Origin of the sequence: Pseudomonas sp. NS1(2017), from assembly GCF_002269425.1 — a bacterium.
Taxonomy (GTDB): Bacteria; Pseudomonadota; Gammaproteobacteria; order Pseudomonadales; family Pseudomonadaceae; genus Aquipseudomonas; species Aquipseudomonas reactans.
Map to the genome: position 1 here is coordinate 3,942,981 of NZ_CP022960.1, position 89,652 is coordinate 4,032,632.

At 61.9% G+C, this 89,652-nt stretch carries 82 protein-coding genes and 1 pseudogene (1 of these 83 cut by a window edge); 38 read left to right on the forward strand and 45 right to left on the reverse strand.

The genetic code is table 11. The features are described 5' to 3' along the window. From CI807_RS18805 to CI807_RS18825, 5 genes are all read right to left on the reverse strand, one after another. A protein-coding gene (locus CI807_RS18805; RefSeq protein ID WP_095015693.1) for a response regulator transcription factor crosses the window boundary here: on the reverse strand, positions 1-313 show its 5' portion. 56 nt of this gene lie to the left of the window's left edge; the window shows 313 of its 369 coding nt (coding positions 1-313); the start codon lies at positions 311-313; its stop codon lies off the left edge, out of view. An 81-nt stretch (positions 314-394) separates the two neighbouring features. Then, the gene (locus tag CI807_RS18810) at positions 395-1,066 is read right to left on the reverse strand and encodes a response regulator transcription factor (RefSeq protein WP_095015694.1); all 672 of its coding nucleotides are present in this window, start codon (positions 1,064-1,066) and stop codon (positions 395-397) included. Next, complete coding sequence (locus CI807_RS18815) at positions 1,063-2,601, reverse strand: sensor histidine kinase (protein ID WP_095015695.1); 1,539 nt, start codon at positions 2,599-2,601, stop codon at positions 1,063-1,065. The genes CI807_RS18810 and CI807_RS18815 overlap by 4 nt, the downstream gene beginning before the upstream one ends. 159 nt (positions 2,602-2,760) lie before the next feature. Next, positions 2,761-3,756, reverse strand: a complete 996-nt coding sequence (locus tag CI807_RS18820; protein ID WP_095015696.1) for a GlxA family transcriptional regulator — start codon at positions 3,754-3,756, stop codon at positions 2,761-2,763. Positions 3,757-3,828: 72 nt separating this feature from the next. Further along, positions 3,829-4,773, reverse strand: a complete 945-nt coding sequence (locus CI807_RS18825; protein WP_095015697.1) for an aliphatic sulfonate ABC transporter substrate-binding protein — start codon at positions 4,771-4,773, stop codon at positions 3,829-3,831. Positions 4,774-5,018: 245 nt separating this feature from the next. On the opposite strand from CI807_RS18825, the gene CI807_RS18830 reads away from it, so the two are divergent. The 5 genes from CI807_RS18830 to CI807_RS18850 are packed head-to-tail and all read left to right on the forward strand — an operon-like array spanning position 5,019 to position 10,118. Next, complete coding sequence (locus tag CI807_RS18830) at positions 5,019-5,957, forward strand: aliphatic sulfonate ABC transporter substrate-binding protein (protein WP_095015698.1); 939 nt, start codon at positions 5,019-5,021, stop codon at positions 5,955-5,957. Beyond that, positions 5,954-7,279, forward strand: coding sequence for an LLM class flavin-dependent oxidoreductase (locus CI807_RS18835; RefSeq protein ID WP_095015699.1), 1,326 nt, complete (start codon positions 5,954-5,956; stop codon positions 7,277-7,279). Before CI807_RS18830 ends, CI807_RS18835 begins: the two co-directional genes overlap by 4 nt. Before the next feature lie 22 nt (positions 7,280-7,301). After that, complete coding sequence (locus CI807_RS18840; RefSeq protein ID WP_095015700.1) at positions 7,302-8,360, forward strand: ABC transporter substrate-binding protein; 1,059 nt, start codon at positions 7,302-7,304, stop codon at positions 8,358-8,360. Continuing rightward, positions 8,347-9,336 (forward strand): ABC transporter permease, encoded by a 990-nt coding sequence (locus tag CI807_RS18845; RefSeq protein ID WP_095015701.1) that lies wholly within the window; start codon positions 8,347-8,349, stop codon positions 9,334-9,336. Before CI807_RS18840 ends, CI807_RS18845 begins: the two co-directional genes overlap by 14 nt. Further along, on the forward strand, positions 9,330-10,118 hold the full coding sequence (locus CI807_RS18850; RefSeq protein ID WP_095015702.1) for an ABC transporter ATP-binding protein: 789 nt from the start codon (positions 9,330-9,332) through the stop codon (positions 10,116-10,118). The genes CI807_RS18845 and CI807_RS18850 overlap by 7 nt, the downstream gene beginning before the upstream one ends. A gap of 28 nt (positions 10,119-10,146) precedes the next feature. Here the strand turns inward: CI807_RS18850 and CI807_RS18855 are convergent, their stop codons facing one another. Continuing rightward, the gene (locus CI807_RS18855) at positions 10,147-11,010 is read right to left on the reverse strand and encodes a LysR family transcriptional regulator (RefSeq protein ID WP_095015703.1); all 864 of its coding nucleotides are present in this window, start codon (positions 11,008-11,010) and stop codon (positions 10,147-10,149) included. 101 nt (positions 11,011-11,111) lie between these two features. On the opposite strand from CI807_RS18855, the gene CI807_RS18860 reads away from it, so the two are divergent. Next, complete coding sequence (locus tag CI807_RS18860) at positions 11,112-12,116, forward strand: quinone oxidoreductase (RefSeq protein ID WP_095015704.1); 1,005 nt, start codon at positions 11,112-11,114, stop codon at positions 12,114-12,116. A gap of 61 nt (positions 12,117-12,177) precedes the next feature. On the opposite strand, the gene CI807_RS18865 is transcribed toward CI807_RS18860, so the two are convergent. After that, the gene (locus CI807_RS18865) at positions 12,178-12,525 is read right to left on the reverse strand and encodes a hypothetical protein (RefSeq protein WP_095015705.1); all 348 of its coding nucleotides are present in this window, start codon (positions 12,523-12,525) and stop codon (positions 12,178-12,180) included. A gap of 145 nt (positions 12,526-12,670) precedes the next feature. Continuing rightward, on the reverse strand, positions 12,671-13,393 hold the full coding sequence (locus CI807_RS18870; RefSeq protein WP_095015706.1) for a pirin family protein: 723 nt from the start codon (positions 13,391-13,393) through the stop codon (positions 12,671-12,673). Between the two features lie 180 nt (positions 13,394-13,573). Here CI807_RS18870 and CI807_RS18875 point away from each other — a divergent pair, with 180 nt between their 5' ends. After that, the gene (locus CI807_RS18875) at positions 13,574-14,524 is read left to right on the forward strand and encodes a GlxA family transcriptional regulator (protein ID WP_095015707.1); all 951 of its coding nucleotides are present in this window, start codon (positions 13,574-13,576) and stop codon (positions 14,522-14,524) included. Positions 14,525-14,619: 95 nt separating this feature from the next. Next, on the forward strand, positions 14,620-16,143 hold the full coding sequence (locus CI807_RS18880; RefSeq protein ID WP_095015708.1) for a winged helix-turn-helix domain-containing protein: 1,524 nt from the start codon (positions 14,620-14,622) through the stop codon (positions 16,141-16,143). On the opposite strand, the gene CI807_RS18885 is transcribed toward CI807_RS18880, so the two are convergent. Both CI807_RS18885 and CI807_RS18890 read right to left on the reverse strand, forming a co-directional pair. Continuing rightward, entirely contained in the window at positions 16,090-18,852 is a 2,763-nt protein-coding gene (locus tag CI807_RS18885) for a winged helix-turn-helix domain-containing protein (RefSeq protein ID WP_095015709.1), read from the reverse strand. The two genes, CI807_RS18880 and CI807_RS18885, sit on opposite strands and share 54 nt — an antisense overlap. 58 nt (positions 18,853-18,910) lie before the next feature. Next, complete coding sequence (locus tag CI807_RS18890; RefSeq protein ID WP_095015710.1) at positions 18,911-19,309, reverse strand: helix-turn-helix domain-containing protein; 399 nt, start codon at positions 19,307-19,309, stop codon at positions 18,911-18,913. Positions 19,310-19,514: 205 nt separating this feature from the next. Between CI807_RS18890 and CI807_RS18895 the strand changes: the two genes are divergently transcribed. The 4 genes from CI807_RS18895 (at position 19,515) to CI807_RS18910 (ending at position 22,643) form a co-directional block, all read left to right on the forward strand. Further along, positions 19,515-20,423 (forward strand): LysR family transcriptional regulator, encoded by a 909-nt coding sequence (locus CI807_RS18895; protein WP_095015711.1) that lies wholly within the window; start codon positions 19,515-19,517, stop codon positions 20,421-20,423. A gap of 133 nt (positions 20,424-20,556) precedes the next feature. Further along, a complete protein-coding gene (locus CI807_RS18900; protein ID WP_095015712.1) occupies positions 20,557-21,111 on the forward strand; it encodes a histidine phosphatase family protein in 555 nt (184 codons plus the stop codon). 45 nt (positions 21,112-21,156) lie between these two features. Continuing rightward, positions 21,157-21,912, forward strand: a complete 756-nt coding sequence (gene cobF / locus CI807_RS18905; RefSeq protein WP_095015713.1) for a precorrin-6A synthase (deacetylating) — start codon at positions 21,157-21,159, stop codon at positions 21,910-21,912. A gap of 11 nt (positions 21,913-21,923) precedes the next feature. Further along, a complete protein-coding gene (locus CI807_RS18910; RefSeq protein WP_095015714.1) occupies positions 21,924-22,643 on the forward strand; it encodes an alpha/beta hydrolase in 720 nt (239 codons plus the stop codon). 24 nt (positions 22,644-22,667) lie between these two features. Here CI807_RS18910 and CI807_RS18915 read toward each other — a convergent pair whose 3' ends face one another. Together CI807_RS18915 and CI807_RS18920 are read right to left on the reverse strand one after the other, a co-directional pair. Next, a complete protein-coding gene (locus CI807_RS18915; protein ID WP_095015715.1) occupies positions 22,668-23,222 on the reverse strand; it encodes a hypothetical protein in 555 nt (184 codons plus the stop codon). A gap of 72 nt (positions 23,223-23,294) precedes the next feature. Next, on the reverse strand, positions 23,295-25,103 hold the full coding sequence (locus CI807_RS18920) for a monovalent cation:proton antiporter-2 (CPA2) family protein (protein ID WP_095015716.1): 1,809 nt from the start codon (positions 25,101-25,103) through the stop codon (positions 23,295-23,297). 185 nt (positions 25,104-25,288) lie between these two features. On the opposite strand from CI807_RS18920, the gene CI807_RS18925 reads away from it, so the two are divergent. Next, positions 25,289-25,603 (forward strand): XRE family transcriptional regulator, encoded by a 315-nt coding sequence (locus tag CI807_RS18925; RefSeq protein ID WP_095015717.1) that lies wholly within the window; start codon positions 25,289-25,291, stop codon positions 25,601-25,603. A 32-nt stretch (positions 25,604-25,635) separates the two neighbouring features. Then, positions 25,636-26,532 carry a LysR family transcriptional regulator gene (locus tag CI807_RS18930; RefSeq protein ID WP_256578534.1) on the forward strand — a complete coding sequence of 299 codons (897 nt, stop codon included), beginning with the start codon at positions 25,636-25,638 and terminating at the stop codon, positions 26,530-26,532. Here CI807_RS18930 and CI807_RS18935 read toward each other — a convergent pair. From CI807_RS18935 to CI807_RS18955, 5 genes are all read right to left on the reverse strand, one after another. Further along, on the reverse strand, positions 26,522-26,923 hold the full coding sequence (locus tag CI807_RS18935; RefSeq protein WP_095015718.1) for a RidA family protein: 402 nt from the start codon (positions 26,921-26,923) through the stop codon (positions 26,522-26,524). The two genes, CI807_RS18930 and CI807_RS18935, sit on opposite strands and share 11 nt — an antisense overlap. Before the next feature lie 82 nt (positions 26,924-27,005). Beyond that, the gene (locus tag CI807_RS18940) at positions 27,006-27,908 is read right to left on the reverse strand and encodes an amino acid metabolite efflux pump (protein WP_016977259.1); all 903 of its coding nucleotides are present in this window, start codon (positions 27,906-27,908) and stop codon (positions 27,006-27,008) included. A gap of 53 nt (positions 27,909-27,961) precedes the next feature. Next, positions 27,962-29,866, reverse strand: a complete 1,905-nt coding sequence (gene asnB, locus CI807_RS18945) for an asparagine synthase (glutamine-hydrolyzing) (RefSeq protein WP_095015719.1) — start codon at positions 29,864-29,866, stop codon at positions 27,962-27,964. A gap of 45 nt (positions 29,867-29,911) precedes the next feature. Continuing rightward, on the reverse strand, positions 29,912-30,871 hold the full coding sequence (locus CI807_RS18950; RefSeq protein ID WP_095015720.1) for a diiron oxygenase: 960 nt from the start codon (positions 30,869-30,871) through the stop codon (positions 29,912-29,914). Between the two features lie 79 nt (positions 30,872-30,950). Further along, entirely contained in the window at positions 30,951-31,736 is a 786-nt protein-coding gene (locus CI807_RS18955) for a crotonase/enoyl-CoA hydratase family protein (RefSeq protein ID WP_016977256.1), read from the reverse strand. 107 nt (positions 31,737-31,843) lie between these two features. On the opposite strand from CI807_RS18955, the gene CI807_RS18960 reads away from it, so the two are divergent. From CI807_RS18960 to CI807_RS18970, 3 genes are all read left to right on the forward strand, one after another. Beyond that, positions 31,844-32,641: a helix-turn-helix domain-containing protein gene (locus CI807_RS18960; RefSeq protein WP_016977255.1), complete on the forward strand. Its 798-nt coding sequence runs from the start codon at positions 31,844-31,846 to the stop codon at positions 32,639-32,641. Positions 32,642-32,744: 103 nt separating this feature from the next. After that, on the forward strand, positions 32,745-34,298 hold the full coding sequence (locus tag CI807_RS18965) for a DUF726 domain-containing protein (protein ID WP_095015721.1): 1,554 nt from the start codon (positions 32,745-32,747) through the stop codon (positions 34,296-34,298). 41 nt (positions 34,299-34,339) lie between these two features. Then, positions 34,340-35,662: an Nramp family divalent metal transporter gene (locus CI807_RS18970; protein ID WP_095015722.1), complete on the forward strand. Its 1,323-nt coding sequence runs from the start codon at positions 34,340-34,342 to the stop codon at positions 35,660-35,662. A 24-nt stretch (positions 35,663-35,686) separates the two neighbouring features. On the opposite strand, the gene CI807_RS18975 is transcribed toward CI807_RS18970, so the two are convergent. The 3 genes from CI807_RS18975 to CI807_RS18985 form a co-directional block, all read right to left on the reverse strand. Continuing rightward, positions 35,687-36,064: a type II toxin-antitoxin system VapC family toxin gene (locus CI807_RS18975; protein WP_095015723.1), complete on the reverse strand. Its 378-nt coding sequence runs from the start codon at positions 36,062-36,064 to the stop codon at positions 35,687-35,689. Then, positions 36,061-36,420 carry a type II toxin-antitoxin system Phd/YefM family antitoxin gene (locus tag CI807_RS18980; protein WP_256578536.1) on the reverse strand — a complete coding sequence of 120 codons (360 nt, stop codon included), beginning with the start codon at positions 36,418-36,420 and terminating at the stop codon, positions 36,061-36,063. The genes CI807_RS18975 and CI807_RS18980 overlap by 4 nt, the downstream gene beginning before the upstream one ends. Positions 36,421-36,561: 141 nt before the next feature. Beyond that, on the reverse strand, positions 36,562-37,494 hold the full coding sequence (locus CI807_RS18985) for a LysR family transcriptional regulator (protein WP_095015725.1): 933 nt from the start codon (positions 37,492-37,494) through the stop codon (positions 36,562-36,564). A gap of 118 nt (positions 37,495-37,612) precedes the next feature. Between CI807_RS18985 and CI807_RS18990 the strand changes: the two genes are divergently transcribed. The 3 genes from CI807_RS18990 (at position 37,613) to CI807_RS19000 (ending at position 38,818) form a co-directional block, all read left to right on the forward strand. Continuing rightward, a complete protein-coding gene (locus CI807_RS18990; RefSeq protein ID WP_095015726.1) occupies positions 37,613-38,101 on the forward strand; it encodes a DMT family transporter in 489 nt (162 codons plus the stop codon). A gap of 4 nt (positions 38,102-38,105) precedes the next feature. Further along, entirely contained in the window at positions 38,106-38,558 is a 453-nt protein-coding gene (locus CI807_RS18995) for a DMT family transporter (protein WP_068936175.1), read from the forward strand. 89 nt (positions 38,559-38,647) lie between these two features. Further along, positions 38,648-38,818 (forward strand): metallothionein, encoded by a 171-nt coding sequence (locus tag CI807_RS19000; protein ID WP_016977247.1) that lies wholly within the window; start codon positions 38,648-38,650, stop codon positions 38,816-38,818. 29 nt (positions 38,819-38,847) lie between these two features. Here the strand turns inward: CI807_RS19000 and CI807_RS19005 are convergent, their stop codons facing one another. Further along, positions 38,848-39,120, reverse strand: a complete 273-nt coding sequence (locus CI807_RS19005; RefSeq protein ID WP_095015727.1) for a hypothetical protein — start codon at positions 39,118-39,120, stop codon at positions 38,848-38,850. Between the two features lie 146 nt (positions 39,121-39,266). On the opposite strand from CI807_RS19005, the gene CI807_RS19010 reads away from it, so the two are divergent. The 3 genes from CI807_RS19010 (at position 39,267) to CI807_RS19020 (ending at position 41,282) form a co-directional block, all read left to right on the forward strand. Continuing rightward, positions 39,267-40,031: a helix-turn-helix transcriptional regulator gene (locus CI807_RS19010; protein ID WP_095015728.1), complete on the forward strand. Its 765-nt coding sequence runs from the start codon at positions 39,267-39,269 to the stop codon at positions 40,029-40,031. Between the two features lie 88 nt (positions 40,032-40,119). Next, positions 40,120-40,293, forward strand: coding sequence for a DUF1427 family protein (locus CI807_RS19015; RefSeq protein WP_016977244.1), 174 nt, complete (start codon positions 40,120-40,122; stop codon positions 40,291-40,293). 29 nt (positions 40,294-40,322) lie between these two features. Beyond that, on the forward strand, positions 40,323-41,282 hold the full coding sequence (locus CI807_RS19020) for a zinc-binding alcohol dehydrogenase family protein (RefSeq protein ID WP_095015729.1): 960 nt from the start codon (positions 40,323-40,325) through the stop codon (positions 41,280-41,282). A gap of 9 nt (positions 41,283-41,291) precedes the next feature. On the opposite strand, the gene CI807_RS19025 is transcribed toward CI807_RS19020, so the two are convergent. The 3 genes from CI807_RS19025 to CI807_RS19035 all read right to left on the reverse strand — a co-directional run bounded on the left by CI807_RS19025 (position 41,292) and on the right by CI807_RS19035 (position 44,376). Beyond that, positions 41,292-42,320 (reverse strand): purine nucleoside permease, encoded by a 1,029-nt coding sequence (locus tag CI807_RS19025; RefSeq protein ID WP_095015730.1) that lies wholly within the window; start codon positions 42,318-42,320, stop codon positions 41,292-41,294. A 14-nt stretch (positions 42,321-42,334) separates the two neighbouring features. Continuing rightward, positions 42,335-43,282, reverse strand: coding sequence for a nucleoside-specific channel-forming protein Tsx (locus tag CI807_RS19030; protein WP_016977241.1), 948 nt, complete (start codon positions 43,280-43,282; stop codon positions 42,335-42,337). Positions 43,283-43,437: 155 nt separating this feature from the next. Further along, positions 43,438-44,376, reverse strand: coding sequence for an AraC family transcriptional regulator (locus CI807_RS19035; protein ID WP_095015731.1), 939 nt, complete (start codon positions 44,374-44,376; stop codon positions 43,438-43,440). A 261-nt stretch (positions 44,377-44,637) separates the two neighbouring features. Between CI807_RS19035 and CI807_RS19040 the strand changes: the two genes are divergently transcribed. Both CI807_RS19040 and CI807_RS19045 read left to right on the forward strand, forming a co-directional pair. Continuing rightward, the gene (locus CI807_RS19040; protein ID WP_371858010.1) at positions 44,638-45,897 is read left to right on the forward strand and encodes a sugar ABC transporter substrate-binding protein; all 1,260 of its coding nucleotides are present in this window, start codon (positions 44,638-44,640) and stop codon (positions 45,895-45,897) included. Positions 45,898-45,915: 18 nt separating this feature from the next. Next, positions 45,916-46,689, forward strand: coding sequence for an L-iditol 2-dehydrogenase (locus CI807_RS19045; protein ID WP_095015733.1), 774 nt, complete (start codon positions 45,916-45,918; stop codon positions 46,687-46,689). A 126-nt stretch (positions 46,690-46,815) separates the two neighbouring features. Here CI807_RS19045 and CI807_RS19050 read toward each other — a convergent pair whose 3' ends face one another. After that, the gene (locus CI807_RS19050) at positions 46,816-47,508 is read right to left on the reverse strand and encodes an NUDIX hydrolase (RefSeq protein ID WP_095015734.1); all 693 of its coding nucleotides are present in this window, start codon (positions 47,506-47,508) and stop codon (positions 46,816-46,818) included. 147 nt (positions 47,509-47,655) lie between these two features. On the opposite strand from CI807_RS19050, the gene CI807_RS19055 reads away from it, so the two are divergent. From CI807_RS19055 to nadE, 3 genes are read left to right on the forward strand one after another with little or no spacing between them, the layout of a single operon-like run. Next, positions 47,656-48,303 (forward strand): nicotinamidase, encoded by a 648-nt coding sequence (locus CI807_RS19055; protein WP_095015735.1) that lies wholly within the window; start codon positions 47,656-47,658, stop codon positions 48,301-48,303. A gap of 11 nt (positions 48,304-48,314) precedes the next feature. Next, entirely contained in the window at positions 48,315-49,532 is a 1,218-nt protein-coding gene (pncB, locus tag CI807_RS19060; protein WP_095015736.1) for a nicotinate phosphoribosyltransferase, read from the forward strand. A 1-nt stretch (position 49,533) separates the two neighbouring features. Continuing rightward, a complete protein-coding gene (gene nadE / locus CI807_RS19065; RefSeq protein WP_095015737.1) occupies positions 49,534-50,343 on the forward strand; it encodes an ammonia-dependent NAD(+) synthetase in 810 nt (269 codons plus the stop codon). Here the strand turns inward: nadE and CI807_RS19070 are convergent, their stop codons facing one another. The 7 genes from CI807_RS19070 to CI807_RS19100 are packed head-to-tail and all read right to left on the reverse strand — an operon-like array spanning position 50,344 to position 56,783. After that, positions 50,344-51,375, reverse strand: a complete 1,032-nt coding sequence (locus CI807_RS19070) for an ABC transporter substrate-binding protein (RefSeq protein WP_095015738.1) — start codon at positions 51,373-51,375, stop codon at positions 50,344-50,346. It lies immediately after the preceding gene. Positions 51,376-51,389: 14 nt separating this feature from the next. Further along, a complete protein-coding gene (locus CI807_RS19075) occupies positions 51,390-52,487 on the reverse strand; it encodes an FAD-binding oxidoreductase (RefSeq protein ID WP_095015739.1) in 1,098 nt (365 codons plus the stop codon). Continuing rightward, positions 52,484-53,827 (reverse strand): NAD(P)/FAD-dependent oxidoreductase, encoded by a 1,344-nt coding sequence (locus CI807_RS19080; protein ID WP_095015740.1) that lies wholly within the window; start codon positions 53,825-53,827, stop codon positions 52,484-52,486. The genes CI807_RS19075 and CI807_RS19080 overlap by 4 nt, the downstream gene beginning before the upstream one ends. Continuing rightward, on the reverse strand, positions 53,824-54,114 hold the full coding sequence (locus tag CI807_RS19085) for a (2Fe-2S)-binding protein (protein ID WP_038846668.1): 291 nt from the start codon (positions 54,112-54,114) through the stop codon (positions 53,824-53,826). The genes CI807_RS19080 and CI807_RS19085 overlap by 4 nt, the downstream gene beginning before the upstream one ends. Continuing rightward, on the reverse strand, positions 54,114-54,908 hold the full coding sequence (locus CI807_RS19090; RefSeq protein WP_095015741.1) for an ABC transporter permease: 795 nt from the start codon (positions 54,906-54,908) through the stop codon (positions 54,114-54,116). Before CI807_RS19090 ends, CI807_RS19085 begins: the two co-directional genes overlap by 1 nt. Before the next feature lie 4 nt (positions 54,909-54,912). Next, complete coding sequence (locus tag CI807_RS19095) at positions 54,913-55,758, reverse strand: ABC transporter permease (RefSeq protein ID WP_016977228.1); 846 nt, start codon at positions 55,756-55,758, stop codon at positions 54,913-54,915. Then, positions 55,755-56,783, reverse strand: coding sequence for an ABC transporter ATP-binding protein (locus CI807_RS19100; RefSeq protein WP_095015742.1), 1,029 nt, complete (start codon positions 56,781-56,783; stop codon positions 55,755-55,757). Before CI807_RS19100 ends, CI807_RS19095 begins: the two co-directional genes overlap by 4 nt. 243 nt (positions 56,784-57,026) lie before the next feature. Between CI807_RS19100 and CI807_RS19105 the strand changes: the two genes are divergently transcribed. Continuing rightward, positions 57,027-57,857, forward strand: coding sequence for an IclR family transcriptional regulator (locus tag CI807_RS19105; RefSeq protein WP_095015743.1), 831 nt, complete (start codon positions 57,027-57,029; stop codon positions 57,855-57,857). Positions 57,858-57,985: 128 nt separating this feature from the next. Here CI807_RS19105 and CI807_RS19110 read toward each other — a convergent pair whose 3' ends face one another. Further along, positions 57,986-58,348, reverse strand: coding sequence for a DUF1937 family protein (locus CI807_RS19110; RefSeq protein ID WP_095015744.1), 363 nt, complete (start codon positions 58,346-58,348; stop codon positions 57,986-57,988). Positions 58,349-58,459: 111 nt separating this feature from the next. Here CI807_RS19110 and CI807_RS19115 point away from each other — a divergent pair, with 111 nt between their 5' ends. Further along, positions 58,460-59,239 (forward strand): DeoR/GlpR family DNA-binding transcription regulator, encoded by a 780-nt coding sequence (locus tag CI807_RS19115; RefSeq protein WP_095015745.1) that lies wholly within the window; start codon positions 58,460-58,462, stop codon positions 59,237-59,239. On the opposite strand, the gene CI807_RS19120 is transcribed toward CI807_RS19115, so the two are convergent. From CI807_RS19120 to CI807_RS19135, 4 genes are all read right to left on the reverse strand, one after another. Next, positions 59,240-60,715 carry an amino acid permease gene (locus CI807_RS19120; protein ID WP_095015746.1) on the reverse strand — a complete coding sequence of 492 codons (1,476 nt, stop codon included), beginning with the start codon at positions 60,713-60,715 and terminating at the stop codon, positions 59,240-59,242. Positions 60,716-60,827: 112 nt separating this feature from the next. Continuing rightward, positions 60,828-62,243 (reverse strand): glycerol kinase, encoded by a 1,416-nt coding sequence (locus CI807_RS19125; RefSeq protein WP_095015747.1) that lies wholly within the window; start codon positions 62,241-62,243, stop codon positions 60,828-60,830. After that, positions 62,240-63,502: an NAD(P)/FAD-dependent oxidoreductase gene (locus CI807_RS19130; RefSeq protein WP_095015748.1), complete on the reverse strand. Its 1,263-nt coding sequence runs from the start codon at positions 63,500-63,502 to the stop codon at positions 62,240-62,242. The genes CI807_RS19125 and CI807_RS19130 overlap by 4 nt, the downstream gene beginning before the upstream one ends. Continuing rightward, a complete protein-coding gene (locus CI807_RS19135) occupies positions 63,492-64,895 on the reverse strand; it encodes an NAD(P)/FAD-dependent oxidoreductase (protein ID WP_095015749.1) in 1,404 nt (467 codons plus the stop codon). The genes CI807_RS19130 and CI807_RS19135 overlap by 11 nt, the downstream gene beginning before the upstream one ends. A gap of 499 nt (positions 64,896-65,394) precedes the next feature. Between CI807_RS19135 and CI807_RS19140 the strand changes: the two genes are divergently transcribed. The 4 genes from CI807_RS19140 (at position 65,395) to CI807_RS19155 (ending at position 69,543) form a co-directional block, all read left to right on the forward strand. Beyond that, positions 65,395-66,306, forward strand: coding sequence for an arginase family protein (locus CI807_RS19140; protein WP_095015750.1), 912 nt, complete (start codon positions 65,395-65,397; stop codon positions 66,304-66,306). A 78-nt stretch (positions 66,307-66,384) separates the two neighbouring features. Next, complete coding sequence (locus CI807_RS19145) at positions 66,385-67,563, forward strand: cystathionine beta-lyase (RefSeq protein ID WP_095015751.1); 1,179 nt, start codon at positions 66,385-66,387, stop codon at positions 67,561-67,563. After that, entirely contained in the window at positions 67,560-68,579 is a 1,020-nt protein-coding gene (locus CI807_RS19150; RefSeq protein ID WP_095015752.1) for an amino acid ABC transporter substrate-binding protein, read from the forward strand. The genes CI807_RS19145 and CI807_RS19150 overlap by 4 nt, the downstream gene beginning before the upstream one ends. A 34-nt stretch (positions 68,580-68,613) precedes the next feature. Continuing rightward, positions 68,614-69,543, forward strand: coding sequence for an esterase family protein (locus CI807_RS19155; RefSeq protein ID WP_095015753.1), 930 nt, complete (start codon positions 68,614-68,616; stop codon positions 69,541-69,543). Here CI807_RS19155 and CI807_RS19160 read toward each other — a convergent pair whose 3' ends face one another. The 3 genes from CI807_RS19160 to CI807_RS19170 are packed head-to-tail and all read right to left on the reverse strand — an operon-like array spanning position 69,544 to position 73,660. After that, the gene (locus tag CI807_RS19160; protein WP_095015754.1) at positions 69,544-70,932 is read right to left on the reverse strand and encodes a lyase family protein; all 1,389 of its coding nucleotides are present in this window, start codon (positions 70,930-70,932) and stop codon (positions 69,544-69,546) included. It abuts the gene before it with no gap. A gap of 12 nt (positions 70,933-70,944) precedes the next feature. Next, positions 70,945-72,249 (reverse strand): cation:dicarboxylate symporter family transporter, encoded by a 1,305-nt coding sequence (locus CI807_RS19165; protein ID WP_016977224.1) that lies wholly within the window; start codon positions 72,247-72,249, stop codon positions 70,945-70,947. 55 nt (positions 72,250-72,304) lie between these two features. Further along, positions 72,305-73,660, reverse strand: a complete 1,356-nt coding sequence (locus CI807_RS19170) for an adenylosuccinate lyase family protein (RefSeq protein ID WP_095015755.1) — start codon at positions 73,658-73,660, stop codon at positions 72,305-72,307. 113 nt (positions 73,661-73,773) lie between these two features. On the opposite strand from CI807_RS19170, the gene CI807_RS19175 reads away from it, so the two are divergent. Beyond that, positions 73,774-74,505 (forward strand): GntR family transcriptional regulator, encoded by a 732-nt coding sequence (locus CI807_RS19175; protein ID WP_177409638.1) that lies wholly within the window; start codon positions 73,774-73,776, stop codon positions 74,503-74,505. Here the strand turns inward: CI807_RS19175 and CI807_RS32160 are convergent. After that, complete coding sequence (locus CI807_RS32160) at positions 74,502-75,560, reverse strand: methyl-accepting chemotaxis protein (protein WP_371858011.1); 1,059 nt, start codon at positions 75,558-75,560, stop codon at positions 74,502-74,504. The genes CI807_RS19175 and CI807_RS32160 overlap by 4 nt on opposite strands. Before the next feature lie 66 nt (positions 75,561-75,626). After that, positions 75,627-76,142: pseudogene (locus CI807_RS32165) on the reverse strand (MCP four helix bundle domain-containing protein); the annotation flags it as partial. Between the two features lie 254 nt (positions 76,143-76,396). Here CI807_RS32165 and CI807_RS19185 point away from each other — a divergent pair. Further along, positions 76,397-77,752, forward strand: a complete 1,356-nt coding sequence (locus CI807_RS19185; RefSeq protein WP_095015758.1) for an MATE family efflux transporter — start codon at positions 76,397-76,399, stop codon at positions 77,750-77,752. Here the strand turns inward: CI807_RS19185 and CI807_RS19190 are convergent. Further along, positions 77,736-78,323 (reverse strand): TetR/AcrR family transcriptional regulator, encoded by a 588-nt coding sequence (locus CI807_RS19190; RefSeq protein WP_016977218.1) that lies wholly within the window; start codon positions 78,321-78,323, stop codon positions 77,736-77,738. The two genes, CI807_RS19185 and CI807_RS19190, sit on opposite strands and share 17 nt — an antisense overlap. A 141-nt stretch (positions 78,324-78,464) precedes the next feature. Between CI807_RS19190 and CI807_RS19195 the strand changes: the two genes are divergently transcribed. Continuing rightward, on the forward strand, positions 78,465-79,637 hold the full coding sequence (locus CI807_RS19195) for an MFS transporter (RefSeq protein WP_095015759.1): 1,173 nt from the start codon (positions 78,465-78,467) through the stop codon (positions 79,635-79,637). Here the strand turns inward: CI807_RS19195 and CI807_RS19200 are convergent, their stop codons facing one another. Next, a complete protein-coding gene (locus CI807_RS19200) occupies positions 79,638-80,003 on the reverse strand; it encodes a type II toxin-antitoxin system HicB family antitoxin (protein ID WP_095015760.1) in 366 nt (121 codons plus the stop codon). Continuing rightward, positions 80,000-80,251 carry a type II toxin-antitoxin system HicA family toxin gene (locus CI807_RS19205; protein ID WP_038846635.1) on the reverse strand — a complete coding sequence of 84 codons (252 nt, stop codon included), beginning with the start codon at positions 80,249-80,251 and terminating at the stop codon, positions 80,000-80,002. Before CI807_RS19205 ends, CI807_RS19200 begins: the two co-directional genes overlap by 4 nt. Positions 80,252-80,460: 209 nt before the next feature. Here CI807_RS19205 and CI807_RS19210 point away from each other — a divergent pair. Beyond that, positions 80,461-89,652 (forward strand): non-ribosomal peptide synthetase (locus tag CI807_RS19210; RefSeq protein ID WP_095015761.1); only part of this gene is annotated, 9,192 nt, incomplete at its 3' end.

Genomic DNA, 89,652 nt, shown 5'->3' on the forward strand with positions numbered 1-89,652 from the left:
TGGGAAAGAACGCAATCGGCGGCGGTAATGCCGGGTCGATGCTGGGCGGCGGGCCGGGGTAACCGGTGATGAAAATCACCGGCAGTGAGACGCCATCGGCGTGCAGGGTTTCGTAGAGCTGGATGCCGGTGAGGCCAGGCATCTGGATGTCGCTGATCAGGCAGGCGGTGGTGCGGGGGGCATCCGAGCCGAGAAAGGCTTCGGCATTCGCATAGAGCCGGACGCTGTAGCCGTTGGAGCGCAGCAGCCCATCCAATGCCATGCGAACGGATTCATCATCATCGACGATGGCAATTATCTTAGTGTCGGACATTTCGTTACCTGGAGGCTATCGGGCTGCACATGGAAGCAACCCGCCATCACCCCACGATACGCCGTCCCCACCGGCAACATACTATACGTGCGTATACCCAGCCTGCTGCTTGACCGGGATGCCGAGGGCCTGGGCCATACGCACCAGATCGGCGAAAGAGCGTGCAAGCATCTTGCGCATCGCCTGGCCGCGATGAATCTTCACGGTGATTTCGCTCAGGCCGATTTCGCCGGCAATCTGCTTGTTCATCAGGCCGGAAACCGCCAGCGCCATCACCGTTTGCTCGCGGGGGGTGAGGGTGGCGAAGCGGCTGCGCAGTGCATCGTCACCACGTTCGGCCTCACGCCGGGCCTTGTCCTTGGCGTGGGCGGCGCACACCGCGTCGATCAGGTCCTGCTCGCGGAACGGCTTGGCGAGGAAGTCTACGGCACCGGCTTTCATCGCGCGCACGGTCATGGCGATGTCGCCGTGGCCGGTCATGAACACGATCGGCAGATTGATCCGCGCGACCACCAATTCATTCTGGAAGTCCAGGCCGCTGGTGCCTTGCAGGCGTACGTCGAGCACCAGGCAACTGGGCAGGTCGGGGCGTGGGAAATGCATGAACTCGGCGGCCGAAGCAAACAGCTGGACCTGCAGGCCCACCGAGCGCATCAGGCTGCCGAGGGATTCGCGCAGCGGGCGATCATCATCGACGATATACACCCAGGGTTCCTGGCTGATCACGCGGTTCATCGGGTGAAGGTCATTCATGGCGCCTCCTTGGCCAAGAGTGGCAGTGAGCAGGTGAATGCGGTGCCCGCGCCGGGCGTGCTGGTCGCCCAGAGGCGGCCACCGTGAAAGTCGATGATCGAACGGCAGATCGACAGGCCCATGCCCAGGCCGTCGGGCTTGGTGGTGAAGAAGGGTTGGAACAAGGTCGGTAGGTCCTTGGCGTCAATGCCGATGCCCTGGTCGGCCACTTCGAGCAGGACATTGTCGTCGTCTACCCAGGTCCTCACCCGCAGCAGACGCTGGCGCGGGGCGACGGTTTCCATGGCGTGGCAGGCATTGATGATCAAGTTGATCAGCACCTGTTGCAGCTGCACGCGGTCGGCGTTGATCTGTGCGTCGAGCACGCCCAGCTCCACGCGGCTGCGCACCTTATGGCGCGACAGTTCGTGCTGTACCAGGCCTAGGGTTTCGTTGACGATGGCGTCCAGCGACTCGGGTTTGCGCAGCGGGTCGCACTTGCGTGACAGCGCGCGAATGCGGCTGATCACCTCGCTGGCGCGGCAGGCGCTGGAGACGATGCGGTCCAGGGACTGGCGGGCTTCATTGAGGTCGGGTTCGGCGCGGTCGAGCCAGCGCCGACAGGCTTCGCCGCTGCTGGTGATGGCGGTCAGCGGCTGGTTCACTTCATGGGCAATCGAGGCGGCCAATTCGCCCAGGGAGGTGATACGGGTGACGTGAGCCAGTTGGCTCTGCGCATGGAACAACGCCTCTTCGGCGAGCTTGTCGGCAGTGACGTCCTTCACCGCGCCCAAGTACTCGAAATGCCCACGGGTTTCGACGGGGCTGGCGATCATATGCAGGTGTTTGACGCGCCCATCCGGCATCAGCAGGCGGTGCTTGACCTCGATCAGCGGCTCGCGGTTCAGGGCCTTGGTGAAGACCTCGCGGGCCAGGTGGCGGTCGTCAGGATGGGTGCGCTCCAGCACCATCGCTGCGGTGGGTGCCTGATGGTGCGGGTATTCGAAGATCCGCGCCAATTCCTCGGACCAGGACATGGCATCGCTGTCGCCACGAAAACTCACGCTGCCGGTCTGGCTCAGGCGCTGGGCGCCCACCAGGTAAGCCTCGTTGTGCCGCAGGCTGTCCGCCGCGTATTTGCTGCGCAGGGCAAGAAAGGTGATGGCGGACAGCGCCGTGAGGCAGCGGAAGAAACCGGTGATCGATTCCCAGCGCTCATAGTTGCCGTTGTAGAGAAACAGCGCAGTGAGCAGCGCGATGGAAAACAGCGCGACGCCAATCACCACATTGATTGAAAACAGATTGGCCGCCATCAACAGCAGCGTGATGTACAGCAGCGTCGGCGCCCAGTCGGTATGGGTTTCGGAGTTGATCACGAAAATGCCGCAGGCCACGACCAGCCCGACCACCCAGCCCAGGGCGTTGATCGCCGGGGTCGGGCTGATGCCGAACGCGGCGCGTGCGTGGGTCTGTCGGGGGGGGAATACCAGCCGGTCCCAGAGGCCGGTCAACCATGACTGTTCGCGGCGCGCGCTCGCGGGAACGGTAATTTTCATGGCGTTCAGGCACTCCATTGGTGTTATCGAGGGTGGAGCAGGGGTCACTTACTTTAAAAGCATCCGTTCTCACCGAGTAGGACACAAAACCCTGAAATCCTGCCAAGCCCTCTCTGTTGCAAGCTCGCTCACCACAGCAAGCCAGATCACCTCAATAACCTAGCGGGAGAAACGCTCCCGATACTCCCGCGGCGAAATGGTCAGGTGGCGGTGGAAGGTATACCGCATGCGCTCTTCATCGCCGAACCCACATAGTCGGGCGATCTGGTCGATATTGCGGTCGGAATCCTCCAGCAGGCGCCGCGCCGCTTCCATGCGAAACAACTCAATGGCCTTGGCCGGTGTGCGCCCGGTGCGTTGCTTGTAGACCCGCGCAAAGTTACGCGGGCTCATCTGCGCCTGTTGCGCCAGACGCTCCACTGACAGCTCCGAGTCCTGCAAGTTGTCGGCGATCCACAGGTGCAGCTCATCGAAACCCGCACTCTCATCGGTCTGCGCCTGCAACAGTTGGCTGAATTGCGCCTGCCCACCGGGGCGCTTGAGGAATACCACCAGCTCCCGTGCCACTTGCAACGCCACATCGCGGCCGCAGTCGATCTCGACCAGGGCCAATGCCAGGTCGATCCCAGCCGTCACACCGGCCGAGGTCCATACATTGCCCTGTTGGATGAAGATTGCGTCCATGTCCACCACGATGGCCGGGAAGCCATGTTTGAGCATGTCGCACATGGCCCAGTGGGTGGCGGCGCGGCGGCCGTCGAGCAAGCCCGCCATGGCCAGTAGGAAGGTGCCGCTGCACACCGAGGCGGTGCGGCCGGCAGTGGCGGAGGCTATGCGCAGCCATTCCACCAGATCGGTATTGGCCGCCATCGCCTGTTGAATGGCCGGCGCGCCAGGCACGATCAGGGTGTCGATAGCCGTGTCGGCCAATTGCCCGAGTGCCACCGTGTCCACGCTCAAACCCTCGGCGGTCTGCATCAAGCCCCCTGCCAGGCTTGCGGTGTGCATCACGTAGCCCGGCAAGCCGCGTTCGGCCATGGCCTTGGTGGCGGCCCAGAACACGGTCTGGGCACCGGTCAGGTCGAGCAGGCCCATTTGCGGGTAGGCCAGGAATACCAGGGTGCGCGGTTGAACGAGTGGAGCGATGGCGGTCATGAAAGACGGTTTCCTGGGGCGAGGACAGGGTCGCCCTTTGTACCACTTAACCGAGTTCGCCCGTTCAGTCCGTCAAGGCTTCCAGGTCTGCACATCCTTGGCATCCACCGCCTTGGGTAGTAGTCCTGCCTTGAAGAACGCATCGGCGATTTTCTGCTGCTCGCCCAGTTGGTCGAGCGTCACCGGCTGCACCTGGTAACTACGGTGCGCATTGGCGGCTTCAACCGTGGCCGCATCCAGGTTGCCCCACAGCGGGCCGAGAATCTTGGCCGCGCCCTGTGGGTTGGCCTTCACCCACGTGCCGGCCTGTTCCAGCTGCTCATACACCACCTTCAACACCTCAGGATGCGCCTTGGCGTAAGGCGTGCCCGTCAGGTAATAGCGCTTGTAACTGGCCAACCCCGCGCCGTCGGCCAGGGTGCGCGTCGGCAGTTGGCGCTGCACGCTGGTGAGGAAGGGTTCCCAGGTGACCCAGGCATCGACCTTGTTGTTCTCGAACGCCGCGCGACCATCGGCGGGTGTCAGGTAAGCCGGTGTGATATCCGAAAATTCCAGGCCTGCCTTGGCCAGCGCGGCAATCAACAAGTAGTGGGTGCCCGCCGCCTTGGTCACGGCGATTTTCTTGCCTTTGAGGTCGGCCAACTGCTGGATCGGCGAGTCTTTGCGCACCACGATGGCCTGGGCTGACGGCGAGGGTGCTTCCTGGGCGAAGTAGGTGAGTTTGGCCTGGGCGGCCTGGGCGAAGATCGGCACTGTGTCGGCCACGTCGGCACTGATGTCGACGTTGCCCACGTTGAGCGCTTCGAGCAGTGGCAGGCCGCTGGGGAACTCATGCCAGCTCACGTCGATGTTGTCGGCCTTGAGGGCTTTTTCCAGGGTGCCCTGGGTTTTCAGCAGGGTGATCAGGGTCGAGGACTTCTGGTAACCGATGCGCACGGTTTCCTGGGCCTCGGCGCTCGCGGCGACGGAAAAGGCCAGCAACCCGAGTACTGCGGCGAGGGGGCGACGTATGGACATGGCGAGCTCGATCTTCAACAAAATAACGTCGAGCTTAAAGTTCTAAAAACCATTCGTTAAATACTCTTTCGATCTTAGCTTAGGGCGCTTTTCCCTGGATCCGACAAATTGGGCATAACCATAGAATTATAAGATTCTTTCATCATTTCTCGTCGTTAATATAATCGAATGAGTTTTTCTGCCAGGCCTTACGCGGTTTTTTGGCATATGCAGCTCCTTCTATTTCTCTCACGCCAAGGCCTTCCATGACGTTCAAGAAACTTATCGTTGCCGCCAGTCTGCTATTCGCCGCGGCGGCGGCTCATGCCGAGCAAACCCTGGACATCAGCTACCAGCGTTCGTCCACCTTGTGGATCCTGCTCAAGCAAAATGGCCAGTTGGAACAGCGCCTCAAACCGCTGGGCTTTACCGTGAACTGGCATGAATTCAGCACCGGTTTGCTCAGTTCCTTGAACGCCGGCAGCGTCGACCTCCATGCCGATGTGGCCGATGCCTTTGCCCTGTTCACCCAGGCCGCCGACGCGCCGTTGACCTACTACGCCCAGGAAAACTCGTCGCCCGGTGCCCAGGCGATCATCGTGCAGGACACATCGCCGATCCACAGCATCGCCGACCTCAAGGGCAAGACCGTCGCCGTGTCCAAGGGCTCGGGCAGCAACTATCTGCTGATCTCGGCCCTGAAAAAAGCCGGCCTGACCCTGGCCGATATCACCCCCCGTTACCTGGAAGCACCAGACGGCGGTGCCGCCTTCGCCAATGGCAGCGTGGACGCGTGGGTAATCTGGGACCCGTTCCTCGCCACCCAGCAACTGGATCATCACGTGCGAGTGATTGCCGACGGCAAGGACGGCCTGGCCGACTACAACCGTTTCTACCTGGCGACCACGAAATTCGCCAACGCTCACCCGGACGTGTTGCAGGTGACTTTCGACACCCTGCGCGAGACCGGCCAATGGGTGAAGGCGCACCCCAAGGAAGCTGCCGAAATCCTCGGCCCGCTGTGGGGCAACATCGCTCCGGCCACGGTGGAACGCGCCAATAGCCGTCGCAGCTACGACATCATCCCGGTCAAGCTGGAAAACCTCGCCGAGCAACAACGCATCGCCGACACCTACTACGCCGCCAAGCTGATCCCCAAGCCGTTGAAGGTCAGCGCAATCACTGTGTGGACGCCAAAACCATGAGCCGCCAAATCCATTTATCCGCGTTCCTGTTGAGTGGGCCGGTGGTGCACAGCCACGCGGTGTGGCGCCATCCGGAAACCGTCGGCAATTACCTCGACCCCGAGTACTACGCACGGGTGGCCAAGGTGGTGGAGGAGGGGCTGTTCGACTTCCTGTTCTTCGCTGATCGCCTGGCCGTGGGTGACCAGATGGGTGGCTCCCGCGAGTTCGCCTTGCGCTACGGCGCCCAGGACGCCACGCGATTGGACCCGCTGCCGATCCTCTCTTACCTGGTCGGCAAGACCTCCAAGCTGGGGCTCGGTGCGACACGCTCCACCACCTATTACGAACCGGCGCACATCGCCCGTGAATTCGCCACCCTCGACCACCTGTCCAAGGGCCGTGCGGCGTGGAACATCGTCACCTCGATGAACGACAGCGAAGGGCGCCTGTTCGGCAAGGACAAGCACCTGGAACACGATCTGCGCTATGACCGCGCCGATGAGTTTGTCGAAGTCGCGCTCAAACTCTGGAACAGCTGGGGCAAGGACGCGCTGAAGCTGGACCGCCAAAGCGGCGTGCTGGCGGACCCCGAGTTGATCCGTTCGGTGCAGCATCAGGGCGAGTGGTTCCGGGTTGAAGGCCCGTTGAATATTCCGCGCACGCCTCAGGGCCGACCGGTGCTGATCCAGGCCGGTTCTTCCGGGCGGGGCCGGCGCTTTGGCGCGCGGTGGGCCGAGGCGATTTTCACCATTCACCCGCATTTGGCGGCGATGCGTGCGTTTCGCGATGACGTGCGTGCGCAGGTGGTGCAGCAAGGTCGTGAGGCTGACAGTTGCAAGGTGCTGACGGCGGTGATGCCGTTCATTGGTGGCAGCGAGGCCGAAGCTCGCGCCAAGCGCGATAAACACAACGCTTTGGCGCGGCCTGAGTTGGGGCTGGTGACATTGGCTTCACAGTTGAATGTCGACCTGTCGCCATTCCCGCTGTCCGCGACCCTGGCCGAGATCGCCCAGTCACCGCTGATCCACCCGGCCGCTGCCGAAAAGCTGTTGATGCAAGGCCCGGACACCACCCTGGAACAACTCGGGCGCATCTTCGCCAGCAGCGTGCGCGTGCCGCAGTTGGTGGGTACGGGGGCGCAGGTGGCCGATCAATTGGCCGAGCTGTTTGAGCAGGGCGGTTGCGATGGGTTCGTGATTTCACCGGGGTATCTGCCTGGCTCGTTCACCGAGTTTGTCGAGAGTGTGATTCCGCATTTGCAGCGCAAGGGGTTGTTCCGCACAGCGTACGAAGGGGCGACGTTGCGTGAGCATTTGGGATTGGCTGATCTCAACAACTGAATTGATAAAAGGGATATTTCGCATGGCTGATTTCGATCGTTTAACCCGCCGTCGCCTGCTCGGCCTGGCCGGTATCACCCTGGCCAGCCTGTCGCTGCCACGCCTGGGCTTCGCCGCCGATGAACACGCGGGCCATAACACTTCACAGGAACCTGCCGGCACCGGTGAATTCATCCGCCTCGACGCTCCGCGCAAGCTGAAGCTGGCAGTCAACCTCAACGCCGTATGCCTGGCACCAGTGGTGATCGCCCACGGCCAGGGTTTTTTCACCAAGCACAACCTGGACGTGGAACTGGTCAACTTCGGCAACTCAACCGAAGTACTGCTGGAGGCTATCGCCACCGGTAAAGCCGACGCGGGCGTGGGCATGGCGCTGCGTTGGCTCAAGGCGCTGGAGCAGGGGTTCGACGTGAAACTCACGGCGGGCACCCACGGCGGTTGCCTGCGTCTGCTCAGTGCGGTGAATGGCGGCGTGACCAAACTCGAAGACCTCAAGGGCAAGGCTATCGGCGTGACCGACATGGCCAGTCCGGATCGCAATTTCTTCTCGATCCTGCTGAAAAAACACGGCGTGGACCCGGTGCGCGACGTCGAGTGGCGCCTGTACCCGGCCGACCTGCTCGGCACGGCCCTGGAGCGCGGCGAAGTGCAGGCGGTGAGTGGCAGTGACCCGTTCATGTACCGCCTGATCAAATCCGGCGTGGCGCGTGAACTGTCCACCAACCTGGTGGAGGAGTACGCCAACCTCAGTTGCTGCGTGGTCGGCGTCACCGGCAAACTGGTGCGCGAAGACAAACGCGTGGTCGCGGCCTTGACCCAGGCGATTCTGGAGGCCCACGACTATTCCGTGCAGCACCCCGAAGAAGTTGCCAAAGGCTTCCAGGCCCATGCGTTGAATACGTCGGTAGAGGAAGTGCAGGCGATCCTCCACGACCACACCCACGGGCACCATGCGGTAGGCGCGGCGCTGACCCAGGAAATCCTCACCTACGTGACCGACCTGAAAACCGTCGAAGTGATCAGCAAGAGCACCGACCCGGTGGAGTTTGCCAAGGAGATCACCGCCGATGTCTTCAGTTGATGCGGCAACCCTCAACCCGTCCCTGGCGTTTAAGGTCTGGTGGCAGGGCGTGGCGGTGGTGGGGGCCTGGTTGGCCGTCGCGCTGCTGATCTGCTACTGGCCCAACGCGACGCGCAACTGGCCGATGACCCAAGGCCTGGCCAATCTGTGCGTGGGCATCGCGGCGCTGTTCACCGTATTGAGCCTGCTGGGGCGCAAGGTAGCGAAGCTGGGCCAGCGCCTGCGCAACGCAGGTCCCTGGCTGATCGCCTTGCCAGTGCTGCTGGGTATCTGGGAACTACTCACCGCCAAGCTGGCGCTGTTGCCAGTGCCGTTTTTTGCACCGCCACAGGCGTTGTTGGCCGTGTATATCGAAGACTACCCACGGCTGGCCGACAGCCTGTTGCACTCGGCGTTGCTACTGGGCTCGGGCGTGGCGCTGGGCGCGATCACCGGGTTTATCGCGGGGGTGGCGATCGGATGGTCCACGCGCATCGGCTACTGGTTGCACCCGGTGTTGCGCATTCTCGGTCCGGTGCCGTCGACGGCGTTGTTGCCGTTGTGCTTTTTCCTGTTTCCCAGCAGTTGGAGCGCCAGTGTATTTCTGATCGCCCTGGCTACCTGGTTCCCGGTGACGGTGCTCACGTGGTCCGGCGTGGCGAGTGTGGACAAAGCCTATTACGACGTAGCCCGCACCCTTGGCGCCAAGCAAGCTTTTCTGATTTTCAAGGTGGCGATTCCCGCCGCGTTGCCTCATGTATTCGTCGGCCTGTTCATGGGCCTGGGCGCCTCGTTTTCGACCTTGGTGGTGGCGGAGATGATGGGCGTCAAATCCGGTATCGGGTGGTACCTGCAATGGGCCCAGGGCTGGGCCGCCTACGCGAATATGTACGCTGCCTTGCTGATCATGGCGCTCGCGTGTTCGGGGTTGATCACTGGGTTGTTCCTGGTGCGCGACCGGTTGTTGGCCTGGCAGAAAGGATCGATGAAATGGTAGCCCTGGCACACGCAGTATCGGCGTCGGAAGGTTTGGCGCTGCGCATAGAAAACCTCAGCCATGGCTTTGCCCTGGACGGCCAGCACCTGCCGGTGTTGGAGCGTGTGTCGTTGGACGTGGCGCCCGGCGAGTTCGTGGCCTTGCTCGGGCCTTCAGGATGCGGCAAGTCGACCTTGCTGCGCTTGGTGGCCGGCCTGGAACCGGCGGACGCTGGCCGCTTGCTGGCGGACGGTGACGCCATCATCGGCCCGGACCCTAGCCGCGTGGTGGTGTTCCAGGACCCGACGCTCTACCCGTGGCGCCGCGTGTGGGACAACGTCGCCGTTGGCCTGGAAGCGCAGGGGTTGCTCAAGACGCATTCGGCCAAGGTCAACGAAGCCCTGGGAAAAGTCGGTCTCAGCCAGTTCGCTCGCGCTTTTCCACGGCAGTTGTCCGGTGGCATGGCGCAACGAGTGGCGCTGGCCCGCGCACTGGTTAATCAACCCCGCCTGCTGATCCTCGACGAGCCATTGGGCAAGCTCGACTCCCTGACCCGTATCACTATGCAAAAGGAACTGATCGACTTGTGGCAACGCCAGGGCTATACGGCCTTGCTGGTGACCCACGATGTGGAAGAAGCCTTGTTGCTGGCCAATCGGGTGGTGGTGTTCAGCGACCGCCCGGCGAACATCCTCGCGCAGTTGACGATTGACCGGCCGTACCCCCGACACCGGGATGATCCTTATCTGGTGGACTTGCGACGGCAGATTCTGGGCCTGCTGGGGCTGGGGGAAAGCTGGTAGCCAGATAGGCTCATCTACCCGGCTTGATTCAGCGGCGTAACCGCATTTCGCCCTCGATGCAGGCCACCAGAAACTCCATCACCACTTTTACCAAGGGCGACCGGCGCATATCCGGGTATACCGTGAGCCAGATGTCCCGTAACGGGCCGTCGGTTGCGGTGGGTAGACGGGCCAGCAGCGGGTCGTGATCGCCCACCAGGGTCGGCAATACCACGGCGCCTACCTGGGCGCGTGCCGCCATCTGTTGGGTGATCAGGTCGCTGGCGGCAAAGGCGATTTCGCGGTGGCCGCGCAACTGATGCATCCAGACCTGCTGAGGCAGGTGGTCGCGGCTGCTGTCGTAGGCGATAAATGTCCATCGTTCGGCGGGCTTTTGCAGGAAATCTGGCGGCCCATACAGCCCGAATCGCACCACACCGACCTTCCTGCGCACCAATGCCTCTTCATCGGGACGCACGGTACGCAGGGCAATATCCGCCTCGCCTTTGTCCAGTGCGGCCAATTGCGTGGAGGGCATCAACACCAGATTCAATTGTGGGTAGTCGGCGCGCAAGCGTGCCACATGGGGCGCGATGCAGTGGTTGGCAATGGACGGTGGGCAACTGACCCGCACGGTGCCGGCCATTTCGATGGACGCCACCCGCGACAAACGCATGACCCGTGTGGCCAGGTCACCCATGCCCGCCGCCAGTTCAGCCAGGGCGATGCCCTGTGCGGTGAGAGGGCGGCTGCGCGGCAGACGGTCCACCAGTTTTACGCCCAGGGATTTTTCCAGGGCATCTACGCGGCGGCCGACCGTGGCGTGCTCCACCTGCAATTCACGGGCGGCGGCCGACAGCGACTGAGCGCGTGCCAGTACGGTGAAGTAGTACAGATCCTGCCAGTCGAACATCGGGTTATTTCCGCACAGAGGCTGGGACGGTTTGGGGAATTTTCACGCTGATGGCGTCCTTTTACCATGGCCGCCTTCCAGTGCAAACGGAGTTGTTCCCAATGAAAGCCATCACCTTGCAAACCTACGGCGGCCCGCAAGTCGCGCAATTACAGCTTGATGTGCCCAAACCGCAGTTGTTGGCGGGCCACGTGCTGATCAAAGTGGCGTGCGCCGGGATCAATTTCATGGACATTCATACGCGCCAGGGCAAATACGCTCAGTCGACGACCTACCCGGTGCGCTTGCCTTGCACCTTGGGCATGGAGGGCGCGGGCGTGGTGGTGGAAGTGGGCGAAGGTGTCGATCATCTGGCTATGGGGGACCGGGTCGCGTGGTGCATCGCCTGGGGTGCCTACGCCGAATATGCGCTGGTTCCCGCCGCCAAGGTCGCGCAGATTCCTAATGCCATCGCCTTCGATCAGGCGGCTGCGGCGATGTTCCAGGGCTGCACCGCGCATTATCTGATAGATGATGTGGCCCGCCTTGGCGCTGGCAGCACCTGCCTGGTGCACGCCGCGTCCGGCAGCATCGGCCAACTGTTGGTGCAGATGGCTCGGCACTTGGGCGCTACGGTGTTCGCCACCGCAAGCACCGCCGAAAAGTGTGCGATTGCCCGTGAACGTGGCGCCCATCAAGCCTGGCTGTACGACGACGGTCGCTTCGCCGACCGGGCATTGCAGGTCACGAATGGGCGGGGCGTGGATGTGGTCTTTGATTCCCTGGGCAAAAGTACGTTACGCGACAGTTTTCGCGCTTGCCGCACACGTGGTTTGATCGTCAATTATGGCAATGTATCGGGTTCACTGACGGATCTGGACCCGATTGAACTGGGCGAAGCCGGTTCATTGTTTCTGACGCGCCCCCGGTTGGCGGACCACATGGCCGATGGCGCTACGGTGCAGCGACGGGCCAATGCCGTGTTTGCGGCGATGCTCGAAGGCGCGTTGACGGTGGAGATCGAGGGGCACTACACGTTGGAAACCGTTCAGCAGGTGCACGCACGCATCGAAGCGCGGCAACAGATTGGCAAGGCGGTGCTGTGGGTCGACCGCGACCTGCATTAATCGAGGGCGAAAAAAAACCGGCTGATCAGGCCGGTTTGGGGTTCCCGCCAGCAGCGCGGGGTTAAACGTTGTTGCCTTGCAGGCGATCAGCGCCACCTTCGGCCAGACCACGTTCTTGCAGGCGATCAGCACCACCTTCGGCCAGACCACGTTCTTGCAGACGATCAGCACCGCCTTCAGCCAATCCGCGTTCTTGCAGGCGATCAGCACCACCTTCGGCGACACGACGTTCCAGCAGGCGGTCCGAACCGTTTTCGGCAACGCGGTTACCTTGCAGGCGGTCTGAGCCACCTTCTGCAACACGGCTTTCGATCAGGCGATCCGAGCCGCCTTCAGCGACAACTGGGTGAGCAAATGCGTTTGCAGCAAGTACCGAGAAAGCGAGGCTAAGCAAAATTTGGCGTTTCATGTTGGTGTGCTCCAAGTGTTTTAGTTGGGGTGTTGCCGGTATGGGGTTGATGTTACGCGTTGCATTTTTTAAGAGAACTTCATTGGGCTGATGGTGACTATCGACGCCAGCGATGGCTCGTTGCGACGAGCCATCGCACGCCTGGTCATGGCATCTGCGGCAGTTCTTGCGGGCGCAGATCGAACACCAGCACTTCGGCGTCCTCGCCTTGGCCCAGGCGGATCTGCCGTTCATCCCGCACGCGGGCGCCGTCGCCTTCCTGCAAGCGCTGGCCGTTGACTTCAACGCTGCCTCGGGCCACATGGATGTACACATGACGATCCGGCGCCAGGTCCAGGGTGGCGGCTTCGTCGCCGTTGAACAGCCCGGCATACACCCGTGCGTCCTGGCGCACGCTGAGGGAACCGTCGTTGCCGTCCGGCGAGATGATCAACTGCAAGCGCCCACGTTTCTGCGCCTCGCTGAAGTGCTCCTGCTGATAACGCGGTTCGGCGCCGGCTTCATTGGGCACGATCCAGATCTGCAGGAAGTGCACGCCACGGGTCTGGCTGTGGTTGAACTCGCTGTGGGCCACGCCGCTGCCGGCGCTCATCAGTTGCACATCGCCGGGGCGGATCACCGAACCGGTGCCCAAGGTATCTTTGTGTTCCAGCGCGCCTTCCAGCACATAGGAGAAAATCTCCATGTCGCGGTGCGGGTGTTGGCCAAAGCCTTTACCGGCTGCAACACGGTCATCGTTGATCACCAGCAGGTCGGAAAAGCCTTGTTCTTTCGGGTTCCAGTAGTTGGCGAACGAGAAGGTGTGAAACGACTTCAACCAACCGTGATTGGCGGCGCCGCGTTCGGAAGCTTTGCGAAGGGTCAGCATGGTCTTGTCCTCAAGTGGGAGCGGGCTGCGGCATGCAGTGCTCCGGCGTTGAGAAGAAGGTTAATGGTTAATGAATGATTCATTAAGAAGCTGAAATCTGAATAACTGTCTCCTTTAGGTTGACAGTTGTGAACGTGTAATAATGGCGGCCGCATTCCTTCTCGATGGACTTTTCTCGCTATGAAAACCGTGGCCATGGCGCTGTTTCCGGACTTCCTCCTGCTCGACATGGCCGGGCCGCTCGAAGTGTTTTCCATTGCCAACCGCTACCTGCCAGCGGCGGATCACTATCAGATCCTTACCCTTGGCACCGAGCCTGGCGCGTTGCGCGCCTCCAATGGTGTCGCGGTACACACCGACTTGCTGCTGGACCAGGCCCAGGATGCCTACGACCTGCTGCTGGTGCCCGGCGGCCCTGGTGCCTACAACGAATGCCACCCCGCGCTGTTACCCTGGCTCAGGGCCGCAGCGCCACGGGCACGGCGCGTTGGTTCCATCTGCACCGGCGCCTTTGTACTCGGGTATGCAGGGCTTTTGGATGGTCACCGCGTGACCACCCACTGGCACTACACCGAGCGGCTGATCAAGGCGTTCCCCAAGGCTGTTGTGGAAACCGACCGTATCTATTTGCAGGACGGGCGGCTGATCACTTCGGGTGGCGTCACCGCCGGTATCGACCTGGCGCTGTCGGTGGTGGCCCAGGACCACGGCAAGCAGGTCGCCGTGGAAGTGGCCAAGGTGTTGCTGGTGGTGATGAAACGCCAGGGCGGCCAGGCCCAATTCAGTCCGATGACGGCGGCGGTGGCGCCTCAGGAAACGGCGATCACCCGCGTGCAGAAGCATGTGCTGGAGCATCTCGATCAACCGTTCACCATCGAGTCCATGGCCGAACTGGCCGGCATGAGCGCGCGCCACTTTGCACGGTTGTTTGCCAAGGATGTGCAGATGACCCCCATGGCATTCCTGCAGGGCGCGCGCATCGACCGCGCCCGGCAATTGCTGGAAACCACCGACTTGCCGCTCAAGACCGTGGCTTTCCACGCGGGCTTTGGCAGTGTGCGGCACATGCGCTTTCTGTTCAGCGAAAAACTGGGCCTCAACCCGACCCAATACCGACAGCAGTTCAGTTAACGACAAAATGTCCGTCTCGCGCACCCGAATGTCCGTATCGCTCCCCGTGCCAGCATTGTCCTGTCATCGCCAGCTGGCAAGATAGCGGCAAGCCCATGGAAAAGGATGCGCGAACGCCCAAGGCCGGGTGTTTCAGCGCTTTTACACAGATGAACAACCTTCAGGCGATTGAGGCTGAAGGCACGGTGCGTTTCGGCGCCTATGTCTTTCACCGACAACAGCGTCTGGTCAGCAAGGCAGGCTGGCCGGTGCCTCTGGGCGGGCGGGCGCTGGATATCCTCACGGTGCTGCTTGAAGCGCCTGGGCAGTACATCAGCAAGGCCACCTTGATCGAGCGCGTCTGGCCGAACAGCGTGGTGGAAGAAAACAACCTGCGGGTGCACATCGCTGCACTGCGTCGCGCCCTTGACGGGCAGCGTTTCATTCTCAACGACCCGCAGCGCGGCTACTGCTTCGCCGCCCCCGTGCACGGCGTTGTGCCGGCCACGTTACCCCTGCATAACCTCGCGGCACGCCTGAGTCCGGTGATGGGCTGCGATGAGCTGTTGGGTGTGCTGGTGCGACGCCTGTCCGGCCAACGCCTGATGACGCTCACCGGGTGTGCCGGCGTGGGCAAGAGCAGCCTGGCCCTGGCGTTGGCCGAGCGAGTGTTGCCGCGTTACCGGGATGGCGTGTGGTGGGTCGACCTGGCCACGGTGGAAGCGCCGATGAGCATGCTGCGCCACCTGGCTTCGGTGCTGCACCTTGAACCCTGCGCCAGTGCCGCTGAACTGGGGCGGCAATTGGCGGCCCGCCAGTTGTTGCTGGTGCTTGACGGTGCCGACCTGCTGCTCGGTGCCTGCCGTCACTTGGTGCGCGTGCTACGCGAAGCGGCGCCCCAAGTGAGTGTGCTGATCAGCAGCCGTGAAGCTCTGCAAGTCCCCGGCGAATGGGTGCAACGCGTGCCTCGGCTGGCGGTGCCTGCGCCATCGTCGTTGAGCCGTGTCGAAGAAGCGATGGCTTACCCGGCGGTGCAAGTGTTCGTCGCCCGAGTACGTGCTGCTCAGCAAGGCTTTGTGCTGCGACCCCAAGACTTGGCCCCGCTGCGTGACATCTGTCGACGCCTGGATGGCATTCCCCTGGCCCTGGAGCTGGCGGCCGCTCAAGTGGATGCCCTTGGCGTGCGTGGATTGCAGCAGCAACTGTGCAAAGGCGTGCAAGTGCTGAGCCGGGGCCGGCGCACGGCGGTGGAACGTCATCAATCCCTGAACGCGGCCCTGGACTGGAGCTACCAGCGCCTGAGCCTGCCGGAGCGCTGGCTGTTCCTGCAATTGGGGTTGTTCAAGATGGCGGTCACCTTGCCCACCTTGAGTGAACTGGTCGCTGGTACCGAGCTGGAACATGCCGATTTGGCCTACCTGCTGGGGCGTCTGGTGAGTACTTCGTTGCTGACCCTCGAACCCGGCCCCGGTAATGGCCGTTACCGCCTGCTCAACTGCGTGCGCAGCTATGCGCTCGCGCAGTTACGCGACCCGATGCAGGTCGCGCGCTTGCAGCAGGGCTATGGGCATTACCTCGGGCCGTTTTCAGGCCGGCCGTTTGTCCTGCAACTCGTCGAGCAGGCCGCGTACGCGGACTAGGTCCTGGGTGGCAAAGCCCTCCGTGAACCGCGTGTAGACCGAACTCAGCAGATCGCGGGCCGGCCGCACACGGCCTTGCGCCTGCCACAGCCGTGCCAACGACGCCGCACAGCGCAGCTCCCAGGCCAGCGCGCCTTGCTGGTGAGCCAGGCCCAGGGCCTCCAGCAACAGTGCTTCGGCCGCACGGGCATCGGTCATGCTTTCGGCGCGTATCCGCAGGATCTCCGGGGTGCACCAACCCGCGTCGCCCGCGCGGGCGCGTTCGAACCCAGGCTCGTCCAGTGCATGGGAACCCAGCGTGACCAGGATATCCTCAATCAACCCCAGGCCTTGCAGGTCCTTGCGCCCAAGGATTCCTGCGTAGTGACCGGCCCACGTCTTGAACAACTGCACCGAATGCTTGTGGGCATGTTCCAACAGCAGTGCCTGCAGGGTCTGGGCGGTGTCTTCATCACCGTTGTAATGGGCGATGACCACGCCTGCCAACGCCAGGGTGTAGCAGATGGAGGTGCCATGATTGATCTGCTGCGCCAGTTCCAACGCCTGGTTGGCGGTGCGCCAGGCTTGCTCGGGAAAGCCTTGCAACCACAGGATTCGCGCCAGCACCGTGAGTGAGGCAACGCTCTGGTCGTATTGCACACCGATGCCGTGGGCAAATCGGTTGAGGTGGCCGCTGTGCGCCATGCGTTGGATCACTTGCTCGGCATTGTGCCGGGCGAGTGCCTGGTTGCCGTTGTAATGCTGGGCCAGCACCCGCAGACGCTGGGCGCTGATATCCAGTTGCGGGTCGGTGCGTGGGTCGAGGCGATCAAACTGCACGCTTTGCACCAGCGCCTGACGATACTGGCCTGCACACAGGTTTACCGCCATATGCCCGGAGACCGCGCGCAGTTGCCCTGCGACATCCTCGCGTGCTTCGGCCAGGTGCCGCGCACGGACGAACGCGGCAATGGTCTGCGGGGCCCCGCCCATGGCGTGATAGGACAGGCTGCCCAGCGCCAATTGCAGTTGCATCGACAAACGGGGGCAGGGCGATGCGGCCTGGTCCATCAATGCCAGCGCCTTGTTCACGTACAAGCGGTGTTCCCTGAGCAACGACAACTCTTGCCACAGCGGCATTGCGCTGACGGTCAAGCGGATCGCCAGCAGGTGTTCGCCCCCCTGCGCGAGCCCCCAGTCGAGGGCTGCGCGAATATCTTCACGCAGCGGCGCGTAACGGTCGATCCAGGGTTGGGTGGCGACCGAATCCCAATCGTCGCGCGCCTGTTCCATCAGCGCCAGGCAACGCTCTGCATGGCGTTCGCGAGTGGCGTCAAGCTCTTGGGCGACGCTGAGCTTTTCCAGGGCGTAGGTACGGGTGATGTCCAGCAGGCGATACACCATCTCGTCATCACCGGCCTCGACATTGAGCAAGGATTTGGCGACCAGTTGAGTGATTGAGCCCAGCACTTCGGCGGGTGCTACCTGTTCCCCGGCAATCACCGCCGCCGCACTGGCCAGGCTGAAACCGCCGCGAAACACCGCCAGGCGACGCAGGCAGATCTGTTCGCAGGCGGTCAGCAGCTCGAAGCTCCAGTCCAGCGTGGCGCGCAGGGTTTGATGGCGGGGCAGGGCGTTGCGCCGACCACGGGTCAGCAGGCGGAAATTATCCTCCATCTGCACCAATAGCCCTGGCAAGCCAAAGCGCTCGATCTGCGCCGCCACCAACTCGATCGCCAACGGAATGCCGTCCAGGCGCTGGCAGATATCAATCGCCAGCGGCAGCTCGGCTTCGCTCAGCTCGAAGTTGTCCTGATGGGACATGGCCCGCTCGATCAACAATTGCAGGGCCGGGTAGCCCAACGCCTGGGCGCGATTGCCGGTGACGGGCGGGCAGGCCAGGGGCTCCAGGCGCTGCACGGATTCGCCTTCGGCGCGCAATGCCTCGCGACTGGTGGCCAGGATGTGCAGTCTGGGCGCATGGCGCAGCAGGGTTTCGCTGATCAGGGCGATGTCGTCGAGCAGGTGCTCACAGTTGTCGATCACCAGCAGCAACTGGCGTTCCTGCAGGCTGCGCGCAAAGGTCACCAAGGGTTCGTGCTCGGCATGCGTGACGTCGAGCAGGCCAGCCAGGTTGGGCAGGATCATCGATGGCGCGCTCAACGGCGCCAGGTCGAACAGCCGGATGCCGTCGCGGTAATGCCCGATCAACAATTCCGCCACCCGCAGCGCGACGGTGGTCTTGCCGATGCCGCCGGCGCCGGTCAGGGTGATAAAGCGTTGTTCCGGCAGTTGCTGCACCAGGCTGTCGATCAAGGCCTGACGGCCGATCATCCGGGTACGCCGCAACGGCAGGTTGTGGCAGGGGCGTTGTGGGGCACCTTCGGAAGGCGGTGTCATCGGTTCGATGCTCAGTGGCGCAACAAAACTGTAGCCGCGCTGGGCCACGGTCACGATATAGCGCTGCCCGGCCTGGCCATCGCCCAGAGCCTTGCGCAACGCGGCCATATGCACGCGCAGGTTGCCGTCTTCCACCACGCTTTTGGGCCAGACGCGGGCAATCAACTCCTGTTTGCTCACCACATTGCCGGCCTGCTCCAGCAGGATCAGCAGGATCTCCACCGCGCGCCGCCCCAGGCGCAAAGGGCGACCCGCCTCCAGCACCAGGCGTTGGCGCGGGTGGATGCGATAGGGGCCGAAATGCACGGCCTGGTCGCCGGGTTCGCTCATGGGTGGCCGTGCTCGGAAAGGGGGGAGCGGCCAGCATATTCCAGGTACGCACCAACCACTAGGCTGCGATCACTTGAAGCTTGTGACGTAAGTGGTGATTTCGCCAGGTCATCGGGTTGACGCCTTCGCTGCGGGTGAACATATGGCAGAAGTGCGCCTGGTCGCAAAAACCGCATTCCAGGCTGATTTGCGTCAGGCTCAGGGACGAGCCGGTGATCAGTTCCTTGGCGCGCTGGATACGTTGTTGACGGATCCACTCCTGTGGCGACAACCCGGTGGTGCACTTGAACGCCCGGGAAAAATGGCTGCGTGACAACGCGCAGGCCTGCGCCAGGTCGGCAATGGCCAGGCTTTCGCCGAGATTGGCCAGGATCAGTTGCTTGGCGATACGCTCGCGCCGAGGGCACAGGCCTCCGGTGGCGGACAAACGAGGGGCGTATTGCTCGAGTCGGGCCATGACAAATATCCGCAGTCGATGGGAGCGTTCCCGGTGGATGGATGCAGTGTAGACGGGGCCAATCTTGTTGCCGGACCGTCCGGCTGACGAGTTAATCGTTGTTAATTTCGCCAGGTGCCGAGGTGGAAAAGACAGCACAGGCATGCAATGCCGGTCGGGTTTTGCATGCTTATCTGTGCGCTTGCCAACCGTTTGGATGTTTCCCATGAACCGCAACGACCTGCGCCGCGTCGACATGAACCTGCTGGTGATTTTCGAAGCACTGATGTTCGAGAAGAACCTGACCCGGGTCGCCGAAAAACTCTTCATGGGCCAACCGGCGGTGAGCGCGGCGTTGGGGCGTCTGCGCGACCTGTTCGACGACCCGTTGCTGTTGCGCAATGGGCGGGGCATGGAGCCCACGCCACGCGCCGTGGCGATACTCAAGGAGTTGCAACCGGCCATGGACATCATTTCCGGTGCGGTCAGCCGTGCCAAGGATTTCGACCCTTCCAGCAGTTGTGCGGTGTTTCGCATTGGCCTCTCGGACGATGCAGAGTTTGGTCTGTTTCCGCCGTTGCTCAGTCAATTGCGTGAGGAGGCGCCGGGGATCGTCGTGGTCGTACGCCGAGCCAATTACCTGTTGATGTCGTCGTTGCTGGCCAGTGGCGAGATTTCGGTGGGGGTGAGCTACACCACTGAGTTGCCGGCGAATGCCAAGCGCAAGAAGCTGCGGGACATTCCGTGCAAGGTCTTGCGTGGGGATGAGGGGACTGAGCCGCTGACGCTGGATGACTACTGTGAACGGCCCCATGCGATGGTGTCGTTTTCCGGGGATTTGAGCGGCAATATCGATCTGGATTTGGCGCGGATCGGCCGGGCGCGGCGGGTGGTGTTGGCGGTACCGCAGTTCAGTGGGTTGCGGGCGTTGCTCGCCGGCACACAGATTATCGCGACGGTGCCGGATTATGCGGCGTGTGCGTTGACCGAAGGCACCTCTTTGCGGGCAGAGGATCCGCCGTTTGCGATCGAGGAGGCGCAGTTGTCGATGGTGTGGAGCGGTGTGCACGACAATGATCCCGCGGAGCGGTGGTTACGGGCACGGATTGGGGAGCATATGGCGCGGGTGGTTTGACTCGGTACATAGCGTTGGATGCGGCGCATCCAGGCTTGGGTTACCCGGTGCTCTATCTGGCACAAGGCGTTGCACCTCAGCGATAACTGCGCCAGTCTTGGGGGCCTTATCTTTTGGTCTCAAGCACGCTGCAATGCACACCACTCGTTTGACACTCATTTGCCACGCCGTCACGCCTCTGCAAAAACAGGGGCGTTTTCCCGATGACGAGGCGGTGGCAATGGATTGGCGAGGCTCGGCGTTGTCGCTGGCTGAGCGTTACAAGAAAACCTGGCGACTATTGTGTGGGCCCGAGGTCAGGACGCGGCAGACGGCAGGCTTGTTCGGCGATGATGCGGTGATCGACGCCGCGTTGCGCGATGCTGATTTCGGGCAGTGGAAGGGCCAGGACATCGGTCAGCTGGAGCGTGACGCGTTGAATACGTGGCTCACCGACGCCACGTGCGCGCCCCACGGTGGCGAGTCGGTGGAGCAGATCTGCCTGCGGGTAGGTGAGTGGATGAAAACCCTTGAAACCCAGCCCGGTCATGTCGTGGCCATCACCCATCCCTTTGTGATCCGTGCCGCGATGTGGCACGTCATGCAGTTTCCGCTGTCGATGTTCTACCGGATCGATGTCGAACCGCTGTCCGCCACTGAGCTGCGTTTCAACAACGTCTGGCGCCTGCGCCTGGAAACTCACGCCTAGCCGCCTGAACATGGCAAAATCCACGCCCCGCAATGAGAGCAACCCATGAAACGCATCCTGATCATCGGCATTGGCGCCGGCAACCCTGACTACATCACGATGCAGGCCGTGAAGGCGCTCAACCGCACCGACGTGTTTTTCCTGATGGACAAGGGCCAGAGCAAAGACAAGTTGATCGACCTGCGTCGTGAGATCTGCGAGACCTACATCACCGAGCCTGGCTACCGCTTCGTCGAAGCCGCCTGCCCCGAGCGTGTGCGCGGCGAGGTTGACTACACCACCGCCGTGCAGGACCTCAACCGCGACAAGCAGCAGACCTTCGAGCGCATGATCAACGAAGAAATGGCTGACGGTGAAGTGGGCGCTTTCCTCGCCTGGGGTGATCCTGCGCTGTATGACAGCACCATTCGCATTCTGCAGGCGATCCTCGCCAGCGGCCGCAGTGAGTTCGAGTTCGAAGTGATCCCTGGCATCACCAGCGTGCAGGCCCTGGCGGCCCAACACAAAGTGCCGCTGAACCGTATTGGCAAGTCTGTTGAGATCACCACCGGGCGCCGTTTGGCGGCGGGGCAGGCGAGTGATGCCGACACGTTGGTCGTAATGCTCGACGCCGAAGACTCTTACCGCAGCGTGGCGGACCAAGACTTGGAGATCTACTGGGGCGCCTACCTGGGCACACCGGATGAGATCCTGATCAGCGGCAACGTCAGCGAAGTCGCGGACGAAATCGAACGGGTGCGCAAGGCGGCACGCCTGGAAAATGGCTGGATCATGGACACTTATCTGTTACGCAAACCCTGAGGTGATGCCCCATGCTCAAACTGTTTGCCCTGGCGCTGACGCTGGTCGTCGGCACTGCCCATGCCGACGATAGGTTGCACACTGACTTGCCGCTGTCGTACCTGGAACAGACCCAAGGTGATGCGCGTAACCAGCCGCTGGTGATTTTCCTGCACGGCTTTGGCAGCAACGAGGAAGACCTGTTCGGCATCAAGGACGCGCTGCCCTCCACGTGGACTTACGTGTCGGCCCGTGCACCGATGCCAGTGGACCCCCACGGCTATCGCTGGTTTACCAAGACACCCGGCAACGGCGATTACGACGGCGAAACCGCCGACCTGCAACGCAGTGCGAAGCTGATCGAAGATTTTGTCGGCAAAGCTACCGCCAAGTACCACACCCAACCGGATCGGGTGTTTCTGGTGGGCTTCAGCCAGGGGGCGATCATGTCCTACGAGGTGGGCCTGCGCCGACCGGAACTGCTGCGCGGCATTGCGGCGTTGAGCGGCAGCGTGCTGCCGGTGCTCAAGGCTGAACTGAAGCCGGATGCGTCATTGGGCAAATTGGCGATTTTTATCGGCCATGGCACCTTGGACCAGGCACTGCCCTATGTGTCGGCGACGCGGGCGAATGAGGTGTTGACGGGGCTGGGGTTGAAGCCGGAGTTTCATGGGTACCCCGGCATGCCCCATACCATCAGCGAGGCGGAAGTGCAGGACCTGAAAGCCTGGTTGGAAAAGAGCCTGAACTGACCGGCTCCTACAGGTGCGTGCGGGTTACTTGCCGCCGGTAATCTGCTTCACCAACGCCGCATGCCCCTTGGCATCATCCGCCCGCGAAATCGCCTGGATCACCAGCAGGTGATTACCCGAACCACCGAGGAACGTGGAGTTCAGCGTTTTGCCACCGCCTTGGGTGGCGGTGCTGTCCACCTGGCGCAGGCCGAGGCCTTTGAACGTCAGTTTCTTCTCGCTCTGTTTCTTGAAGTCAGGCAGGGCTGCGCTCTGGTCCTTGACGAACCCGGCCACGGCGCCGTCCAGGAATTGCGCGTCGTTGTCGCCGATGGTTACCCCGTCGTTACGCACGGTTTCGGCGACGATCACCACACTTTTTGTGGTCTGGTTGGCGTACATCGTGCCCTGGGTATCGGCGGTGCCATCTTCAGCCTTGCCAGCCGGCAGGGTGTCGGCGGCGTAGGCCTTGGGCAGGTTGAAGGTGAACTTGCCACCCAAGGTGGAGATGGTTTGCGTGGTCGGCTTGGACGCGGCAAATGCACTGCCAACGGTCAACGCGAGGGCCAGCAGGACGGCGGTCTTGGTGAAAGTGGCCATGAAGCGCTCCAGGGGTGAACGAAATTGCGCCGTATTCTGTCAGAATTTTCGCAAAATCGTTCATCCATAGCCTCACACCTTGTCGGACTCTTCCTCAAGTCGGTCCATCTCAAACAGCCGCGCCAGTTCTGCCCGGGCTTCCTGGGCGGTTTGCATCACTTTGGCGGCGTCGTCGTACACCGCGTGTTGGGCGGCCAGCACTTGCAGGTCGTGGTTCTTGAAGCGGGTGATGCGCGCATCGGCCTGTGCCTGGCTCAAACCCAGGCCTACCAAGGTGCGGCGGCTCATTTCCAGGCTGGAGTAGAAGGTCTCGCGAATCGGTGACGCGTCCAGGTCCACCAGGCGGTGCACGTGTTGGCGGTTACGGGCGCGGGCGATGATCTTCATGTGCGGGTAGAGGTTGCGCACCAGCTCGGCGGTCTTGATGTTGATTTCCGGGTCGTCCATGGCGATCACGAAGAACTCCGCCTGGTCGACTTTGGCTGCGTGCAGAATCTCGGGGCGTTGCGGGTCGCCGTAGAACACCGGCATGCCGCCGAAGCTGCGGGTCAGCTCGATGGTTTCCACCGAGGTGTCCAAGGCGATGAACGAGATGTTCTGCGCACGCAGGATCCGCGCGACAATCTGGCCCATACGGCCCATGCCGGCGATGACCACGCGGGGTGCGTCGCTTTCGATGGTGCGGTATTCCTCGGGGATTTCCACCGGCTTGGCCTTGGGCTTGAACAGCTTTGGGCACACCAGCAACAGCAGCGGCGTCACGGCCATGGAGAGGGTGATGGTCAGGACCAGGATGTCGTACAGGTGCGGTTCGAACAGACCTTGATCACGGCCGATCTTGAATACCACGAAGGCGAATTCACCACCCGCCGCCAGCACCACGCCCAGGCGCAGGGCGCTTTCGCGATTGAGGTCGCCCACCAGCCGGCCTACGGCGTAGAGCAAGGGCAGCTTCAAGCCGATCAGCAGCAGCGTCAGGCCGATCACCACCAGCGGCGAGCTGAGCAACAGGCTGAGGTTGGCGCCCATGCCCACGCTGATAAAGAATAGGCCCAGCAGCAGGCCCTTGAACGGTTCGATCTGGGATTCCAGTTCGTGGCGGTATTCCGAGTCCGCCAGCAGCAGGCCGGCGAGGAAGGCGCCGAGGGCCATGGACACACCCACCAGCTCCATCAACCAGGCCGTGCCAATCACCACCAGCAGTGCGGTGGCGGTGGACACTTCGCGCAGCCCGGTCTTGGCGACGATGCGGAACACCGGCCGCAACAGGTAGCGTCCGCCAATGATCACCACCGCAATGCTGCCGAGAATCTGCAACACATGCTGCAGGCCTTGGGCTTCGGTGGTCGGGTGATCGCTGCCGGCCAGCAGCGGCACCATGGCGATCAGCGGGATCGCGGCGATGTCCTGGAACAGCAGAATCGCAAAGGCCAGGCGGCCGTGGGGCTGGTTCAGTTCCTTGCGTTCGGCCAGGCTTTGCAGGCCAAACGCGGTGGACGACAGCGCCAGGCCCAGACCGAGCACGATCGCACTGTTCCACGACTGGCCAAACAGCCACAACGCCACCACGCCCATCACCAGGCCCGTCAGCAGCACCTGCGCCAGGCCGACGCCGAACACCGCCTTGCGCATCACCCACAACCGCTTGGGCGACAGTTCCAGGCCGATGATGAACAGCAGCAACACCACGCCCAGCTCGGAAAATTGCGCGACGCTTTGCGGATTGCCCACCAAACCCAGCACCGACGGGCCGATAATCACACCAGCGAACAGATAGCCCAGCACTGCGCCCAGTTGCAGGCGTTTGGCCAGGGGCACGGTCAGCACGGCGGCGAGCAGGAACACCACGGCTGCTTGTAACAGGTTGCCTTCATGGGGCATTGCGAACTCCAGGATCTCTAAAACCAATCAACAGGGTGTATTAGAGCGCTTTTTACATTTCGAAAATTGTGTTTTTGAGCGGGGTGGGTAGAGACTCAGGTAAAGCGCTTTTTGACAGGTTGAATTTCTTATTCCTTTGGTGGAATATTTTGTGAGGTAGAATTCTTGTTGGGAGGGCCGTCACCATGGCTAAGAAATTCGCTGAACTGCAAGCGCGCATGACGCCGCAATCCCACGCCGAAGCCAAGCTGTTGTTCCAGCAGCATCTGCAGCATCTGCAGGAAATGCCGCTGCATGAGTTGCGCAAAGCTCAGCAGCTAAGCCAGGCGAGCCTGGCCAAAGCACTGAACATCAACCAGGCGGCCGTCTCCAAGATGGAGCGGCGCACCGACATGTATATCAGCACGTTGCGCGACTATATCCGTGCGATGGGCGGCGAACTGGAAATTATTGCGACGTTCCCCGATGGCCAGGTCAAGATCGACAATTTTGCTTACTGAAAGCGGTTGTAGCTATCCAAAAGGTCATCCTTGTGAACCAACTTCTCGCCATGCGTGCCTTTGTTCGCGTTGTTGAAACCAGCTCATTCAGTCGTGCCTCCGACCAGTTGGCACTGCCGCGCTCCACCGTGAGCAAGCTGATCACTGACCTTGAGAAGCACCTGGGAATCAAGTTGATGCACCGCACCACCCGCGCCTTGGCGCCCACATCCGATGGGCTGGAGTATTACCAGCATGCCCGGCGCCTGGTGGCAGAGCTGGATGAAGTAGACAGTGCCATTCGCGGGCAAGTCCTCAAGCCCCGCGGGCATCTGCGGGTGGATGCACCGGCGTCGTTTGCCAATTGCCTGCTGATTCCGGCGCTGGTGGATTTTCATCGCGAGTATCCGGATATCACGGTCGCCTTGGGCATCAGTGATCGCGCGGTAAATATCGTGGGGGAGGGTGTGGATTGTGTGATCCGGGCCGGTCAGCTCGATGACATGGCGATGATCGGGCGCAAGGTGGCCGACCTGGAGTACCTGACCTGCGCCGCGCCCGACTACCTGGCGCGCCGAGGCATGCCGGTTTCCCCGGAGGACTTGGCACACAACCACCTCAAGGCAGGCTATTTTTTTGCCGGATCAGGTAAGGCGGAGCCACTGATTTTCGAGCAGGGCGACAGGCGCATTGAAGTGGGCGATTGCGCCTATTCCACCAATGAAGGCAACGGCCTCAAGGAAATGCTGCTCGCCGGCCTGGGCGTCGGGCAGCATTTCAAATCCATCGTTCAGTACTACGTGGACAACGGCCAATTGGTCAGTGTGCTGCCGCAGTGGTCGCGTCCGGCCACGCCGCTGCACATCCTCTATCCACCCAATCGTCACCAGAGCGCGCGACTCAAGGTGTTTGTCGAATGGGTGATTCGCAGGTTCGGGGTCAGGGAATAATCGCGGTCACGCGGATTTCCACGCGCATGGTCGGCAGGCCCAGGGCCTCGACGCCGACTTGCGTCCAGATCGGCGCATGGTGGGGCATGTACTGGCGGTAGTGTTTGACCATCGCTTCGTTGACTTCGGGCGGGAAACCACCGACGTGGTAGGAGTTGACGTGAATCACGTGCTCCCAACTGGCGCCGGCAGTAGCAAGGGTGCGTTCCAGGTTGTGGAACGCCTGGGCGATCTCGTCGGCCAGGTCGGCGGGGATCTGGAACTCATCGTCCCAGCCCCCTTGGCCTGAGGTTTCCACGCGATTACCGACTTTTACCGCTTGCGAGTAATGCAGGTGCTCGCGCATGTAATCGCCGTAGCCGGGAGTGACAAAAAATTCAGGCGTGCTCATGGTATTTCCTTCGATTCAGTACAGGACTGGACCCAAGCTAAAGCACTCAATGCACGAACAAAATACCGAATTTATGTCATGACTATCTATCCATGTGGACAATCGGCTGCGGTTCCACGGGCGCGAGGTTGGCTGGCCTGCGGTACAGGCCCACCGCCAGCCCGACGATGATGATCCCGATCGAGATCAGGTTCGGCGTGGAAATGCGCTCATCCAGAATCAGCATCGAACTGGTGATACCGAACACCGGAATCAGCAACGACAGCGGCGCCACGGTGGATACCGGGTACAGCTTGAGCAACGAGTTCCAGCCCCAGTAGGCAAAGTGCGTGGCCAGGTACACCTGGAACAGGATCGACAACACTGCGGTCAGGTCGAGGCTGGCCTGCAAACCTTCGAACGCGGCGCTGCCGTGCATCAACCAAGCCGTGAGGAACAGCGGGATCGGCGGGATCAGGCTGGCCCACACCATGAACGAGAAGATCTCCTTGACCCCGGATTTCTTGATGATCACGTTGCCCACGCTCCAGGCCACCGCGCTGAGCACGATTAGCATGACGCCCAGCACCGCATGGTTGCCTTCCTGGGTCGAGATGATTCCCGCCAGGCCGATCAAGGCCAGTGCGGCGCCGAGCATTTGCGCGCCACGGATCTTTTCCTTGAACAGCAAAAAGCCCCAGCCCATGGTGAAGAACACGCTGAGTTGAATGATCAATGAGGCAATACCGGGGCTTACGCCCACCTGGATGCCATAGTTGATCACGCCCCACATGCCCAGCCCGAAGATGAAGCCATAGGCGGCCACGTAGCTGAACTTGACGGCAGGGCGCTTGATAAAGAACACCAGCGGCAGCGCGGCGAGGGCAAAGCGGATACCCGTGAGTACAAACGGGTCGATGGCACGCAGGCCGAGCTTGGTGATGGGGAAATTGACCCCCCATACCAGGGTGACGAGCACGGCAAGAGACAGATGTTTTTTCAGCATGGACCCTCCTTGGGTCAGGCGGCACACCGCGATCGCGAGGTGCCGCCGGGAAGTCAATTCAAGGCGAAGCGTTTTTGCATCAGGCACAGCCCGGCGATTTCCATCAGCAGGTTGTCTGCCGAAGCGCGTTGGGCGGTGGACAAGCTTGGCAGGGTTGCCAGCAAGGCGCGTACTTTACGCGGGTCGAAGAACGGCACGTTATTCAAGGCCGGGCCGCTCAACACGTCGTTGATCATTTCATACAGCTTCGATTGCGGGCTTTCGGATGCCGGCGGGGCGCGGAAATATTGCTTTTTGCGGTCCAGCACAGCCTGGGGCACGTAAGGGCGCATGGCTTCGCGCAACGCGTATTTCTCGGTGGCGCCGCGCACTTTCATGTTCACCGGCAGGCGGCATGCGGCCTCAATCACTTGGTGATCGAGCAGCGGTGGTCGACCTTCCAGGCTGCCGGCCATTTCCATGCGGTCGCCCAGGGAGGTGAGCACCACGTTGGGCAGGCTGGACTTGGCCACCATATACAGCGAACGGTTGACCGGCTCCCAGCCGTTGAGCGCCCGTGGGCTCAGGCGATCGTAGAACTCGCGATAGGCATCGGTATTGCTGAAACGCTCACGGAAGTCATCGCTGTACAACTGCGCCAGGGGGCCGAACAACGCCGACTGGGTTTGCAGCCAGGACACGCCGTGGCCCAGTTCGTCCTGCACCCATTTCACATCATTTTTGCCGCCGGGCAGGTAGCGATCTTCGCTGGCATGCAGGCGTCGGGTGAGTTCGGCGATCGCCGTCGGGTCCTGGTTTTCGTGGTTGTACAACACCATGTCGCGACGATAGTGCGGGTAGCCGCCGAAGACTTCGTCGGCACCTTCACCCGTGAGTACGGCGCGCATGCCCTGGTTCTGCACGTATTTGCACAGCAGGTACTTGGCCACGCTGTGGGCGTTGGCGAAGGGCATTTCGGCATGCCACAGCGCATTTTCGAAGTTGTCCGCCATGTCGGAGGAGTTCACCGACAGCACGTTGAGGTGGGCTCGGTTATGTCGGGCGGCCACTTCGGCGTACTGGCGTTCGTCGTAGGCCTGCTCGCCTTCGAACGACAAGTGGAACGCCTGCAATGGCTGGCCGGTCAGCTCGGTGGCGATGCCGAGCATGGCCGACGAGTCGAGACCGCCACTCAGGCACACACCGACCGGTACATCGGCATGCAGGCGCAGACGCACGGACTCTTCGATGGTGTTGCGCAGGGACTCGATCATCTCGGCTTCGCTGCGCTGCTCGGTCGCCTGGGCATCCGGGAAATCCCAGTCCCAGTACTGTTCGGTTTGCAGGCCGCTTTCATCGGCGATGATCCAGCAACCCGGTTTCACGCTGCGAATGTTGTTGAAGACGGTACGGTCGCGCAGGATAAAACCACGATTGGCGTAGGCTTCGTGGTCCCACTGTGCGGGTACACCGGCGGCGAGCAAGGCTTTGATTTCGGACGCGAAGTACCAGGCACCTTCATGCTCGGTGTAGTACAGCGGCTTGACGCCCACCCGGTCACGCACGGCAAACAGCTTTTTGCGCAGGCGATCGAAGATCAGGATGGTGAACTCACCGCGCAGTTGCTTGAGGCCACGTACGCCATGGCGACGGTACAGGTGCATGGCGATTTCGCTGTCGGACGAGGTCTTGAAGCGGCAACCATCGCTCTCCAGTTCGGCGCGGATGCGTTGATAGTCATAGAACTCGCCGTTGACCATCATCATCAGGTCGCCTTCGTCGGCCACGATAGGCTGGGTGCCGTTACCCAGGCCGACCAGGCCCAGGCGCACGTAACCAAAGGCGGCCTGGCCGTTGGGGTCGAACCATTGGCTGGAACTGTCCGGGCCGCGATGGTGGATGGCACGCAGGGCGGCATCGAACATGTTCGGGTTGAACGCACGAGGTTGTTTGGCAAAGACGCCAATGTATCCACACATGACAATTACTCTATTGAATTTGTAGTGATCAGCAGCACGCTGGTTTCAAACGGTGATGGCCGGTTCGCTCATCATCTGCGGCTCGGGGAGCACCGCTTCGGGGTGTATGCCAATGGAGCTGAGGATCTCGGGCATGGCCGAGTAGTCTGCTTCGCCGGTCTCGGTAAATTGAGTCGGCAGCAGCAGCGACTGATCGCCGAACACTTCGAGCAGTTGCGGCAGGATGATTCGCCACGCCGAAATCTCGCGCATCGGGAAGATCCGGATGGAGTTGGCGATGCCGCGAGTAAACAAAGCGGTTTGCTGCGCGTTGAAGCCACCGACCACCTGCTGCACGAACAGCGGGAAGATGTGCTTGTGCACCAGTTCGTCTTTTTTGTGCAGGGCCACCACATGACGAAACACCGGTTGTATCTCCGGCGCGTCGCTGAGGTCGGCCAGGTAGTCGCTGATAAACGTCTCCGAGACCAGCGAGAAGGCCAGGCGGTAGATCTTGAAGTCCGCCTCGGACAGGGTGGCCTGGGCCTGGCTCAGGTGGCGGGTCAATTCCAGCTCCGGCCATTTGATGCGCATGCCGCGCTGGGTAATCGCCAGTTCACACATGTTGATCGAAAACAGCGTGTGATAAGCCTCATCTGCTAGGGTTTCGGAAATCGTCGCGGCGCTGGCAGAGCTCAGGCGCGAGCCCAACTGCAGCAGGTCGATGCAGGACGGGCAGATGATTTCGGTTTCGATGGCGATGGTTTTCTGGTTGTAGATCACCCAGCCGGCCGACAGGATCAGCAGCTTCAGGGCATGGGGGTAATTCTGATAGTGCGGATCATGGGCGAAAGGTAACAGGGCCTCGAGAAAGTCCGGCGCCTGCAGGTCAAGCTGGATATCCGGGCGTTGGGAATCGAGCTTGATCTGTGCGCGTTTGTGCCAGCTGCGTTCGATTTTGATCAATCGTTCATCGGTCGCATCATTGCTGCGATAAAGATCGTCTTGAGTGCTGTGCTGAAACATGGTTTCACCAGGTTGATAGTGATTGTGAAGGCCATCCATGGTTTGCCGAGGTGCGCTCGGCAACGTTCACGACCGGGAGTTACACCGCTGGCGCGGTCTGGATCTTGTCCTTCTTGCGATCCAGGAAGTCCGCCAGGCGGTCCTGTGTGCGGATGTCCGAAGACACCACGGCGGCAATCAAGGCTTCCGTCATCAGGCCGTCCTGCTGGCTTTGATCGACAATGCGCGGCAGCACGTGGGTTACCGCGTAGTTGGTCATGGGCAGGTTGCCGGCGATCTTGTGCGCCAACTCGGTGGCCTTGAGTACCGCTTGGCCGACCGGCACCAGGTACTGGGCCACGCCGCGCTCATAGCTTTCCTTGGCGTAGAGCGTGCGGCCGGTGAGCATCATGTCGGTCATCAGGGCGATGCCGGCGATGCGTGGGAAGCGCACCGAGGCGCCGACACCCACATACAGGCCGCGCATGGCTTCGGGCAGCGAGAAGAAGGCGCTGTCATCCACCACACGCAGGCTGCAGGCGGTGGCAATTTCCAGGCCGCCGCCGATGGCGGCACCGGTAATGGCGGCCACCACGGGCACCTTGCCGAACTGGATCAGTTCGAAGGTCTTGTGCCATTCGCGGAAGGCCTGGACGTTATCGATCACCGATTGGTCGCGGATTTCCGACAGGTCCAGCCCCGTGCAGAAATGCTGGCTGGTGCTGTAGAGCACGGCGGCACCAATGCCTTCGGGCATGTTGGTGAAGGTATCGCGCAGTTCGTGCATGACTTCCAGAGACATGGCGTTTCGCTTCTGCGGGCGGTTGAGACCCACCATCAGAACGGCGCCGTCTACTCGTACGTCCAAGTAGTTTTTGACACTCATTTTCCGAATATCCCTTCGAGATGAACCCAACTTGGGGAGCGACGATTCTAGGTGGCAGAGTAGTGGCCCGCTTGCTATGTCAGGTCATACTTTGACAAAATCGGGCCATGCCGCCGACCTTCATCTATTCCCCTTACGAACCCGACAGCCCCGAAGCGGTGGTGACGCTGCGCGAGTACCCGTCCGGCACGGTATTTCCACGGCATACCCACCGGCGCGGGCAGTTCGCTTATGCGTCCACCGGTGCGTTGAAAATGTTCACCGACCTCGGTAATTGGGTCGTGCCGCCTCAGCGGGCGATCTGGGTGCCAGGCGGGGTGTCCCACGAGATGCACATGCGCGGCGATGTGGTGATGCTCAATACTTACTTGGACGACGACGCGGCCCGGCGTGCCGGGTTGCAGGACTACTGCCAGGTGTTTGGCGTCTCGCCGCTGTTGCGCCATCTTCTGCAAGCGGCACTGGCGATCGGGCCATCGGCGTCGCCGAGCGTGCGCGACTGCTGCGTGCTGACCCTGTTGATCGATGAAATCGGCGCCATGCCCGAGTTACCTCTCAGTGCACCGTTGCCCTCCGAAGCACGCTTGGCCCGTTCTTGTCAGCGATTTCTAGAGGCGCCGACGCAGAAGATTTCCATCTGTGAGATGGCCGACTGGTCGAGCATGAGCCGGCGTACCTTCACCCGTAACTTCCGTGAATGCACGGGCATGACCTTTGTGTCCTGGCGCCAGCAGGTGTGCCTGTTGGAGGCGACGGCGCGGCTCAGTCATGGCTCGTCCATCACCGATGTGGCGTTCGAGTTGGGGTTCAGCAGCTCCAGCGCGTTCACCTCGGTATTCCGACGCAATCTGGGTGATTCACCAGCGCGCTATTTGGCCAAGTCCAAGGCCGCCTCTCTGTTTTGAAAGGACGAAGAGGCTAATGCGGTGCCTTTTCCCCCAGCGGTCCGACGTTGAACCCCGCGCTTTGTTACTATCGCCGTCCCTTGTCACCAGGAGTCATTGCCCCATGCAGCACCAGTGGGATGAAATGCACCGCACCCGCAAGCCCACGTTCCTGATGTGTGGTGAGCCCCAGGGCGATGTGCTTAATCTCTATGTCCACGGTTATTCGGCGTTTTTCAACCGGCAACAACTGGGCAGCTTCAAGGCGCAGTTGGCGGGCATCGAAGGCTCGACCAACCTGATGTTGTTCTGGCCGGCGGGGCATTTCCTGGAAAACCTGTTCGCGCCGTTCAAGGACGTGATCGGGGCGATGCTTGGCGGCGGTAGCCTGGGTGCAGCCACCGTGGGCGTGGGCAAGGCGATTGCCTACTTTCTCGACCACTATAAAAGCGTCGAGGCACGGGTGGACGAGGTCGCCAGGAGCTTGCTGCCGGAGCTCGCCAGTTTCCTGCACGGTGAATCCCTGGAAGTTCGGCGCATCAACCTGATCGGCCATTCCCTCGGCGCGCGTATCCTGGTCAAAAGCCTGCTGGCCCGCCCCGATATCGCCCGCGAGCTGCCTTTGGACAACCTGTTGCTGATGGGCGGGGCGATCTGCACGTCGAGCCCGTGGGATGACGTGTCCGCACCGCTCAAGGGGCGCGTGATCAACTGCCACTCCAGCAAAGACTGGGCCTTGGCCCTGAAACCTGACACCGAACGATGTATTGGCCGTTACGCGATCCCTGTCACGCCGGCGCTCAAGGCCAAGGTCAGCAACGTGCACCTTGCGACCTTCGATCACGCCGCCTACTGGCCGCAGTTGCAAACAGTGGTGCAGTACACCGACCTGCTGCACGAGCGGCGCGGCATGATCCGCTCCGACCAGCGCAGCGCCGACGTGCGTTTCGCCGAAGAGGATGCGGATCTGTTCCCGGCGCTGGTACAGGCGCGTCCCGAAGAGTTGAAATTCCTCGCCGAATTGATGGCACAAAAACGCAGTGCATCCATAGACGCCAACGTGCGTGAGCCGCTCAAGCTGGCCATCGAGCTGCAGCGCATGGGCGGCGATACCTTTATGAACCTGGCCCGAGGTCATGGCGTGAGTTATCGCCAGATTGCTGAGGATGTGGTGCAGCGGTTGGGGATCAAGTTCGATGAGCCGCTCGATACCGTCGAATTGGCTGACCTCGAAACCCAGGTCGCCGAAAAGCTTATCGAACAGTACAAAGATAAACTCAGCCATGCCGACCGGCAGGTGTTCGACGCAGAGCTCAGGGCCGCCGCGCAAAAAGAGCAAGGGCTGTTCAGTCGTTTTGACGTAGGTCGGTCGGCCACCACCGCCTTGAGCGGCACGGCTTTGGCCGGGTTGACCGGATTTATTCTGCGTCGCGGTGCGGCCACGGCGATTCCGGTGGTGGGGCAGGCGGTGGCGGCGGCGATGTTACTGGTGAGCGGCGTGCGCGCGTTTTCCGGTCCGGCGTATTCGATCACCACTCTGGCGGTATTGGTGATCGGCGTGATCCGCCAGCGTATGGAGCGTGAAGCGCTGAATCAGGAGATGGACCTGGTGGTGCAAGTGGTCGAAGCGTTCGACCTGCCGCGGGACACGGTGATGCGCACGGTTGCGTCCGACTGATAAGCTGCGCCTCTATCGAGTGTGTTTGCCTGGGATACCGCGTGAAATTCAGCCTGCCAAAAATCGCTACCGCCCCGTTCTGCCCGCCGGAAGTGGCCGGTTCTGTTGCCGTTGATCCCAAGGCTTCGTTCTTCAAGCGCGCGCTGATGTTCGCCGGCCCAGGCTTGCTGATCTCCATTGGCTACATGGACCCAGGCAACTGGGCCACGGCCATCGAGGCGGGCTCACGTTACGGTTACAACCTGCTGTTCGTGGTGCTGCTGGCCAGCCTTGCGGGGATGGCAGTGCAGTGCCTGTGTTCGCGATTGGGCATCGCCACCGGCAAGGACCTGGCGCAACTGTGCCGCGAGCGCTACAGCAAGCGATCCGCACGCACCCAGTGGGTGCTTGCGGAAATCTCCATCATTGCCACCGACCTCGCCGAAGTACTCGGCTGTGCCCTGGCCTTCCACCTGCTGCTCGGGGTGTCGCTGACCACCGGCATTGTCATAACCGCCTTCGACACGCTGCTGATCCTGGCCCTGCAAAATCGAGGTTTCCGCCGCCTCGAGGCGATCATGCTCGCGCTGGTGGCAACTATCGGCGTGTGTTTCTTCATCGAACTGGTTCTGATCAAACCCTACTGGCCAGACGTGTTCAGCGGTTTCACCCCGTCACTGTCGGCCATCAGCGACGCTGCGCCGCTGTACCTGGCCATCGGCATCCTCGGTGCCACGGTGATGCCCCATAATCTCTACCTGCACAGCTCCATCGTGCAAACCCGCCTGATCGGCAAGGACCTGGCCAGCAAACAGGACGCGGTCAAGCTGGCGCGTATCGACACCATCGGCTCACTGGCCCTGGCCCTGTTGGTCAACGCTGCGATCCTGGTGCTCGCCGCCGCAGCTTTCCACAAGACCGGCCACACCGAGGTGGTCGAGATCCAGGATGCCTACCACCTGCTTGATCCGCTGGTCGGCGGTGCCTTCGCCAGCATCCTGTTCGGCATTGCCTTGCTCGCCTCCGGGCAAAGCTCCACCTTTACCGGCACCATCGCCGGGCAGGTGATCATGGAGGGCTACCTCAACCTGCGCATTCCCTGCTGGCAACGGCGTTTGATCACCCGTGGCCTGGCGCTGATCCCGGCGTTTTTGGGGGTATGGCTGATGGGCGACGATGCCATCGGCAAATTGCTGATCCTCAGCCAGGTGGTGCTCAGCCTGCAGTTGCCGTTCGCGCTGTATCCGCTGATCCGCATGACGGGTGACAAGCAACTGATGGGGCCATTCGTGAATCGGCTGCCGACACGCTTGCTGGCGTGGTTTCTGTTCGCGGTGATCAGTGGGGCGAATGCCTGGTTGATAGGGCAGTGGGTTTTTGGGTAGGCGCACCGAAGCAATTGGGACGACTCACACCAGGATTGCCAGGGACGTGTATTGGGCGACCTGCGGATCGGCGGTCAATAGCTTCATGGGCTCGCTGATGGCGGTCGCAACGATGAGCCGATCAAACGGATCCTTGTGATGGTGCTCAAGGTCCTTGACCGCGATCGCATGTTCTGGGGTAGTGGGCAGTTCGACGAATCCGCTTTCCAGGCAGTACTCACGGATTTCATGCAGATCGACGGTGAGTTTCCCCAGGCCGACCTTGATCGAGATCTCCCAGAATGTTGCAGCGCTGATGTAAACCTCTGCTGCGTTCTCAATCAGCTTCTTAGCTTTGCTGGATAGCTTAGGATCTTCACTCAGCGTCCAAAGCAGAATATGGGTATGCAGCAGCACTCTCATAAGCGGTTGCCTTCGAAGGCATCCAGTAGATCGTCAGGCAGAGGTGCATCGAAGTCTTCCGGAATGACGAGCTTGCCTTTCATTGCGCCGATTCTCCGACCTTTGGATTTGCCGACGGGCACAAGTTGAGCCATCGCTCGTCCATGCTTGGCAATAGTAATGACCTTGCCCGCGGCAGCCTCATCAACCAGCTTCGACAAATTATTCTTCGCTTCACCCAAAGGAACGATAGTCATAAGGTTATCTCCGTATTTTGGCCAAATACAGCCAAAACTACGTGCACTATCAAAGACGGCCAGACCGCTGGTTGGGGTGGCTCGCGCAGCGCGCGATATTTTGGGGTAAGTGAATTCCATGGCAGCTCTCTCAAAAAGATATCGTCAGAGTCTGCCGCAGCCTGCAGGGACCAGAGATACTGGCCCGAAAAAACAGAATGGACCTACATACTTCTGTAGGGGAATTTCATTCATAACAACGCTCTTTTCTAGCTGAATAACTCACCGATCCCAATACGGCACCGCTCCAAAACACTCCACAAAATAATCAATCACCGTGCGCACTTTCAGCGACAACCGCCGGCTCCCCGGCCACAGTGCCGCAATCTGCTGCGGCTCCAATGTTGTCGCCACGTCGTACTCCGTCAGCACTGCCCGCAAAGCGCCCGCCCGCAAGCTGTCGCCGATCAACCACGACGGAAACACCACCAGCCCCAGCCCCTGCTCGGCGGCGTAAGTGAGCGTGTCGGCATGATTGCCGGTGATCGGGCCCTTGACGCTATAAGGTGTCCAGTCGCCCTGGCCCTTGCGGAAGAACCAGCGTTGCTGGCCGGTAATGCCTTTGTAGGCCAGGCACTGGTGGTGGATCAGTTCGTCAGGATGTTGCGGTGCGCCGTGTCGGGCCAGGTAGGCCGGGCTGGCGGCGATGCGGAAGCGTTGAGGGGCGAAGATGCGCGCCTGCATGCTGGAGTCGTTGAGCACGCCGATGCGGAACAGCAGGTCGGTGCCGTCTTGCAGCGGGTCGACATAGGTGTCGGTTTGCTGGATATCCAGTTGCAGCTTCGGGTAACGCCGGCACAACTCGCCCAGCCAAGGCGAGAGATGACGCTGGCCGAACACCATCGGCGCATTGATGCGCACCAGGCCGCTGGGTTCGCTTTCCTGTTCCTGCAGCGCCTGGCCGGCGGCTTCCAGTTGTTCCAGCATCAAGCGCGCATGTCGTCCGAGCAAGCGCCCGGCCTCGGTGGGGCTGACGGCGCGGGTGTGACGGTAGAGCAATTGCTGGCCGAGGGCGTGTTCCATCAGCTGGATCTGCCGGGAGATGGAAGAGGGCGCCAGGCCCTCTCGGCGCGCCACTTCGGAAAAGCTGCCCAAGTCCAGCACGGCGACGAACAGGCGCAGCGCCTTGAAGCTCAGTTCATTCAAGCCTTGCATCGTGCCTCCAGGCTGTGCGTTTTACGCAAAGGTGTTGTCGGTATGCTCCCATTTATCGCACAGGACGGCCACCGGATAATGCGCGCCATCCAATCCTTTGTTGATGTGCAGGTGGTGTATGCAAGCAAGTTCCATCGAGGGCGGGGCGTTAGCCAAGCCGAAAAAAAACGTCCTGCGGCTACTGCTTTTGCCGCTGGTGATCCTGGCTGGCATGGGCCTGTCGGTTGAAGCGGGCCTGCTCGGGCCATTGGGTGTGCAGGTCGGGCATTTGTGGGCCACCTTGAGCATCTTTGGCGTGGGCTCGGCCATCCTGTTTCTACTGCTGTTGTTCAGTGGCCCGCGAAAAGGCCCGGCGTTATCCGAGCTGCCGCGCTGGCAGTTGATCGGCGGTTTCCTGGGGCCGATCTACGTGATGGTGCTGACCCTGGCCACGCCGCATATCGGCATCGCGATGACCATGATCGCGATTCTTTCGGGGCAAGTCGGCAAGAGCGTGCTGATCGATCATTTCGGCTGGTTCGGGGCGGCGCGCAAGCGGGTCAATGGCGAACGCTGGATTGCCCTGGCGCTGATTGTGGTGGCACTTGTTTTGATTGCGCGAGGTTAAGGCGATGAACCTGATTCTGTTACTGGTAGTGGTGGTCGCCGCAGGCGCGGTGTTGAGTGTGCAGGCCGCCATCAATGGTCGCCTGGGCCAGGCGGTGGGTGTATTGCGCGGCAGCCTGGTGACCTTTGGGGTGGGCGCGATTGTCACCGCATTGTTGATCCTGTTCTTTGAGCCCGCGCAGGCGGTGAGCTTGTTGGATGTGCCGAAATGGCAACTCACGGGGGCCTTGTTCGGTGTGGTGTACATGATGGTGATGGTCGGCGCGGTGCCTGTCGTCGGCACGGCGGTGGCGACGGTGGCGGTGATCGTCGGGCAATTGGGCATGGGCATGCTGATCGACAACTTCGGTTGGCTGGGCAATCCGGCGATTGAATTGTCGGGTGCGCGGATTGTGGCGATGGTCTGCCTGGCCCTGGCGCTGGTGTTCATGTACCGCAGCAATACCCGCGCCGACTGACGGTTTGAACCATCGCCGACGGGCCGCAGTCACTCATTAAGGTGTCGGCGCCCGCCGCACCGGGACGACCAAGATAAAGGAGTCTGACCATGCCAGATAAGACCTGTGCCTGCCCACACTGCAAGTGTGTGCTGGGAGCTGACGCGGTAATGAAGGACGGCAAGGGCTATTGCTGTCAGGGCTGTGCGGAGCACCATGCGCATGGTGAACCGTGTGCGGCGGCAACTGGGTGCGAGTGCGCTAAATCCGCCAAGGGTTGACGTGTTTGTGGGAGCCGGTCAGCCGGCTCCTATTGATGCTCGAGTTCGAGCCGCAGGCTATGGTCGGCCAGGTGTCGACGATGCTTGACCACGCCACGGGTGCGTCGTCCCTCCAGCGCAAACACCACCGTCTGCGCATCACGTAGATCTTCCGGCAACGGTTGAAATACCTTCAGTACCGTCCCATTAGCTTGGTGTTGCGAGCTCACCTGGCATTCGACATGCCGCGTTATCGGCCCGAACAGGGTGTCCTGGGTGTAGTCGATCCGTGCTTTGCCGTAGACCGGCAGTATTGCATCCATAGCCTCTCTCCTTGATCAAGCCTGTAGCGCACGCTTCCGAGTTGCGCCGGTATAAGCCAATGATCCACGTGGCCCGTAAAAATTCACTCGGATTGTCGAACGGTGGTCATTACCATGGCGGCTCACCCTTGACTGATGTGCACTCCATGGCCCTGGCTGCGCCTCCCGACCTCAGTGATCACGCCGTTCCCGTACAACCCCTGGCGCGCACCTATCCGCGTGGGCTGTACGTTGAACCCCATAGCCATGACTGGGGCCAATTGCTCTATGCCATGAGCGGTGTGATGTGGGTCGAGACGCCGCGTGAGGCCCTGGTGGTGCCGCCGCAGCGTGCCGTCTGGCTGCCGCCCGGGGTGGAACACGGGATTCGCGTGGTGTCGGATTTACAGATGCGCAACATCTACCTGCGTCCGGCACTGGCGGCCACCTTGGACAGCCAGGTGCAGGTGATCGAAGTCGGAGGGTTGCTGCGTGAGCTGATCGTCAGGCTGGTGGATGAAGGCGATAACGGCGATGCGGCGTATTACGATGCGCTGGTCAGCCTGGCCTTGCTGGAGTTGCAACGGGCACGCCGCTCGCAGATCCGCATCGCGATGCCGGTGGACGCCGATCGACGGCTGATCAGCGCGTGTCAGGCGGTCATGGCCGCGCCGTCGCTGGAGATTGCTTTCGAGCAGCATGCCGAAGCTGCCGGTGCCAGTGTGCGTACCTTGTCGCGGCTGTTCCAGAACAACCTGGGCATGGGCTTTGCCGAATGGCGCCGCCAGGTGCAACTGGCCACGGCGGTGGCGGAGTTGATCCAAGGCCAGCCGGTCAGTGCCATCGCACGTTCCCTCGGCTATTCCCCCAGCAGCTTCAGCGACATGTTCCGCCGCGAACTCGGTATAGCGCCTTCGCAGTACATCGGCTGAGGAGTTGGCCGAAATTCTGAAGCACTTGGCCGATGCTTCAGGAAGGTGCCCTCTACACTGAGCGCATCCACCCACAAGGCGCTGCCCCATGAACTACCTCGTTTCCCTCGCCATCGGCCTGTTTGTCGGCGTGATCTACGGCGCCTTGGATTTCCGTTCGCCCGCACCGCCGGCCATCGCCCTAGTGGGCCTGATGGGCATGCTGCTGGGTGAAAAGCTCTGGCCCATGGGCCGGCATCTGGTGGGCACTTGGTTCTCCTGATCTTTTTTTCACTTCGATGGATATTGGCTATGAAAGCACTGCAATTTTCCGCCACCGGCGATCTCGCCGCGCTGCGCTTCGTTGATGTCGCCACCCCGGTGCCGGCCGCCGGTGAAGTACTGGTGCAGGTCAAGGCCGCGGGCCTCAACCCCAGCGACGTCAAAAACGTGCTCGGCCGCTTTCCCTACACCACCTTGCCGCGTATTCCCGGTCGTGATTTTGCCGGTGTGGTGGTGGAGGGACCGCAGGACCTGCTGGGCCAGGAAGTCTGGGGCACTGGCCGTGACCTGGGTTTTTTTGCCGACGGTTCCCACGCCCAGTACCTCACTGTGCCGGCCAAGGGCGTGGCGCATAAGCCCAGCCATTTGAGTTTTGCCCAGGCCGCCAGCCTCGGTGTGCCCTATACCACCGCCTGGGATGCCCTCGAGCGCAGTGGCGTGACCCAAGGCACGCGCCTGTTGGTAATCGGTGCCAATGGCGCGGTGGGCAGTGCCACCCTGGCCTTGGCAAAAATCCGTGGCGCCCAGGTGCTGGCCGCTGTGCGTCGGCCAGAGCAGGTCGAGGTATTGCAGGCGCAAGGTTTTGAAGCGATTACCTTAGGCAAACCGGAAGAACTCGGTGCGCAGGTCAATGCGGTGTTCAAGGGCGGCGCCGATGTGATCTTCGACACCACCGGTTTCTGGCTGCCGGCAGCCGTAGCAGGGTTGGCGCCGTTCGGCCGCATCGCGATCATCGCCGCGCCGGTGGACGGTCATGTACAACTGCCGGCTTTGGCGCTGTATCGCAAAGGCGGCTCGGTGGTGGGAATCAACTCGTTGCTCTACAACTGCGAGCAATGCGCGGTGATGCTGGAGCAGTTCGGGCGTTTCTTTGATGAGGGCTTGTTGCCGTTGCCCACCGGCCTGCGTGAAGTGGCGCTGGCCGATGGGGGGCAGTGCTATGAGGAAGTGAATCAAGGCAGCGCGGACAAAATCATCTTCCTGCCTTGATCCCGGCGGTCAGGCTTCGGGAACGCCTTTTTCCCATGCCGACCAGTTCTTGAGGATCGCCTGTACCAGCGGGTTGCCCGTGCGGTACAGGTTCTCCAGTGCCGGCACAAAACCGCCCTGATCCGCGTACTTCAGCAGGTTGTCCACTTCGCTGTAGCCAGGGTACGGGCGGTCGAAGTCGGAACCGGCACGTACCACCGCCAGGCGCTGGATATCCACCAGGCCTTCGCGGCTGGCGCGCAGCAGGGCTTCGTAGGTGGAGTTGTCTTCCTGTTGGGTGGTGCAGTATTCGCCTTTGTTGTCAGTCAGCAGCTTGGTCCAGACCTCGGCGCGTTCGCTCAGGCGTGTGCCGGAGAACCAGGTGTTGCCCGCCAGGGTGTCGCAGCGCGTAACTTGCGGCGGCTGGTTGGCCGGGGCGGCGGGGTAGTGTTTGCGCCAGGCAGCGGACTCCTTGCTTTCGGTCAGCTCCACTTTTTGTGACAAGGCAAACGCCTTGGCCTGCAACGTGGGGTTCAGCTCAAACACTTCGGTCTTGTAGTCCAACGGTGGTTTTTCGTTGGGACCTTTGGTGTTGATGCCGATATAGCCCGTCGGCCAATCCTTGGGCGCGTCCCGCGAATCCAGCTCCCACTGGGTGCCGAATTCCACCAGGTAGTGCGCCCAGGCGGCGGTGCCGATGGTGCCGTGCTTGGGGCTGATGCCGGCGATCCCGGCGATCAGGAAATAGCTCTGGCGCAGGTCGAATTTGGGCGACAAGGCCAAGGCCAGGGTGGACGCGGCGGCGTTGGTCTGGCCCATGCCGGTGACCAGCAGGCACACGTCCTGGGTGTTGCAGCGGATCACCGGGTACTCGGCCGACAGCCCTGGCACGCGGACTTCCTGCTTGAGTTCCAGGCGATCGATCCAGGTTTGCGCCTCAGGGGCGAACATGGTGATCAGCATGATCTTGGGTTTGATCGGCGCAGGCGTATCGGCCAGCACCACGTGGGGCAGCAGCGCCAGGCCGACAGCCATGGAGAGACGGGTAAACGCGTTCATCTAAAGCTCCTCTATCAGAATTGGTAGCCCACGCCGGCGTAGTAACCCCAGCCATCGGAACGGGCGCGGAAGTTGCCTTCGCCAAAATTCAACTCACTGCCGTCTTCCCAGTTGCCGCCGTTATGGAAGTAACGGCCGACCAATGTGAAGCGCAGGTGGGTGAACGAGTACAACAGCACATTGGTCGCGACCAGGGAGTTGGCGGTGCGCGCCGGATTGTCCTTGTGCAGGTCGGAGCCGAAATCGTAGTTGGTGAAGCCGATGTAGGTCAGCGAAGCACCGTTATCGAATTTGCCGATGGGCACGATGTACTTCATCTGCGCACGGTAGCCATCCCATGAATATTCGTTGCTGGCGCCGTAGTTTTCCCACTGGTAGCGCCCGTAGAAGTTGGCCGACAGGTTCACCCGCGAGTGGGTGTCGATGTCGGTGCCGAGGCCGCTGTACAGGGTGTTGGCGCGGTTTTCCTTGCGGCTGCCATGGTCGTAGATCCAGTCGAACGCCACGTACCATTCCTTGAACGGTCCGATGGCCAGGCTACGACCCGCCAGGTAGTCGATGGATATACGCGGCTCATGTTCCATGAACACCGGCGAGCCATGGTCCCACACGCCTTTGTCATTACTGTTACCGATGGTGAGGATCTTCGGCACGTCGATGTAGCCGTACAGCTCAAAAGGCCCTTTGCGGCCGAAGTACTCGTATTCCAGGTAGACATCATCCTGTGGCTTGGGGCCGAAGCTGATGTCTTTACTGCCGATCAATGTCAGGTCTTGGTTGAACCAGTCCGACAGGTACACGCCTTTTTTCGCCGGGCTGGCTTCAGGGCTGAGGGTTTCGCCCTGTGCTGAGTCATCCACGGGTTTTTCCTGCGCCAAAATGGGGGCGCTGAGTACTCCCGTAACGGCGGCCAGTAGCAAGGAAACACCAAAGGAGGCAGGACGCCTTGAGGTGAAGTGCATTGAAAATCCCTATTCGTACGCGGTTTGAACCCGATTCTTCGGGTAAGGGTGAACTTGGCTGGCAAGTTCGTACCGCAAACGTTTGCACAGGCTGTACCAAGTTTTCTCAATCGGTTGATCAAGTTGAAAAAAACCGGATTTATTCGACCTTTTGGTCAGAATTGACTGGGTGTCATTTTTTCAATGTGCTGGAACAGGTGCATCGCGGTTTCCCGTCGATAGTCGCTCGGCGTCTGGTGCATTTCGATACGGAAGTGTCGATTGAAATTCGACAGGTTGGCGTAGCCCACTTCAAAGCAGATGTCCGCCACCGACATGTCGCTTTGCAACAGCAGCCGGCAGGCGCGCTGTACACGAAACTTGCGCATCAGGTCGATAAAGCCGTGGCCGGTGTTGCGCTTGAAGAAGCGTGAGAAGCCCGGTTCGCTCATCTCCAACTGCTGTGCGATCACCGACAGGCGCACATCGCCGGTCAGCTCGCGCATCAGATAGTCGAACGCCTTGTTGATGCGTTCGGCGCTGCGTGCATCCAACGTCGGTGCATAACACGGGCTGGCCAGGGCCTTGGCTTGTTGTGGCGGGGCGTTCTTCAGGGTGTCGAGCAGTTGCAGGAACAGGATCAAGCGCTGCAGGCCGTGGGCGGTGCCGATGGCTTCCATCAAGTGCGCAGCCTGCAACGCGGTGTCGCCGCTGAATTCCAGCCCGCGCCGGGCACGCTCGAACAGCGGTTGCAGGTCACCGAGTTCCGGCAGGGTCTTGCGCAGGGCGAGGAGGGCGGCGCCGTCGAATTGCAACACCACGTCGCGCCCGCTCAGGTATTCGCCGGGGGCGAGTTCACCGATCCAGTCGTGGGGCAGGTCGGGGCCGATCAGGGCCACATGGCCGGCACTGAACGCACCGATGTAGTCGCCCGCGACCAGTTTGCCGCTGCCTTGGCGGATCAGGTGGATTTCAAATTCGGGATGGTGGTTCCAGCGCGCCAGGTCGTAGGGGTAGTCATGTTCGAACCAGCGGAAGCAGTGGTCCGGCTCGGGCAGGATCACTTCTAGTTCGGCGGGGCGGTGCTCGAACAGCTTGGCGCGGCTGATGGGCATGGCGGGATTCTTATGATGCTTGGAGTCGCTCCAAAATACGCGCCTCAACCGCGAGCGCGCTACCCCTGGTTTCGCCTGGCACTGATACTTTTTTAACGTTCATATCCAGGTTAAAAAAGTACCAGTCGCCCATCCTCCAGGCGTTTGTGGGGGCTTGGCCAAGCTGCTGTAATCGGCCCTCAACAACAAAAACAACAGGTAGAAACCGCTATGTCCAAGCTCCCGCAAGCGTTGTTCCTGCTTTCCGGCCTGGCGCTGGCCATGCCTAGCCACGCCGCCGACACCGTGACCATCGCCACGGTCAACAACAGCGACATGATCCGCATGCAGCGTCTGTCCAAGGTGTTCGAAGCGCAGCACCCGGACATCAAGCTCAACTGGGTGGTGCTGGAAGAAAACGTGCTGCGCCAGCGCCTCACCACCGATATCGCCACCCAGGGCGGGCAGTTCGACGTGCTGACCATCGGCACCTACGAAACCCCGCTCTGGGGCGCCAAGCACTGGCTGGAACCCTTGGCCCAGCTGCCGGCCGATTATGACGCCGACGATATCTTCCCTTCGGTACGGCAGGGTCTGTCGGTCAACAACACCCTGTACGCCTTGCCGTTCTACGGCGAAAGCACCGTCACCTACTACCGCACCGATTTGTTCAAGCAGGCCGGGTTGAGCATGCCCGCGCATCCTACCTGGACGCAGCTCGGCGAGTTCGCCGCCAAGCTCACCGTCAAGGACAAGGGCCAATACGGCATGTGCCTGCGCGGCAAGGCCGGTTGGGGCGAGAACATCGCCTTGCTGAGCACCATGGCCAATGCCTTTGGTGCACGCTGGTTCGACGAGCAGTGGAAGCCCGAGCTGACCAGCCCCGAGTGGACGGCGGCCGCCAACTTCTACGTCAACACCCTCAAGCAATACGGCCCGCCGGGCGTGTCCAGCAATGGTTTCAACGAAACCCTGGCGCTGTTCAACAGCGGCAAATGCGCGATCTGGGTCGATGCCAGCGTCGCCGGTTCCTTCACCACCGACAAGAGCCAGAGCAAAGTCGCTGACAACGTCGGTTTCGCCGCCGCGCCTACCGAAGTCACCGATAAAGGCTCGTCATGGCTGTATGCCTGGTCCCTGGCAATTCCGGCCACGTCCAAGCACAAGGACGCTGCCAAGGCCTTCATTAGTTGGGCGACGTCCAAGGATTACATCCAGTTGGTTGCTGATAAAGAAGGCATCACCAACGTACCGCCGGGCACCCGACAATCTACCTATAGCGAGGCGTACTTGAAGGCTGCCCCGTTTGCCCAGGTAACCCTGGAGATGATGAAGCACGCCGATCCCGCGCACCCGTCGGCCAAGCCCGTGCCGTACGTGGGCATCCAGTACGTGACCATTCCCGAGTTCCAGGCCATTGGTACCTCGGTCGGCAAGCTGTTCTCTGCGGCGCTGACCGGTGGCATGTCGGTTGACCAGGCCTTGCTGGAAGCCCAGTCCACCACCGAGCGCGAAATGAAACGCGCCGGCTACCCGAAATAACTTCTACAGGACCTTTTCATGAAACGACTTGAAGGCAAGAGCGCGCTGATCACCGGATCGGCGCGCGGTATCGGTCGCGCCTTTGCCCAGGCCTACATTGCTGAAGGCGCCACCGTGGCCATCGCCGACATCAACCTGCAACGGGCCCAGGCCACGGCTGTTGAGCTGGGTCCACAGGCCTATGCCGTCGCCATGGATGTCACCGACCAGGCGTCCATCGACAACGCGATTGCCACTGTGGTCGGCCACGCCGGCAAACTGGATATTCTCATCAACAATGCTGCATTGTTCGACTTGGCGCCCATCGTCGACATCTCCCGCGACAGCTACGAACGGCTGTTCTCGATCAACGTCGCCGGCACGCTGTTCACCTTGCAGGCCGCCGCGCGGCAGATGATCAGCCAGGGCCACGGCGGCAAGATCATCAACATGGCCAGCCAGGCCGGGCGTCGCGGCGAGCCGTTGGTGGCGATCTACTGCGCGACCAAGGCGGCGGTGATCAGTTTGACGCAATCGGCGGGGTTGAACCTGATCAAGCAGGGCATCAACGTCAACGCCATCGCACCGGGTGTGGTGGATGGCGAGCATTGGGATGGTGTGGATGCGTTGTTTGCCAAGCATGAGGGGTTGGCGCCGGGCGAGAAGAAAAAGCGGGTAGGGGGCGAAGTGCCGTTTGGGCGGATGGGCACGGCGGAGGATTTGACGGGTATGGCAATATTCCTGGCGTCAAAGGAGGCTGATTATGTTGTGGCGCAAACCTACAACGTCGATGGCGGTAACTGGATGAACTGACTTCATTGCCTAATCTCTGTAGGAGCGAGCTTGCTCGCGAAAAACGTGCAGGCGATGTGTTCATCCAGGGTGATCGCGTTATCGTTAACGATCTTCGCGAGCAAGCTCGCTCCTACAGTGAGTGTTTTACTCCGCAAAACTGCGATCGAAAAAGTAAATGTCCCCAGGTTTGAGAACCGCCACCGTCGCCTGGGGCCTGCCGCCCTCACCATTCTTCTTGCGCCCCGTCTCGCGCAGGTACCCCGCCTCAGCCAGCTTCAGCAAGCGCTGGCGAATACTGGTCTTCAATACCGGCCGCGCCAGCACCAGGGAAAAGATCATGGTCGCCTCCGGCGCGCTGAACTCATTGCCCAGGAACATCAGCGGCAAGCTGCTGTACAGCGATTTGGAAAACAGGCGCTCCTGCACGGCAGCCACGATGCTGTTGTGATCGAACGGCAGCTTGATGCGGCCATCCGCGACCCCCGCCAGTGAAAACCAGGCCTGATGCTCACCCAGTTCTACCTCATCCGCCACGATCCCCAGGTAGTAAGTGGACGACGACCAGCAGCGCGGATCACGAAACGCATCCCCCACCGTGCCCACTTGCTCGCTCCAGGCCAGATCAAGTCCTACCTTGTCACTCGCGCGCAAGCGCTCCACCGCGTCCTTGAGGCTCAGATCTTGCACGCCGCCATTCACCACCACGCCCGGCAGCGCCCAGTGCCCGGCGAAGGGCTCGGCGTCGCGTTTGTTCAGCAGCAATTTCAGTTCCCCGGAGGCGCGGCAATAGAACAATACGCACAGGTCGACGGTGTGGAGGTAGGGGCTCAGAGGCATGTTGACGTCCTTCTAGACAGCGATGACGCACAGTCTAACCAATCGAGCAGATATGTCATGGACTTGCTCCAGGATAGATAACCAGATGTTTCTTGCAATGAAAGTACATGACGTGTACTTTTGTTTCCAGGCCACAGGAGAATCGCCATGACCCTCGCGAAAACTGCCATTGCTTCATTCGACGTAGACGCCCAGAAGAGCTTCACGCCGCTGTGCCCCAACGAATTGCCTGTGGCCGGCGGCGACCAGATCGGTGCCGAGCTCAACTACATGGCGAGCCTGGCCGGCCATCGCGTCGGCAGTAAAGACGCTCACACCCCGCATGCGCCCTGGGTGGTGTCGCAGCACAGCGAGATGCTGCAACCCACCGGCCTGGCCCACGCCGATGTGACCTGGGTGAGCCATTGCGTGCCGGGCACCGAGGGCTTCACCTTGCTCGACGAGTTGCCTACGCCTTATGACTACGACTACTTCATCTGGAAAGGTGTCGAACCCGACTTGCACCCCTACGGCGCCTGCTACCACGACCTGCACGACAAACTCTCTACCGGCGTGATCGAGTACCTGAAAGCCCAGGGCGTGACCCGCGTCATCGTCGGCGGCCTGGCTTTGGACTACTGCGTCAAGACCACCGCCTTGCAACTGCTCAAGGCTGGCCTGGAAGTGGTTTTGCACTTGCCGGCGTGCAGAGGCATTACGCAGGAGGGCGGGATACAGGCAGTCAATGAGTTGCTCAAGGCCGGTGCCGTCATCAGCAGCACCCGCGAAGAACTGGCCGCGATGGCCGCGCGTTAAGGAGACACACCATGGAAAGTGCCTACGACTACGAAACGCCCGTTATCCAGGGGTTGCTCGACACCGATTACTACACCTTCACCATGATGCAGGCCGTGTTGCACCAGTACCCCAATGTCGATGTGGAGTACAACTTCATCGTGCGGTCCAAGGAAAAGCTCGGCCACCTGATTCCCGAAATCCGTGCCGAGTTGGAGCAACTCGCCAACCTGCGTATGCGCGAAGGTGAGCTGCGCTTTCTGTTCAATCCACGCTTTCGCGAATACCTCACACCGGACTACGAGCGTTTCCTCGGCCTGTTCCGCTTCAATCTGCGCTACATCCATGTCAGCGAAATCGACGGCCAACTGAACATCCGCGTGGTCGGCCCGATGCTGCATTGCATCATGTTCGAACAACCGGTCCTGGCCCTGGTCAGTGAGCTGCGCAACCGCAACAAATACCCTGACGTGACCCTGGAAGATGTCACCCGCAAGCTTTACCAGAAATTCGACTGGCTGCAGAAAAACCTCAGCCGCGAAGAACTCGCCGACCTGCGTGTGTCCGACTTTTCCACGCGGCGCCGCCTGTCGTTCAAGGCCCAGCGTGAAGTGGTCGACATCATGCGCCGCGACTTTCCCGGCCAGTTTGTTGGCACCAGCAATGCGCACCTGGCCTACGAATTCGACCTGCCGCTGATCGGCACCATGGCGCACCAATGGCTGATGGTGCACCAGCAACTGGGCCGCCTGCGCGAAAGCCAGAACGCCGCCCTGGAAAACTGGGTGCGCGAATACCGTGGTCGTCTTGGCATCGCCCTGACCGACTGCATCAGCACCGACTTTTTCCTCAAGGACTTCGACCTTTACTTCGCCAAGCTGTATGACGGCCTGCGCCAGGACTCCGGCGACCCGATCATCTGGGCCGACAAAGTGCTGGCCCGCTACCAGCAACTGGGCATCGATCCGATGACCAAGGACTTGATGTTCTCCGACGGCCTGAACTTCGAAAAATGCCTGCCGATCCTGCGGCACGTGCGCGGCAAGGCCAAGTTCGGCTTCGGCATGGGCACCAGCCTGGCCTGCGATGTGGAGGGCGTCGAACCGCTGAGCATCGTGATGAAACTGGTGCGCGTGCACGGCGAACCGGTGGTGAAATTCTCGGATGACCCGATCAAGAACGTCTGCGAAGACGCCTCGTTTTTGCAGTATGCAGCACAAGTGTTCAATGTCGGCAGCGTGGAGGTGTGACATGCAAGCACGTATCGCACAGGAACTGAACATCAATCGGCAACTGGTCAAAGGCGGTGAGTCGAAGGAAATCCAACGGCGCATAGATTTCATCAAGACCACCTTGCTCGGCTCCGGCAGCAAGGCGTTGGTACTGGGCATCAGCGGTGGCGTTGACTCCCTCACGGCTGGTCGTTTGTGCCAGTTGGCCGTAGAGCAACTGCGCGACGAGAAGTACGCCGCGCGCTTCATCGCCATGCGCCTGCCCTACAAAACCCAAGCCGACGAAAACGATGCCCAGGCCTCCCTGGATTTCATCACGCCGGACCAGATCGACACCCTCAACATCGCCGCCAGCGTCGACGGCCTCATGGCCAGCCTGACCGCCACCGAAGCCAGCGCCACCCATGTCGATTTCATCAAGGGCAACGTCAAGGCACGCGCACGGATGATCGCCCAGTACGCCGTGGCCAACCTGCACAACGGCCTGGTGGTCGGCACCGACCACGGCGCCGAGGCGTTGATGGGGTTTTTCACCAAGTTCGGTGACGGCGCCTGCGACCTGGCGCCACTGTCGGGCCTGACCAAAACCCAGGTGCGCCTGCTCGCCACGGCCCTCGGCGCCCCGGACAACCTGGTGCACAAACACCCGACTGCCGACCTGGAAGAGCTTGTGCCGGGCAAGCTGGATGAACACGCTTACGGTTGCACTTACGCAGAGATCGACGCGTACCTGATGGGCGAACCGGTGAGCGAGCGGGTGAGGGCGATTATCGAGGGCGCATACAGCAAGACAGCGCACAAACGTGCGCTGCCGATTGTTCCCCTTTGATCAGCGTTCGATCGACCGACTCCACCGCGCATTCCACTCCGGCCGCGCCTGGTTGACCTGGTCCCAATCAATCGAAATCGCCGTCTGCAAGTAACTTTGCATCGCTTCTACTCGGGCGCGGGTCTTGTCGGTGGTCGGCGTGGTCGGGTTAGACGGGATCTGATCGCCTTCTTCCAGCGCCGGGGCCTGGGCTTCGGCGGTCAGCAAAAACGCGGCGAGTTTCTGCGCCAGTTCCGGCTGGTCATTGCGCGCGATCACACACTCAGCCACGTTCAGCACCACCGCGCCTTCCTTGGGTTGCGCATATTCCATGGGCACGCCGAGCAGTTTCTGGGTGGCGACCTGGGTGGGCGTCAGCGGGAAGATCGCGGCTTCGTCGGTCTGCACCATTTCGGAGATCTTCGCGGAGCTGGCGATGTATTCCAGCACGTTGGGGCCAACGGTTTTTGGCCAGGCCTTGAAACCGGGGTCTACGTTGGTTTCGTCACCGCCCTGGAGGCGGTTGAACATCAGGAAGCCATGCAGGCCGAAGGTGGAGGAGGCCAGGGACTGGAACACCACTTTGTCTTTGAAGCGCGGGTCGGCCAGGTCCATCCAGGAGGTGGGGGCGGCCCAGCCTTTTTCCTTGAACATCTTGGCGTTGTAGCCCAGGCCGGTGACCCCGAGGGTCACGGCCACGGCTTGTTCCTTGATCTTCGCCTTGGCAGGGATCTGCTCCAGGGTCGGGCTTGGCGCCAGCTTGTCGCACAACCCCATGGAAATCGCGCGGTACATGATGCCGTCGTCGAGGAACATCACGTGCATCTGCGGGTTGTCTTTGTTGGCCTGGACCTTGGCAAGGATGTCCGACGAGGTGCCGGGCACGATTACTACCTTGACGTTATTGGCCTTTTCGAACGCGGGCAGCACCTTGTCGGCGTAGACCCGTTCCATGGTGCCGCCGTTCATGCCCAGGTACAGCGTGGGCGCGGCGTGCGCCGTTGAGGCGAGCAGGGCGAGGGACAAGCAGGACAGCGCAATACGTGGGTTCATGGATGTTTTTCCTCTCAGGCTTGGAAACGACGGATGGAAAACGCTTCGATGGGTTGGCGGCTGGCACCGGTGCGGACGATCTCTGCCAGGGCTTCACCGACGGCGGGACCGAGCTGGAACCCGGCGCCGGCAAAGCCGAAACCGTGGAGCAAGCCGGGTTGGGTACTGCTGGGGCCGATCACCGGTTCATGATCGGGGAGGTAACCTTCGGTGCCACTCCAGGTGCGGATGGCCTGGGCACCCTTGAGAAACGGGTACAGCTCGCCGGCATTGCGCAGGATCTCCAGCACCGCGGCCTGCCCCGGTCGCGCTTGTTGCGGGCCGAGGGCAAAGCCGCGACCGCCGCCGAGGATGCAATTGCCCCGGGCGACCTGTCGCGCATAGATCCCGCCGCCTTCGACGCCCGTGCTCACGTCCATCACCACCGGTAAGGGCTCAGTGACCAGCATCGCCGGGTGTGCCGAGGTCATGGGCACCGCTTCGCCAAACTGTTCGGCCACCGCACCGGCCCACGCCCCGGCGCAATTGAGCAGCCACGGTGCTTGCAGATGCAGCCCGTTGGCGCAGTGCACCTGGAAGTCCTGGCCGTCATGCTCGATACGCGTGACCTGCGACTGTTCATACAGGTGAGCGCCGCGTTGTTTCGCCGCGCGGGCAAAAGCCGGCGACACCAGGCGGGGGTTGGCGTGGCCGTCTTCCGGGCACAGCGAGGCACCGACGGCGATGTCGCCGACCCAGGGGAATCGCGCGCGCAGCTCGGCGTAATCCAGCAACTGCAAACCCAAGTCAAACCCTTGTGTCTGCTCGGCATACGCTTGTAAGGCGGCGAAGTCGGCGTGACTGCGCGCCAGCTTCAAATGCCCGGAACGCAGGTATTCGCCGTCGATGCCGATTAATCCCGGCAAGTCTGCCCACAGTTGGTGGGCACGCTGCGACAGTGGCAACTGGTGCAAAGGCCGCCCCTGGCGCCGCACGCCGCCGTAGTTGACGCCGCTGGAGTGTGAGCCGCAGAAGTCCCGCTCCACCAGCGCTACGCGCTGGCCTTTTTGCGCCAGCATCAGCGCGGCCGACGCGCCGACGATCCCTCCACCCAATACAATGACGTCGATCACGGCTGCACCTCCACGCCAAACGGCAGCGGCTTGATCGGTGCCTGGCCCCGCAAGCGGCCGACGTTTTCGATGGCCCGGCCGCTGCGCTCGGCGACAATTTCCGCCGCCGCCAACCCGCACATTCGGCCTTGGCAGCGGCCCATGCCGACGCGACAGTGGGCCTTGACACGATTGATCTCCCAGTGGCCTTCATCCACCACCGCGCGTACGTCGCCGACGCTGACTTCTTCGCAGCGACAGAGGATTAACGCATCGGGGGCTTCGGCCGCCCATTGTTCCGGGAACGGGAACGCAGTTTCCAAACCATGACGAAAGCGTTGGATGGCGGCCAATTGTTGCTCCAGCACAGCAGGGCGGCGCTGATCGATGGACACGTCCAAATCCCCGAGCACGGCCAGCGCTGCACGTTCACCCGCCATTTGTGCGGCATCCGCACCCATGATCCCGGCCCCATCGCCCGCCAGGTACACGTCGCTGACGCTGCTGCGTCCGGCGCTGTCCCGTTGTGGCAGCCACGCGCGGTTCAAGGCATTCCAGGTGAACTCACAGCCGAGCAAATCCGCCAGTTGCGTCTCGCTGCGCAGGGCATGGGCGAAGGCCACGGCGTCGCATTCCAGGGTCTGATCAGCCCATTGAATGCCGCTGACCCGTTGCGCGCCGTTGATCTGTTCAAGCGTGGCGCCCTGATGCACGGGAATCCCGTGGGCCGTCAACCAGGCGCGGTAATACACGCCTTTGGCCAAGGTCGCCGGTTGCCCGAGCAACGCTGGCAATGCACGGCATTGGGCACTGAACGGTGCGCTGTCGAGCACTGCCACCACCTTGGCGCCGGCCTTGGCGTACTGGTAAGCCACCAGATACAGCAACGGCCCGCTGCCACAAAACGCCACACGCTCGCCGATGGCGCAGCCTTGGTACTTCAGCGCGATTTGTGCCGCGCCCAGGCTGTACACACCCGGCAAGGTCCAGCCCGGCACGGGCAGGATGCGGTCGGTGGCGCCGGTGGCGACGATGAGTTGCGCGTACTCGATGCTTTCGGCGCGGCCGTTGTTGAGCATATCCAGGCGCCCGTCCTCGGCATTCCACACCAGGGTTTGCGGGCGGTAGTCGATCAGCGGCGCGAGTTCATCCAGGGTGCGGTGCACGGCCTCGGCCTTGCGTGCTTCAAATCCGTAGAGCTGCTTGGCGGTGCGTTGAAATCCCTGTGGCTGACGCCGATAAATCTGCCCGCCACCGCGCAGGCTTTCATCCACCAGGCAAGGTCTGATGCCATGGTCGAGCAACGTGCGCGCCGCGCTGATCCCGGCCGGGCCTGCGCCCACAATCACCACAGGCTTCATGACTGGCGCCCCGGTTCGCGGCGGATGGCCTGGCCTTCTTCCAATAGCGTCGAACAAGCGCGCACGCGGCGGCCATCCTCCAGCCGCACCCAACAATCCTGGCACGCGCCCATCAGGCAGAAACCGGCCCGTGGTTCGGCGCTGAAATCACTGCCGCGCAGGTGTTCGGCGCAGGTCAGCACGGCGGTCAGCAGGGTGTCACCGAGCAAACCGCTGGCGGGTTGCCCGTCAAGGGTAAAGGCCAGGGCAGGGCGTTGGGTTTCGGCCAGGCGTTTGAACAGAGCCATCAATGTTTCCCCACCAGTACGCGGTCCAGGCCGTAGACCCGGTCCAGCAGGATCATGGTGGCCGCCGTGAGTGCAATCACCAGCGCCGACACCGCCGCCATCATTGGATCGATGGACTCGGTGGCATACACGTACATGCGCACCGGCAGGGTCTGGGTCGCCGGTGAGCTGACAAAGATCGACAACGTCACCTCATCGAAACTGTTGATGAACGCCAGCAACCAACCGCCCGCCACCCCCGGCAGGATCATCGGCAGGGTGATCTGGCGAAACAACGTAAAGCGGCTGGCGCCCAGGGACTCGGCGGCCTGTTCGGCGTTGCGGTCAATCCCGATCGCCGCGGCCAACACCAGGCGCAGCACATAGGGCGTGATGATCACCACATGCGCGAGCATCAGCCAGGTGAAGCTGCCGTTCACGCCCATCAGTGCGAACAGGCGCAGCATCGCCACGCCCAGCACCAAGTGCGGAATGATGATCGGTGACAGGAACAGCGCACTGAAAAAATTGCGCCCCGCAAACTGATAACGACTGATCGCCAAGGCGGCCGGCACCGCAATCAAGGTCGCCAGGCTCGCGGCGGTAAACGCCAGGATCAGGCTGTTGTAAAACGCCTGGATAAAGTCGGCGCGCTCGAACACCGCACGGAACCAGCGCAGGGAGAAGCCCGAGGTGGGCAGGCTCAAGGTGTTTTCCGGGGTGAAGGCCACCAGGCACACCACCACCAGCGGCGCCATCATGAACAGCACCACCAGGGTATGGAAACCCAAGGCCAAAGGACCGTTTCTGGACATGCGTTTAAACCCCCAGGGACTTTTTGTAGCGGCCTTCGACCATGCGGTTCCAGCTCAGCATGATCAGCAGATTGACCAACAGCAGCACCACCGCGATGGTCGCGCCCATGGGCCAGTTGAGTTCCGAGAGGTACTGGTCGTACACCACGGTGGCGACCATTTTCAGGCGGCGTCCACCGAGCAGGCCGGGGATCGCAAAGGAACTGGCGGCCAGGCCGAACACGATCAGCGTGCCGGACAGTACGCCGGGCATCACCTGGGGCAATACGATCTTGCGCATCACCGTGGTCTGGCTGGCGCCGAGGGACAACGCCGCTTGTTCAGCCGATGGGTCGAGCTTCTGCAGGGAAGTCCACACCGGGATGATCATGAACGGCAGCATCACGTGCACCAGGGCGATGATCACCGCGAACGGCGTGTACAACAGCTTCACCGGGCGCCCGCCGAGGAATTGAATGACTTGGTTCACCAGCCCATCCGCGCCGAGCAGCAGGCTCCAGCCAAAGGCACGCACCACCACCGAGATCAGCAGCGGCGTGAGGATCAGGATCAGGAAAATCGAGCGCCACGGGGTGCCCATGCGGCTGAGGATGTAAGCCTCGGGCACGCCGATCACCACGCAGAGCAGGGTGACCAAGGCGCTGATCCAGAAGGTGCGCCAGAAGATTTCGTAGAAGTACGCATCGCTGAACAGCGACAGATAATGCGCCAGGGTCCACTCATCGCCCTTTACGCCCACCTGGTAATCGAACACGTTGAACGACAGCACCAGCGTCAGGCCCAACGGCAGAATCAGCAACCCGACAAACAGCACCAGCGCGGGCAACGACAACAGATAGCCCCGGCTCATGCGCGCACCTCATCCGCCGCCAATACGCGCAGCAGGCTGGCTTGCCAGTCCAGGCCCACCGCGGCTCCGCAACCGAGCGGCGCGCTGCCGTCGTTGCTGCGCACCACGGTGATTTCGCCAAGGTTGGTGTGGATGCGATACAGCCATTGGCTGCCGAAAAAGTAGCTATCGAGGACCTTGCCTTGCAGTCGGCCGGTGCCGGCGTCCACCAGTTGGATCTTTTCCGGGCGCAGGCTCAGGGTCAGCTCGCCGTCACCGCTTTCGTGGCGTACTTGGGGGCTCCCGAGCTGGTCATAGTCGCCCGGCAACAGGTTGGCCTTGCCGACAAAATCCGAGATGAAGCGTGTACGCGGGTGTTCATAGAGCTTGTACGGCGCGTCGATTTGGGTGACGCGCCCGGCCTGCATCACCACTACGCGGTCGCTGATGGACAGCGCTTCGGCCTGGTCGTGGGTGACCATCAAGGTGGTGATGCCCACGGCGCACTGGATGCGGCGGATTTCGAACTGCATTTCTTCGCGCAGGTTGGCGTCGAGGTTGGACAGCGGTTCATCCAGCAGCAGCACCGGCGGCTCGATCACCAGGGCACGGGCCAGGGCCACACGTTGGCGCTGGCCGCCGGACAGTTCACGTGGGTATCGGTCGGCGTGCGGCGCCAGGCGCACCAGTTCCAATACCGTCTTGACCTTGCTGGCGATCTGCGCCGCCGGCACTTTGCGCATCTTCAGGCCGAAGGCAACGTTGTCGCGCACGCTCATGTGCGGGAACAGCGCGTAGCTCTGGAACACCACGCCCAGGCCACGGCTGGCGGGCTTGGCGTGAGTGATGTCGCGGCCGTCGAGCAGGATCTGCCCGCCGCTGACGTCAACGAAGCCGGCGATCATTTGCAGGGTGGTGGTCTTGCCGCAGCCCGAAGGGCCGAGCAGGGAAACGAACTCGCCTTTTTCCACCGCAAGGTCGGTGGCGACCACCGCATCGACGGCGCCGTAGCGTTTGCTCAAGGCGTTGAGTTGGAGAAATGCCATGTCTGCGTTCCACCTTTTTTTGAGTCGCGTCGAAACGCGCTTTTTTGTTTTGGGCAGATGCGAATGAAGTGTTGCCGGTGCGTTGGCGCTCGATCTTGAGTCGGCTGCCGTTAGTTGTTCATGTCGCCCCTGTGGACGCAGATTAGGACGAAGACTAGGATGGGCGGAAGATAGAATTTCACTGAACGGACTACTATTTTCATATTTATTCATTCACCGGAATTTGCTGAGAGATTGGTTGTTATGGATTCCACTGATCGAAATGAAAGTGCCAAAGAAGTCGGCCCCGGTGGGGTGTCTCGACTGTTCGCGCTGCTGCGCACCCTGGGTGACGTGCCGGAGGGCGGTGAACGCGTGACCCAACTCGCGCAACAGGTGGGCTTGTCTCAACCGACCACCCACCGCCTGCTGCGCAGCCTGATGGACGAAGGCATGGTCGAGCAGGACGCGCGCAGCAAGCGCTATCGCCTGAGCCTGGAGTTCTTCGCGCTGGCGGCGAATGCGGGCAAGACCGGCAACCTGCGTGACCTGGTGCGGCCGAGCATGCTGCGCCTGAGTGCGTCATTGGGGGATTCGCTGTTCCTGTTGGCGCGCTCAGGCTTCGATGCTATCTGCCTGGACCGCAGCGAAGGCCCATACCCGATCCGCACCTTCACCGGGGACATCGGCGGGCGTGTGGCGTTGGGCGTGGGGCAGGGTAGCCTGGCGATCCTGGCGTTCTTGCCGGAGGAAGAGCGCGAGACGGTGATCCGCTACAACCTTCCACGGCTCAAGGACTTCCACCTGTATGACGAGGTGCTGCTGCGCTCGGAAGTGGAGAATGTGCGCAATCTTGGGTATGCGGCGCGCAATACCGGCGTGTTGGAAGGCATGGCGGGGTTGGCGGTGCCGATCCTCAATCGGGATGGGCATGCGGTGGCGGCGTTGAGTGTGGCGACCATCAGCGACCGGCTGGGGCCGAGTCGGTTGCCGATGGTGGTGGAGTTGCTCAAACGCGAAGCGGCGGCGATTGGGCCAAGGATCAATCCGTTTGATCCGACGTTGCGCCGGCCCTCGCAGACCTTTGGTGGATAACCCTCTACCCGACAATGACAATCTATAGGGGAGCCGACTTGCCTGCGAAGGCGGTGTGTCAGTTGCTCAGGTGCACACTGACCCATCGCTATCGCAGCCAACGCCCAACGTTGATTGAGTTCTGCCGTTCAGTCGGCGATAAATTCAGCCGAAACCTGTGACCACAGGTTCACCTGCCGTCCCCGAGCGGCGAAAAAATCCATCTCCCGCTTGATCCCGCCACTGAGTTCCCACCCCGGCAAATCCAGCACGATCAACTCCTCCAGCAGCTCCATGAACACCGCATCCACCGGTGCCCACAGCTTGCCGATGGCGGCACCGTCTTTGCCCACAAAGGCCTGGTTGATCGGGTGGGACATGGACACCTGGCTGAACACCGCATGACCTGCCTGGATAATCACCGCCGCTACGTTGTTGCATTCAATAAATCGCTCATGAACCACGGCTGCATCAGCATGGCTGTAAGGGCAGGCCAGAAAGATTTTGCGCATAAATACCTCTTTTTTCTGATTGAGTTGATAGGAAATTGTGGTTTGTGTGTTGAATTGATGACCGAATACGCCTAGGTTTGACGCCATTACCGAGCCGGCACGGAGACCACCATGCGCCCCAATGAGCGACGCCAACACATCCTCGAACTGTTGCGCCAACGCGAGCGCATCTCCGTTGACGAGCTGGCGCGTACCCTCAGTGCCTCCCAGGAAACCATTCGCCGCGACCTGGCCGACCTGGCCGAAAGCGGCCAGGTCACCAAGTTTCATGGTGGCGCCTCGCTGCCCCCACGTGGCGAACACGAGAACGCGTTCCAGACCCGCATGAACGAGTTTTCCCAGGAGAAACGCGCCGTGGCGCGTTACGCTGCTGGGCTGTATTCGCCAGGGGACAGCATCCTCATCGACACCGGTACCACCACGTTGTTTTTCGCCCGCGAACTGGCGCGCCTGAACCGCATCACCGTGATCACCAACTCCCTGCAGATCGCCGACAGCATCGGCGCCAGCGGCAATCGGGTATTCATGATCGGCGGCGAGTACCGTCCCGAATCGAACCAGAACAGCGGCCCGTTGGCACTGGAGCAGATCGCCCGATTCAACGCCGAACACGCGGTGGTCACCATCGGTACCCTGAGCGTGGACGGCGCGTTTGACTTCTCCATCGAAGAGGCCGAGATCGCCCGCGCGATGATTGCCCGCGCGCGCTACCTCACGGTGATCGCCGACTCGTCCAAGCTCGGGCGCAGCGCGTTGTTCCAGGTGTTCCCCCTTGAGCGTATCGATCGCTTGATCATTGATCGCAAGCCGGTGGGGGAGTTGGGCAGTGCCCTGGCCCGGGCGAATATCGAGGTGCATGAAGCGCCGATCAGCCCGAAAACGGAGTGGTGACTACAGGTAATGCTGGATCGGTGGCATTTGCTCCAGCTGCTTGCGGCGGGTGATCCACACGCAGGCGAACACCAGCGCACCCACGGCGACCAGTCCCAGCACGTACATCTGCGCCACGCGAAATTCCGCCGGAATGATGAACACGCACAGCTCGACAAACAGCCACAGGCAAGCGCCCCCGACCACCAGCCATTCCCATTTGCCGAGGGTGAAGTCATCGGCGTGATGCACTTGCTTGTGGCGCGTGCCGATGTACAGCAGCACGGTGGCACTGTAGAGCAGGGCCGGCAGCAGGGTGGCGGCGCCGAGGATCTGCGTGAGGGCGTCCGGGTCGCTATAGAAGCTCAGCACGATAATCATCGGGATCAGCGCCGCAACGATGGTTGCCCACAGCGGGCCGCCGGTGGGGCGCGGCACGTAGCTCAAGGCTTCGGAGAACGGCAGGCGCCCGTCACGCGCCATGGCGTGTACCAGGCGGCTGTTGCTGGTCATGATTACCAGGCCGCAGGCAAAAATCGCCACGCAGACCACCACCAGGATGATCTTGCTCAGGGTTTCACCGAGGGTGATGCGGATCACATCGGCCACCGGCGCCGAGCTCTTGCTCAGCTCTGCCACCTGGTCGCCCAGGCCCATACCGATCACCATCAGGAACAGCGTGCCCATCACTCCGCTGGCCAGCACCGCATGCACCATGGCGCGTGGCACCACCTGCTTGGGGTTGAGGGTTTCTTCGGCGAGGTTGGCGGCGGCTTCCCAGCCCACCAGCGTGAAGGCGCCGAGCAGGCCCGACAGCATGAACGGGCCCAGCCAGCCGTAGTAATGCTCCGTAGGCGCGATGCCGGTGGACAGCAGGTTGGAAGCATTGCCCTTGCCGAAAAAGGTCACGGCCACGCCGATACCGACGATCAGGCCGATCATCGCGATGACTTCCGCGCCCACCGCCATATTGTTGATCTTGGTCAGGATCGGTGTCGACCAGATGATCAGCAACATCTGAATGAACAACACCACCACCGTGGTGATGGCTCCAGCGGCGGGGGAGTATTCAAGCCCCAGCAACGGGAACAATGCCACCTGGGCCAGCCCGTAATCCACTGCCAGCAGCACCACGGCGATAAACGCAAAACTCATCCAGCCAAACCACCATCCCAGCACCGGGTTGACCAATCGACTGGCCCACTGGTAGCTGAAGCCGGACAACGGGATCTTGCTCGCCAACAGGCCGAAAACCAAGGCCACCAACAGTGTGCCGAGGGTTGCGATGGGCCAGGTCCACATGCCGATGGGGCCGCTGGAGACCAGCACCGAACCGTAGGTGGAAAACAGCCCGGTGGTGATCGAGATAAACGAAAACGCCACGGCAAAGGATTCGAACTTGCCCAGGGAACGTTCGAACTGTTCCTTGTAGCCAGTACCGCTCTCGGCGCCTTTATCGGGTAAAACGGTGTGCGGACTCGATAGGGTGTCAGACATGGGAATGTCTCCTAGAAAAAAGCCAAGGACAAGGCTCGGCGCACGGGTTGTGGGAACAACCAGCGAAACCTGAGGCTCAACGGGGTGACGCACCTCCCTGGCGGGAGGCTGTTTATCGCCAGGTGTGGCAGCGGCTCACTGCGTCGCTGAAGGTGTCCCTCCATGCACGCGCAGTGGTCGCGCTGACCCTGGGATGAAACTCGGTGCAGGTATTGCGCGGCGCTACCAGGGTGCTGCCCAGCCCTCGCGCGGCCAGCGCCGCACAGCCAAACGCGGTGAGCTCGTCGAAGCGCTGGGTGACGATGCAGCGTTGCAAGACGTCGGCGAGGAACTGCGCGAAATACGGGCTGCGCGCCAGGCCGCCGTCGATGGACAAGCGGTCGGTGACACTGAGGAACTGGTCCATGGCGCTGATCACCTCGACGCTGCGCAAGGCCACACCTTCCAGTACCGCCTGGCACATGTCCTGGCGCGTGGTGCCGCCGTGCATACCCACCCACAAAGCCGCCGCGCTGCGGTCCCAATGTGGGCAGGCCAGGCCAGACAATGCCGGCACGAACGCCAACTGGCGGGCAATGGCTGGAGGCTGGTCAAAGCTGGCGAGTTCCGAAAAATCACTGAACAGCCCCAGGCGCCCGGCCCATTCCACGGCGGCGCTGGCGTCATAGACACCACCGTCCATGGCGTACACCGGTTTGCCGTCGATCTGCCAGGCGATGGTGGCGAGCAGGCCTTTGTCAGGGGCACGGATGATCTGGTCGCCGGTCAAGGTCAGGGCAAAGGCGCCGGTGCCGAAGGTGATCTTGGCATCGCCATTTTCACGGCAACCGTGGCCGTACAACGAGGCTTGTTGATCCACCACCGATGCGGTGATGGGCGTGGCGCCGACCTCTCCGAAGTGGCCAACGGTGTCGAGAATCGGCGGCAGGGTTTCGATGGGCACTCCAAACAGTTCACACAGCTGAGGGTCCCATTGCCCGGTGGCAAGGTTCATCAATGAGGTGCGCGAAGCGGTGGTGACATCGGTGGCAAACACCCCGGTGAGGCGATCGAGAAACCACGCGTCGCTGGTGCCCAGGCGCAAGCGTCCGGCCTTGTGGGCCTGTTGGGCGGCAGGCAGGTTGTTCACGATCCAACTCAACTTGCTGGCGGAAAAGTACGGGTCCAGGGGGAGTCCTGCGTGAGCGAGGGTCAGGCCTTCACCGCCTTCGGCACGCAGTTTTTCAATGGCCGGGCCGGTGCGGTTGTCTTGCCAAACGATCACCGGCGACAGCGGCTTGCCGGTGAGTGCGTCCCAGGCCAGGCAGCTTTCGCCCTGGTTGGCCAGGCCGATGGCGTCGACGCGTCCGGTGGACTCCAGGCAACGCTGCAGGTTGGCCAGCAGTTCCAGCGGGTCATGTTCGACCCAACCCGGCTGCGGGTGATGTTGCTGGTGGCGCAAGGCGAGCTGGATATCGGCCGAGCCGTCATCGCTGACTACCAGCACGCGGGTACTGGTGGTGCCTTGGTCGAGGGCGGCAATTCTCATGGGGTCTCTCCTTGGCTCGGCGGGGTGTGTGCGTGGCCGACAACGTCGACATCAAGTTGCTGGATACGGGCGTTGAGTTTCAGGGCGGCAATCGGAATCAGCAGACGTCGCTCGGGCAGACAGGCCAGTGTTTTGCTCCATATCGGCAGCCCATCGGCATATACCGTCAGCGCGCCTTCGCAGGCTTTACTGACACGCAGCTGCAAGTGCTCCAGGCCAGCGACGCCGGTTGGCGCAAAGCGTTGCGGCACGCAGAGCTTCAGCGGCCCGCGGCAGTTGATCGTCAGGGTGTGGTGGGCGGCGGGGATTTCACCGCGCAGGTCCTTGGCCAGCAGGCGCGCGATCCGTGCCCCTTCGCGATAGGACCAACCGGCGGTTTCCACCGGGCGTAGCAGGTTACCGGCGGCGAAGTAGGCCGGGTCCGAGCAGCGGCCGTACTGGTCGATCACCGGGCCCTGGCTGTTGGCATCCAATAGCAGATGGCTCTGGCGCACCAGGCTGGCTTCGGGCAGGAAGTTGCCGGTGAGCAGCACGCCATCGCACTCCAAGCGCTGCACCTGCCCATTCGCCAGGCGTACGCTGGCCGCTTCGACCCGGCCAGTGCCGTGGATTTCCAACAGCTCGGCGCCGTAATGCAGGGGCACACCGCACAGCCGTGGGAACAGCGACAACGGCCAGCGCGCTGTGGCGCGCCAGTTGGACTCGATCATGGCCACCGGCTGGATACCGGCGCGACGGCAACTGAGGATCGACGACAGGCTGACCAGTTCGGTGCCGACAATCAGCGGGCGTTCGAAAGGCTTGAGGTGGTGCAGGTACAGGTAGGCTTGCAGGGCGCCGGTATTGATCACACCCAGTGGCCGGTCGCCGCCGATCAAGCGTGCCGAGCGCGGGTTTTCACGCACGCCGGTGGCCAGCAACACACGCTTGGCGTTGAGGCTGATGATGCCGGCGCTGCTGACCAGGCGCAGTTGGCCGCTTTCGCCCAGGTGCGTCACGGTGTGGCCCAGGCGCAGTTCAACCCCGGCCGCAACGGCCTCGGCCACGTTGCGACGGGCGTAGTCCGGGCCGGAGTAGATCCGGCCATACTCGCGAAAGCCGAACGGCGGGTGGCCGCAATGGCGGGGCACGCCGCCGGGCAGGCTTTCGCGCTCAATCACCACCACCTGTTTGACGCCCTGGCGCCGCAATTCGATGGCCGCCGACAACCCTGCCGGGCCGCTGCCGATGATGGCCACCTCCACGTATTCAGGCTTCATGGGCGGCTCCCGTGGCCAATGGCAACGCCAAGTGCCCGGCGCTCAATTCGGCCACGCGGGCACCGCAGTAGAAACCTTGGCATCGACCCATGCACGCACGGGTCCGGCGCTTGAGCCCACCCAGGTCGCCAGGGGGCAGGGGGCTGTCGAAAGTAGCCTGGATTTCCCGCGCCGTTACCCATTCGCAATGGCAGACGATTTCAGCGCCGGGCTGCTGATAATCGCGGGGCAGGTGCTCGGCGAGGTTGGGCATGTGCGGCCAACTCGGATGAGCGACAGGCCGGTGCTGTACCCGCTGGCGGTAGAGATTGAACACGTGCCGGGCGATACCCAGTGCCGCCGTCAGCCCAGTGGAGCGGATGCCGCCCACGGTAATCCAGTGCTGCTCGGGCACTTCCCGAATGCGATAGTCCTTTTTCTCGCTGGCCGGTCGCAGGGCTGCGTAGGTGGCGGTCACCGGCATGCCGTCGAGCGCCGGAATGCGCGCCACGGCGGCGTCGATCAACTGGCTCAACACCTCGTGGCTGAGCCCGGCATGCACGCGGTCGTCCTGTTCTTCGGCGGTCGGGCCGACCAGCAGGTTGCCGAATACCGTACGGGTTATCACGATGCCCTTGGTGCGCTCGTTGGGCACCGGCAGGATGATGTTGCCGAGCAAAGCGGCGGCGGCCTTGTCGAACACCACGAACTGGCCTTTGCGCGGATGAATGCTGAAGTGACTGTCACCCAGCAAACGCTGTTCCAGCCGATCACCGAACAGGCCTGCGCAGTTGATCACGGTCGTCGCGTCGAAGGTGCCGCGAGACGTGGATAACCGCCACGCCTGGCCGTTGAAATGCCCGGCTTCGACCTCCGTGGCAGTGAGCACCGTGGCGCCGTGGGCAAGAGCTTGTTGCAGGTAGCCGAGTGGCGCCGACCAGGGATCGATCAGGTATTCCCCCGGTACGTAGACCGCGCCCAGCAACCCCTTCGCCAAGTGCGGCTCTGCACGATGGATTTCATCGGCAGCTACCAAGCGGGCATCACTCACCCCGTTGGCATGCGCCTGCTGCAGGATACCGTCGAGCTTGGCCAAGTCATCTTGATTCCAGGCCACCACCATGGCGCCGGTCTTGAGCAGCGGCAGGTTCATCTGCGCGTGGATCGCCAGGTATTCCTGGTAGCCGGCCTGCATGCAGGCCAGTTCCACACTGCCGGGCGGTGCATCGAAGCCGGTGTGCAGGATGGCGCTGTTACCTTTGCTGGCACCCGAAAGAATGTCCGTGCCTTTTTCCAGCAGCAGCACCCGTGCGCCTTCCAGGGTGAAGCGTCGGGCCGTGGCGCAGCCGACGACGCCGCCGCCAATGATGGCGACATCGTAGACATCGGCGGGGTGGGCAATTGAGGGGTTCATTTAGAGGCTTGATCCTTGTGTCGGTAACGTGACTCGCATACCGAACAGGGAGCAGTGACTGTGCCAGTCGAGGTTCTGGGTGTGGAAATGTTGTTTTAAGGGGCGTGAAGTCGGTCATACAGCAGTTAGTGGGTTGCTTAACGCCATAAAACATTGGTTTTCATTGGTTTTGTCTTTGGTTTTTTGGGTTTTAGTTGTTTGCTACTTTGCGACACAGTGGGGCGATTCAACGTTACAAGTGCACTCAAGTGAGGCGTTTACTTAGTGGTTATTCGAATAAGTCTAATTGTTCGTCCAACTATCGATTGAACGGTGTTATTTGAATAACGTTAATTCGGTCAAATAAGCCCTGATGAATGACCGATAGCGCGGGATAAAAACCAATAACAACATTTAAAACCAACACTGGCGCACTCCCTGCGATGGCCAGGGTGTAGCGGCACGAAGAAAAAACAGCCGCCCTGCACTTGAACCCGAGAGAATCCAGAGAGGATGTTCCATGCGTAACTTCGCAATCATTGAAGCCCCGTCCGTGCTCGGGCATATCCCCACTCACCTGGGCGTGGCCCGTATGCCCGAGGCCTTGCTCAAGGCGGGTCTGGCTGAGCGTTTGGGGGCGCGGCATGCCGGTCGGGTGGAGTCGCCACCGTGGCGAGAAGAGCGCGACCCGGAAACCCAGATCATGAACCCCCACGCCATTAATGAGTATTCCATCAACTTGGCCAACAAGGTCGGCGAGGTGCTGGACAAGGGCGAGTTCCCGGTGGTGATCGGCGGTGACTGCTCGATCCTGCTGGGGACGCTGTTGGGGCTGCGCCGTCGTGGCCGTTTCGGGCTGTTTTACCTGGACGGTCACGCCGACTTCTACGAAGCCGAAAAGAACCCGATCTCCGGCGCCGCTTCCGCCAGCGACCTTGGCTACGCCACCGGCCGAGGCCCGGCGGTGGTAGCGGACATCGAAGGGCGCCGCCCGTTGCTGCGTGATGACGATGTGGTGCTGTTCGGCTACCGCGATGGTGCGATTCAGGCGCGTAACCGCTGCCAGCCGATTCCGGAAGACCTGCTGGCGTACAACCGCAACGAAGTGCGCATTCTTGGCACCGAGACGGCAGCCGAAGAGGCCGTGGCGCACCTGACTCGCGTCGACGGCCCGGAAGGCTTCTGGATTCACGTGGATGTGGACGTGCTCGACCAGGGCATCATGTGGGCCTGCGATCACCCGCAACCCGACGGTTTCTCCTGGGACGACCTGGCCACCACGCTGCGCACCGCCATGCAGTCGCCCCAGGCCATCGGCATCCAGTTCACCATCTACAACCCCGACATGGACCCCGGCCACCTGAGCGGTCGCGGCCTGGCCGGCACCATCGCGCGCGCCTTGGCTCCGTTCGGTCAACGCCAGGTCGGCTAAACGTCGCTGAAGTGGCCGGTACGCCGTGCCACTTCATTCCCTGATTTTTTCCTACCACCTGGACGTGGAGGTATCCCCATGCCCCGACATCGACAAACCACTGCGCTCGACCCTAGCCCTCGGGCGCCGGCCGGCTTTCGCTCGCTGGCCACCGCCACCCACCGTGGCTCCACCACACTGTTCGACAATTCCCGCGCGGTGCGTGACGACTGGTGCCCCGAACGCGTGCCTTACGCCTACGGCTTGCACGGCACGCCCACCAGCCTGGAGCTGGCTGCGCGGGTCGCCGAGTTGGAAGGCGCCGAGCATTGCTTCATCACTCCCGGCGGTCAGGCGGCGATAGCGCTGGTGTACTTCGCCTTTTGCGCTGCGGGCGACCATGTGCTGGTGCCGCAAAGCGCCTACGGCCCCAACAATGACCTGGCTCGCGATCTGCTGGCCAAGCTTGGCATCAGCGTCCAGACCTATGACCCCATGCTCGGTTCCGGCATCGCCAGCCTGATCCGGCCCAATACCCGCCTGATCTGGTGCGAGAGCCCCGGCTCGGCGACCATGGAAATCCAGGACGTGCCCGCCATCGCGGCCGTTGCCCACGCGTCCGGTGTGCTGCTGGCGTTGGACAATACCTATGCCAGCGGGGTGTTTTTCGATGCCTTCGCCCACGGCGTGGACGTGTCGATCCAGGCTCTGACCAAGTACATCGGCGGCCACAGCGATGTGCTGCTCGGCTCGGTTTCCACGCGCAACCCCGAGCACTATCAGGCGCTGGGCCTCGCGCGCTCGTTGCTGGGCATGGCGGTGTCGCCCGACGATTGCAGCCTGGCCCTTCGCGGTCTACAGACGTTGTGGGTGCGCCTGGCCCACCTGCAAACCGCCACCTTGCAGGTTGCGCAGTGGCTCAAGACCCGGCCCGAAGTAGACAAGGTGCTTCACCCGGCACTGCCCGATTGCCCCGGTCATGAGCTTTGGCTGCGTGATTTCAGCGGTTCCACCAGCGTGTTCTCAGTGGTGTTCAACGCGGAGTTATCCGGTGAAGCGCTGCTGGATTTCATCGATCGGCTGAGCCTGTTCCATATCGGCTACAGCTGGGGCGGCGTGACCAGTCTGGTGGCGCCGCATTTCAACCTCAACCGCGATGAGCGCCAGTACGGCGACCGGCTGGTGCGTTTCAACATCGGCCTGGAACACGTCGACGACTTGATCGCCGACCTTGAACAAGCGTTTTCCCGAGACAAACACCGTGGAGACGGCCAATGAAAACCTTGCAGCGCTTGATGATTGCGGGTGCAGTACTCGGTGTCAGCCACCTGGCCCATGCCGGTGCGACCCTGGATGCGATTCACAAGAAAGGCTTTATTCAATGTGGGGTGTCCGATGGCATCCCGGGGTTCTCGGTGCCGGATAAAAACGGCAAGCAGCAAGGCCTGGACGTGGACTTCTGCCACGCGGTTGCCGCCGCCGTGTTTGGCGACGCCAACAAAGTGCGGTTCACCCCCACCAACGGTAAAGAGCGCCTGGCCGCGCTGCAATCGGGGGAGATCGACATCCTCTCGCGCAGCACCACCTGGACCAGTTCCCGCGATGCGGGCATGGGCCTGGTGTTCACCGGCGTCACCTACTACGACGGTGCCGGGTTCATGGTCAATAAAAAGCTCGGTGTGAGTACCGCTCAACAGTTGGACGGCGCCTCGCTCTGCATTCAGGCTGGCACCACCACGGAGTTGAACGCTTCGGACTTCTTCCGCAGTCACGGCCTCAAATACACGCCCATCACCTTCGACACCTCCGAAGAAACCGCCAAGGCCTTGCAGGCCGGGCGCTGCGATGTGATCACCGCCGATAAATCCCAGCTCAACGCCCAACGCAGCCAAATGACCACGCCGTCCGACTTCGTGATTCTGCCGGAGACGATTTCCAAGGAGCCGCTGGGGCCTTCGGTGCGTCGCGGTGATGATGAGTGGTTCAGCATTGTGCGCTGGACGTTGTTCGCCATGCTCAACGCGGAAGAGGCGGGGATCACTTCGGCGAATGTCGAGGCTGAGGCCAGCGCCACCAAGAACCCGGATGTGGCGCGTTTGCTGGGCGCCGACGGCGTCTATGGCAAGGACCTCAAGCTGCCGAAGGACTGGGTGGTGCAGATCGTCAAGCAGGTGGGCAACTACGGCGAAGTATTCACCCGTGCGTTCGGCGCGGACACGCCGCTGGCGATCGACCGTGGCCTGAACAATCTGTGGAACCACGGTGGCATTCAATACGCACCACCGGTGCGCTGATCTATCCTCTGACCATGCTGATGGAGCCAACTCGATGCTTCTGAAAACCCTTAGCCACACCCTGGTCCTGCTCGCCACCCTGATGATGACCAGCCTGGCGGCGAATGCCGACACCGGCCGCGTCGATGACACCCAGTCAATCACTAGCAAAACCCTTGGGCAGGCCGTCAAATACACGATCTACCTGCCGCCCGACTACGGCCACTCAGCCCGGTCGTACCCGGTCCTGTACATGATGCACGGCGGTGACGATGGGCGTTACAACGACTGGTTCGTGCAGGACAACCTCGGCGCCGTTCTCGACCGCCTGATCAACGATGGGGCGATCCCGGCGATGATCGTCATCACCCCCGATGGCTTGCGTAACCCCGAGAACAAATACGCCACGTATTTCATGAACGATGCGGACGGCAAATTCCAGTGGGAAACGATGTTCATCCAGGAATTTATCCCGGCCATGCAGAAGCAGTACCGCATCCTGGATGACAAGCGCTTCCGTGCCATCGGCGGGCTGTCCATGGGCGGGTTTGCTTCGTTGATGTATGCCTTCAAGTACCCCGACCTGTTCAGTGCGGTCGCGGTGATGAGCGCTGCGGTACGCACCGACGAGCAGATCACTCAGATGGATGCGGCCGGTTACGAGCGCCGCTATGGGCACGCCTGGGGCGAGGGGTTGGTTGGCGAGCAGAGGCTCAACGCACAATACCGCCACAAAAACGTGCTGGACCTGGTCAAGAGTACGCCGGTGGGCGACATCAAGAAAACCAAGTACTACCTCGACGAGGGCACCAACGACCCGTTCTTCCTTGGCAATGTGTCGCTGCACCTGGAGTTCAACAAGCTTGGCGTGCCGCACCAGTTCCTGGCCCGGCCCGGTGCGCACAATTACGATTTCTGGGCGCCGGGTTCCGAGCCTTTATTGAGGTTTATCGGGTTGAATTTCCAGGAACGCAGCGTGCAGTGATCAGCCGGGGCTGATCATGTTTTCCGGTCGCACCCGTTGGTCATATTCTGCGGCGGTGATCAGCCCCAGCTGCACCGCCGCCTCCTTGGGTGACAAGCCTTCATCCGCCGCCTTGCGAGTGATCTGCGCCACGCAGTCATAACCCAGCAGCGGGTTCAGCACCGTCGCCATCAACAACGAGTGCTCCACGTTACGCGCCAACTGCGGGCGGTTCACTTCCAGGCCGCTCAGCAGCTTGTGGGTGAACAGGCTGACGCAGTCGGTGAGTACCTCGATCGAGTGCAGCAGGTTGTGGATCAGTACCGGCTTGGCCACGTTCAATTCGAAGGTGCTGGAAGCGCCCGCCAAGGTGATGGTGGTGTGATTGCCCATCACCTGCATCGCCGCCTGCACCAGCACTTCGGCGATGGTGGGGTTGCGTTTGCCGGGCATGATCGAGGAGGTCAGGCCATCGTCCGGCACGATCAATTCCCCCAGGCCGCAACGCGGACCCGAACCGAGCAGGCGGATGTCATTGGCGATCTTGGTCAAGGAAACAGCCAGTACATTCAGCGCCCCGGAGGCTTCGACCAGGGCATCGTGGGTGCCCATGCCTTCGAACTTGCAGGGGTTGGTCTCGAAGGGTTCGCCGGTGAGTCGGCTGATTTCCTCGCAGAACGCCAAGTCAAAACCGACCGGTGTGTTCAACCCGGTGCCTACCGCCGTGCCACCTTGGGGCAGCAGGCGCAGGCGCGGCAGGCAGGCTTCGATTCGCGCGATGCCATGCTGGATCTGCTGGGCAAACGCACCAAAGGCCTGGCCCTGGCTCATCGGCACCGCATCCATCAGGTGGGTGCGACCGATTTTCAGCACGTCCTGCCAGGCGTCTGCCTTGGCGTTGAGTCCATCACGCAGATGGCCCAATGCAGGCAGCAGGCGACCGCGCAGTTCCAGCACGGCGGTCAGGTGCATCACCGTGGGGAAGCTGTCGTTGGACGACTGCGAGCGGTTCACATGGTCATTGGGATGTACCGGCGACTTGCTGCCCAGTTCAGCACCAAGCGCGAGGTTGGCGTGATTGGCGATCACCTCATTGGCGTTCATGTTGGTCTGGGTGCCTGAGCCGGTCTGCCAGATCGACAGCGGGAAATGCGCGTCCAGCTCGCCATTGGCCAAGGCTTGCGCCGCCTGTTCGATGGCGTCTGCCAGGTTCGGCGCCAGCGCGCCGAGCCGTGCATTGGCGCGGGCACACGCGCGTTTCTGTTGGCCAAAAGCGCGGATCAAACTGGTGGGGAACGGCTGTTTGCTGCCGAACACCTCCAGTGCCCGTTGGGTCTGTGCGCCCCAGTAACGGTCGGCCGGGATCGACACCGGGCCGAACGCGTCATGTTCGATTCGCAGAGCAGTCATCACCAGGCTCCGTTAAAGCGCCGCGCCGGCAGCACGGCCGAGCACGCGTTGATATTCATCCTGGGCGGTCTGCTGGGAGAACTCGCCAGACCACTTCGACACCACCACCGTCGCCACGCTGTTGCCGATGGTGTTGCAGGTGGCAATTGCCATGGACATGAAGCGGTACACGCCGAACAGCAGCGCCAAACCTTCCGCCGGCAGCACGCCGATAGCAGTGACGGTCGCGGCAAATACCACAAAGCTGCCCCCCGACACCGCCGCCGCGCCCTTGGAGGTCACCAGCATGATCGCGATGATGCCCAGCTGTTGCTCCCAGCTCAGCGGCACGCCGTAGGCGTTAGCGATAAACAGCACGCACAGCGACATGTAGATCGATGTACCGTCGAGGTTGAACGCGTAGCCGGTGGGCAACACCAGGCCGACGCTCTGCTTGGAGCAGCCGAATTTTTCGAGCTTTTGCAGCAGGCGCGGCAGGGCGCTTTCCGACGATGCGGTGCCGAGCACGATGAAGATTTCATCCTTGATGTAGGTGAGGAAGCGCCACAGGCTGAAGCCGCTCAACCGGCACACCGCGCCCAGCACCACAAAGATAAAGAACGCAATGCCGACGTAGAACATCAACACCAGGTTGGCCAGGGACATCAGCACCGCGGTGCCATTGCTGCCCACCGCATACGCCACCGAACCGAAGGCCCCCAGGGGCGCGAATTTCATGATCAGGTTGATGAATTCGAAGAAACATTCGGAGATGCGGTTCAGGCCGTCTTCGATCACTTCACGACGTTCAGGCTTCAAGGCCAGCAGGGCGAAACCGAACAACACCGAGATCACCAGCACTTGCAACAACTGGCCACCGGCGAAGGCGCCGACGAAGTTGTCCGGGAAGATGCCGTAGATGAAGTCCATGGTCGACGCGGGCGCATGGCCCTTGGCAACCGCGGCACTCGCGGCAGCAGCGGCGGCACTGCTCGGGTGCGCGTCATGCATGCCGGAGCCGATTTGCAGCAGATTGCCCCACAGCAAACCGATGGCCAGGGCGAGGGTGGACACCACTTCAAAGTAGATCAATGCACGCAGGCCGACTTTGCCGACACGCTTGATATCACCGGCTGAGGCGATGCCGTGGACCACGGTGAAAAACACCAGCGGCGCAACGGCGGTCTTGATCAGCTTGAGGAAAATATCGCCGAGGATCTTGAAACTGGCGGCCAGCTCCGGGGCGAGAAAGCCAAAGGCGATCCCGAGGAACATGGCGGCGACAACCTGGAAGGTCAGGTCCTTGTAGAGCGGTTTTTTTGCGGGGGTGGATGACATGTCTGTGATCTCATTGTTGTTATGGATGAAACGATGGTGACGCTCTCCTACAGAGTCAGCGAGGGACTGCGCCCTGGCGCGCCAGCGCGATATCGACCATCTGCGGCGCCAGCCCCAGGTAGTTGGCCGGGTCGGTCAGGCGTTGCAGTTCGGCCAGGTCCAGTTGCGCAGTGGCTTCGCCCTGGGCGAGCAGGGCGTCGAGCAGGCTGGTGCCCTGGTCATTGGCCATGCGGCACGCGGCGTAGACCACATCGTGGGCGACCTGGCGGCCAAGGGCCGGGGCGAGGCCCATCATCACGGCTTCGGCGACGATCAGGCCCTGGGTCATGTCGAGGTTCTTGCGCATGCGTTCGGGGCGCACTTCCAGGCCGGCGAGCATGAAGGTCGCCTGGCCGAGGGACGCGGCGCTGAGGGCGAAGGCCTCCGGGATGGCGATCCACTCCGCCTGCCACGGGCCGGTGGAGCGTTCGAAGTCCTGGATCATCGCATCGAGCATCAGCCCGGCGTGTTGGCGCACGCCCTTGGCGGCGGCGTACATCAGCTCGCAGGAAATCGGGTTGCGCTTCTGCGGCATGGTGCTGCTGGCGCCACGGCCTTTTACGAAAGGTTCGTACACTTCGCCCAGTTCGCTGGTCATCATCATCATGATGTCGAGGGCGATCTTGCCCAAGGAGCCGGTGACCAGGCCGAGGAAGTTGAGGGTTTCGGCCAGGCCATCGCGGGCCACGTGCCAGGTGGCTTGCGGCACGCCCAGGCCCAGTTCGGCCATCAAGGCTTCCTGCACTTCGAGGCCCTTGTCGCCAAGAGAGGCGAGGGTGCCGGCGGCCCCGGCGAACTGGCCGATTTCGACGCGTGGGCGCAGTTCAACCAGGCGCTCGGCGTGGCGATCAAACATGCTCAACCACACCGCGCACTTGTAGCCGAAGGTAATCGGCAGCGCGTGTTGCAAGTGGGTGCGGCCCGCCATCGGTGTGTCGCGATAGCGCTCGGCAAGGCCGGCGAGCAAGCCGCGCACGGCCTGGATATCCCGCTCGACGATGGCCAGCGCAGCGCGGACCTGCAGGACCACGGCGGTGTCCATGATGTCTTGGGTGGTGGCGCCCCAGTGCACATAGCGGCCGGCTTCACCGCAGATCTTCGACAGTTGCTCCACCAACGGCAGGATCGGGTAACCGACGATTTCGGTCTCGTGTTGCATCAGCGCCAGGTCCAGGGCCTCGTATTTCGACAGCGCGGCGATCTGCTCGGCGGCCTCGCTTGGGATCACGCCGCAACGGGCTTCGGCGCGGGCCAGGGCCACTTCCACTTCGATGTAGCGTTCGATCAGGGCTTTATCGGAGAACACGCCGCGCATTTCGGCGGTGCCGAACATGTCGCGGAACAGGGCGGAATCAAAAACGGTACTCGACATGGGAAAATCCTAATTGTTATTTTTAAACCATACATATTTAATATGTCCGTACATTATGATTACGCCTGTGCTGATACACTGTCAACTCGACAACGAGGGTAAAAATGGAAAGCGTGAGCCAGAGGCGTTATGCGGCGGTTGCCAAGGACTTGATCGATCAGATTGGCAGCGGCCATTACCCGGTGGGGTCGTTGTTGCCGACCGAATTCGAACTCTGCTCGCTGTACGCGGTGAGCCGGCACACTGTGCGCGCGGCCATTGATCAGTTGCAGGGGCAGGGCATGGTCTCGCGGCGCAAGCGTGTTGGCACGCGGGTCGAAGCCGCCGCACCCCAGGGCGGGTATTCTCAGGCGATGGCGTCGGTAGCCGACCTGGTGCAGGTGGCCGAAACCCATATCCGCGATATCCAGGACGTGCGCGACTTCGTCGCCGATATTGCGTTGGCGCGGCGTCTGGGGCTGGAGCCGGGCGGGCATTACTTCTGCGTGTCGAGCATCAAGGTCGATGCCAGCGCCGGCAACGCGCCGCTGTGTTGGACCGACGTGTACGCCGAGCAGACCTTTGCCGAGGTAATCCCCGCAGCGCGCAAGCATCCTGATGAACTGATCGCTGCGTTGATCGGCAAGGCGTTCTCTCGGCATATCGATGTGGTGGACCAACAGGTGCGGCCGGTGCAACTGTCGGCCGGACTGGCCGCCAGCCTCAAGGCGCAGGGTGGGACATTGGGGCTGAACATCATCCGCCAGTACCGTGATGAGGCTGGCGGGGTGATCGCGGTGTCGGAAACGGTCTACCCCGCAGACCGTTTCACCCTGACCATGCAGATGAAGCGCGACAAACGCTAGGTCACGTTGAAAAACGCCACCTTGGTGCTCAAGCGATCCGCCAGCTCCGCCAGTTCGTGATTGGAGTTCTCGACCTGCTCGGAGCGCGCCGCCGACTGCACGGTGGAGCTGTGGATGCGTGTGACGTTCTGCGCGACTTCTTCCGCCGCCGCGCTTTGTTGCACCGAAGCACTGGCGATCTGCGCGTTCATCGCATTGATCGCGCCGACTTCCTGACTGATCTTGCCCAGTGCTACCTGTGAATCGCGGGTCTGCGCCACGGTGAGCTGGGCCAGGCTGCGGCTGCGTTGCATGATATCGGCGGCGTCCTGGGTGCCGCTTTGCAGCTTGCCGATCATGTCGCGGATCTCCTGGGTCGATTCCTGGGTGCGCGTCGCCAGCGAGCGCACTTCATCGGCCACCACCGCAAAACCACGACCATGCTCACCGGCCCGCGCGGCTTCGATGGCCGCATTGAGTGCCAGCAGGTTGGTTTGGGCAGCGATGGCGTTGATCACTTCGATCACGGTTTCGATGCTTTCGCTGTCGCTGGACACCTGGTTGACCCGGCTGGTGGCCTGGTCGAGGATGGTTGCGAGTTCCTCGATAGCCACGGTCACTTCGCCGACCAGGCGGTGGCCACTGTCGACTTCTGCGTCCGCCAAAATGGTCGCCTTGGACGCGGCGGACGCGTAGCCCGAGACCTCACTGACTGAAGCCGCCATTTGCGTGATCGCAGCCGCCACGTGCTGGGCTTCGCTGGTTTGCAGGGTGATCTGCTGACGATTATCGCTGGCCACGGACAACAGGGTGACCGAGGCGTGGCGCAGGGCTTGGGCCGCCGAGCGCACTTCGGTGATGGTGTCGCCCAAGCGCGCCAGGGCGTTTTTCAGGATGCCCATCACGCTGTCGGGGTAGCCGGTTTCGATGGGCTGGTTCAAGTCGCCATTGGCCAGGCGACGGATTGCCTCGGCGACTTCCTCCGGCTCGGCACCGAGGGTGGCCTTGACCTTGCGGATGATCAACAGGGACACCAGCACGCTCAAGAGGATCGAGACCGCGCTGGCCAGCAGCATCAGCACGGCAAAGTTGCTGGCGGCGGCTTGCACCGTGTCCAGGCGTTGCTTGATCTGGGCTTCTTCGAAGTCGATCAGGGCATTCACGCGTTTGAGCCATTCGGTGTAGTGAGCCGACGACTGGGCCAGCAGCAAGTCCTGGGCGCCGGCGATGTCATTGCTGCGACGCAGGCTGATCACCCGTTCGCTGGAGGCCAGGGCCTGGGTCTCGATGGCCTTGATATCCGCTAGAAGGCGGGACTCTTCGGCGCTGGCGGCGGCATTTGCGAACAGGCGATCCATCATCACCGCAGAGTCCTGGTAATCGCGCTTGAGCTGGTCGATCTCGGCCAGGTGGCGGTTGAGCGACGGTTCATCCTTGACCAATACTGCATCGCGGATGGCGATGGCGCGGTTGTGCACGCTGCCACGGAAATTGATCGCATAGCGCTGCACCACGGCGGCTTTTTCAGCCACGTCCTTGAGGGTGCTGTCGATAAAACCCACGCGCTGGATACCGACGGCGGTGATCAGCACCAGCAACGACAGGGTGGACGCAAAGCCCAGCCCGATACGCATCGCCAACGAGACAGGTTTTTTCATGGAAAGCTCGATATTCAGGGGATTGAGGAGTGATGGCTAAAAGCTATTTTCGCTGGGGAATCTATCGACCCGCCTGCGATGCGTCCAATCAGAAATTGCTGACCCTGCCATCGAGCGAATTGATGGAATAAAACCTGGATATCCCGAATGCCTGCGCAACGCTTGCCGGGTGGTGGAACCCGAAAGCACAGGAAGATGGGATCCACTTACGGTATAACCCTCGGACGCTTTAGTGATCCGAGGCCCCGTTTTTCATGCAAAGCCCTTTGCAACGCCCGCTGTGGCAGATCTACCTGATCTTTCTGGCACCCATGGTGCTGTCCAACTTCCTGCAAAGTTTTTCCGGTACCCTCAACGGCATCTATGTCGGGCAAATGCTCGGCACCCAAGCGTTGGCGGCGGTGTCGGGGATGTTCCCCATTGTGTTTTTCTTCATTGCCTTGGTGATCGGCCTGGGGGCGGGCGCCTCGGTGCTGATCGGCCAGGCCTGGGGGGCGCAGGAAACGGGGATGGTCAAGGTGATCACGGGCGCAACCCTGACGTTGGGGGCGCTGGTGGGTGTGATCGCCGCGGTGCTGGGCAGTCTGTTTGCGCGTCCGGCGTTGCAGGCGTTGGGCACGCCGGTGGATGTGCTGGACGATGCGGTCGGCTATGCGCAGAAGATGATGCTGATCATGCCGTTGTTGCTGGTATTCATCCTCTACACCCAGTTGCTGCGCGGCGTCAGCGACACGATCTCACCGTTGCTGGCGCTGATGGTGTCGACCCTGGTCGGCCTGTTGCTGACGCCGGCACTGATTGGCGGCTGGATCGGCCTGCCGCCCATGGGCATCCAGAGCGCGGTGTATGCAGGGCTGGTGGGTAACGCCTTGGCCATGCTGTTTTTGATCTTGCGCCTGCGCCACAATAATCATGTGATGGCGCCCGATCGTGAGTTGCTTGCGGCCTTGCGCCTGGACCGCGTGATTCTCGGAAAAGTCTTGCGCATCGGCTTGCCTACCGGCCTACAGATGGTAGTGCTGTCGCTGTCCGAATTGGTCATCCTTGCCCTGGTCAACGGCCACGGCTCCCAGGCCACGGCGGCGTATGGCGCGGTGACGCAGATCGTCAACTACGTGCAGTTCCCGGCGTTGTCGATCGCCATCACCGCTTCTATCCTGGGTGCCCAGGCGATTGGTGCCGGGCGCTTGGAGCGTATCGGGCCGATTCTGCGCACGGGACTGTTGATCAATCTGTGTCTCACCGGTGGCCTGATTATATTGGGTTATGTGTTGTCCCACTGGTTGCTCGGGCTGTTCATTACCGACGATGCGGCACGGGTCAACGCGGAGCATCTGCTGCACATCATGCTGTGGAGCATCCTGGTGTTTGGCTTCCAGGCGGTGGTGGGCGGGATCATGCGGGCAAGCGGCGTGGTGCTGATGCCGGTGGTGATCTCGATTTTCTGCGTGCTCTGCGTCGAACTGCCGATGGCGTACCTGTTCAACGCGCATTTTGGCCTGGAAGGCGTGTGGATGGCGTTCCCCGTGACCTACCTGGCAATGCTGGCCTTGCAGACTGCGTACTACCGGTTGGTGTGGCGGCACAAGCAGATCAAGCGGTTGGTGTGAGGCTCAGGCCGCGCAGCAGCAGTTCAAGACCTTGCAGGCCCTGTTCGAGCCGTGCGTCCGGGTGTTCATCCCGGGCGATCCACAGGGCAGTGTTGACCAGGCTGCCGTTGATCAGTTGTGCCAGCGCAAGGCTCGGGACGTGGGGGATAGCCTCGGCCTGCATCAGCGCCTCCAACAATTGGCGCAATGACTCGACGCAGTGTTGCTGGGCGCCGGTGTCGCCCAGGACGGCCGGCGCATCCTGCAACACAATGCGCTGGATTTCGTCATCCTGTGCCATGCGCAAGTAGGCACGACAACGTTCGCAAAAGCCGCTCCAGGGGTCTGCAGCTTCGTCTGAAATGCGCTGCAAACGCGCGTCCATCTCGCTGTCGAGTTGGGCAACCACGGCGGCCAGCAGGCCTTTCTTGTCACCAAAGTGATGGTAAAGCGCCCCACGGGTCAGGCCGGCACGGGCGGTGAAGTCGTCCATCGATGTATTCGCGTAACCTTGCGTAGCAAAAGCCTGACGCGCGCTGGCGATCAGCCGGGCGCGGGTGTCTTCGATCATTTCGGCACGGGCTCGGCTCATGGTTGGGCTCACAATCGGCTAAGGAAAGATTGACATACGCTGCGTATGTTAAGCATGATTTGTCACATACGCACCGTATGTATTTTGCCTCGATTCTTGCGGATAGCAAGTTCCAGGGCATTCATGAAGAGGTCGAGCAGGATGGCAAACCCTTACGCCGAGTTGTTCCAGGTCCCTGGCGCCCGGGCTTTTGTGTTGGCGGGGATGCTTGCGCGCATGCCGGTATCGATGACGGGGATCGGCTTGATCACCATGCTCTCGCAGGTGCATGGCGGCTATGGCCTGGCAGGCTCGGTCGCGGCGGTGTTCGCCTTGGCGACGGCGTTTTGTGCGCCGCAGGTGTCGCGGCTGGTGGACCAGTACAGTCAAGGCCGAGTGCTGCCGATTGCTGCATTGATCGGCGGCGGCGCTTTATTGATGTTGTTGCTCTGTACCCGTCTGCAAGCACCGAGCTGGCTGCTGTTCCTGTTCGCCGCGTTGGCGGGTTGCATGCCTAACATGTCGGCCATGGTGCGGGCGCGCTGGACCGAGCTGTATCGGGGCCAGCCCAAGCTGCAAACCGCGTTTGCCCTGGAGTCGGTACTGGACGAGGTGTGCTTTATCATCGGCCCGCCGATTTCCGTCGGGTTGAGCGTCGTGCTGTTCCCAGAGGCGGGGCCTTTGGTTGCTGCGTTGTTGCTGGCGGTGGGGGTCACCACCTTTGTGTTGCAGCGTGAGACCGAACCACCCGTGCATGCGCATCAGGGCCACCACGGCCGCTGGCTGATTGCTTCACCCTCGGTGCTGGTCCTGATGATCCTGTTGCTGGCCATGGGCGTCATTGTCGGCGTGGTGGACGTGGTCAGTGTTGCCTTTGCCCAGCATCAGGGGCAGCCGGCGGCGGCGAGCATCGTGTTGTCGGTGTACGCCATTGGCTCGTGCCTGGCAGGGCTGGCGTTTGGCACCCTGAAACTCAAGGCATCATTGCCCCGGCAGTTCCTGTTCTGTGGCATGGCTACGGCGCTGACCACCTTACCGTTGCTGCTGGTGACCAACATTCCCGGGCTCGCCGTGGCGATCTTTATCTCTGGGTTGTTCTTCGCCCCCACGTTGATCGTGTCCATGGCCTTGGTGGAGCAGGTCGTACCCGCCAGCCGCTTGACCGAAGGCATGACCTGGCTGATCACCGGCCTCAGCATCGGCGTGGCCATTGGCGCTGCCAGTTCCGGCTGGATGATCGACCACTTTGGCGCCACCAGCGGGTTCTACGTGGCGTTGGCGGCGGGGGCGGTGGTGCTGGGGGCGGCAGTATTGGGTTATCGGCGGTTGGGCTAATCAGCCAGCCGCAGGGCATGCATCATTGCCATGATGCTGTAAAAACTCATTCAAGGCCTGGCGTGTCAGGTCATTGAGGGTCACTTTTTTGCGGGTCGCCGCCAGGGCTGCCGCCAAGTGCAAGTCATGGCCGACCCGGACATTGAAGGAGCCCTTGCAGGGCTTCTCCGGGACCTGCCCGAGGGTCTGGCAAGTGGCGAGGTAGTCATCCACCGCCTCCCGAAATGCAGCGTCCAGTTCAGCGACGGTTTTCCCTTCATAGCTCACCAACGCCTTGATGAACAGGATCTTGCCGAACAGGCAGTTGTCTTCGACGCTGGCTTCGATGGAGCCGATGTAGCCTTTGTGTTTCAGTTGGTTGTTCACTGAATCAGTTCTCCTGATTTCAACTGTTCGATGATCTGGCGCCGAATGTAGTGTTTCAGTTCGTTGCCAGGGTGAGGCTTGTGCAAGGTGATCATTGCACTGGGGTCGCCGATGTCGAATTTGACCCGGCTTCCAGCCCCTTCAATCTGTGTGTAGCCCAGTCGACGCAGCAGCGTTACGAGCTCAGGCCAGGTAAATGCCATGTGCTCATTGAGCAGTTTGGCGAGCAGCTTTTCATTTTTGGACACGGCGTTCCCTGCGTGTAACTAAATGTAGTTGCAAAAAGAGGTGTTCGTCAATGCTAGCTCGGGTTCGGGTGTCTCTGTTGAGATTGATGTAACCCTTGATGACACCTCGCTCCACGCCTTCCACTCCCCGCTAATTTTTCCCTGTCCGGTTCGTTTTATAGGGACGACGTGCCTTTGTGCTTCCCGCCTATTGCTCCGGACTCCAAGAAATGAATGCTGAAGACTCCTTGAAACTTGCTCGCCGGTTTATCGGGTTGCCCCTGGAAAAACGCCAATTGTTCCTGCAGGCCTTGCAGAAAGAAGGGGTGGATTTTTCCCGGTTTCCGATTCCGGCAGGGGTGGAGACGGAGGATCGTCAGGCGCTGTCCTACGCGCAGCAGCGCATGTGGTTTCTCTGGCAATTGGACCCGGCCAGTGGCGCCTACAACCTGCCGGGCGCTGTACGCCTCAAAGGCACGTTGGACCTGGTTGCGTTGGAACAGGCGTTTTCTAGCTTGGTTGCGCGCCACGAAACCCTGCGCACGGTATTCCAGCAACAGGCCGATGAGCGCCTATTGCAGGTCGCGACAGCAAAATCATTGGTCGTCGATCAACTCGGCCTGAGCCACCTGCCTCCTGCTGAGCGCGAACAAGCCGTCAACGACGCCGCAATCCGTCAATCGCTGCTGCCGTTCGATCTGGAAAACGGCCCGTTGCTGCGCGTGCAATTGCTCACGCTCGACACGCAGGAGCACGTGTTGCTGCTGACCCTGCATCACATCGTCTCCGACGGTTGGTCGATGAACGTGCTGATCGAGGAGTTCATCCGCTGCTACGACGCCCATGAACGCCATGAAACACCGCAACTGCCTGCTTTGCCGATTCAATACAGCGACTACGCCCTGTGGCAACGTCGCTGGTTGGAAGCGGGTGAACAGGCCCGCCAGCTGGAGTATTGGCAAGCACGCCTGGGCGATGAGCACCCGGTACTGGAGCTGCCCACGGATCGCCCACGTCCGGCCATGCCGAGCTACCAGGGCACGCGCCATAACTTCGCGATCGAACCCGCGCTGGCGGCACAACTGCGCAGCTGCGCGCAAAAGCACAACGTGACCCTGTTCATGCTCTTGCTCGGTGCGTTCAACGTGCTGCTGCATCGCTATACCGGGCAGGGCGATATCCGCGTCGGCGTGCCAATCGCTAACCGCAACCGTACTGAAGTCGAAGGGCTGATCGGCTTTTTCGTCAATACCCAAGTGCTACGCACCGAGCTGAGCGGGCAAACCCTTGTCACTGAGCTGCTGCAAAGCATCAAGGAGCACGCGCTGGGCGCCCAGGCCCATCAGGAATTGCCGTTCGAGCGCCTGGTGGAAGCCCTCAAGGTCGAGCGCAGCCTCAGCCATACGCCGTTGTTTCAGGTCATGTACAACCATCAGCCGGTGGTGGCCGATGTTGCGAGCGTCAGCACCGCCTCCGGCCTGGAGCTGGCGTTGGTGGAGTGGCAAGGCCGCACCACTCAGTTTGACCTGACCCTCGATACCTATGAAAAATCCGGCACCCTGCACGCCGCGCTGACCTACGCCAATGACCTGTTCGACGCGGCGTCCATCGAGCGCATGGCCGGGCATTGGGTGCGCCTGTTGCAGGCCATGGTGGCCGACGCTACGCAGCGCATCGGTGAGTTGCCGATGCTGGATGCGGATGAGCAGCAAGTGCTGGTCCACACCTGGAACCAGACCGCCGAGGCTTACCCGACCGAGCGCGGCATCCATCACCTGATTGAAGACCAAGTGCAGGCCACGCCCGACGCGCTCGCGCTGGTGTTCGGTGCCACAACGCTGACCTATGCGCAGTTGGATGCGCGTGCCAACCAGTTGGCCCATGTGTTGCGCGAGAAGGGCGTAGGCCCGGACGTGCTGGTCGGCATCTGCGTTGAGCGCTCGATTGAAATGGTGGTCGGTCTGCTGGCCATTCTCAAGGCAGGTGGCGCCTACGTCCCGTTGGATCCTGAGTATCCTCAGGAACGCCTGGCCTACATGATCGAGGACAGCGGCATTCAGTTGTTGCTCAGCCAGCGCAGCCTGTTGCCAAACCTGCCTGTCGAGGGCATTCAGGTGATTGCCCTGGACCAGCCCGCCAACTGGCTCGATGGCTACAGCCGCGAATCGGCAAACGTCACCCTTCACGCGCTGAACCTGGCCTATGTGATCTACACCTCGGGCTCCACCGGCAAGCCCAAGGGCGCCGGCAACAGCCATCGCGCGCTGGTCAACCGCCTGTGCTGGATGCAGCAGGCCTATGGCCTGGATGCCAGCGATGCGGTCCTGCAGAAAACCCCGTTCAGCTTCGACGTCTCGGTGTGGGAGTTCTTCTGGCCGTTGATGACCGGCGCACGCCTGGTGGTCGCGGCGCCTGGCGAGCATCGCGAGCCGGCACGCCTGATCGAGACGATTGGGCAGCACGGCATCACCACGCTGCACTTCGTGCCCTCGATGCTCCAGGCGTTTATCCATGAGCCGGGAGTGCAAGCGTGCACCCGCCTCAAGCGCATCGTGTGCAGTGGAGAAGCCTTGCCGCTCGATGCGCAATTGCAGGTATTTGCCAAGTTGCCTCAGGCGGGCTTGTTCAATTTGTACGGGCCGACCGAAGCGGCCATCGACGTGACCCACTGGACCTGTGTCGACGAAGGCGCCGACAGCGTGCCCATTGGCCGGCCCATCGCCAACCTCGGCACCTACGTGCTCGATGCCCAGCTCAACCCGGTTCCCGCTGGCGTCAGCGGCGAACTGTACCTGGGCGGCACTGGCCTGGCTCGCAGCTACCATCGACGTCCGGCACTTACTGCCGAGCGTTTTGTACCGAGCCCCTTCGGCGACGGCACGCGCCTGTACCGCACGGGCGACCGCGTGCGTCAGCGCGCCAATGGCGTCATCGAATACCTCGGCCGCCTCGATCATCAGGTCAAGCTGCGCGGCCTGCGCATCGAGCTGGGCGAAATCGAGACGCGCCTGATGCAACACCCCTTGGTGCGCGAAGCCGTGGTGTTGGTGCAAGGCGGCAAGCAACTGGTGGCCTACCTGGTGCTGGAAGACCAGGCGCCGGTCGATCTCAGGGCCTGGCTGCTCAGCAGCCTGCCGGAATACATGGTACCGACCCATCTGGTGCACCTGGCCAAGCTGCCGGTAACCGCCAACGGCAAGCTCGACCGCAAGGCCTTGCCAGTGCCGGACGCCGCGCCACAGCAGGCTTATGTTGCGCCGGAAAATGACCTTGAGAAAGCCTTGGCAGCGATCTGGAGCGATGTACTGGGTGTGGAGCCGATCGGCCTGGAAGACAACTTTTTCGAGCTGGGCGGTGATTCGATCATCTCCATCCAGGTGGTCAGCCGTGCGCGCCAGGCGGGTATTCGCCTTAGTCCACGGGACCTGTTCCAGTACCAGAGCGTGCGCAGCCTGGCGCGGGTGGCATGCTTCGAGCAGGCGATAGTCATCGACCAGGGGCCGGTCACCGGCGAGGTGATCCTCACGCCCGTGCAACGCAGCTTTTTCGAGCAGGCGATTCCGGTGCGCCAGCATTGGAACCAGTCGTTGCTGCTGACGCCACGGGAAACCCTGGAATCTGCGCGCCTTGAAGCCGCTTTGACTCAACTGATCAACCACCACGACGCCCTGCGCCTGCGCTTTGTGCAACAAGCTGGCGGTTGGCAGCAAACCCATGCCGAACAAGTGACAACGCCCGGGTTGTGGCAAACCCAGGTCGCTGACGACGCTGAGTTGGCCGCACTCTGCGACGAAGCCCAGCGTAGCCTCAATCTTGAACAAGGTCCGTTGTTGCGTGCGGCCCTGATCGCAATGGCCGACGGCTCCCAACGTTTGCTGCTGGTGGTGCATCACTTGGCGGTGGATGGCGTATCCTGGCGCATCCTGCTTGAAGACCTGCAACAGGCTTACCGCAAGGTCGCATTGCCAGCCAAGACCAGCGCCTACCAGCGGTGGGCGCAGCAGTTGCAGGCCCACGCGCAAACGCTGGACGAGCAACTGCCGTACTGGCAGGCCCAGACTGCGAGCGCCGATCTGCCGTGCGATAACCCCCAGGGCGGCCTGCAAAACCGCCTGGGCAGCAAAGTCGAAATTCGCCTGAGCACCGAACAGACCCGTCAACTGCTGCAAGACGCCCCAGCGGCCTATCGCACCCAGGTCAACGACCTGCTGCTGACTGCACTGGCGCGTGTCATCAGCCGCTGGAGCCAACAGCCCGGCACGCTGATCCAACTGGAAGGCCATGGCCGCGAAGACCTGTTCGACACCGTCGACCTGAGCCGTACCGTCGGCTGGTTCACCTGCCTGTTCCCGGTACGCCTGCAAGCCGATGGCGAGCTGTCGGCTGCAATCAAGTCGGTGAAGGAACAACTGCGCGCCGTGCCGCACAAGGGCATGGGCTACGGGCTGCTGCGCTACCTCGGTACGTCTGAGGCTCGCGAAGCCCTATCGAGCCTGGCCGCGCCGCGCATCACCTTCAACTACCTGGGCCAGTTCGACCGCCAGTTCAACGAATCGGCGCTGTTCGTTCCGGCTACCCAAGGCAGTGGCCAGGCCCAGGACCCGGAGGCGCCGCTGGCCAATTGGCTGACGGTGGAAGGGCAGGTGTATGGCGGCGAATTGGCCCTGCAATGGGGGTTCAGTCGCGAGATGTTCGACGAGACGACCATCCAGCGCCTGGCGGACGATTACCAGCAGGAACTGCTGGCGTTGATCGCGCATTGCGTCGATCCGCAGCACGGCGGCCTGACACCGGCCGACGTATCCCTGGCGCACCTGACCCAAGCCCAGTTGGACGACCTGGCACTGCCTGCACGGAGCGTGCAGGACCTGTATCCACTGTCGCCCATGCAGCAGGGCATGTTGTTCCACAGCCTCTACCAGCAGGGCGAGGATGACGTCTATGTCAGCCAATTGCGCGCCGACGTGCAGGGGATGGACGTGGCGGCATTTCAAGGCGCCTGGGAGCAAGTGCTGGCACGGCATGACATGTTGCGCACCGGCTTTGTCTGGCAAGACGACCAGGGCCAGGCCCTGCAAGTGGTGCATCGCCACGTCAGCTTGCCCTTCATCGAATACGACTGGCGCGACCGTCCGAATCTGCCGGCGGCCCTCGACAGCCTGGCCGCCGAGCACCATCGCCAGGGCTTCGAGCTGGCGAGCCCGCCGTTGCTGCGGGTGGCGCTGGTTCGCACGGGTGAAGACCGCTGGCACTTGATCTACACCAGCCACCATATCCTGATGGATGGCTGGAGTAATGCCCTGGTCCTCAATGAAGTGCTGCAAGCCTGCAAGGGCCGGGCGCTGCCGCCGGTAGGCGCGGCGTTTTCCCAGCATATTGCTTGGCTGCAACAGCAGGACCCTGCGGTGGGCGAAGCGTTCTGGCGCCAGCGCCTGGTGCAGTTGGAAGAACCGACGCACCTGGCACGTGCTGTGGCCAAAAGCGCCGCGCACACGGGCGACGAATACGGCGAACTGCTGTGTGAGTTGGATGCCATTCAGACTCGGCGCCTGACCGCTTTCGCCCGCGCCCATCAAGTGACCCTCAATACCCTGGTGCAGTCGGCGTGGTTGTTGCTGTTGCAGCGCTACACGGGTCAGTCCAGCGTCGCCTGTGGGGTCACGGTATCCGGGCGCCCGGCGCAGCTGGCGAATGTCGAGCAGCAGGTCGGCCTGTTCATCAACACCTTGCCGCTGATTGCTGCCGCCAGCCCGGCGCAAAGCGTCAGCGACTGGGTGCGTAGCGTTCAGGCATTGAACCTGGAAATGCGTGACCACGAACACACGCCGCTGTTCGACATTCAGCGCTGGGCCGGCTCGGCCGGTGAGGCGCTGTTCGACACGCTCGTCGTGTTCGAAAACTTCCCGGTGGCCAAGAGCCTGGAGCAGTCGGGGGAGAGCGGCTTGCGTTTCAGTGCTGTGAGCCATCAGGAGCGCACCAATTACCCCTTGACCCTCACCGTGCAGGGTGGCGAGCACCTGAGCCTGCACCTGGAATACTTGCGAGCCGAGTTTGCCGCCGACGCGGTGCAGCATATCGGCGCCTATTTGCAGGGCCTGCTGCAGCAATTTGCCAATGCGCCGGAACAGGCCTTGGGCGCCGTGCCGTTGTTGCTGGAACACGAATACACCCGCGTGCTGCAAGACTGGAACCCGCGGGGTGTTGCTCAGCCCGCCAAGGCCAGCGTATTGCAACGCTTCGAACAACAAGCGGCATTGCACCCGGAAAATACCGCGCTGATCCTGGATCAGCAGCACATGACCTACACCGACCTCAACGTGCGCGCCAACCGACTGGCCCATCGCCTGATCGAGTTGGGCGTCAGCGCCGACAGCCTGGTGGGTGTGGCGGTGGACCGCTCTCTGGAGATGATCGTTGGCTTGCTGGCGGTGCTCAAGGCCGGCGGCGCTTATGTGCCGCTGGACCCGAAATACCCAGCCGAGCGCCTTCAGTGCATGATCGAGGACAGCGGTCTGCAATGGCTGCTGACCCAGCAGCCGTTGGTGGGGCAGTTGCCGCTCAGCGAGGATCTGACCCTCGTTTGCCTGGAAACCGGGGTGGACTGGCTCGTCGATTACAGCAGCGAAAATCCGTCGTCCAGCACGCAGCCGGCCAACCTGGCCTACGTGATGTTCACCTCCGGTTCTACCGGCCGGCCAAAAGGCGTGGGCATCGATCTGGGCGCCCTGGCTCGGCATGTGGAAGTCTTCACCGAGTTGTTTGCGTTGCAAGCCCATGACCGTGTGCTGCAGTTCGGTACGTTCAATTTCGACGGCTTCGTCGAGCAGCTCTACCCGGCGCTGTGCTGCGGCGCGGCGGTGGTGGTACGTGGCGGCGACTTGTGGGACAGCGACACCTTCTATCAGCAACTGATCGAACACGATATTTCCGTGGTGGACCTGACCACCGCGTATTGGCTGCTGCTGGTGCGCGACTTTGCCGACCGGGGCCCGCGTGACTATGGGCGCCTGCGCCAACTGCACATCGGCGGCGAAGCCATGCCGCCGGAAGGCTTGAATGCCTGGCGGGCAGCGGGCCTGGAACATGTGCGCCTGCTCAACACCTATGGCCCCACCGAAGCCACGGTGACCGCTACCGCCTTGGACTGCGCTGCCTATGTGGATGGCCGTGAAGCCTTGCCGTCGATGATGCCGATTGGCCGCGTGCTGGATGGCCGTGCCATCTACCTGCTGGATGCCAACCTCAACCCGGTGCCGGTCGGTGTGGCGGGCGAACTTGTCATCGGCGGCCCGCTGTTGGCGCGCGGTTACTTCAATCGCCCGGACCTGACGGCCCACCGCTTCATTCCCGATCCGTTTTGCGCAGACGGCGCTGGTCGACTGTACCGCACCGGTGATCTGGCACGTTACCGCGCCGATGGCATGATCGAGTACGTGGGGCGTATCGACCATCAGGTCAAGGTACGTGGTTTCCGCATCGAACTGAGCGAAATCGAAGCGCGCCTGCTGGCCCAGGCCAGTGTGCGCGAGGCGTTGGTCATCGCCGCGGACAACCAGTTGGTGGGTTACGTCGTGGCCACTCAAGTGCTCGACGAATCCCGGCAAACCGAACTGCGCAACCAGCTCAAGGCCGTGCTGCGCGAGGAGCTGCCGGACTACATGGTGCCGGCGCATCTACTGGTGCTGGAGCGCCTGCCTCTGAGCCCCAACGGCAAGGTCGACCGTGCCGCGCTGCCCAAGCCGGATGCCAGCCAGTCGCTGACCGAATGGGTCGCGCCCGTGACTGAGCGGGAGCAACGCATCGCTGCCATCTGGGCCCAGGTGCTGGGTGCCGAGCGGGTAGGGCTCAACGATCACTTCTTCGAAATGGGCGGTCATTCGCTGCTCGCCACGCAGGTGGTGTCTCGGGTGCGTCACGGCCTGGGCATCGAAGTCGCGCTCAAGACGTTGTTTGAACAGCCCGTGCTTGGCGACTTTGTCAGCTGCCTGGGCGACGTCCAGGGTTCGGCACCGGCGCTGGTAGCGGTAGACCGCACCCAACCCTTGCTGCTGTCCTACGCCCAAGAGCGTCAGTGGTTTCTCTGGCAGCTGGACCCGCACAGTTCGGCCTATCACGTGCCCAGTGCGCTGCGCCTGAAAGGTCCGCTGGACCAGGTCGCCCTGCAACGTGCCTTCGATACCCTGATGACGCGCCACGACAGCCTGCGCACATACTTTCAGCAAGAGGCCGACCGTACGGTACAAGTGGTCAGCCCGCAGGCACGGATCGAACTGGTGTTAGAACCCACCGATGAGGCTCAGCTCAAGACCAGGGTTGAAGCGCTGGTAGCCCGACCTTTCGACCTGCGCCGGGGGCCGCTGATGCGTGTGAATCTTCTGCGCCTGGCAGCAGAAGAGCATGTGCTGGTCCTGGTGCAGCACCACATCATCTCCGACGGTTGGTCCATGCAAGTGATGGTCGACGAACTGGTGCAGCTCTACGCCGCCTACAGCCAAGGCCAGGCGCTGCAATTGCCGACGATGCCGATCCAATATGCCGACTACGCAAAATGGCAGCGCGACTGGATGGAAGCCGGGGAACAAGCGCGCCAGCTCGATTACTGGCGTGACCTGCTTGGCGGTGAGCAGCCGGTGCTGGAGTTGCCGTTCGATCACCAGCGTCCGGCGGTGCCGACCCATCGGGGTGCACGCCTGAATATTGCGTTGCCGGCTACGCTGGTCGACAGCCTCAAGGCCCTGGCCCAGCGCGAAGGTGTGACACTGTTCATGGTGCTGCTGGCTTCGTACCAGGCGTTGTTGCATCGCTACAGCGGCCAGCAGGACATTCGCGTCGGCGTGCCGATTGCCAACCGTAACCGGGTTGAAACCGAGCGGCTGATCGGCTTCTTCGTCAATACCCAGGTGCTCAAGGCCGATGTCGACGGGCAGACCACCGTCCGGCAGCTATTGACCCAGGTCAAACAGCGCGCGCTGGAAGCCCAGGCGCATCAGGACCTGCCGTTCGAGCAACTGGTCGAGGCCCTGCAACCCGAGCGTAGCCTGAGCTTGAGCCCCTTGTTCCAAGTCGCGTTCAACCACCACATCAGCCTGGCTGGCGAGCATTTGCAGCGCCTGGCGCAGCTGGACATGAGCCCGGTGAGCAGGGATGAAACCGCCGCGCATTTCGACCTGATCCTGGACATTGAGGAGTCCGGGAACCAGCTCGGCGCATCGCTGAGTTATGCCACCGACCTGTTCGCCCCGGCGACCATCGCGCGCATGGCCAGCCACTGGCAGAACCTGTTACAGGCGATGGTTGCCGATCAACAGCAACCCATCAGCCAATTGAACCTGCTGGGCGAGGATGAGCGGCAGCACATCCTGCGATTGTGGAACCAGACCGACGCCGGTTTCTCGGCCGAGCGTCTTGTGCATGAGTTGGTG

Coding starts and splice junctions, on each gene's coding strand:
- CI807_RS18810 (WP_095015694.1), bottom strand. CDS start 1,066: ATGAATGACCTTCACCCGATGAACCGCGTGATCAGCCAGGAACCCTGG.
- CI807_RS18815 (WP_095015695.1), bottom strand. CDS start 2,601: ATGAAAATTACCGTTCCCGCGAGCGCGCGCCGCGAACAGTCATGGTTG.
- CI807_RS18820 (WP_095015696.1), bottom strand. CDS start 3,756: ATGACCGCCATCGCTCCACTCGTTCAACCGCGCACCCTGGTATTCCTG.
- CI807_RS18825 (WP_095015697.1), bottom strand. CDS start 4,773: ATGTCCATACGTCGCCCCCTCGCCGCAGTACTCGGGTTGCTGGCCTTT.
- CI807_RS18830 (WP_095015698.1), top strand. CDS start 5,019: ATGACGTTCAAGAAACTTATCGTTGCCGCCAGTCTGCTATTCGCCGCG.
- CI807_RS18835 (WP_095015699.1), top strand. CDS start 5,954: ATGAGCCGCCAAATCCATTTATCCGCGTTCCTGTTGAGTGGGCCGGTG.
- CI807_RS18840 (WP_095015700.1), top strand. CDS start 7,302: ATGGCTGATTTCGATCGTTTAACCCGCCGTCGCCTGCTCGGCCTGGCC.
- CI807_RS18845 (WP_095015701.1), top strand. CDS start 8,347: ATGTCTTCAGTTGATGCGGCAACCCTCAACCCGTCCCTGGCGTTTAAG.
- CI807_RS18850 (WP_095015702.1), top strand. CDS start 9,330: ATGGTAGCCCTGGCACACGCAGTATCGGCGTCGGAAGGTTTGGCGCTG.
- CI807_RS18855 (WP_095015703.1), bottom strand. CDS start 11,010: ATGTTCGACTGGCAGGATCTGTACTACTTCACCGTACTGGCACGCGCT.
- CI807_RS18860 (WP_095015704.1), top strand. CDS start 11,112: ATGAAAGCCATCACCTTGCAAACCTACGGCGGCCCGCAAGTCGCGCAA.
- CI807_RS18865 (WP_095015705.1), bottom strand. CDS start 12,525: ATGAAACGCCAAATTTTGCTTAGCCTCGCTTTCTCGGTACTTGCTGCA.
- CI807_RS18870 (WP_095015706.1), bottom strand. CDS start 13,393: ATGCTGACCCTTCGCAAAGCTTCCGAACGCGGCGCCGCCAATCACGGT.
- CI807_RS18875 (WP_095015707.1), top strand. CDS start 13,574: ATGAAAACCGTGGCCATGGCGCTGTTTCCGGACTTCCTCCTGCTCGAC.
- CI807_RS18880 (WP_095015708.1), top strand. CDS start 14,620: ATGGAAAAGGATGCGCGAACGCCCAAGGCCGGGTGTTTCAGCGCTTTT.
- CI807_RS18885 (WP_095015709.1), bottom strand. CDS start 18,852: ATGAGCGAACCCGGCGACCAGGCCGTGCATTTCGGCCCCTATCGCATC.
- CI807_RS18890 (WP_095015710.1), bottom strand. CDS start 19,309: ATGGCCCGACTCGAGCAATACGCCCCTCGTTTGTCCGCCACCGGAGGC.
- CI807_RS18895 (WP_095015711.1), top strand. CDS start 19,515: ATGAACCGCAACGACCTGCGCCGCGTCGACATGAACCTGCTGGTGATT.
- CI807_RS18900 (WP_095015712.1), top strand. CDS start 20,557: ATGCACACCACTCGTTTGACACTCATTTGCCACGCCGTCACGCCTCTG.
- cobF (WP_095015713.1), top strand. CDS start 21,157: ATGAAACGCATCCTGATCATCGGCATTGGCGCCGGCAACCCTGACTAC.
- CI807_RS18910 (WP_095015714.1), top strand. CDS start 21,924: ATGCTCAAACTGTTTGCCCTGGCGCTGACGCTGGTCGTCGGCACTGCC.
- CI807_RS18915 (WP_095015715.1), bottom strand. CDS start 23,222: ATGGCCACTTTCACCAAGACCGCCGTCCTGCTGGCCCTCGCGTTGACC.
- CI807_RS18920 (WP_095015716.1), bottom strand. CDS start 25,103: ATGCCCCATGAAGGCAACCTGTTACAAGCAGCCGTGGTGTTCCTGCTC.
- CI807_RS18925 (WP_095015717.1), top strand. CDS start 25,289: ATGGCTAAGAAATTCGCTGAACTGCAAGCGCGCATGACGCCGCAATCC.
- CI807_RS18935 (WP_095015718.1), bottom strand. CDS start 26,923: ATGAGCACGCCTGAATTTTTTGTCACTCCCGGCTACGGCGATTACATG.
- CI807_RS18940 (WP_016977259.1), bottom strand. CDS start 27,908: ATGCTGAAAAAACATCTGTCTCTTGCCGTGCTCGTCACCCTGGTATGG.
- asnB (WP_095015719.1), bottom strand. CDS start 29,866: ATGTGTGGATACATTGGCGTCTTTGCCAAACAACCTCGTGCGTTCAAC.
- CI807_RS18950 (WP_095015720.1), bottom strand. CDS start 30,871: ATGTTTCAGCACAGCACTCAAGACGATCTTTATCGCAGCAATGATGCG.
- CI807_RS18955 (WP_016977256.1), bottom strand. CDS start 31,736: ATGAGTGTCAAAAACTACTTGGACGTACGAGTAGACGGCGCCGTTCTG.
- CI807_RS18960 (WP_016977255.1), top strand. CDS start 31,844: ATGCCGCCGACCTTCATCTATTCCCCTTACGAACCCGACAGCCCCGAA.
- CI807_RS18965 (WP_095015721.1), top strand. CDS start 32,745: ATGCAGCACCAGTGGGATGAAATGCACCGCACCCGCAAGCCCACGTTC.
- CI807_RS18975 (WP_095015723.1), bottom strand. CDS start 36,064: ATGAGAGTGCTGCTGCATACCCATATTCTGCTTTGGACGCTGAGTGAA.
- CI807_RS18980 (WP_256578536.1), bottom strand. CDS start 36,420: ATGGAATTCACTTACCCCAAAATATCGCGCGCTGCGCGAGCCACCCCA.
- CI807_RS18985 (WP_095015725.1), bottom strand. CDS start 37,494: ATGCAAGGCTTGAATGAACTGAGCTTCAAGGCGCTGCGCCTGTTCGTC.
- CI807_RS18990 (WP_095015726.1), top strand. CDS start 37,613: ATGCAAGCAAGTTCCATCGAGGGCGGGGCGTTAGCCAAGCCGAAAAAA.
- CI807_RS18995 (WP_068936175.1), top strand. CDS start 38,106: ATGAACCTGATTCTGTTACTGGTAGTGGTGGTCGCCGCAGGCGCGGTG.
- CI807_RS19000 (WP_016977247.1), top strand. CDS start 38,648: ATGCCAGATAAGACCTGTGCCTGCCCACACTGCAAGTGTGTGCTGGGA.
- CI807_RS19005 (WP_095015727.1), bottom strand. CDS start 39,120: ATGGATGCAATACTGCCGGTCTACGGCAAAGCACGGATCGACTACACC.
- CI807_RS19010 (WP_095015728.1), top strand. CDS start 39,267: ATGGCCCTGGCTGCGCCTCCCGACCTCAGTGATCACGCCGTTCCCGTA.
- CI807_RS19015 (WP_016977244.1), top strand. CDS start 40,120: ATGAACTACCTCGTTTCCCTCGCCATCGGCCTGTTTGTCGGCGTGATC.
- CI807_RS19020 (WP_095015729.1), top strand. CDS start 40,323: ATGAAAGCACTGCAATTTTCCGCCACCGGCGATCTCGCCGCGCTGCGC.
- CI807_RS19025 (WP_095015730.1), bottom strand. CDS start 42,320: ATGAACGCGTTTACCCGTCTCTCCATGGCTGTCGGCCTGGCGCTGCTG.
- CI807_RS19030 (WP_016977241.1), bottom strand. CDS start 43,282: ATGCACTTCACCTCAAGGCGTCCTGCCTCCTTTGGTGTTTCCTTGCTA.
- CI807_RS19035 (WP_095015731.1), bottom strand. CDS start 44,376: ATGCCCATCAGCCGCGCCAAGCTGTTCGAGCACCGCCCCGCCGAACTA.
- CI807_RS19040 (WP_371858010.1), top strand. CDS start 44,638: ATGCCTAGCCACGCCGCCGACACCGTGACCATCGCCACGGTCAACAAC.
- CI807_RS19045 (WP_095015733.1), top strand. CDS start 45,916: ATGAAACGACTTGAAGGCAAGAGCGCGCTGATCACCGGATCGGCGCGC.
- CI807_RS19050 (WP_095015734.1), bottom strand. CDS start 47,508: ATGCCTCTGAGCCCCTACCTCCACACCGTCGACCTGTGCGTATTGTTC.
- CI807_RS19055 (WP_095015735.1), top strand. CDS start 47,656: ATGACCCTCGCGAAAACTGCCATTGCTTCATTCGACGTAGACGCCCAG.
- pncB (WP_095015736.1), top strand. CDS start 48,315: ATGGAAAGTGCCTACGACTACGAAACGCCCGTTATCCAGGGGTTGCTC.
- nadE (WP_095015737.1), top strand. CDS start 49,534: ATGCAAGCACGTATCGCACAGGAACTGAACATCAATCGGCAACTGGTC.
- CI807_RS19070 (WP_095015738.1), bottom strand. CDS start 51,375: ATGAACCCACGTATTGCGCTGTCCTGCTTGTCCCTCGCCCTGCTCGCC.
- CI807_RS19080 (WP_095015740.1), bottom strand. CDS start 53,827: ATGAAGCCTGTGGTGATTGTGGGCGCAGGCCCGGCCGGGATCAGCGCG.
- CI807_RS19085 (WP_038846668.1), bottom strand. CDS start 54,114: ATGGCTCTGTTCAAACGCCTGGCCGAAACCCAACGCCCTGCCCTGGCC.
- CI807_RS19090 (WP_095015741.1), bottom strand. CDS start 54,908: ATGTCCAGAAACGGTCCTTTGGCCTTGGGTTTCCATACCCTGGTGGTG.
- CI807_RS19095 (WP_016977228.1), bottom strand. CDS start 55,758: ATGAGCCGGGGCTATCTGTTGTCGTTGCCCGCGCTGGTGCTGTTTGTC.
- CI807_RS19100 (WP_095015742.1), bottom strand. CDS start 56,783: ATGGCATTTCTCCAACTCAACGCCTTGAGCAAACGCTACGGCGCCGTC.
- CI807_RS19105 (WP_095015743.1), top strand. CDS start 57,027: ATGGATTCCACTGATCGAAATGAAAGTGCCAAAGAAGTCGGCCCCGGT.
- CI807_RS19110 (WP_095015744.1), bottom strand. CDS start 58,348: ATGCGCAAAATCTTTCTGGCCTGCCCTTACAGCCATGCTGATGCAGCC.
- CI807_RS19115 (WP_095015745.1), top strand. CDS start 58,460: ATGCGCCCCAATGAGCGACGCCAACACATCCTCGAACTGTTGCGCCAA.
- CI807_RS19120 (WP_095015746.1), bottom strand. CDS start 60,715: ATGTCTGACACCCTATCGAGTCCGCACACCGTTTTACCCGATAAAGGC.
- CI807_RS19125 (WP_095015747.1), bottom strand. CDS start 62,243: ATGAGAATTGCCGCCCTCGACCAAGGCACCACCAGTACCCGCGTGCTG.
- CI807_RS19130 (WP_095015748.1), bottom strand. CDS start 63,502: ATGAAGCCTGAATACGTGGAGGTGGCCATCATCGGCAGCGGCCCGGCA.
- CI807_RS19135 (WP_095015749.1), bottom strand. CDS start 64,895: ATGAACCCCTCAATTGCCCACCCCGCCGATGTCTACGATGTCGCCATC.
- CI807_RS19140 (WP_095015750.1), top strand. CDS start 65,395: ATGCGTAACTTCGCAATCATTGAAGCCCCGTCCGTGCTCGGGCATATC.
- CI807_RS19145 (WP_095015751.1), top strand. CDS start 66,385: ATGCCCCGACATCGACAAACCACTGCGCTCGACCCTAGCCCTCGGGCG.
- CI807_RS19150 (WP_095015752.1), top strand. CDS start 67,560: ATGAAAACCTTGCAGCGCTTGATGATTGCGGGTGCAGTACTCGGTGTC.
- CI807_RS19155 (WP_095015753.1), top strand. CDS start 68,614: ATGCTTCTGAAAACCCTTAGCCACACCCTGGTCCTGCTCGCCACCCTG.
- CI807_RS19160 (WP_095015754.1), bottom strand. CDS start 70,932: ATGACTGCTCTGCGAATCGAACATGACGCGTTCGGCCCGGTGTCGATC.
- CI807_RS19165 (WP_016977224.1), bottom strand. CDS start 72,249: ATGTCATCCACCCCCGCAAAAAAACCGCTCTACAAGGACCTGACCTTC.
- CI807_RS19170 (WP_095015755.1), bottom strand. CDS start 73,660: ATGTCGAGTACCGTTTTTGATTCCGCCCTGTTCCGCGACATGTTCGGC.
- CI807_RS32160 (WP_371858011.1), bottom strand. CDS start 75,560: ATGCTGCTGGCCAGCGCGGTCTCGATCCTCTTGAGCGTGCTGGTGTCC.
- CI807_RS19185 (WP_095015758.1), top strand. CDS start 76,397: ATGCAAAGCCCTTTGCAACGCCCGCTGTGGCAGATCTACCTGATCTTT.
- CI807_RS19190 (WP_016977218.1), bottom strand. CDS start 78,323: ATGAGCCGAGCCCGTGCCGAAATGATCGAAGACACCCGCGCCCGGCTG.
- CI807_RS19195 (WP_095015759.1), top strand. CDS start 78,465: ATGGCAAACCCTTACGCCGAGTTGTTCCAGGTCCCTGGCGCCCGGGCT.